Below are 115343 nucleotides of genomic sequence, written 5' to 3'. Positions count from 1 at the left end.
CTGCGCGCCGGTGCCCGGATGCGTATAGATCGGCGTGCGCCCGACGATGCGGAAGCTCTCGGCCGTTAGCGTCTCCAGCCCAAGCTCATAGCTGCCGCTGGCGATCGCGCCTTCGATGCGGGCGGTGAGTAGCCCTTCGAACACATCAAACAGGAGGTTCTGCATCGCCACCGTCAGCGCAAGCATCCGGTTGAGGAAGGTGTTGATGCCGGGCAGTTCGTCGCGCAAGCCACCTTCGCTATCGAGCAGCGACAGCCCGGTCGCTGCCTCAAACTGGGCGAGCGAACAGCCTTCGACCTTGTCGTGTGCGAGCAGGCGGTACAGCTGGCGGAGCGCATCGCGGGCATACCAGCTCTCCAGATTGTCGGTGGCGCGGAACATGTTCTGACCGCCGGTCTGGCGCTGGCCGCGCGTGATCGCACCCAGCGAATCGAGTCGCCGGGCAATGGTCGAGATGAAGCGCTTCTGCGCTTTCACATCGGTTGAGACCGGCCGGAATAGCGGCGGCTGCTTCTGATTGGTGCGGTTGGTCCGCCCGAAGCCCTGGATCGCGGCATCGGCCTTCCAGCCCGCTTCGAGCAGATAATGGATACGCCGACGCTGGTTCCGACATCCCAGATCCGCATGATAGGATCGCCCGGTGCCGCCGGCTTCGGAGAATATCAATATCTGCTTGGCGTCATTCTGGAAGGCGTCGGTCTCGTGGAGCCCCGCCGATGCCGGGCGACTCTCGACGGCGAAGCGCACCGCGCCGTCGTCGCTCTTCCTCGGCACCACCCGGCGCGACCGCCCCGTCACCTCGGCCACCATGCCTGTCCCGAAATGCTGGACGATCTGATCGAGCGCACCCGGCACCGGCGGTAGGGCTGCGAGGCGCTCGATCATCGCCTCGCGGCGGCGGACGGCCTCGCGGTTGAGCACGGGCATCCCATTCTCATTGCTGACCGGCCGGGACGACAGATTACCCTCGCCGTTTGTGAAAGGCTCATAGAGTTGCACTGGAAAGCTGTGCTGAAGGTAGGAGAGAACGCCGTCCCTCGGCGTGATGTCCACCGAGACATCATTCCATTCCTCGGTCGGAATCTCCGCGAGGCGGCGCTCCTGCATGGCCTCGCCGGTCGAGACGATCTGCACCACGGCGGCGTGACCATCGGCCAGATCCCGCGCGATGCTGGCGATGACGGCTGGCGTCTGCATGCTGGTGATGAGATGATTGAAGAAGCGCTGGAGCATCCCCTGATAGACGGATTTGGCCTGTGCCTTCGCCTGCCTGTTCAAGGTGCCGTGCGTCGCGCTCGTGACCCCAGCCGCTTCGAGCGCGGCATCGAGATTGTTGTGAATCACCTCGAAGGCTGAGGCATAGCTATCATAGATGCGGACCTGCTCCGGGGTGAGCTTGTGCTCCAGCATGGCATATTCCACACCGTCGAAGGACAGCGAGCGGGCCGCATAGAGACCAAGTGCCTTGAGGTCGCGGGCCAACACTTCCATCGCGGCAACCCCGCCATTCTCGATCGCGGAAACAAACTCGCCCCGCGTCGCAAACGGGAAATCATCGCCGCCCCACAGACCCAGGCGTTGGGCATAAGCGAGGTTCTGCACCGTGGTCGCGCCAGTCGCCGAGACATAGACGATGCGGGCGTTGGGCAGTGCGTGCTGGAGGCGAAGGCCAGCACGGCCCTGCTGCGAGGCGGCGACATCGCCGCGCTCGCCCTTGCCGCCGGCTGCGTTCGCCATGGCGTGGGCTTCATCGAACACGATCACCCCGTCGAAATCGGAGCCCAGCCATTCGACAATCTGATCGACTCGTGATTTTTTGCCCCCACGCTCCTGCGAGCGCAGCGTCGCATAGGTGGTGAAGAGCACGCCTTCCTCGAGCCGGATGTCGGTGCCCTGACGGAAGCGCGAAAGCGGCGTGACCAGCAGACGTTCCTGACCGAGCGCCGACCAGTCACGTTGCGCATCCTCCAAAAGGCGATCTGAGACCGACAGCCACAGCGCACGGCGCCGGCCTTTCAGCCAGTTGTCAAGAATGATCGCCGCGACTTGACGGCCTTTGCCGGCGCCGGTGCCATCACCCAAAAACCAGCCCCGGCGGAACCGGGCGGCATCGTCCATCCCCTCCGGCGCGGCGGTCACGACATCGCAGGTCGCATCGACGGTCCAGGCGCCCGACAGATAACCGGTATGCGCTTCGCCAGCATAGATAACGGACTCGATCTGCGCGTCCGATAATATGCCGAGCGTCACGAGATGCGGAGGCAGATGCGGCCGGTAGGTCGGTTTGGGCGGCGCGACCGAGGCCATCGCCGCGGACTGGACCAGTGGCGTGGGATGCGGGGCCGCGCCTGCGATTTGCAGCGACTGAAGCGCATAGGGCTCGTAGATGCCCTCGCCGAGGCTGTCGGCGGGTGGCGTCCAGTCCACCGTCTCATAGGTCAGTTCGCAGGCTTTCGCTGACGGCGCAATAGCAACGGACGGATCGGCCAGGGCGGAGTTCAGGGGGCTACGCATAGAGGGGGCACACGCAGCGGCGATCGGAAGGATGGCGGCGGACGGCGCCGGGGTGGTCGGGTGACGAGGCGGCACCTGGGCCTGCACCCAATTAAGCAACGTCGCGCAGTCGGGTGCGATGTCCCCGCTGGCTAGAAACACCGTGGGATCGTCGGCGGGAAGTTTGTCGATCACGGTGAGGCGCGTGTCGATAGTCGTGCCGTGCCTCGCATAGACCTTACCGTCGATCGCGGCGGTGAACACAATGCGGCCCGTTTCCTGCAGGCGGACAAAGCTGTCCCGCCACGCCGGAGCATTGGGCGAGCAGTTTGCCCCAGTGATCGCGACCAAACGCCCGCCCGGCTCGAGCCGTGCCAGCGCCGAGGCAATATGGCGCAGCGCCGCGTCCTTCATGGCGCGATCGACATGGGCCACTGCCGAGAAAGGCGGGTTCATCAGCACCACGGTTGGCCGGACCGCGGTGGGCAAGTAATCGTCGATCGACGCGGCATCGTGGCGCGACACGGGAACGCCCAGGAACAGGCGACCAAGCAGTTCGGCGCGCAGTTCAGCCAACTCGTTCAGCGTGATCGCCACGCCGCGATGTTCGGCATGGATGGCGAGCATGCCGGTGCCGGCGGACGGTTCGAGCACGTGATCGCTGGCGCGCAGCGCGGCGGCGGTCGCGGCGACGAAGGCGAGACCTAGAGGCGTCGAGAATTGCTGGAAGGCCTGCGAGGTCTCCGAACGCCGCGTGTGGGTTGGCAGCAGCTTAGCGATCCGCTCGATCAGCAGCAGCTCGCTGGGCGCGGAGCGGGCCGAGACCGCCACAGCATATTTGCGCAGGAACAGGAAGGCTGCCACTTCGCAGGCGTCGTAGGCGGTCTTCCAGTCCCAACCTCCTTGCGCATCGGTGGAACTGAATGCCCCGGTCATGGCGGAGCGCAGCGTTGCGGCATCGATCGCACGCCCCGCTTCGAGGCTGGGCAGCAGAGCGGTGGCGGCAGTGATGATGGCCGCCGCACGGTCGGCGAAGCCGAACGCGGTGGAGGAACGCGCAGCGCAAAGCGCAGCGTCGGACAGGAGCTGGGTCATAGGATAGGTTTCCGGAAGAGCGAGAACAGGACGGGCCAGCGGACGCTCTCTCTCAGCCCGGCTGGCTCCCCCGCTCCCGCCCTGCCTCTCCCTCTCGACCTTCGTGCCGCTATGCGGGCCGAACGATGCGTAAATACTGGCCCGAACTTGAATGCTGCGCTATCCGACGGAAAAGTATCAAGCGCCACCGCATGCGACCGGTCCCACTATATCCGCCTGCGCAACAGAAAGACTTCCATGACCGTTCCAGTCGAAGCCGACACCGTCCTTATTTCGCTGACTGCCGATATCGTCGCATCGCATGTATCGAACAACAATGTTGCGGTCGGCGACCTGCCGATACTGATCGGGAATGTGCATGCCGCCCTGAGCACACTGGGTCAGGCGCCGTCGGTCGAAGAACCCAAACAAGTGCCCGCGGTTTCGGTGCGCGCGTCGGTCAAGCCCGACTATATCGTATGCCTGGAAGATGGCAAAAAGCTCAAAATGCTCAAGCGTCACTTGATGACGCACTATCAAATCACCCCCGAGCAATATCGCGCGAAATGGAACCTGCCGGCCGACTACCCGATGGTCGCCCCCAACTATGCCAAGCAGCGCCGCGCGCTCGCACAACAGATAGGGCTGGGCCGCAAGCCCAAGGTCGAGGCAGCCATTCCAGCGCCAAAGCCAGCGAAGGCACCTGTGACGCGTCGCCCTCGCAAAAAGTCCACCGAGACCACGGCATAGGATTATCGCCGGCTCTGGATACGGGGCGTGTAGAAAGCCCGCCACGGTCGCGCCGCGGCGGGCTTCTCGATAGTGCATCAGCCCATGGGCATCTCGCGATGGTCGACGGCGTGAATCACGAGCCCGTGATGGGCTGACCCACAGTCGTCGCTGGACATGAGGAACGAGCGGCGATCGACACCGCTATCGCGCGCCTCATCGATGATCGCGACGGGCTCGGTGACCACAGATGTGGATCAACCGAGCAGGAATGATGGCCGGGGAGCGACCCGTGTCGCCCCGTTCGATTCTCACGCGACCGCCGCGAGGGCCTCACCATCGTCTTCAATGTCCACCAGTTCCTCCTCGTCGAGGAAAGCCGGCAAGGTGGCAGCCTCTGCTTGCACCTCCGGATCGGAGGCAAGCGCGTCAAGCATTGCAGGCGTCCGCATCGGCTCGGGCAGCCAGCCGGCATCTTCCAGCAGCCGCTCGGCCTCGTTCGCCATGTCGCCCTTCTTCAAATGGTCGATCATCTCGGCAAATTTAGCGCCTCTGGCCTCCGCCACATCGGCGAGGATGCGCGGCTTGGTCACGCTGCGGAAATAGCCTTCAACAGTTGGCTTCCAGCCCGCGCCAATCACGTCGAGTCCGACCGCCCGCGCCAACACATGACTATGCTCGATGCGTCGCTCGATGCTGTACTTCGAGATGCGGCCATTATCGTACTTCGGCACCATTTCGAGCTGGGCGTTGACCGACTGCGAAACGCAATGGGCAAACAGCGCCGCCTGTTCCGCGCCATCGAACGCAAGCAGTGCGTCCCATAGGTCCTTTTCATCGTCCGGCAGGCGGTCGGCCCAGCGCTTGTGACGCTCCTCGATCGCCTTGGCTGGGGCGCTGCAACGTAGGGCCGCGGGCGCGAACCCGAACGACACCTTGTGCAGAGAGACTTCGAGGCAGGACTCTCGGCTTGCCATATAGAAGGTGGCGAGGACGAAGGCGTGCAGGACCGCGCAGAGGGCCGTCGCCGAGTCCTGCGCAAAGGCGTCCTGCAGAGCGAGCGTACGCCAGGCGGTGAGTTCAGCCACAAGGCGGTCAGGCAAGGGCTTGAGGATCTCGCCATCCTCATCCTCGACGCTGCCAGAGGCCGCGCCGATCGACACCACCTCGGAAGCGGCCGAACCGGCCACGGCTTCGCGCTTGGCTTCGTCGCCTTCGACAGGTGCAGCTTCAGAACCGGCAACATCTTCTCCTTCGTCGGCCTCTCCCGCTGGCTCATCCTCAGGCCGGACATAGCCGCGCTCGATACAGAGCGAGCCATTGCTCTCGATCGAGACGAAGACGCCAGCCCGCGCCACCTCGTCTGCATCGAATGTCATCGGCCGGTCGACCAGCACGCCGATCGCCGCGTCGATAACATCCATGCGCTTGACGATCTCTTCGGGAACGCCGGGCATGTCGGCCCATTCTTCCTCGATCGCCTCAGCCTCTGCCTTGAGCGCGGCGAGTTGCGCTTCCTCCTCGGCGCTCATGGGGTGGGCTGTGCCATCGATCTCCCGCAGGCCCTCGGTCACGCTCCAAGGCAGGTCGATCGCGGTCGTCACCCACTTCCAGCCTTCGGCGCCGATCGCTTCACCTTGTGCCTTAAGCTTCTCGCCCACCAAACGGTCAAGCAGGACCGGATCGGTGAGCCAGCCGCCATCGTCCTCCTCGAACAGATCGCGCATCACGCTGCCGCCCGCCGCGACATAGGCATCGATTCCGACGAATCGCACGCGCTTGTCGGCGACGCGGATCGTGTCCTCGGTGAGCTTCTGGCGGATATAGGCGCCCGATTTGTTGTAGCTGTGAGTAAGCAGCTCCCACAGCTGTTCCTGGCGCGCATGATCCTCGGCGACCGAGAAGGCCATGAGCTGTTCGAGCGTCATGCCGTCCTCGGCATACACGTCGTGGAGTGTCGGCGAGACCTTCGCGAGGCGCAGGCGCTGATTCACCACCGCCGGAGTGACGAGGAAATGCGCAGCGATGGAGTCGATATCTTGGCCTTTGTCGACCATCGCTTGCATAGCGCGGAACTGGTCGAGCGGATGGAGTTGCTCGCGGAACGTATTCTCCGCAAAGCTGTCCTCTTCGGCCGACACGCTATCATTGGCCGACTTGACGACACAGGGAATCGGCGCGTCCCTCGCGAGTTGCTTGCGCTTCACCAACAGTTCGAGCGCGCGGAAACGCCGGCCACCGGCCGGCACCTCGAACTGCCCTGTCTCCTGGCCCTTCTCATCAAGAATGGGCCGGACGTTGAGGCTTTGGAGCAGCGTGCGCCGGACGATATCGTCGGCCAATTCGCCGATCGACACGCCCGCTTTCACCCGACGGACATTGGACTGGGAAAGGATCAGACGGTCGAACGGAATGTCGCGCGAACCGCTGAGAGTGATCTTTTGAGGCGCTTTTGCCACGGGAGTTCTCCATGACGGACCGCCGTAAGACTCTCTCCCGGCTCCCAACCCGTCATGAAGCCCCCGGCTTCCCTCTTCCTCTAAGGCCTGCCACAGGCAGGCCCTGCGCGATTAGCGATCCGGTCTAACCCTATGGAGTTGACGCCCGCCTTCGATCGATTGGCGCGCCCTAGCGGTGTCGCTGTTAGTCAAATGCCTTCGCGCAGGCGCTCCCACTGTCTTCGAGAAGGGCTGCCACGTAGTTACCCCAATCGCGCAGCGCTTCCTTCTTTTCCGTTTTCCAGTTGTATCGTTGATAGATGCCCGCGACGCCCGCCCGCGAGCCGCCCACATGGTTGAGAACGGCCTCTGTGACCTCAAAGCGGACACCGAGCCGTTGGAGGCCGGTCGCGACTGTGCGCCGTAGATCATGCAGGCGCCAATCGGGAACAGCCTCTCCACCATCACACGCAAGCAGTCGCTCGATCTTGAGCTTCCCTTTGTGGTATCCTGTGTAGCGCGCACCGGTCGAAGTCGCGAACACGCGACCTTGCCGCGGCCATTTGGGTCCCAGTGCAAGTCCGTCCAGCACCGCGATAGCTGGGTCGCTCAGGTAAATCTCGTTTGGCTCCCTGTTCTTGGTGCGCGAACTGGGAAGACTCCAAAGCCGTTCGGCCCGGCTTATCTCGTCCCACGTCATATCGTTCACTTCTTCCCGGCGCTGGCCAGTCAGCATCAACAAACGGATGATTGGACCGAAGCACGGATGGGTTTTCGGCGCATGCGTCCATATCCGGCGAAGCTCGTCATCTTTGAGCCAACGGTCGCGCGGCTGAACGGCAGGCGGCGTTTCCATGCCTTCCAAAGGACTACGCTCGATATCCCCGCGACTGACGGCCCACTTGAACAGGCGGCGCATGACCGCGAACACGTTACGCCGGTTGGCCATCTGCCCGGCGGGCATGGCATCGAGCACAGCAACAATCTCTACACGGGTAATCTTCGGCAAAGGCTTGTTGCGAAGCACTGGCTTCACATGCAGACGCAGATTTCGTATCACCGTAGCTTGCCATCTGCCGCTCAAAGACTGGGCGAAGCGATCTGCAAAATTGGAGAAAGCTAGGTCGACTGCCTCGCGCCGTCGTGCCTTCGCCGCTTCTCCAGGATCAACACCTTGAGCAACCAGGATTGCGAGGCGCTCGGCTTCAGCACGTGCCGTGACCGGGGTCCATGGTGAGCCATGCGAACCGATCGTGTAGCGCCGGCTCTTCGCTTCCGAACCGCCCATTCGGTACTGCAGAATGTACGATGCCTTTCCAGAGGAGAGGACTTTGACGCCGAACCCTTTGAGTGCGTCATCCCAGAGGAAGTCGCTTGCACCTTTAGAGATCAACGAATCGACGCTCCGTTTGATAATTTTTCCAGTAGCCATGACTTTGCCTTCCGTCATCTCAGCAACCATCCAGCAAACATCGTGGAGGAAACCGAGGGTTACGCCCGGAAGTGTATGTCGAGCTATCTTATTGATCTAGGACGACAATTATACGCCAGACTTAGCGGCTGTACGCCTAAATTTAAAATACCAGACCTCATGCCCTTGCCTGCGAGCCTTGGCCTCATAGCGGGTTTCGGGCCAGCCGCCCGGACGGTTGAGAAAATCGCGCGGGCTATCGCACAGCCAGTCGAAGTCCTCGCGGTCCCGCATCACCATCAGCGCCCAGCGCAGGTAGATCGGATGATCGGTCCCGAACCGGAACTCGCCGCCCGGTTTCAGCTTGGCGGCGATCATGTCGACCGGCCCCTTGTTCATCATCCGCCGCTTGGCATGGCGCGCCTTTGGCCATGGGTCCGGGTGGAGCAGATACACAAAGCTGAGCGCCCCATCGGGGATGCGCGCCAGCACTTCGAGGGCATTGCCCATATGCAGCCGGACATTGCCCAGATGCTGGTCCCGCACATGCCCCAAGGCGCCGACCACGCCATTAAGGAAAGGCTCGCAGCCGATGAAGCCATGGTCCGGCAGCATATCGGCGCGGTAGGCCAGATGCTCGCCGCTGCCGAAGCCGATCTCGAAATGCAGCGGCCGCTCGCCAAAGGCGGTCGGGCCGAACAAGCGCTCGGCGGTGATCTCGCCCTCCTCGGGCACGCTGATTGCCGGCAGCAGCTCATCGACAAGGGCCTGCTGCCCCTGCCGCAGCTTATGGCCGGATTGGCGGCCATAGAGCCGGTTGAGCGTGGTGGGATCGCCTGATTTGTGCGCTGTCATGCGCGTGCGCCTAGATCATTTTGTCGCTGGAGGAAACGGGGGACGGCGCGCGCGGTGCCTGCTTTCATCCGCCCGCGCAGCACCTACGAAAAACGGCGCGAAGCAAGCCTCGCGCCGTTCCCTATCTCTTAGAACGCAAAGGAGCGCCCTGGCTCAGCCCAGCGCGGCCTTGAGGTCCTCGACCAGATCGGTCTTTTCCCAGGGGAAGAAGTCGCCTTCCGCCTTGCGGCCGAAATGGCCGTAAGCTGCGGTCTTGCGATAGATCGGCTTGTTAAGCCCCAGATGCGTGCGGATGCCGCGCGGGGTCAAGCCGCCCAGCTTCTCGATCTTGCCGATCGCCGCCTCGATCTTGTCGTCGCCCACCGTGCCGGTGCCGTGCGTATCGACATAGAGCGAGAGCGGCTTGGACACGCCGATGGCATAAGCCAGCTGGATCGTGCACTTGCTGGCCAGGCCCGCCGCCACGATGTTCTTGGCCAGATAACGCGTGATGTACGCCGCCGAACGGTCAACCTTCGTCGGGTCCTTGCCGGAGAACGCGCCGCCGCCATGCGGAGCCGCGCCACCATAGGTGTCCACGATGATCTTGCGGCCGGTCAGACCTGCGTCGCCGTCCGGCCCGCCGATCTCGAAGCTGCCGGTCGGGTTGATGTGATACTCGGTCTCGTCGCTCAGCAGCGCGGCGGGCAACACGTCGGCGACCACCTTCTTCACATAGGCCTTGAGCTCGGCTTCCTTTTCGCCGGCATCATAGCCCTTGGCATGCTGGGTGGAGACGACGATGGCAGTGCAGGCGACCGGCTTGCCATTCTCGAAGCGCAGCGTGACCTGACTCTTGGTGTCCGGCTCCAGGAAAGGCGCCGCACCCGAGTGGCGGTCGGCGGCCATGCGCTCGAGGATCTTGTGGCTGTAATCCAGCGTCGCCGGCATCAGGTCGGGCGTCTCGTTGCAGGCATAGCCGAACATAATGCCTTGGTCGCCAGCGCCTTCATCCTTGTTGCCGCTCGCGTCCACGCCCTGCGCGATGTGCTCGCTCTGGCCGTGGAGATTATTCTCGAAGCGCAGCGTCTCCCAGTGGAAGCCCTCCTGCTCATAGCCGATATCCTTGACCGTCTGGCGGACCGTGCGCTCGATTTCCTCCAGCGCGCCCGGCGCCCACTGGCCGTTCTCATACACGCCCTTGCAGCGGATTTCGCCGGCCAGCACCACCAGCTGCGTCGTCGTCAGCGTCTCGCAGGCGATACGCGCTTCGGGGTCTTTGGAAAGGAACAGGTCGACGATCGAATCGCTGATCTGGTCGGAAACCTTGTCCGGGTGCCCCTCGGAAACGGATTCAGACGTGAAGAGATAGCTGGAACGCATGGGAGATCGTGACCTTTCTTCTAGCGGCTCTCGTGGCGGAAGTTCGGGGCCGCAGTTCATATAAAGAAATGTTTATGTTGCGCGCTCCTTAGCGAGTGCGCCGTGCGATAGCAACGCCGCTGACGAGCAGCAGCACGGCCAGGCCGACCGGCAGCAGGTTGCCCAGCCGCGCAAACAAGGTGGGCGGAAGCGGCGCGGGCAGGGGGGCCTCAAAAGCACCCGCCTGCTGGAAGGGTATGGACCGGACGACACGCCCGGCTGGGTCGACCAGCGCCGAAATGCCGGTGGGGGTCGAGCGGATCACGGACAGCCCCTCCTCGATGGCCCGCAGCCGCGCCTGCGCCAGATGCTGCGGCGGGCCCCAGCTACCGAACCACGCATCATTGGACGGGTTGAACAGGAAATCGGGACGATTAGCGCGGTCGACCACCTGCCCGGAGAAGATGATCTCGTAGCAGATCTGCACCGCCATCCGTAGCTTGCCGCGCGCCTGCCCGCCATCCGGAGTCGCAGGCAGATCGAGCGTGCGCGGCCCCGATCCGGGCCAAAAGTCGACGCTGCCCGGCACGAGCCGCGAGAGGCCGATCGCCTCCAGCACCGGCCGCATGGGGAGATACTCCCCATAAGGAACGAGGTGCGCCTTGTCATAGCGCCCATGCAGGTCCCCGCGCGCGTCCAGCACCCACAGGCTGTTATTGGCGCCCTCCAGAACCTGCGTATCCACCACGCCGCCCTGCTCGTGGAAATGATATTTGTCGCCGCCGAGCATCAGCAGATCGTCCATCCCCAGCAACGAGGCGATCCGCCCGCGCCAGCGTGGTTCCATATCCAGCACCGCTGGTACGGCTGCCTCCGGCCAGAAGATCAACGCAGGCTTGCCGGACCGCAGCATGGTCAGCTCCGCCAAACGGCGGAAGTTCAAGATTTCAAGATTGGCGTCGTACTTCTCGTTCTGATTGATATTGGGCTGCACGACATGGATATTGGCAAGGTCGCCAGACTGGCCGTTTGCGCCGATATAGCTCGCCCGCAGCAGCCCCAGCCCAGCCACCAGCGCCAGGCCGACGATCATGATACCTGCCGGCCGCCATTGCCGGTGCGCCAGCCACCACAAGGCCGCCGCTGCGAGCATGGCGACCAGACCAAGACCATAAGTGCCGATGGCGATGGCCGTCTGCTCCACGCCTGTGCCCAGCCAGATCACCCCCAAAGGATTCCAGGCGAAACCGGTGAAAAGGCTCGCGCGCAGATATTCGGTCAGCAGCCAGGCCGTGGCGAGGAACAGGGCGAAGACCTGCGGCCGGCCCCGCCCGAGCGTCCAGCCGATCATGGCGGCCATCGCCGGATAAACCGCCAGATACACCGAGAGCAGCCCAACCGCTGGATAGCCCAGCCAAGCCGGCATCGAATCCTGAAAGGTGAAGGCATGGGCAATCCAGTTGAGCCCGAGCATGAAATGCCCGAGGCCGAACAGATAGCCGATCCGTCCTGCGCTCTTGCGGTCCGGCGCCGCCCAGATCAGCTGCATCAGCAGCGCGAGCATGATGAGCGTCACCGGCCACAGCCCCAGCGGCGCAAAACCGGTGGCGGAGAGCAGCCCGGCAAGCAGGGCCGTCACGCCCGGCCTGCGCGCGACGAAGGCTGCAGCGATCCGGTAAGGCGCGGGGGACATTGTCACGCCATCACACCAGATACTTGACCAGCACGAACCCACCGACGCCCAACGCGCCGACAATCGCCGTGATCAGCCCGAAGTTCCGGTCGATAAAGGCCTTCATCGGCTCTCCGAACTTCCACAGCAAACCCGCGACCAGAAAGAACCGCGCGGCCCGCGAAATGATGCTCGCGATCACCAGCACATAAAGGGGCATCCCGGTGGCGCCCGCCGCAATGGTGATCACCTTGAAAGGCAGCGGCGTGAAGCCGGCGAGCAGCACGATCAACCAGCCTTGCTCGTTAAAGCGTTGCGCGAAGTGCTGAAACTCCGCCGTCAGACCATAAAAATCGAGGATCGCCCGCCCGATCGTATCGAACAGGAACATGCCGATGACATAACCGAGCAATGCGCCCAGCACGGACGCCACGGTGCAGATCAACGCGTATTGAAAAGCCTTGTGAGGCTTGGAAAGGCACATTGGCCCCAGCAGCACGTCCGGCGGAATCGGGAAGAAACTGCTTTCCATGAAGCTGATGCCGAACAGCCAGCGCGGCGCGGTGCGATGCCCAGCCTTCTCGAGAGTCCATTCATAGATGCGACGCAGCATTGGCGCTCCCCGGCGGTGTCAGGCTGCCTGCGCCTGCCCGCCCCCGCTGCGTTCGTCAAGCACTGCCCACCGCAAGGCAGGCGGCGAACATTAGCAAACCGGCGAAGCGGTTGGAGCGAAACTTGATGAGCGGGTCCTTGCCATCCTCGCGCAAGGTCCAGACCTGCCAGCCGAACTGCACCGCCAGAGGCGCCAGCGCCACGAGCGAGAGCCAGCTCGGCACCCCCTGCCAGAGCGCTCCGCCCCACAGGAGCAGCGCAAGGACAAAGCAAAGTCCCACGCCCGCCCGCACATGCGGCCCCATCGCCAGGGCGCTGGAGCGGATGCCGACCAGCGCGTCATCCTCCTTGTCCTGCAGGGCATAGATGGTGTCATAGGCGATCACCCAGAAGAAGGCGCCGCCATAGAGCAGCAGCCCCGCGGCGTTCATGCCCCCGCTGATCTCCACCCAACCCACCAAGGCGGCCCAGGTGAACACCAGCCCCAGCCAAGCCTGCGGCCACCAGGTAATGCGCTTCATGAACGGATATGCCGCGACCAGCGCAAGGCTCGCCAGCGCCACGACCTGCGCCTGCCAGCGCAATTGCAGCAGCACGATCAACCCGATGAAGCACAGGATGAGCAACCACGCCCAGCCGGCCTTGAGCGATACGGCGCCGCTGGCGATGGGCCGATTGGCGGTCCGCGCCACCTTCGCGTCGAGGTCGCGGTCCACGATATCATTGTAGACACAGCCAGCGCCCCGCATCGCGATGCTGCCAATCAGGAACCAGAGCAGCATCGTCCAGCGCTCGGGCACCCCGCCGGCAAGCGCGATCGCCCAGGCGCCGGGCCAGAACAGCAGCCACCAGCCGATCGGCCGGTCGAGCCGCGCCAGCAGCGCATAGGGCCGTGCCGCAGCCGGGAGCAGGCGCAAGAGACCCTGCGCTTCGGTATCCGGCACATATTGCGGCTCGCTGCGCTCCATCGCCTTGCTAGTCCCTGTTGCCTTGATGGTCGCCCTACCCCTGCGCCAGGAGCGACCATCCGATCAACCCCTCCTTGCGCCCGGCCCCCTTTTCCGCCTTCTCTTGGTGGCCTCCGCCCATATGGCTTGAGCGGCGTATGTATAATTTCACCGTTCGTGTCGCGCTTTCCCGTTCGTGTCGAGCGAAGTCGAGACACGCCCCTCGACTTACGCCACGCTGATGAGTGTCTCGACTTCGCTCGACACGAACGGAATTGAGACGTTGCCGATTCAACGGACGATGCACTAGGGCAATGCCCATGCCCGCCACCCCTGCCTGGCCACCCAAATCTACGCCGCGCCTGTTCGTCGAGACGGCGCTCGGCGAGCAGGTTGCCGTGCCGGTCGAGGGCAACAGCGCTCATTATCTGATTTCGGTCATGCGCATTCGCGAGGGCGACACCGTCCTTCTCTTCGATGGCCACTCGGGCGAGTGGAGCGCCACCGCCGAGCAGGTCCGCAAGCGCGATCTCGTCCTGCGCTGCACGGCGCAGACGCGCCCGCCGGAGAGCGTGCCGGACTTCTGGCTCTGTGTCGCCCCGATCAAGAAGGGCCGGATCGATCTGGTCGCCGAAAAGGCCTGCGAACTGGGCGTCGCGCGGCTCGTCCCGGCCCGCACCGAGCGCAGCATCGTCGACAAGGTCAACGGCGAGCGGTTGCACGCCCATTTGGTCGAGGCCGCAGAGCAATGCGGCCGCACCGCGCTGCCGGAACTGGCCGACCTCACCACCCTCCCCGCCCTGCTCGCCGACTGGCCGGCTGACCGCGCCCTGTTCTTCGCGGACGAGACGGGCGGCGAGCCGATGACCACGAGCTTTGCGGCGAACACCGGTCCGGCCGCCCTGCTCATCGGGCCGGAGGGCGGCTTTACCGAGAAGGAGCGCGCGCTGATCCGCGCGCATCCGGCCGCCCGCCCCATCTCCCTTGGCCCGCGAATCCTCCGCGCCGAGACCGCCGCCATCGCCGCCACGGCCTGCTGGATGGCGCTCAACGGTGACTGGACAAGTTTCGAATCGAAATGAATTTGCGCGGGCGCGGCAAACCTCTTATGGGCGCGCCGATGCAGGGCGAGGACCGGATCACGCAATGAGTACACGCAAGGAAACGGCGGGCGAAGATCCGATCATCGAGTCTCGCAGCCAGCTCATCAGCCTGTTCCAGGATGGCGAAAAGCCTGCGGATCGCTGGAAAATCGGCACCGAGCACGAGAAGTTCGTCTACCGCCTCGCAGACCATCGCGCGCCCTCGTATGATGAGCCCGGCGGCATTCGCGATCTGCTCGATGGCCTGCGCACGTTCGGTTGGGAACCGGTCGAGGAAGGCGGCAAGGTCATCGCGCTCTCGGGCAGCGATGGCACAATCAGCCTTGAGCCTGCCGGCCAGCTCGAACTCTCTGGCGCCCCACTCGATAATCTCCACCAGACCTGCGCCGAAACCGGGCGGCATCTGGAACAGGTCAAGGCCATCGGCGACAAGCTGGGTCTGGGCTTCCTCGGCCTTGGCATGTGGCCGGACAAGACGCGTGCTGAACTGCCGATCATGCCCAAGGGCCGCTATGGCATCATGCTGCAGCACATGCCGCGCGTCGGCAGCATGGGCCTGGACATGATGCTGCGCACCTGCACGATTCAGGTCAATCTGGATTATTCCAGCGAAGTGCGCATGGTGAAGATGTTCCGCACCAGCCTCGCGCTCCAGCCACTGGCGACAGCTCTCTTCGCCAATTCGCCGTTCACGGAGGGCAAGCCCAACGGCTACCTCTCCTATCGCAGCCACATCTGGTCGGACACCGATCCGCACCGCACCGGCATGCTGCCCTTCGTGTTCGAGGATGGCTTCGGCTACGAGCGCTATGCCGATTACGCACTCGACGTGCCGATGTACTTCGTCTTCCGTGACGGCAAATATATCGACGCCGCCGGCCAGAGCTTCCGCGACTTCCTCGATGGCAAGCTGCCCGCCCTCCCCGGCGAGCGCCCGACCATTGGCGACTGGGAGGATCACCTCTCCACCGCCTTCCCGGAAGTGCGCATGAAGAGCTTCCTCGAAATGCGCGGCGCCGATGGCGGCCCGTGGAACCGGATCTGCGCCCTCCCCGCCCTGTGGGTCGGCCTGCTTTATGACGATGGCGCGCTCGACGCGGCCTGGGATCTGGTCAAGGACTGGACGATGGAGGAGCGCGAAACCCTCCGCACCGAAGTCCCCCGCCTCGCCCTGCGCGCGCCCGTCCCTGGCGGCCGTACCCTGCAGGACATCGCCGGCGAGGTGCTCGCGATCGCCCGCTCTGGCCTCGCGGCCCGCGCCCGCCTCAACAGCATCGGCGAAAATGAAGGCGGCTATCTCTCCGCGCTGGACGAAGTCGTCGCCACCGGCCGCACCCACGCCGAACGCCTGCTGGACCGCTACAATGGCGCCTGGGACGGCGACATCACGAAGGTCTACGGCGAAGAGAGTTTTTGAAAGGCGGACGCCTCAACATTAAACGCTGCACACCACTCGTCATTCCCGCGAACGCGGGAATCCAGATGCGGCGTGGGATCTGAGCGGTAGCGATCAACTGGATTCCCGCGTGCGCGGGAATGACGAAGTGATGAACCGAACCCTCACCCCTCCCGCGGCATCCGGTTCCATGCATCCAGCGCCGCAATCTTGTAGGCCTCCGCCAGCGTCGGATAATTGAACGTGTTCTCGATAAAATAATCGATCGTGCCTTTGAGGTTCAGCACCGCCTGGCCGATGTGGATCAGCTCCGTTGCGCCCTCGCCGATGATGTGCACGCCAAGCAGCCGCCGCGTCTTGAGCGAGAAGATCATCTTCATCAGCCCTGAATCCAGCCCCATGATGTGCCCGCGCGAGGTTTCGCGAAAGCGCGCGATCCCGCATTCATAGGGAATCTTTTTCGCCTTCACGTCCTGCTCGCTCATGCCGACCGTGGAAATCTCCGGCACCGCGTAGATCCCATAGGGGAAATAGGCCGGCGCCGGCGGCATCGGCAGATCGAACGCATGGCACGCCGCGATCCGCCCCTGCTCCATCGAGGTCGAGGCAAGGCTGGGAAAGCCGATCACGTCGCCCGCCGCGTAGATGTGCGGCACCTCGGTCTGGAAGGTCTTGGGATCCACCTTCAGCCGGCCGCGATTGTCCACCGCCAGTCCGCAATGCTCCAGCCCGAGCGTATGCGTCGCGCCCACCCGGCCGGCCGCGAACAGCATCATCTCGGAGCGGATCGCGCGCCCGTCCTCCAGCGTCGTGACGACGGCTCCGCTCGCATCCTTCGCCACATTGGTGACCTTGGCGCCCAGCCGGATGGTCATGCCCCGGTCGCGCAATTGATGGATGAATTCCTCGATGATCTCGCGATCAATGAAGTCCAGGAATGTCTCGCGCGGCTCGATGAGCGTCACCGCCACATCCAGCGCTGAGAAGATCGTCGCATATTCGATGCCGATCACGCCCGCGCCGATCACCACCAGCGAGCGCGGCACGCGCGGCGCCTCGATCAGCACGTCACTGTCCAGCACGATATCGTCGTCGAAGGGGATATTATCCGGCCGGAACGGCGCAGTGCCGACCGCAATCAGGATGCGTTCGCCGCGCACCCGCAATTCGCTTTCGTCCGGCGCGGTAACCAGCAAGGTGTGCGGATCGATAAAACGAGCAAATCCCTCCAGCGTGCGCACCCCATTGCGCTGGAACTGGTGCTCCAGCACGTCCACCTCATGCTCCAGCGTTTTGTCGATCCGATGATCGAGATCGCTGCCGCCAATGTCCTTCTTCACGCGGTAGGAGCGGCCGTAGAAGCCGCGCTCGCGCCAGCCCGTCAGATTGAGCACGGTCTCCCGCAGGGTCTTGGAGGGAATGGTGCCGGTGTGCACGGACACGCCGCCGACACGCTTGCGCCCTTCCACCACCAGCACCGATTTACCGAGCTTTGCGGCCTGCACCGCTGCCCGGCGCCCGGCCGGCCCACTGCCGATCACGACGAGATCATAAACATCCATAATGGCGCCCCCCGCTGCCTGACAGGCTGCTTGCCTGTCCACCCGCCTTCCAAGGGACATCCTCTCGAAGCGATGATGGTGGTGCATTTCCCCCGCCTTTGCAATGTTCTCTCCAAGGCGGCCGGGCCTAGCCTCAAATGGCTTAGATTTGATTTACCATCGCTCCGTCCCGGCGTCTCCTCGCGAGGGCCGTGGCCGCGCAGTGCAATCCGCGTCCTCGCCTCCGGGGACTTACTTCTCCGCCCCATGCCCCCTATACTGAAGACCGGCCTTGAACCGGCGGTGTTATATCGCAATATTACACCCCAAGGAGACCCAGATGGCGACCAGCGCGACGACGACCCAAGACAAGCTCGATCTCACCCCACCCGAGGTGGTGCCCAATGTGACGGCTGAACGCGCTGCCGGCCTCGTCCCGCTGGAAGATGAGAAGAAGAGCAAGCTCGACGAAAAGGTCGATGCTTTTGTCGAGGAACTGGCCGCGCTCGACGCCAATTCCCCCGAGTTCGGCGCCAAGGTCGATCAGATCACCAATATGGGCCGCAAGGAGATTGCGGAAGCTGCCGGCCACTCCAACCGCTTCCTCGATCGCCCGGTGCGCGCCATGGACGCGGACAGCAATGTCGGAACCGACCTTGCCGAGCTGCGCCGTGTCATCGAGGATCTCGATCCCGGCAAGCGCGGCAATCTGCTCGCGCCGCGCAAGCTCTTCGGCATCATCCCGTTCGGCAACAAGATGCGCAACTATTTCGACAGCTACAAGTCGAGCCAGACGCACATCAACTCGATCCTCGGCAGCCTCGCCAGCGGCAAGGACACGCTGATCAAGGACAATGCCGCCATCGATGTCGAGCGGCAGAACATGTGGGCGACCATGGGCCGGCTGGAGCAGATGATCCACATCGCCAAGGCCATGGACGCGCGGCTCGAACAAAAAGCCTTCGAGCTGGAGGCGACCGATCCGGCCAAGAGCAAGGCCATCAAGGAGAGCGCGCTGTTCTACGTGCGCCAGCGCACCCAGGACCTGCTGACGCAAATGGCGGTCACCGTGCAAGGCTATCTGGCGCTGGATCTGGTCAAGAAGAACAATGTCGAGCTGGTGAAGGGGGTGGACCGCGCGAGCACGACCACCGTCTCTGCCTTGCGCACGGCGGTCACCGTAGCGCAGGCACTGGCCGGGCAGAAGCTGGTTCTCGACCAGATCACCGCCCTCAACACGACCACGGCCAATCTCATCGATTCGACGGGCGAACTGCTCAAGACCCAGTCGGCGCAAATCCATGAGCAGGCGGCCAGCAGCACAATCCCGCTGGAGACGCTGCAGCGCGCCTTCCAGAATATCTACGACACCATGGACAATATCGACACCTTCAAGCTGAAAGCGCTGGAGAATATGAAGACGACGGTGAACACGCTGAGCACCGAAGTCGAGAAGTCGAAAGGCTATATTGCGCGCGCGGAGGGTCAGGCCCGCGCGCAGGCAGCGGTGACCAGCGGCCAGTCTCCGCTGACGGCAATCGAGTAACAGGGCCGCCATGCCCAGCGAAGTCGACGAGATCGTCCAGCGCGCCAATGAGCTGATTGCGCGGACCAGCGAGCGCTACCGCCATACCGGTCGCAAGATCGCCCGGATGCAGCGCGACTGGACGCGGCGGCTCAAGCGCATGATCCTCGCGGTCGCTGCCGTGCTGGTCGGCGCAGCGATTGCCGGGTTCGTGCTGGGCGGCATCGGCACCACGGGCGTTCTGCTGGTCATGGGCCTGCTCATCGCCTGCCTCGCTTTCGCGTTCATCTCCACCGAGCCCCGCGTCATGGAGCCGGAACGGCTCGCGCAGGCGGACCTCAAGACGCTTCCGCAAAAGACCGAGATCTGGCTCGACAATCAGCGTCGCGCGCTGCCGGCGCCCGCCATTCCCATCGTCAACGCCATCGGCAACCGCTTGGAGACCCTGGCACCGCAGCTCGCCAAGCTCGACCCCCGCGAGCCCGCCGCCGTCGAGGTCCGGCGCCTGCTCAGCGACCATCTGCCGGAACTGGTTACCGGCTATCAGTCGATTCCCGAACCGCTGCGTCATGTCCCTCGCAACGGCCGCGTGCCGGACGCGCAGCTCGTCGAGGGCCTCTCTGTCATCGAGCAGGAGATCGCGCATATGACGGCCCAGCTCGCCGATGGCGATCTCGACAAGCTCGCTGTCCATAACCGCTATCTTGAGCTCAAATATCAGGAAGCCCGCCAACTCGGCGAATAACGCCGGTCGCTCCGCCCCGCGCCCGCTATGAGGCGGTTTTTGCGACAGAAAAGCCTGTTCAGACTTGAACAGCCGTCTCGGCTTGCTACATTGGATGTGCGGGCCGGGCCCCTCTGGCGAGCAACGACGTTCCCCCTGCGTCAGCTCGTGATGTCGGACCGCATCGGGTGACACCGGTGCGACGTCTGGCACCCCCATGCAGACAAGATCATCGCCCGGTTGTCACCCGAGTTTTGGAAACCTTCCAACGGAGTGGCATATGTCCAAGCATATCTTCAGTCTCCTTGATCGGCACCAGAAGCTCGATGAAGCCCTGCGCTTTGAACAGCGGCAGCGCGCGCCGGATTTCGGAAAGCTGCAGCGACTCAAGCGCCTCAAGCTGGCGGTCAAGGATCGGCTTGCCTTGATGGCGCGCCGGCGCCACCTCGTGCCGAGCGACTGATCTCCCTCGATTGTCGCGAAATGCAGTTGCGGCGCCCGGCGTTTATGCGCGTCGGGCGTCCTTTTTTTGAGCCAGCGGCACGCGCTGGCTTTGGCCGAGCCACAGCTTCACGGTCAGTTCGCCGCCCGCCAGCGTATCCACCTGTTCCAGCGCCACGCCTGCCGCCGCAAACCACGCCCTGATCTGCTCGTCGGAAAAGCCCAGCCGGCTATGGGCATCGCGCGTTCTCAACTCCTCCCGCTCATGCGGCGCGAAATCGACGATCAGCAGCCGCCCGCCCGGCCGCAAGGTGCGCGCGATCTCGGCGATGACCCGCTCGGGCGCCTGCGCATAATGCAGCACCTGATGCAAAATCGCCGTGTCCGCAGAGCCATCTTCAATGGGCAAAGCACTGAAATCACCGGCCAGAAAATGCACCTGGTCGGCGATGTCGCGCGGCAGCTTCCCGCGCGCGAGCCGCAGCATTTCGGCACTGCGATCGATCGCCAGCACCTGCTCGGACTGCGCAGCGAACAGCGTCGCGATCCGCCCCGTCCCCGTGCCCACATCGAGCAAGCGGCCAAGCTTGTGTGTCTTGAGCATCGCCAGCATGGCCGCTTCCACATCGGCCTCCGGCACATAGAGCGAGCGCTGGGCGTCCCATTCCTCGGCATGGCTGGCGAAATAATCCTCGGCGGCGCGCGCCCGCTCCGCCCGAACGGCCGTAAGGCGGGCCTGGTCCGCCTCGATCCACAGCCGCTCGCTTGCCGAGGGTGCCGCCGCGTCAAGCAGGGCCAGCAATGCCGGCGTCTCCTGTCCCCCGCACAGACGCAGGAACACCCAACTGCCTTCCTTCCGCCGTTCCGCCAGCCCGGCCTCCACCAATATGCGGACATGCCGGGAGACGCGGGGCTGGCTCTGCCCGACGACGAGCGCGACTTCGCCCACCGCCAGTTCCATCTCACGCAGAAGATGCACGATCCGCAGCCTCGTGGGATCGGCAAGAGCGCGGAAAAGATCGAGTTGTCCCAGCATCGCCCGGCTGTCTGCGGCATCCGTGGAGGCAGTTCAAGCCATAGCTTTCATCGCTGGTTAATGGGCATCATTACCAAGGGATTGCGCTGGCGCTCACAAATCGATACGAATCGCTTCGCAGGCAAAGGGGGGGGACCCCTTCCACAGCTTCTGCTCGGTTTGAATTCATCAAGGGGTTTGCCCATGACCAAGACTATTGCCATCTCGCTTGTTCTGGCTGCTTCGCTCGGCCTCGCCGCGTGCTCCAAGTCCGAGACCAACGAAGCCGTCAACAACACCGTGAACATGTCGAACGACGTGGAAAACGCTGCCGACAACACCATGAACGCCGCGGGCAACGCGATGGACAACATGGCGAACGGTGCTAGCAACGTCGCCAACAACGCGATGTAATCCACGGCTTTGCCGCAAGAATTCGAAAAGGGCTGCCGGCGATCCGGCGGCCCTTTTTTATTGCGCGCTCGCCTTAGCGGAACACCCATTGGCGGTTGAGCGTGAAGACCAGCACCGGCGTGATCACGCCCATCAAGGGAATCGGTGACCAGAGCGGCAGCATCAGCCGTTCCACGCACAGCCAGACCCAGAAGGCGTTGAGCGCCAGACTGAGCAGCGAAACGATCCCAAAGCGCACCGCCTGCGCCATCGGACGATCCCGGCTACCATGCCCCCGAAACGTGAAGCGGCCATGCAGCACATAGCCTGTCGCTACCGCCACCAGATAGCCGCAGACATTCGCGAGCTGCGGATGGACGCCCAGCGATTGCGCCAGAATCCAGTAGACCGTCGCCTGCAGCCCGGTGACGAAGCCGCCGGTCAGCGCATAGCGCACGAGTTGTCCACCGATCATCAGTTCCACGCCTCTACGGTCGACCGGCGTTTCGATTCGCCCATGTGTGATTTGCCCCGTTGCGCTTTTGATGCACATGGCTAAGCCCTAGGCCGTGAACTCGGCAGCGGCAATGGTCGCGGTTCCCCATCGGGGAAGACCGCGGGCGGATCGGGACAAGAAGACCGCGCTGCCAGTTCCTGCACATACGGCTATCGGGCGCTGAACCATGCGGATTGACAGTTCTGCCACTCAAACCGGGTGGATATCGCGCACGAGCCGGCTGTGGCGCGCCATAGACGGGTTCGCGCAGCGCGAATGGCGCTGGATCATCCTCATCGCGTGGCTTATTATCGCGGCCTATTTCCTCAATCGCTCCGCCGACGCGATCCGCTTCCTCTCCCTTGGCGATACCGACGATAATATGCGGTATCTGCAAGTGCGGGACTGGCTCGCCGGACAGAGCTGGTGGGATTTGCGGCAGCACCGCATGGCCCCGCCCGATGGCGCCAATATCCACTGGAGCCGGCTGGTCGATCTGCCCATCGCCGCCCTCATCCTCTTCTTCAGCCTGTTCACCGATCGCGCGCGCGCCGAGGAACTGGCGGTTGGCGTCGAGCCACTGCTCCCATTGCTGCTGCTGATGCTCGCCCTCGCCTTTATCGCCCGGCGCTTGTCGGATCGTGGCCAGGGCCAAGGCTGGTTCATCGCGATGCTGCTGCCGCTGGGCGCCGGCATGGGCCTCTCCATGTTCATGCCCCTGCGCGTCGATCATCATGGCTGGCAGTTGGCGCTGACCGCGACCGCCCTGGCCGGCCTTGTCGATCGCAAATGGACGCGCGGCGGGGTCGTCACCGGCGTTGCAAGCGCTCTCTCCGTGGTCATCGGCATGGAAATGCTGGTGTATCTCGTCGGGGCCGGCGCGCTCATTGCCTTGCGGTGGATTTTCAAGGAAGGCGCTGCCCGCCGCGTCCGCCCCTATGCGCTTGGCCTCGGCGGCACGACGGCGCTTGGCTACGCGCTGTTCGCCAGCAACGCCAATCGCGCGCCGGTATGCGATGCCATCTCACCGGTCTGGGCCAGCGTGCTCGTGCTGACAGCGGGCGTTCTTTATGGCCTCACCCTCCTGCCGCTCCGGGGCTGGCTGCAGCGCCTGGGCGCTGCGGCCCTTGGGGGAGCGGCCGTTCTCGCTTTTGCATGGCTGAGCTGGCCCAATTGCGTGACGGACCTCTACGGCATCTCGCCGGAACTCCAGAAAAGCTGGCTGGTCTACATCCGCGAGGCCAAGCCGATCTACGTGCAGGCGCAATCGAGTTGGGTGCCGATGATCAGCCTGCCGATCACCGGTCTGCTCTGTGGCCTGATCGGTTGCTGGGCCTCCCGCCGCGATTCGGAGCGGATGTGGGCCTGGGCCACGGTCACGCTGATGATCGCCTTCGCCATCGCGCTGACTTTCTGGCAAATCCGCGCTGGCCCTGCCGCTCAGCTTCTGGCCATTCCCCCGGTCGCCTGGGCGGGCTGGGCGATCATCGTGACCCTGATCACCGGCTCGTGGGCGCGGCGACTGCTCGCCGTGCCGGCCGCGCTCGTCCTCATCTGGGCGAGCAGCGTCTATTTCCTCTATCCCATCGTTTCGAAGGCCTTTGCCCAGGCGCCCAAGCCAGAAAACCAGGTGAACGCCGCTCGTACAACGCATAACCAAGCGCCGCCCTCGGCGAAGAACGCCTCAGCCAACAGCACCAACGCCGCACCGGCGTCCAATCTGTCTGCGATCTCAAAACCCGCCACAAAGCCCCTCACCGGCGCGCATCGACCGGAAGTGCGCTGCCGCACCCAACCCGCTCTTCAACCGCTCGACCAGATCGAGCCTGCGACGATCTTCACCCTTGTCGATCTCGGGCCGCGCCTCATCGCGATTACGCATCACACGGTCATTGCCGGCCCCTATCACCGCAATCAGGAAGCCATTCTCGACGTGCACCATGCCTTCGATGGGTCGCCCGAGACATTCCGCAAGATCGCGCAGAAGCGCGGCGCGACCTATCTGCTCTATTGTCCCGGCTTCCCGGAAGGGACGATCTACCAGCGCCGCAGCCCTAAAGGCTTCTATGCGCGGCTGGCGCGTGGCGAGACATTCCCCTTCCTGACCCCGGTCACCGTCAAAGCGGCGAGCGAGCTGCCATACCGGCTTTACCGGATCGAGCCGCTGGAGACGCAGGCGTCTTCCGCAACCGCGTCACCGCCGCGCGGCGAAAAAGTCCCGCAAAAGGTCCGCTGAGCTGTCCTCGCCGATGCCGGGGAAAATCTCCGGACGGTGATGGCATTGCGGCTGCGCAAAGACGCGCGCGCCATGTTCGACGCCCCCGCCCTTGGGATCGGCAGCGCCATAATAAAGCCGGGCGATCCGGGCATGGGCAATGGCGCCTGCGCACATTGGGCAGGGTTCGAGCGTCACCCACAGGTCGCAATCGCCCAGCCGGTCCTGCCCGAGATGTGCGCAGGCAGCGCGGATCGCGACGATCTCGGCATGCGCCGTGGGATCGCGGTCGCGCCGGTTGCGATTCTCGCCCTGCGCGATCACCGCGCCATTCCGCATTATCACAGCGCCGATCGGCACTTCCCCCGCTTCCGCAGCGCGGCGCGCGCAGTCCAGCGCCAGACGCATCGGCTCGGGCAGGGGAAAAGCGCTCGACATGATCGCAGCTAGTGGCTCATCCGCCCTTCCCTGTCGAGGCCAGTCCTGCTAGGCCGCGCGCAAGGACAGGGTCGTTTTGCGGGAAACCGCCTTGACGATTCGTCCCCCGCCTTGTATCGGCGCCGCTTTCCGAACGACCAAGTATCAGGATCGATTGACATGTCGCGCATCTGCGAACTGACCGGCCGGGGCCGCCAAGTGGGCCACAATGTGTCCCACGCCAATAACAAGACCAAGCGCGTGTTTCTGCCCAACCTGCAGAATGTGACGCTCATCTCCGACACGCTGGAGCGTGGCGTGAAGCTGCGGGTTTCGACCCACGGCCTGCGCTCGGTCGAGCATAACGGTGGTCTGGACAACTGGCTGCTCAAGACCTCTGACGAAAAGCTCTCGCTGCGCGTGCGTCGCCTGAAGCGTGAGATCGTCAAGAAGGTAGCCGTCAAGGCTGCCTGAACGCGCTGGCCGATTCATTCGGCCAGACACAGAGATTGAAAGGGGCGGCCTCAGCGGGCCGCCTTTTTCTGTGCCTGTAATTCAGGGTCGCAGCCCCTCCCGATCCAGTCGGCCGGCAAGGCGAAGCGCAGCAGCAAGGTGCGCTGCAGGGCAAAGCGGTTATTGTCGGAAACGACCCACAGGATCGGCTGACCCGCCTCCCAGCCCAGCGCCAGCCCCTCGAAATTATCCGCCAGCCCGGGCGGCTCCAGCCGGGCCACGACCGTACCGGAAAGCTCGGCGCCATCCTTGAATGCTGGCAATCGCACAAGGCTCAGCCGGGCCGTAAAGCCGTGTGCCAGCGTCAGCCGTCGATTGAGAACCAGCAGCCGGTCTCCGCCAAGCCACAGCGCATCCGTGGGGCGGTAACCGGCGGGCGCGTGATAGCGAAGCCGCAGCGGCGGTGGCGTCTCCTGCGCGACCGGATCGCCCTGCCACAGCAGCGCTTCGAACGCACCGGAGCGGTCCTGCGCCATTTCGGCAATGGCGAGAAACCGCCCATCGCCCAACCGCACCAGCGATTCGATGCTGCCCGTCGAGGGCCAATGTCTAATTTCCGCTGGGGCGACGCAGGCTTCGACATGGCGAAACCGGGGCGCATAGCGGCAGATCCGCTGAAGATGCTCGAACCCCACCCAGGAGCGCCCCGACACCGGGTCATGCGCGAGGCTCTCCGAATCCATCTTCCACCGCGGCCAGTCCTGCTCGACGGCCCAGCGCGGCAGGGACTGGACCTTGCCAACGCCCGGCCGCCCCGGCCGCATGATTTCGAACAGCTCCCCCGAATCGCTCAGCCCGGTCAGATTGCCGTCAGCACGCACCATCAGCGCGGAAATGCCGCCGAAGACCTCACGCGGGCTGGTCAGGGACCAGGCGCCCGTCAGGCGGAGCGGCCCGAAGGCCGTGGCGTCCGCTGCGGCCGACCTTAGCGCCAGTGGCTCGGCCTTGATGAGCAGAGGCCCGCTCTCAAGACCCGGAGAAAGCGCCGGGTGGCGGCCATTCATCAGCAGAATGAAGAGGGCGAGAATGAGCAGGATGCGCCGCATGGCCTTGCTCCTAGCGCCCCCTCGGGCAGCGCGCCAGCCAAGCGACGTCAGGTCGGCAAAGCTGAACCTTGGCTAAAATGTCCATTCAGCTTTGGCTCAACGGATGGGGTCTAAACAGAGATCATGACGGACAAGGCGTGGCCACCGTGCCGCAAGATGCCCGCCAAAGGATTTCAAGGAGCAAGACCATGACTGCACGCAAGTTCCTCAGCATCACGGCGGCCGCCACCATGGTCGCAACGTCCTTCGGCGTCACGGCTCCGGCCATGGCCCGTGACCATTATCGCGACTATCGCGGCGATTATGGCCGTGACTATCGCTACAACGACCGCGACTATCGTGATTACCGCGATGCCCGTTATTCTGACCGCCGCAACTATCGCTACGATAACCGCTGCCGGGACAATGGCACGGGCGGCACGATCATCGGCGCCCTTGCCGGTGGCCTGCTCGGCCATGAGGTCGCCGGTCGCCGTGGCGACAAGACCGCAGGCGTGATCATCGGCGGCGCCGTCGGCGCGATTGCCGGCCGCGCGATCGACAAGGCCGACAGCCGCTGCTGAGCAGCCTGACAGCCACGCTTCTGCCTCCCAGGCAAATGGAAAGGCCGGCCCCGCGAGGGACCGGCCTTTCTTTTCAGTCGCGTCACCTGAGCGGTGGCGCTCTTAGTGCACGAAGCGCGCGACCACGTCGCGATAGGAGCGGCTCACCTTCACCTGGCTGCCGGATTCAAGGATCAGGAAGCACTCGCCATTGGTATGCGGCTTGACCTGACGAACCTGCGACAGGTTGACGATGGTCGAGCGATGAATCCGCTGGAAATTGCGCGGATCGAGGCGCTTTTCGAGGTCCTTCATCGTCTCCCGAAGGATCAGCGAGTTATCGGCCGTGTAAATGCACATATAATCGCCGGCCGCATCGATCCGCTCGATGGTATCGACATCGATGCGGAAGATCTGCCCGCGATCCTTGATGTTGATGAGCTTCTCATAGCGGCTCGATGAGGGCGCCTCATTGTCCGCAGGCATTTCGGACACCGCGTCCGGAGCCACCTCGGCCAGCACTTCGCGCAGGCGGCCGGCTTCCTCCACCTGCTTCTTCTCATGCAGGCGAGTGCGGGCACGGTCGAGCGCATCGGCGAGGCGCTGCTCCTCCACCGGCTTCATCAGATAATCGATCGCCTTGGCCTCAAAGGCTCGCAGCGCGTGATCGGAATAAGCCGTCACGAAGATGAAGAGCGGCGGCTCGACCTCCATCACCCCCTGGACCACGGAGAAGCCGTCAAAGCCGGGCATCTGGATATCGAGGAAAACGAGATCGGGCTTGTGTGTCTTGATCGCGCGGATCGCTTCGCGACCGTTGGTGCACGTCTCCACGATCTCAACGTCGGGATGAGCCTCCAGGCGGAGCTTCAGCCCCTGAATGGCGAGGCTTTCATCGTCGACGAGAATGGTGCGTATGGTCATGCGGCTACCCTTGATGGTTCGGCGGTAATGAACGGCATCTCGATGATGACGCTGTAGCCCCCCTCGGGTGGTGAACGCGTTTCCATATTCTGGCGTTCCCCGAACGCCTGAACCAATCGGTCACGAATGTTGGCAAGGCCCACACCCGTACCCTTCGTCATGCGCTGATCGCTCCCGTTCAAGCCGGGACCGGTGTCCGAAACGACGATCCGCACGTTTTCGCCGACAGGCTGCGCTGTGACCACGATATCCGCGCCCTCCTCCTGGGGGGTTACGGCATATTTAATGGCGTTCTCGACCAAAGGTTGCAGCAGCAGCGAAGGAAGTCGCGCGGAGGCGACCGCCGGATGAATGTCGAAGATCGGACGCAGACGATCCTCGAAGCGCATTTTCTCGATCTCGAGATACAGCTTGAGCGTCTCTACTTCCTGCTCCAGCGTCACCTGCGCGGTCGGCTCGTTGATGAGCGTATAGCGCAGGAAAGCCGAGAGGCGGGAGAGCATCGCATTGGCCCGCTCGGTCTGCTTGAGCAGCACCAGCGTGGAAATGCTGTTGAGCGTGTTGAACAGGAAATGCGGATTGAGCTGGTAGCGCAGCATGGCAAGCTGGGCGCTGCTGGCCTGGCTCTCCAGCAACTGCAACTGGTCGGCCTGCTCTTCCACGGTGATGTAGAAATTGATCGCGTAATAAAGCGCCGACCACGCCCCCAGCAGCGTGAAATTGAGGTAAAAAGCTCCTAGGAACAGCTTGAGGCTGGAGCCATCGCCCGACTGGTTGAGCGTGGTGAACACCCAGGCATCGATAAAGGCGGATGTTCCGCCCGCGACGATCGCGATGACGATCGAGGCGGTCCAGGTGACGATCGGCGTCTGCCGCAGCAGGAAGCGATAGCCCACCGCCATCAGCAGCGTCAGCGAATAGCCGGTGATCGTCGAGATGAGCACCGGCACCAGAAAAGACATTGGCTGGCCATTGGCGATGCCGGAGACGGCGCGCAGCAGGAACGCGCCGGTCCATCCGACCGCCTGCAAGGTCCAGAACGCCTTGTTCTTGTCCTCAAAGAACGGCCGACGGCGGATGACGAGCACGGAGGTCATCGGCGGGCTCAACGCGCGGCGCCCATCGCGCGCAAGGGCGCGGCGGTGCAATCCGGCTCGTCGTCGGCCGCGGCCGGCGCCTCGATCCAGCACAGATCCTGATAGTCGAGCAGCCGGCCATCGGCTGCCTGCAAGCGCACCTCGCGGACCGGCTGCCGGTCGCGGCTGTCCGCCAGAATACGCCGTGCGGGCTGCACTGGCTCCCAGCGCTCTCCCCACTGGCGCAGCGCAATCATCACCGGCATCAAGGCTTTGCCTTTCTCGGTAAGGCCGTAAGCGACACGGCGCTTGTCATTGGCGACCGGCTCACGGGTGAGGATGCCCCTCGTAACCAGCTTACCCAACCGATTGGACAAGATGTTGCGGGCGATGCCGAGCGCACATTGGAAATCCTCGAAATAAACGATGCCGCTGAAGCAGGCGCGCAGGATCATGAACGACCACCGCTCGCCCATCGTTTCGAGCGCGGCCGGCAGGGCGCAGCCCTCAAATGCATCAAGACCCTTGCGTTCAGCCATGGCCAGCGACGCTAGCGCATTCGGCGCGCCGCGCCAAATGGCGAGTGCGCTCGACTGTGCCTTCGTCGCACGGATCGGGCGGAGCGTGGCGTTGAGGGGACAACTTCCCCCTCCCCGGCCGCTGCAGCGCGAGTTTTTTGTTGCGCTGCACGGGGTCCGCCCACCATGTTGCGCGACGATGTTGCGTCAATATGAACTGGTCGAGAGGGTCAAAGGCTATGACCCGGATGCCGATGAGGCCCTGATCAACCGCGCCTATGTGTTTTCGGTCGCCAAGCATGGCACGCAAAAACGCGCCAGTGGCGATCCCTACTTCAGTCATCCGATTGAAGTGGCAGGCATTCTGACCGATCTGTTCCTGGACGATAAGACCATCGTCACCGCCCTGCTGCACGATACGATCGAGGATACGCTCACCACCACGGCGGAGATCGAGCGCCTGTTCGGGCAGGACGTTGCCCGACTGGTCGATGGCGTGACCAAGCTCAGCAAGATCGAAGCGCAGAGCGAAAGCCAGCGGGCCGCCGAGAATCTGCGCAAGTTCCTGCTCGCCATGTCGGACGATATTCGCGTGCTGCTCGTCAAGCTGGCGGACCGGCTGCACAATATGCGCACGCTGCACTTCATCAAGAACGAAGAAAAGCGCCGCCGCATCGCCCGCGAGACGATGGATATCTATGCGCCGCTCGCCGAGCGCATCGGCATGTACGAGTTCATGCGCGAGATGCAGCTCCTTGCCTTTCAGCAGCTTGAACCCGATGCTTATGACAGCGTCACCAAGCGTCTCGCCCTGCTCAAGGAAGGCGGCGAAAGCAAGGTTGCCCGCATCTCCACGCAGCTGCAAAATATGCTCACTTCGGCGGGCATGCACGTCACGGTCTCTGGCCGGGAGAAGCATCCTTACTCGATCTGGCGCAAGACGCAGGAGCGTCACATCAGCTTCGAGCAGCTGACCGACATCATGGCATTCCGCGTCGTCACCGACAGCACGGACGATTGCTACCGCGCCCTGGGCCTGATCCATCAGCGCTTCAAGATGGTGCCCGGGCGGTTCAAGGATTACATCTCCACGCCAAAGCGCAACGGCTATCAGTCGCTGCATACCACCGTGATCCACGAGGAGAATGCCCGCATCGAGGTGCAGATTCGCTCGGAGCGGATGCATCAGGATAGCGAGTTCGGCCTTGCCGCCCACTGGGCCTACAAGCAGTCCGGCGCGCGGCCCGACGGGCAGGCCGGCTGGCTGCGCGATCTCGTGGAAATCCTCGAACAAAGCCATGACGCGGAGGAGTTGCTCGAGCACACCCGCATGGCGATGTATCAGGATCGGATCTTCGCCTTCACCCCCAAGGGAGAGCTGCAACAGCTCCCCAAGGGATCGACGCCGGTCGATTTTGCCTATGCCGTCCACACCACGCTCGGCAACCAGACCGTCGGCGCGAAGATCAATGGGCGCGTCATGCCGCTGCGCACGCAGCTTGAGAATGGCGATCAGGTCGAGATCCTCAAATCCGATGCGCAGGAGCCGCAGCCCGGCTGGCTCAGCTTCGCAATCACCGGCAAGGCGCGCGCGGCGATCCGCCGGTTCATTCGCCAGAAGCAGCGCACCGAGACGATCGCGCTGGGCGAGAAGCTCTACGAGGAGATCGTGCTGCGCCTGCCGGTGGAGATTGGCGACAAGGCGGAGAAAGCGGCGATCAAGCGGCTCAAACTGGAAGACAAGGCCGCGCTGATGATCGCCATCGCCACCAACCGCATCTCGGACGAGGAGGTGATGAACGCCCTGGTGCCCGGCAGTGCGGAGGACGCACCCGGCGCGGCCCGGCGGCGCAAGAAGCAGGCGCAGGCCGTTTCGATCATCGGCCTGACGCCCGGCATCGCCTTCACCCTATCAGAATGCTGTCATCCCGTTCCGGGCGACCGCATCGTCGGCCTGCGGCGGCCGGGCGAACCGATCGAGGTGCATACCATCGATTGCCTCGTGCTGGAGACCGGTCAGGATGCCGACTGGGTGGACCTCAGCTGGGACAGCGAAGCCAAGGGCGGCACGGCGCGCCTTTCGGTCATCCTGAAGAACCAGCCCGGCGCTCTGGCGACGGTTGCCAACATCTTCGCGGTCAACAAGGCCAATATCCTCAACCTGCAACTGGTGAACCGCGAAGGCCCGTTCCACACCGATCTCATCGATCTTGAGGTGGAAGATGCGAGCCACGTCGCCCGAATTCTCTCGGCGTTGCGGGCCGTGGACGCCGTGGTGCAGGCGGATCGGATCTAGCGGCGGCGGGCGGCAGCGCCTTGCAAACGATCATCCCGCTTTTCCACGCGCGTTAATCCTTGCTGCAAAACAGTGCCAATGTCGGACAGCGCCCGGAAGGGCCAGGAAACTATCCTTAACGACCTCGCCCCTTTTTGCCGCGGGCTCTACATGCTCGGTCATCAGGAAGCCTCCGTTGGAACGAAGGCAGGCCTGCCAAAGGAAACGAGCCGAGAACGCTCAGTCGGGAAGTTCGATACATGCGTAAGATCCTCATCGCATCGCTGGTGACCTGTGCTGCTTTTGCCGTTCAGCCGGCTCAGGCTGCGCTTGTCAGCTCTGCCGCAAGCTGCTCCGCATCGGACATTGGCCTCACCGCGAGTTCGAGCTTCAGCTGCGTCGGCTTCTACAATGGTAATCTGGCCAGTCAGGCCACCACGGGAGATCAGACGTCCGCACTGGCCCTGCTCGGTCTGACGCTCCCCAACGCCTTTTCCAGCGCCGTGGAGAAGGTCTCCGGTTCGCCCTGGATCTCGACCACCACCCTCAACTTCGACACGATGATGTACGGCACGACCTATATCGGCGTGCACTTCGGCAACATTCCCAATCCGTCGGGCAAGGGTCAGCCGCTCGCCAACAACATCACCGCATTCTATAAGTTCGATGCTGGCACCGACGGCATCGACCTGCTGAATCTCCAGTTCGCCAGCGGCTCGAACGCGACCATCTACAAGACGGGCGCAGCGCCGGTCCCGGCTCCCGTGCCGGAGCCCGCCACCTGGGCACTGATGGTCGCCGGTCTCGGCCTGGCAGGCATGCTGATGCGCCGCCGCGCCGCGAAGGTTCAGTTCGCCTGATCAACCTGACCGCCAGAATTGCATAAGGACAGGGCGTCGGGTTTCCGGCGCCCTTTCTTTTACCTCAAGGCGCAGGGCGTCCGCAGCGCACCAGACCACTCCCGACCTGGCGCACGGTACAGGCAGGGCGCCCCTCCACCACCGCGCTGCCGGTTCCCACCAGCATCACTTTGGCGGTTCGCTCGGCAAAGGTTTCGGCCGTCGCGGCGCCATCCACCGCGAGGTCAAGGTCCACGACCCGCAGGTCGCTCGCATCGAGCGTGCCGCTGCCGGAGAGACCGATCTGCACCTTGCGCGCTCGCCCGGACAGGAGCGTGCTGCCCGCACCGCCCTGCACGAGCTTGAGATCGTCGAGCTCGATTCCCCTCACCTCGATGCGACCGCTGCCCACGAGGTTTACATCGGCAGCTGCCTTGTTGAGGCCCTTCACGCGCAGCAAACCGGAGCCCATAAGTTGCACGCGGCGCAAGCTCGGCACTGTGAGAGCGAGCCGCGCCGTGCCCCGGTCGCTCCGCGCCCCTGAAGCGCCGGCCACGGGCGCGCGGAGGCGCACCGTCAGCGTGCGCGCGGACACCGTCAGTTGCAGGGCATCCAGCGTGGCACGATCTCCCTCGCCCCGCGCGGACGCCCCGCGTCCGGTTTCAAGGGAGACTTCCAATGGTCCCTCGACGCGGATGCTCTCGAAGTCGGTCACGATATAGGTGCGGTTCGCTGCATTGGCCGCTGACAGTCCGCCAGCGGCAGCCACGAGCATCAGCAGCCGGATCGCCCGGCGCGCGGCACCTGATGTCATGACGGTCATCCCCCGAAGCAGTTCATGAGCGCGAGCATAGCAGATGTGTCGCCCCAAGTCGCCAACACGAGCCCCCATCGTGACGAGGTGACTATGGACGATGCCCCTGGCGTGGACGCGCCCCAACAAAAAACGGCGCCCATAAGGGGCGCCGTCTCTTGTTCTGTAAGGAAGAAGCCTCGATTACTCGACGCGTTCCTTGGCATATTTCGGGGCAGCCTCATTGAGGATCTGGAGGATCTTCTTCAGAGCCGTCGCCTCGTCCACCTCTTCCATCGCCGCGAGTTCACGCGCCAGACGGCTGGAGGCGGCTTCGAAGATCTGACGCTCGGAATAGCTCTGCTCGGGCTGATCGTCCGCCCGGAACAGGTCGCGCGTCACTTCCGCGATCGACACCAGATCGCCGGAATTGATCTTGGCTTCATATTCCTGTGCGCGGCGCGACCACATCGTCCGCTTCACCTTCGGCTTGCCCTTGAGGGTTTCGAGTGCCTCGCCCAGTGTCTTGTCCGAGGAGAGCTTGCGCATCCCCACGCTTTCGGCCTTGTTCGTCGGGACGCGGAGGGTCATCCGCTCCTTCTCGAAACGCAGCACATAAAGCTCGAGGTCGATCCCAGCGATCTTCTGGCTTTGCAGCTCGATCACCCGGCCGACGCCGTGCTTCGGATAGACAACATAGTCGCCGACATCAAAAGACAGCGCTTTTGCAGCCATTCTTGCGAACCTTTCTTCTATCTGTTTGTATTCTTGGCTGAGTTACGCGGCACGTTGAGAATGCAGATTTGCGAGAATGCAGATGTGCAGGTGCCAGCCACAGGCCATGCGCGAATACTCCTGAGTGACGAGGGGTGTCACTTCCCGGCGGGTTTAACAGATTCGCAACAAAATTACCAGCCTAACCGGAGGTAATCTGATATTTTGCGGCATATCGCACACCGACACACTATGGATGGCGTGTCGCGCTGGTCTGGAGAGTTCATCTGGCCCAACCGTAGCGGGCTCGCTCCGAACCCGCCCTTAGTCCTTCGCGAGCCAATAGGTCGGCATCGCGAGGGACCACATCCGCCCGCAATTGCAGGCGAATACAGTCAGTTGAGCGTAAGGCTCAGCCGCCTTCGCCCGGCTCGGGCGAGAAATATTTGTCGAACTTGCCGTCCTCACCCTTATGCTCTTCGGCATCCGCAGGGGGTTCGCGCTTGGTCGTGATATTCGGCCACTCGGCGGAATATTTGGTGTTCACCTCCAGCCACTGCTCAAGGCCGCTCTCGGTATCGGGTAGGATCGCCTCGGCCGGGCATTCCGGCTCGCACACGCCGCAGTCGATGCACTCGTTGGGATTGATGACGAGCATGTTCTCGCCCTCGTAGAAGCAATCCACCGGGCATACTTCCACGCAGTCCATATATTTGCAGCGAATGCACGCGTCGGTCACGACATAGGTCATGGCTGGCTTTCCTAGCTTGGTTTTCGCTGATCGCGATATGCGCGCGCCGCCACAGGGTCAACAGGCAAGGGCAAGGATTGCGCGTAGCTTAACTTTATCGGGGCATCACCGTCGTATCCGGGTCGGCGCCGGGCGTGATCGCACTGTAGCAAAGCTGGGCCTCGGTGGCCGGGCCGCGCCGCTCCGGCAGATGTTCCACGCGGATCACGCGAATGACATTGCCCTGCGGCAAGGTGAGCAAGTCACCCACACGCACCGGCGCGTGCGCCCGCTCGATCCGGCGGCCATTGATGCGCACGATGCCACGCTCCGCGAGCGCCTGCGCGCTAGAACGACTGGGGGACAGGCGCACGAACCAGAGGAATTTGTCGAGGCGCAAACTCGGTCCATGACTGGTCGATGCGCCCTCATCCCGCTGCCTCGCCAGAAAGTCAGTCCTCTCGGCCGAACAGGGCGCCAAGACCCGCCAACGCCTTGCCCGTAGCCACGATCGGCCGCTCGCGACCTCCGCCATCACGATCCGGTCGCGGACCACGATCCGGCCGTGGGCCGCGATCGGGACGATTGTCGCGATCGGGGCGCTTGTCCCGTTCACGCCGCGGACCACCCTCGGCTGCCTTGCCGCGCCGATCCGGGCGGTTGCGCGGGCCATCGCCGGCCGCTTGAGACTGGCCATCCTTATCCTGCCGCCCCTGCTGCGCCGGACGACGATTGCCCCCGCGATTGCGCGGCCCCTCGAATTTCGGACGGGGCTTGGGCCGGCCACGGAACTGCCAGTTGGGCGCGCCTTCCGCCGCATCGGGCACGGGGCGGAACCCCGCCTGCCGCATCAGTTCCAGGAAGCTCGCTTCATTCAGGCCAATGGAGACGATGGTCGGATCGTCGGCGCCATAGGGCTTGCCGGCGGCAATCGCCTCATGCGCCCCGCGCGCGAGCCGTTCGGCCATATCGATGCGCAGCCAGGCCTCGCCCAGCTTGCGGAACCCGGCAATACGCGCGCCAATCTCGTCGATCGGCACGACAGGCTTGGCGACCTTGGCAAGTGCGTGCGCCTCGGCAGCTACCGGCGTTTCGGATGCCGGAGCTCCGGCCGCTTCCGGAGCCTCCGCGGACGCTTCGACTTCGGGCTCAACCGGTGCTGCGACGTCGCCGGCTTCCAACGGTTCGCTCGGCGCACTCGCCTTGCGCTCTTCGCCGCCACCGCTCTGCAGCAACACCGCGCCCGGCGCGGGCAGCGCCACCAACGGTTTGCCGGATTTCAGCGAGAGCAGCACCATGCGCCATTGCGCCGCCGCCGGCTTCATCAGGCCGGGATGATACAAATCCATGACGCCGATCACCACGCCGGCCTTGCGCAAATGGGTGCGGTCTTCCTTGGCGACCTGCCCGAGCGCTTCATCCAGCGTGTTGCGCGGTACGATGCCGCCGGCGTCCGCCAGTTGCGCGAGCACCGCGCGCACGGTCGCGGGGAGTTCGGCGTCCGTGGAGCCGGCCTCCATCTTCAGCAGCGCCGGAATGTGGCGCTCGAATTGATTCTTGAGCCAGAGCGCGAGCCGATCGCGCACGCCCTGCTGAATTTCCGGCACAAGGCTGGAGAGCCCCGCATCCAGCGTCATTTCAGGCGCGAGCAGACGCTGCCCTGCCTTCAATGTCGCGACCGGGTGCCCGTTCCAGATGATCTGCGCATCACCGCCGGGAGGGCTGGCGAGAGTGAACGCTTTATCGTCCACCGCCAGCAATGCCTGAGCCATCTCGTTCAAATGCGCACCCAGTCTCCGTTCGGCAGCGGCCAGCAGCAGCCGCTTCTCATTCGCTCTCGCCAAGGGATCGACGATGAAGCGGAAGCCCCGCATCGTGCCGATCCTGTGACCATCGACTGTTACATTGCCTGCGCCGTCGACGTCCACTGACAAAAACGCCTTGGCATCACCGCCGCGCCGAAGCAAGGCGGAGGCGCGCCGATCGACGAAACGCTGCTTCAATGCGCCGTGCAACGCATCGGAAAGCCGCTCTTCCAGCGCCCGCGCGCGCGCCGCCATCTCGACAGGCTGGGCCAGCCAATCGTCGCGCTGCGCGACATAGGCCCAGATTCGCACGGCACCGATCCGCCCGGCCAGCGCATCGACATCGCCCTGCACATTGTCCAACCGGGCGAGCTGCGCTGCGAACCAATCCTGCGGAATATGGCCGCTGCCCTGGCTCAGCCACGTCCACAGGCGGTGGATGGTCCGCGCATGATGCTCGATGCCGAGCTTCTGGAAATCTGGCACGGAGCATGCAGCCCAGAGCCGCGCGACCTGCCCCCGGCCCCGCGCCCGTGCGCGCACGTCCGGCAGGTCGGCGAGATATTGCAGCACCGCTAGGTCGATCGCTTCGGGCGCCGCGCGCAAGCCCGCGCGCTCCGGACGATCCAGCAGCGCCTCGATCAGCGTGTCGATATCATCCATCGGCAGGTCCGCTTCCCGCCAGAAAATCTGCTCGAGGGGTTCGAAGCGATGCTCCTCGATCCGCTCCACCTCCTCGGCAGAAAAGGCCGGCTCGCCATCCGCCGCGCCGACATCGCCGAATGTCCCGTCCCGCTGGTGCCGCCCGGCGCGCCCGGCAATCTGCGCCATTTCAGACACGGTCAGGCGGCGTGTCCGCCGCCCGTCGAACTTGCGGAGCGACGCGAAGGCGACGTGATCGACGTTAAGATTGAGCCCCATGCCGATGGCATCGGTGGCGACCAGATAATCGACCTCTCCGGCCTCGAACATCGCGACCTGCGCATTGCGCGTCGCAGGGCTGAGCGCCCCCATCACGATCGCCGCGCCCCCGCGATGCCGGCGCAGCATTTCAGCGACGCGGTACACCTCCTCGACGGAGAAAGCGACGACGGCGCAGCGGCGCGGCAGGCGGGAGAGTTTCTGCGGCCCACTGTAGCGCAGGGTGGAGAAGCGCGGCCGCGTCACGATTTCCGCCTTGGGCAGCAGCGTGCGCACCAAGGGCGCCATGCTCGCCGAGCCGAGCAGCATTGTCTCCTCGCGCCCACGGGCATTCAGCATCCGGTCCGTGAAGATGTGGCCGCGCTCAGGGTCGGCGGCGAGCTGGATCTCATCCACGGCGACGAACGCGAAGTCCGAGAACGCGCCGAAGCCGCCGCGAACCGGCATCGCCTCGGCAGTCGCCAGCACATAACGGGCGCCGGGCGGCGCGATTCGCTCCTCGCCGGTCAGCAGCGCGACTTGGTCGGCGCCCTTGATTCGCACTACGCGCTCGTAAACTTCACGCGCAAGCAAGCGGAGCGGAAACCCCATGAGCCCGCTCGAATGGCCGCACATCCGCTCAATCGCCAGATGGGTCTTGCCCGTGTTGGTCGGTCCCAGGACCGCCTTGAGAGCTGCAGGCTCGTAGCTCGACATGATTGGCTGACACATGGAACGCGCCGTGGCTCACGGCAAGGCTCAATCCAGACGGCGCATGAATTAGGGATGGTTCCGCAATCAGCCGACGATTGCGCACAACTCGCCGCAAGCTATGGGCCGATATTGTGTCTTTATTTGACTTTAACCCGCTGCGTTTACAAACAAAGCGCGACGTTTGGCAGTCGCGACAGCGTGGCAGAAGCCGTCAGGGGCGCATCAATTCGTGTTTCAGAAGATCGAGCTTAGCCCCACGCAGGGCGCCGGCACCGGTACGCTTTGGCTTAACAGCCCGGCGAAGGTGCTCGCACCGCTCCGTTCTGTCGACTGGCGCGAGCGAGTGCAGGACTGGGCGCATCGCGTCGATCTCGCGCCCGATCTTGGCCAGAACATCGGCAGCCGGACCTGGTGGCGCGGTCTCATCACCTGCTTTTCGCTCTGCGGCATCATGGTGATGTCCGCGCCCGGCGTTCTGACCGTTCCCGGCGCACAACCCGCGCCGCTCTCGACCGAGCAGCTGGACCAGTATCGCTCGCAGATGATCAGCGCCTCGGCGCTCGGGGCCGATACAGGCAAGCGCATGGGACCGACCGATCTGGTCGCGCCGCTGCGCGAGACGCCCGAGCGCCCGCAGATCGAGCTGGATGCGGCCGTCGGCACTGGTGACAGCTTCGCCCACACCCTCTCGCGCGCAGGCATCAGCAGCAATGACGCCAGCGCGGCGATGGCGCTGATCCGGCAGGCCGTCGATCCTGCCACGATCGCGCCCGGCACCCGCGTGCGCATCGTGCTCGGCCGGCGCGCCAATCGCAATGTCGCGCGCCCGCTGGATCATCTGTCCCTCCGCGCGAAGCTCGAGCTGGCGCTGGAAATCACCCGGCAGGATGGCGCGCTGGCGCTGCGCCGCATTCCCATCATTGTGGACAACACGCCACTGCGCATTCGCGGCCAGGTGGGTGACAGCCTCTACCGCTCCGCCCGCGCAGCCGGCGCCGATCCGTCGACGATCCAGGCCTATCTCAAAGTGCTGTCGGCGCAGGTCAATGTCGGCAACGGCCTGCGGGCTGGCGATACGTTCGATATCATTGTCGCCCACCGCCGCGCCGCAACCGGCGAAAGCGAGACCGGAGAGTTGCTGTTCGCAGGCCTCCAGCGGCAGCGAGGCAAGGACATCAACCTGCTGCGCTGGACGCAGGCCGGCCGCGCGCAGTGGTTCGAGGCATCCGGCGTCGGTGAGCGGCGCGGCGTTCTCGCCCGTCCGGTAAGCGGACGACAGAGCTCCGGCTATGGCATGCGCAGGCATCCGATCCTCGGCTACAGCCGGATGCATGCTGGCCTCGACTTCGCCGCCAGCACTGGCACACCCATTTACGCGGTGAGCGACGGCCGGGTGACCTATTCCGGCTGGCACGGCGGCCACGGCAAGTACGTCAAGATCGAGCATGGTGGGAGCCTTGGTTCCGGCTATGGCCATATGAGCCGCATTGCCGTCGCCGCTGGCCAGCGCGTCAAGCGTGGGCAGGTCATCGGTTATGTCGGCTCGACAGGCCTCTCCACGGGGCCGCACCTGCACTACGAGCTCTATCGCAATGGCCGCACGATCAATCCGGCGAGCGTGAAGTTCACGGAGACGGCCCAACTGGCCGGCGCCGAACTACGCGCCTTCAAGGGCCGCCTTGCCGAACTCAAGCGCCTGCGCGCCGGCCTTCCTGAGCCTGCGAAGACGGAGCCGACGGAAATGGCAGCGAGCAATGCCTCAAGCGCTGCTGCGTCCGCTCAGTCGGCAGGCGGCGGGTCCAGCCGCACGCGATAAGAGCGTCCGCTCGGTCGCGAGCGACGCCGGTTCCCCTCGGATGCCGCGTCTTCGGCGCGCCTGACGCGCCCCGCCCTGCTGCCGCGTGAAAATTTGCACGAAGCGAACGCCGAACGATATTTCGCTTGCGCAGCATTTTTCCACTCGTTACGTTATATCATATGAAAAGCAATTTCCGTCCGCGCCTCGCGCATACCGCCGCCCTCTCCGCCCTTCTCTCCAGCGCCGCGCTGTTAGCAGCCCCTGCTCTGGCGCAGCGCCAGCCGCCGCCGGATACCGGCGAAGCGCATGGCCATGACGATCGGCCGGAGAACATCGTCGTCACCGCGATCATCCCCCGCTCGCATATCGATGTGCTGGGCGGCACATCCGTCCTCACCGGCGAGGAGCTGGCCCGCGACATCCGCCCGAGCCTGGGCGAAACGCTGGCCCGGCAGCCGGGCGTTTCTTCCACATCCTTCGGTCCTGGCGCCTCTCGCCCGATCCTGCGCGGCTTCTCGGGCGACCGCATCCGCCTGCTCACCGATGGGATCGGCAGCTTCGACGCGTCCGCCACCTCGGTGGACCATGCCGTCGCAATCAATCCGCTGCTCGCCGACCGGATCGAGGTGCTCCACGGCCCTGCAGCGTTGCTCTATGGTTCGTCCGCGGTCGGCGGCGTCGTCAATGTCATCGACACGCGCATTCCCACACATCTGCCCGAAGGCGGCTTCGATCTGGCCGCTACCGGCACATTCGGCAGCGCCGCCCGCGAGAAATCGCTCGCCGGCAAGACCGACATTGCATTGGGCGGCGGCTTCGTCTTCCATGCCGATGGCAGCTGGATCGAAACCGGCGATCTGCGCAGCGGCGGCTATGTGCTGGGCACCGAGCCGCGCGCCGAAGCGCTGGAAAGCGACGAAGCCGATATCCGCAACCTCGCCGGGCTGCGCGGGCGCATCCCTAACTCCGCCATCGAAGGCTGGAGCTACACCGGCGGCCTCAACTACATCGATTCCGGCGGGTCCCTCGGCTTCTCGGTCGGGCGCTCGCAATTCACCTACGGCCTGCCGATCCGCTACGTGACGCACGAGGATCATGAGGACGAAGGCGCGATCGAGGGCGGAGAAGGGGAGCACGAGCATGGCGCCGAGGAAGTCAAAATCCAGATGAAGCAGACCCGTGCCGATCTGCGCGCGCAAGTGAATGTGGGCGGCGGATTGCTCGACCAGATCCGCCTGCGCGCCGGCTGGGCCGATTACGAACATGCCGAAATGTCGCTTGACGGGCAGGACATCCACACCCGCTTCTTCACGCAAGGCCTCGAAACCCGGCTCGATCTCGTACAGGCGCGGCGCGGCGGATGGGAAGGCGCGATCGGCGGCCAGATGCTGCTGCGCAAGAGCCACATCGAAGGCGAGGAGAAGTTCCTGCCGGCTATCGACAGCGAGACCTGGGGCCTGTTCACGCTGCAGGCGCTCGATCTCGGCAAGGTGCGGCTGGAGGCCGGCGCGCGGTTCGAGCACAACCGCATCGAGGCGGCGCAGGACAGCGACCTTGGCTCGCCGGACTATCGCCGCAACTTCGACACGGTGTCGGGATCGCTCGGCGCCAGCTATGCCATCGCGACTGACTGGCGGGTCGGCGTCAACCTCTCCCGGGTCGAGCGCGCACCCACGGCAGACGAACTCTTCGCGCGCGGCAACCATGCCGGCACGCAGGCTTTTGAGCTTGGCAACCCGAATTTCGGCACCGAGCGCGGCTGGGGCGTCGAGGGTACGCTGCACGGGCGGGGCCAGGACTTCCACCTCACCGTCTCGGGCTTCTACAACAAGTTCGACCGTTTCATTTACGATTCCATCGTCGATGACAGCGCCTGTCTGGAGGCCAGCGGCGCGACCTCGCTCGAATTCCCCTGCTTTGCCTATCTGCAATCCGGCGCGGAATATTATGGCGCGGAGATTCAGGCGGATTGGACGGCGGCGACATTCGGCCGCACCGAATTGCGCCTGGATGGTCTGGCCGACTTCACGCGCGCAACGCTCGACAGCGGCGAGCCCGTGCCGCGCATCCCGCCGCTGCGGCTGCTTGGCGGTGCCACGCTCGATGCCGGCGAATGGTCTGTGCGCGGCGAGATCGAACAGGCCTTCAAGCAGGATCGGGTAAGCGCGCGCGAGACCGTTACGCCGGCCTACACCTTCGTCAACGCCGGGCTGACCTGGAAACCCGCCATCGCGAACCAGCAGGTTTCCTTCTCCCTGCAAGCCAACAACATCTTCGATGTCGAGGCGCGGCGCCATGCCAGCCTGCTCAAGGATTACGCCCCGCTCGCCGGGCGCGACATACGCCTCACCGTCTCCCTCGCCCTGTGAGTGCCGGGCGGGGCGCCCCTCTCCGCGCCCCGCCCTTTTTTCTCAGTCACTTGACAGCTCAGCCGCATCCGGTGTCTGGTCGCCCGCGCAATAGCCGGGGGACCATTGCCAATGAACGACCAGACCGACCGTGCATTCGGTTTTGAAGGAAGCTGGCGGGAATACGCCCCGATTGCCTTCACCAATCTGCTGCTGACCATCGTGACGCTGGGCGTCTATCGCTTCTGGGCGACGACGCGGACTCGCCGCTATTTGTGGAGCCGCACCCGCTTCATCGACGAGCGGCTGGAATGGACCGGTACCGGCGTTGAACTGCTCATCGGCTTCCTGATCGTGCTGGTGCTCTTCGGCATCCCCTTCCTGTTTCTCAACTTTGGCATGCAGGCGATGGTGCTGCGGGGGCAGGCCCCGCTCGCTGGCGTGCTGGGCCTCGCGTCATTCATGGTGATCTTCTACCTCGCCGGCGTCGCGCGCATGCGGATGCTGCGCTATCGCCTCAGCCGCACATGGTGGCACGGCATTCGCGGCGGCAGCAATGACAAGGGCTGGGCCTATGGCTGGTCCTATGTCTGGCGCAACATCGTCGCGTGGATGGTGATCGGCCTGCTCATTCCCTGGTCGATGACCTCGCTGTGGAACGACCGCTGGAACGCGATGAGCTTTGGCCCCCATCCCTTCCGCGCGGCGGCAATGCCTGGCCAGATCTTCCGCCGATTCCTGCTGTTCTACCTGCTGCCGTTCATCATCTTTGCCGTCATGGCCGTACTCATCTTTGCAGGTGGTGGCGCTGCGATGCGTGGCGGTTTCGATCCCGAGACGCAGGCCCAACCCGGCCTCGCCTTCGTGCTCGCGATGATCCTGATGGTGCTGCTGATCTATACGATCATCGGCTTTTTTGCGCTGGCCTATTACGCCAAATTCTTCCGCGTGGCCGTGAGCAGCCTGTCACTTTCGACGCTCGATTTCCACTTCTCGGCCCGCACCAAGGACTGGTTCAAGCTCATCCTTGGCGACATCGCGCTGGTGGTGCTGACGCTCGGCATCGGCCTCGTCTTCCTCTCCTATCGGCACTGGAAGTTCTTCATCGTTCATCTCGATGCCAGCGGCGAGATCAGCCTCTCCTCTCTCACCCAGTCGAGCACGAATGCGCCGGGTCAGGGCGAGGGCCTTGCCGATGCGTTCGACATCGGCGCCATCTAGCACCATAGCGCGCGCATGACCCAGGCCGGCCCGGACGAGACCATCTGGCATTATGATGGTACCAGCGCGACGCGCCATCATCCGGTTCTCGAATGGACAGCAGAGACGTTCACGCTCCGCTGGGGTCTGAACAAAAGCGGCCCGCACCGCTGGGGCGATCTGGTGCCGGTCGATGGCAGCGGCGGGCGCTCTATTTACGGCCTGCGCGGGCAGCATGGCTGGCGGCTCGGCTTCACCGGCGCGCCACCGCAGGACTTCGCGATCCACCTGCCCCTCCCCGCACGTTATGGCCGCTGGATCGACCGTGTCGGCCTGTGGCGGGCACTGGCGCTCTTCGCCGTGATCGCGGCGGGCGTCGTCTACGCCGTCCTCCGCGCGCCCGACTGGATCGCGCCGCATGTTCCGCTCAGCTGGGAGCAACGGCTCGGCGATGCCATGATCGGCGATTTCGGCGGTCGCCTGTGCCAGACCCCGCAGAGCCGCGCCGCGCTCGACAAGCTCCAGCGCAAGCTCGGGGAAGATGTACCCATCCGCCGCATCGGCATCGCCAATGTAAAGATGGTCAATGCGGTCGCCCTGCCCGGCGGCCACATCCTGCTGTTCGACCAGCTCATTCAGGATGCGCAGTCCCCCGATGAAGTGGCGGGAATCCTCGCCCATGAGATCGGCCATGTCCGCAACCGCGACACGATGACGGCGCTGATCCGTCAGTTTGGCCTCAGCATCGTGCTGGGCGGGTTCGGCGGCGACCTCGGCAACACCGCCAACGGCCTGCTGTCCCTGAGCTATGGCCGCGATGCCGAGCGGGCGGCGGACAGCTACTCTATCGGCGCCTTGCAGAAGGCCGACATATCGCCCCTGCCCACCGCCGCTTTCTTTAAACGCCTCGGGGGAGGCGACGGCGGGGAGCAGATCGAGCGTGCCGCCAATCTCATGGCGTCGCACCCCATCTCTGCCGAACGGCGCAAGGCATTCGAAGCCTCGGCGCGCAAGGGCCACCGCTATGAGGCCGCACTGACTCCGGCGGAATGGCGTGCCATCGTGAATGCCTGCAAGGATGACAAGGACGTCGCACCTGCCAGCCGCTTCCCGTTCTGATAAGGGCAGCGTCATGACTGACGACATCACCAGCGCACCGCCCGCCTTCCTGCCCAACGCCGCGGGCCTGCGCCTCGCCTACCGCCACCGGCCCGGCACAGGGCCGACGATCGTGTTCCTCCCCGGCTACATGTCGGACATGATGGGCAGCAAGGCGCTCGCGCTGGACGACTGGGCCGCCGCCCAAGGTCGCGCCATGCTCCGTTTGGATTATGCCGGCTGCGGCGAAAGCGAAGGGCGGTTCGAGGACGGCACACTCGCCAGCTGGCGCGACGATGCCCGCGCCGTGATCGATCATTGCGTCCCCGCCGGGCCAGTCATCCTCGTCGGCTCCTCCATGGGCGGCTGGCTGGCCCTGCTGCTCGCCCGCGATTTGGGCGCGCGCGTCGCCGGCCTGGTCGGCATCGCCGCCGCGCCGGACTTTACCGATTGGGGCTTTGATGCCGCGCAGAAGGCGACCCTGCAGCGCGACGGCAAGTTGATCGAGCCTACGCCTTATGGCGACCAGCCCTATGTGACCACACGCGCCTTCTGGGAGTCGGGTGAGGCGCTGCGGCTGCTCGATGGAGAGATCGCGATCGATGGCCCGGTGCGGCTGCTGCAGGGCCAGGCCGATGCCGACGTCCCCTGGCAGATCGCCGTGCGGATCGCGCAGCAGGTTCGTTCAGCCGATGTGCAGACGCTGCTCGTCAAGGATGGCGATCATCGGCTCTCGCGCCCGCAGGACATTGCCCTGCTGATCGCGACTGTCGCGCGCCTCGTGGAGTCCTGACCCTGCCTATGCTCGTTGCCGCCGCGCTTTCCCTCGCCCAGCTCGCCCAAGCGAGCGTGCCCCAGCATGATCCCGAGATCGAGGCCTTGCTGCGGCGACGAGACGAGATGCGCCGCGCCGAGGCCGAGCAGCGAGAGCAGCGCCCCTGGATCGAGCAGGTGCCCGCGGAACGCGCCGGCAATGACAGCACGGAACTGGCCGCCGTCGTCCCGCCCGCCATTGCACCCCGCCTCGCCACCTGTCTGGAGCGCGCCAACGCAAACCCCTCCGAGGGCATTGCCGATGCGGAAAGCTGGGCAAAGGCCAATGGCGGCGCCTATGCCGCGCAGTGCCGGGGCTATGCGCTCGGCCAGGCCGGGCGCTGGAGCGACGCGGCAAAGGCTTTCGAGGATGGCGCGACCTTCAAGGGCCTCGACGCGGTAACGCAGGCGCGATTGTGGTCGCAGGCCGGCAACGCGGCACTGATCGCGGAAGAAACGCCACGCGCACTGCGGGCGCTGGACGCGGCGCTCTCGCGCCCCCTGCCCAAGACGCTCGCGACCGGAGAAATCTATCTGGATCGCGCCCGCGCCCGCGTGGGTGCCAACGATCTGCCCGGCGCCCGTACCGACCTCGATCAGGCGATCGTGCTGGCCGCCGCCGATCCGCTCGCATGGCTCCTCTCGGCCACGCTGGCCCGGCGCATGGACGACCTGCCCTTGGCTCGCCTGCATATCGAGGAAGCCGCCAGCCGCGCCCGCAACGATGCCGCCATTGCGCTGGAACAGGGCATCATTCTGGCGCTCTCAGGCAATGATGCCGGCGCCCGCGCTGCCTTCAGCCGCAGCAAGGAGCTGGCTGCGCGCGATAGCGATATTGCCCGGCAGGCCACCGACTATCTCGCCCAGCTGAGCGGCGAGCCGGCCCCCGCCGCCGAGGGCGCGTCAGCCACCGACAGCGGTCGCTGACGCGCGCTGGAGTCAATCGAGGTAGAAGTCCACCGTCGTCACAACCCGCACCTTCTTGAAGGGCGTGTCGGCCGCGCCATAGCCGCCGGATGTCTCGCCATCGCGCGGCTCGATCGAGAAATAGCCCTGCGTCGCGCTCTTGATGCCGCCCACGCCGGTGCCGCTATCCTTGGCGAACTGTTCTGCGGAGGAGCGCGCATCCTTGGTCGCGGCGGCGACCATCTCCGGCTTGATATCGTTGAGCTTGGTGAAGCTGTAGCTCATCGCCGAACCTTCCTGCAGCGTCACGCCGCGCCGCACGAGATCGAACTGATTGGCCACTGCCTTTTGCGCCCGCTCGATATCGGTCGTGCGCAACTGCATCCGCTGGGTGATCGTGATGTTGGGGACGCCATTGTTGATGAACTGATTGACCCCGGCCCCGGTCGCGGTCAGCGCATTGTCCGGGAAGCCGAGGCTCTTGAAGTAGCCGCGCAGTTCAGCCGTATTGCCCTCGATCTCCGCCCGCACGCTGGCAAGGTCAGTGCCGGTCGCGGAATAGGCGATGGTCCAGGTCGCGAGGTCTGCGGTGACATTCCGCTCGGCGAGGCCCCGCACCGTGACGGATCGGTCAGCTGTGTGGGCACGCCGCAGGCCATCCCCAAGCAGGTAGCCACCGGTGATCATGCCGCCCGCAAGCACCACAGCACCTGCCAAAGCGACCTTGTTCATGTCCTGCAGCCAAACCATTGTGCGCATTCCTCTCTTTTCCCGCGACCGCGAGACGCCTATTTGAGAGGTGACTATCTCACTCTTGTGCTGAACCGTTGCTGACGCGGGACCAAAGGAAAGAGCTGCACCATGCCCAAATATCTCCACACCATGATCCGCGTCACCGACATCGACGCAACCTTGCGCTTTTTCGAATTGCTCGGCCTTAAGGAAGTCCGTCGCTTCGATAATGAGAAAGGTCGCTTCACGCTCGTTTTCGTCGCCGCGCCGGGCGATGAGGATGCGCAGGTGGAACTGACCTACAACTGGCCGCCGGAAGACGGCAGCGCCGGCGAAAGCTATGGCGGCGGGCGCAATTTCGGCCACCTCGCCTATCGGGTCGAGAATATCTACGAGACCTGCCAGCGCCTCATGGACAATGGCGTGACCATCAACCGCCCGCCCCGGGACGGCCATATGGCATTTGTCCGCACGCCCGATGGCATTTCCATCGAGCTGCTGCAGGATGGCCATCTCGAACCGGCCGAACCCTGGGCGTCGATGCCGAACACGGGTGAATGGTGAGCACGCTCGAAATCCTGCGTGTTCCGGTTCTGTCGGATAATTATGTCTGGCTGGTTCATGACAAGCCGAGCGGGGAGACGCTGGTCGTCGACCCCTCGGTGGCCGAGCCGGTGCTGGCGGCCGCGCAGGCGCGCGGCTGGTCCATCACCCAGATCTGGAACACGCACTGGCATGGCGATCATATCGGCGGGAATGCGGGCATCGTAGCAGCGACCGGCGCCACCGTCACGGCGCCCGCCGCCGAACTCGCGAAAATCCCCAATGTCGATCGCCCGGCACGCGAAGGCGACCGGGTGCGGCTGGGCAACCATGAAGCGGTGGTGATGGAGGTGCCCGCACACACCGCCGGCCACGTCGCCTATCACTTTGCGGAAGATGCCATGATCTTCGTAGGGGATACGATGTTCGCCATGGGTTGCGGCCGGCTCTTCGAGGGCACGCCCGCGCAGATGTACGCCAACATGCGACGCTTCGAGGCCCTGCCCGACGACACCCAGGTCTATTGCGCGCACGAATATACGCTCTCCAACGGCAAGTTCGCCCTTCAGGCAGAACCGCAGAATGAGGCCATCGCGGATCGCCTCGCGCAGGTCGAAGCTGCCCGCGCGCGCGACGAGGCCACCGTTCCCACAACGATCGCGCTGGAACGCGCCACCAACCCCTTCATGCGCGCCCAAAGCGTGGAGGAACTGGCCAGCCGGCGCGCGGCCAAGGACAGGGGCTAGGCAATAGAGGCCACGGCGCTCTGTCCTGGCCTGCGCAACCAAGGGCCCGCACATTCGTATCCGTCATACAAGATGCGAGACAGCCGGAAATCTGCTAGTTTCGCGAGACAGAAGGACGCGAGAGGAGCGGAGATGATGAACAGATTGTGTCTCTCATTGGCGGTCCTGCCGCTGGCCGCCTGCGCGACGGCGGGTCCCGCTCCCGAACCGAGGCTCAGCGAACGCGAAACGCAGGAGTTGGAGCGTCTGCTGGAGGGCAAGACGGCGGGCGAGCCCGTCTCCTGCGTGACCTCATTCGACAGCAGCCGCCTGCGGTCCATCGGCGATAACACCCTGGTCTATGTCGTGAGCAAGGATCAGGTCTATCTCAACCGTCTGCAGGGGAGCTGCACCGGCATCTCGCGCGGCGACACGCTGGTCATGAACCGCATGAGTTCGTCGCAATACTGCCGGGGCGACATCGCCCGCGTGGTGAACCTGCCTTCGGGCGCGATGACCGGCAGCTGTGCACTGGGCGACTTCATTCCCTATCGCACGCCCGGCAAGTAACACGCCGGGCAGCCGTCACGCCTTGTAAAGCGCGTCCAGCCGCGCCTGATAGCGTGCCCGGATCACGTGGCGGCGGATCGATTGCTTGGGCGTCAGCATCTCATTGTCGATCGTGAACGGCTCGTCCGCCAACGCAAAGCGCCGCACCTTCTCGATCACGGACAGGTCGATATTGACGCGATCGACCGCGGCCCTGATCGCCCCATGCAGCACCTGGTCCTCACGCAGCGCTGCAAGATCGGCTTGCTTGCCCTGCGCTTGTGCCCATGTCTTGAGCCAGTCCGGATCGGGCACGATCAGCGCCACGATGTGCGGGCGCCGGTCGCCATGCACCATCACCTGCCCGATTTCCGGCTGCAGGGTCAGCATGCCCTCCAGCTTGGCCGGGGCGACATTGTCGCCCTTGTCATTCACGATCAGGTCCTTCTTGCGGTCCGTGATCATCAACCGCCCGGCATCGTCGAACCGGCCGATATCACCGGTGTGCAGCCAGCCATCCTGGATGGCCCGCGCGGTTTCCGCCGGGTTGTTCCAATAGCCCTTCATTACCAGCTCGCCGCGCACGAGGATTTCGCCATCCTCGGCAATGCGCACCTCCACATGCTTGAGCGGCGGCCCCACCGTGTCCATCCGCAGCCCGACCGAGGGACGATTGCAGCTTACCACCGGTCCCGACTCCGTCTGGCCATAGCCTTGCAGCAAGGTGAGACCGAACGACTGGAAAAAGGTCCCCACCTCCGGGTTGAGCGGCGCACCGCCGGACACGAGCGCCTTCATCCTGCCGCCGAACCGGGCCTGGATTTTGGGATTGATCGTCCGGTTGAGCACGGCCTCGAGCGGCTTGTCCCACACGGGCAGCGTGCCGCCCCTCTCGGCCCGCTTGGCGCCCAGCCGCAGTGTCTGCTCCAGCAGCAGCGCGGGCACCTTGCCCTGCTTCTCCACCGCCTTGGTGACGCGGGTCTTCAGCAGCTCGAACAAGCGCGGCACGACCACCATGATGGTCGGTCGGGTTTCGGCAATATTGCTGGCCAGCTTTTCCAGGCTCTCGGCATAATAGATCTGCCCGCCCAACCCGATCGGCAGGAACTGCCCGCCCGAATGCTCATAGGCATGGCTGATCGGCAGGAAGGAGAGGAACACCTCGTCGTCCCAGCCGAAATCACCGGCAATGATGTCGACACAGCCCTCCACATTGCAAAGGATCGCACCGTGATGCTGGATCACCCCGCGCGGCGCCCCGCCGGTTCCGCTGGTGTAGATCAGGCAGGCGATATCATCGCGCGTGGCCGTCTGCTCGGCGGCGCAGGCGACAGGATCGGCCGGATGCTCGGCGATGAGCGTCGCCCAGTCGCAGATCTGCACAGCCGAGTTCTGCATCGACTTGATCGGCTCGATGCTGATCGCGAATTCGATCCGCGAGCGCACGACGGCGGGCAGCAGGGCAGCGCCGATTTTCGCGGTCGAGAAGATCACCGCCCGCGCGCCGCTATTGCCGATGATGTGCTCATGATCGCGCGTGGTGTTGGTGGTGTAGGTGGGCACGGTGATGGCGCCCGCCGCCATGATCGCCAAATCGGCAATGCAGAATTCCGGTCGGTTCTCACAGACCAGCATCACCCGGTCGCCCGGCGCGACGCCCAGCGCCTTGAGCGCCTTTGCCATTGAAGCAACCCGGCGGGCGGTCTCCATCCAGCTGATCGGCTGCCATTGCTCGCCCTGCTTGGCCCACAGGAACGGCCGCTCGCCGCGCTCCATGGCGCGCGTGAAAAACATGGCGGTCAGGCTTGGAAAATATTCGAGGGCCTGCAAGCAACGCTCTCCTTGAACCGGCTGCTCCGACAGCGAGCGCCTTTACATCCCATATAGCGCGCCGTTGCGCGAGGGCCACCCTGCCCGCGCGCCCGATCGTGCATGGGCGGCAGCGCCGGCAAGATACGCACATCATCCCCTTGCTTCGGGATCGTGCGCGCCCCACTGTGCCGCGACTGCAGCGCAGCGTCATCGATTACAACCAAGCGGGCTTGCCATATGTTCCATTTCCGTGCCGCCATCGGCTTCCTTTCCGCGCTAGCCCTGACGGCCTGTGCGACGACTGCGCCGCCCCGCTCGAGCACAGCGCCGCGTCCTGCTTCGCCGGTAGCCCAGAATTTCGTCGTGGCGTCCAACCCGCTGGCAGCGGAAGCCGGCATGAAGATCCTGCGCCAGGGCGGCAGCGCTGTCGATGCGGCCATTGCCGTGCAGGCGATGCTCTCGCTTGTCGAACCCCAGAGCTCGGGCATGGGCGGCGGCGCATTCATGACCTTCTTCGATGGCGGCACAGGCAAGGTGGTCGTCTATGACGGCCGGGAAACCGCGCCCGCCGGTGCCACGCCGGACATGTTCCTCGGTGCCGATGGCAAGCCCATCCCCTTCCGCGACGCGCTGGTGAGCGGCCGGGCAACCGGCGTGCCGGGTGCGGTGCGGATGCTGGCCCTGGCTCATGACGAGCATGGCAGCCTGCCCTGGAAATCTCTCTTCGGCGATGCGGAGCGGACGGCACGCACCGGCTTCACCATCACGCCGCGCCTGGCCAAGTTCCTGGAAGGCAATTTTCCCCAGATGCAGGTGGCCGATGCGCGGCGTTATTTTTCTGCCCCGGACGGATCGATCAAGAAGGCCGGCGATCAGCTCGCCAATCCCGCTTATGCCGAATTTCTGCAACGGCTCGCCGCGCAAGGGCCATCCGCGCTCTATGCCGGCGATACCGCGCAACGGATAGTGACGCGAGTCGCTGCCGGCCCCCTCGGCAGCAGCATGACGCTGGCTGATCTGGCGGCCTACCGTCCGATCAAGCGTGAGGCTGTGTGCAATCCCTACCGGGTCTACGTCGTGTGCGTACCGCCGCCGCCGTCAAGCGGCGTCGCCTTCCTGCAATTGCTCTCCCTGTTGGAACGCACCGACATCGACAAGCGCGGGCCAGCCGACCCGCAGGCATGGTTCCTGTTCGCCGAGGCGAGCCGGCTGATGTACGCCGATCGCGACCGTTATGTCGGCGATCCGGCGTTCACTGCCGTTCCCGTCGCCGGGCTCCTCGATAGCGCCTATGTCGACAGCCGGGCAAAGCTGATCGGCGCTACCGCGGGGCCGCCGCCCTCGGCCGGCGTGCCGCCCGGTGCGCAGATCGCCGGCATCGACGATACCCATGAGCCCGGCGGCACCTCCCATTTCATCGTGGGCGACGCGCGCGGCAATGTTGTCTCGATCACGACGACCGTCGAATCCATCTTCGGCACGGGCCGCATGGTCGATGGCTTCTTTCTCAACAATCAGCTGACCGATTTTTCCTTCACGCCGCAGGATGCGGACGGAAGGCCGGCAGCCAACGCCGTCGCCCCCGGCAAGCGCCCGCGTTCCTCGATGATCCCGCTGGTGATGGTCGATCGCGCGGGCCACTTCGCGGGCGCCATCGGCTCGGCGGGCGGCAACGCCATTCTCGCTTATGTGGGCAAGTCGCTGGTCGCTGCGGTGGATTGGGACCTCCCCATGCAGGAAGCCCTCGCCCTCCCCAACCTCATCGCACGTGGCTCTGCCTTTCAGGGTGAAGTGAGCAAGTTCTCGCCGGACACGCTGGCAGGCCTGAAGGCCCGCGGCATCGACCTGCGACCCGGACAAGGTGAAGACAGCGGTGTTCATGCCGTCATCATCCGCAATGGCGTGGTTGACGGCGGCTATGACCCGCGCAGAGAGGGGCGGGTCTTGGTGGAAGCGGCGCGCTGACCGCTGGAAAGGGTTCGAGCTAAGCGCAAAATGGAAAAGGTGGACAGCGTTTGTGCTGCCCACCCTCCGATTTTTTGCCTCAACGGATCAGCGCGTGATGTAGGATTGCCGGAACAATTCCACCGCATTCTCCTTATTCGCCTGGCTCAAGGGCTGGCCGACATAGTCCCGCTGCCCCCAGCTTCCCCACTTGCTGCCGCCGCCATAGTCAGAGAACATCACCATCAGATCGCCGACCTGTTCGCGCCATTGCTTGAGGTAAGCAGTGTAGAGCTTGCTCATGCGCGGATCGCGTTGCAGCGCGACCATCTTATCTAAAGGTGCCGACCCGAGGACGTGCTGGCCGGCCTCATATGTGATCGTCCGAATGCCAAATTTGGTCGCTACGTCCTTGACCTTCTTTGATTCGCTGATGCGGTCGGTGACTTCGGCGGCCAAGTTCGCATAAACAGTGTCAACCGCTGCAGGCGTATCAAGCGCGGTCTCGGACAAATTCGCTGCGAAGTAAGGCGCAATCGCCACCGCATCGACTTTCTTTGCGGTGTCGCCGTAACTTAGGACATAGTTCGCATTCCAGGCGCCCGTCTGAATCGCTATAACGCGTACAATCCGCTGCATCTGGCCCGCGAAGACCGACGACCAAATGTCCATTACTTCACCAGTCTTCTGGGAATAGCGCAAAAGCATTGCACCATGATCATTGGTGGACAAACCAGCAGCCTTGCCTTCCTTCAGAGCTTGCGTGGTCACAGGGTAAGTGTAATTCCAAACCTCGTTGGAGACCTCCACGTAGGCTTTGAGCGATGGGTCCAGTCTCGTGCGGACGAGCTCTGCAAACTTGCGCACATAGTCGTCGTCCGCGTTCCAGGGAACACAGAACCAGGGATCGGCCTTCAGTTCGTTGGCCAACTGGATCATGTATTCCAGCGCCACACCATCTGGTCCATTGACGACTTCGTCGCCCAGCTTACTTCTCGTCTCCCAGCGAACCGGAAGATTGCCTTCCACTCCGCCATAGGACCATTTCATGAAACGCAACACGCCGTAGCGCTTCACCTCGGCAAGATAGGTGGGGTCAAAAGTAGCGTTCGGGTCCGCGTCTACCTCCCTACAATCCGCGTTGCGAATGGGATCGGACGCGCTGATATTCGCGATACGCAACCAGGCTCCCGCGCCATTTTTTGGAACGAAGGTGAAGGTGATGGTCTTACCAGACTGCCTGGCATTCTTCACAGGGTCGCCACCGACACTGACACTGCCCGCGCCTTGCCAGCGGCAGATAATATCCACGCTTTCCCCCCACAGGCTGCGGGTAGGCATCGCCATCGTTCGAATGCCGAGTTCTCCCGGCCGTAAATCGACAAGTCGCTTGTTTGCATCTAGGCGGTCCTGCGGCATGTCAGTCCAGGCACCCTGGGGTGTGACAATGAGCCAGCTCCCCAGCAAGTTCAGAAAAGATCGGTTTCCCACGTAGGTAGTCGGGGGTGTCAAGTTCAGACCCAGCTTCATGGGCGGCACACCCGACACCGCCGACCCGCTTCCAACAGTGGTCGCGGAACCCGGTGTAGAAATCGTTGTCGTGGAAGAGCCCGACGGCTTGGTACCCGAGGACGTCGACGGGAGCGACGCAAGGGTCAGAACCGAGAGAACATCGGCCCATTTCACCAGATTGAGCCCTTTCAGTTTGATTGACGCCGTATAGAGAAGAAACGCGCTGGCTGTGCTGGCAGCCACTGCCGCCGTGCCCATCATCACTGTCGAACTCAGTGCCATCGCACCGATCAACCTGAGTTTCGTTTTACGCACCCGGTTCATACGCTTCAACTTCCTGCCAACCCCGTAGGGATTCATTGCGTCCCGAAGCGAACCTAGGAGAGAGCCAAAAAGCTTCGATTGCCAAGTGTGGTTAAATTCCTGCTTACCACCCCGCCGAACGCATCGCGTTACCGATCCGCTATATATTGCTCTGTAGATTATCTGCAGCCCGCCGTTGTACGCCGGTTGACCGATCTTTCGGTTTTGCCAAGAGCAAAGCTACCAACAGGTTTCCACCTGCGGCGATCAGCGGCACACCATGCTGCTAGGCTCGCGAGAGCGCCTTTGACGGCGGGCGGATATACGGGATGGCTCACCTGCCCGGCTGGGCATCGCGCTGGCCTGTCCGGAGCCTCGTGTCTAGGCGCAGTCCGGCGATCGCTCCCGCAACCAGCCATGTAATCGGCTGAATGGACGAATTTGGGATCAAGTCCAGCACGTTGTACATGTGGACCGCCACCAGTGCGAGGCTGGCTGTCGGCACCGCGCTGCGGCGCAATCGGAAAGCGCGCCAGAAGGGATAGGACAGCAAACCGAAGAATAGCACATAGCCTACCCAGCCCAGCATGCCGATGACGATGATCCATGTGCCATCGGTCACCGCGACATCGAGTGTGCCTCCCCAATGCGCGACCACGATCACACGATTTCGGCCAAATGTTCCCCAGCCGAACAAAGGCCGTTGCTCTGCCCGGTCGAGCAACAGTTCTTCATTCCTCAGTCGGAAATCGAAGGAGTCCGCCCGCTCAGCGCTCAACGAGGCAGCGGTCTGTACGATGTCCTGCAACGGCAGCAGATTGGCCCCGCGCAGGGCGGGATAGGTCACGACCATCATGGCCAACCCGGCGATTGCGATCAGGAACATGCGCCGCTTGAGCAGCAGCAACATCGGGGCCAGCAGGGCGACCAGGACGACTGCGCCGACGGATTTGTTCAGGATCAGGATGCCCGCCAGATAAGCCGCGATGAGGGACATCGGCAGTCCGAACAACTTCATTCGCATCTTCATCAGGCCGAGTGCGGCCAGAAGTGCCATACCGAGCAGCGTGGACACTAGCAGGCCATGGCCGAGGAACACCATCGAGCGAAAGCCGCCGAACCGCATCTGTTGCAGGAAATATTCGGCGTCTTCGATGCCATAGACCCATCGCTGCAAAAACGGACTGAGCCTGACTTCGAGCATGATTGGGATGGAATAGGCTAGCGCGCCGATCACCAGCGCGAGCAGGATCTGCCGATGGCCGCGCTCATTGCCCAGCAGACCGGCGCCGAGCACGAACGGCGCCAGCGTGATCATATGGCCGACCGACATGGACAGCCCTTCTCTGAAACCAAGCGCCGGGAAGGCCATGCTCCCGATCATGTAAAAATCGCGGTTGGTCAAAGCCGTGGCAAAGGGCGTGAGGACGAAACCCAACATCAGCAGGTTCAGCGCCTTGCTGCGCGGCCATTTGAACTCACCCCGCCGCGAGGTGGCCAGCGCAAGCACGAACGCTGCGAGGCTTGGGACGGTGGACTTGTCGAAGGCCGGGATGCCCGGAAGGTCGAACGCAACCCCGCGCGGCAGCAGCAGATAGCCTGCGAGCAACGTCCAGATCGTCGCCCGTCCGGCCGACATGGTCATGTAAAGGACCAGAGCCACCAGCGGCCAGAGGATGAGAACGCCCTGAGCGATCAACGCCTGCATCGCTTCATCCCCTCCGCGCGATGCAGTTGAGCGCGCTCATCAACGCGCCGGCCATGGCAGCCCGCTCGCACGACCCTTCACGCTGGCGGACAGCCTCAGTAGGCATGCTTGTCCCAGATCAGGCGCACGACAGTCTCGAGGATGATCCGCAAATCAAGCAAGGGCGACCAGTTCTCGATATAATAGATGTCATATTCGACACGTTTCTTGGCTCTCTCGATCGTATCGATCTCTCCGCGCAAGCCCCTCACCTGCGCGAGGCCGGTGATCCCGGGCTTCACGCGATGCCGCGCCGCATATCCACGGACCGCGTCGTGATAATAGGCATCGCCGACGCGCATCGCCAAGGCATGGGGCCGTGGACCAACGAGGGACATCTCACCCCTGAGCACATTCCACAACTGCGGCAGTTCGTCGATGCTGGTGCGACGAATGATGCGCCCTACCCGGGTGATCCGCGGATCGCCCTTGCGCGTCCGTTCGCCGCCGCTGACATCCTGACGATCGGTATACATCGACCGGAACTTGAGCACCTCGATTTCCAGATTGTTGAAGCCGAGGCGCTTCTGGCGGAACAGGATCGGCCCCCTGCTCTCCAGCCGGATGGCGAGCGCGGTGAGGATGAGCAGCGGCGCCAGCACGATCACGGCGATGAGCGCAAGAAGGCGATCCTGGATCTCCTTCAGAACGCCGTCGAAATCCCGCATCGGCAGTTGCCACACGCTGAGCACCGGCAGGGAGCCGATATAATTGACGCTGTACCGATCGCGCAGCACCAGGAACTCGCGCGGCATGATGCAAATGTCGATCGCGCCAGCACTGAGCTGCTCGATGATCTGGTTGAGCCGCTCCTGTCGCACCAGAGGCAGCGCCACGATCACCTGGTCCAGCATCCCCTGCTGCGCGAGACCCAGCATCTCGTCGAACCCGCCGAGATACGGAAATCGCCCGATCATGCCCGTCTCGACCCGAGAGCGCCGGTCGTCCGCAAAACCCACGATGTTGATGTGGGGCAGTCGCTCGATCTCCAGCAGTTCCAGCAGCCGGCTCGTCACCTCCCGGTCCGCGCCATAGATCGCCACGCGCTGCCCGATGATCTTGTGCTTCATCGCCACGCGAACGAGCTGCCGGAACAGCAGGCGCGAAAACACCAGAAAGATGAGGCAGACCAGCGAGAAGATAAGCGCGAAGCGGAGCGACAGATCGCCGCCTTTGCCAAACTGGACGAGGATGAATCCGGTCAGCGTCAAAGCCACGAGGAAGTCGAGGAATGTGCTGCCACCAAGATCATCGCCCTGCCCCCGGAAGCCGGAATAGGCGTCCCGGGATATCCGGATCAGGAAAAAGTTGATCGCCATGACGACCACGACGGTCGAATGGAGGCGCGCGTCGAGATAATAGCCCAGGAAACTGCGGTAAAAGGCGACCGTGATCAGATAGGACAGCAGGAAGCACAGGCTATCATTAATGATACCTCCCGAGCGCAACACGTTCGACGTGAAGCGGACATATTTGTTACGCGCAGGACGCTGAAAGCTGATCATGGTTCGCCGAATTACAAAACGGTGTCAAAAGCGACCAAACAGGCCGCGATCGGCCGGTTTGCCTGGGGGATCATCCACGAGATAGGCTGTCCGGGCATTGTCCAATCCATTCTGAGCCACGCTCGCGCAGGTCCCATCTTGTATGGCCGCGCATTGCGCCACGAGCAGGCTCCACGCCTTTTCCGACGACGGCAAAGCCCGGGCAAAATTGCGCGCGACCGACATACTCCGCGCCCTATCCCCCGAGTCATGAAGATATTGCATATAAGATTGCACCAGAGGAAAATTCTGGGGAATCTGCTTCAAGCCCTCTTCGTAGATCTGGCGGGCACGCCAGTTCTCGCCGCGCGCCCGATAAAGCTGCGCCACGGCCTGATAGGCGTCAGGATTGCGCGGATCGTTCGCCAGCGCCAGCTGCGCCGCTTCCAGCGCAGCGCGTGCGTCGCCCCTTTTCGCCGCATAGTGCGCGCGCAACAGCAGCGCGTCGACATTCTCGGGATCCTGCTTGAGCAGCGATTCGACCTGCCCCTCGACTCCTTGATCCTTGCCGATTTCCATGAGCAGCCGCAGCTTGAGCGGCGCGATCAAATCCTTGGCCCGCCCATCCGGCACGGAATTCAAAAGCAGATTGGCCGTCTCGCGATTTCCGCGCGCGAGCAGATAGCGCGAAACCGTCAGGACGGCGAGCGGGTCACGCCAATCCGTCGGCCCGCGCGCGACGTCGGGCGACAGCGGCGTGGGGTCGAACTCCCACCAGATTCGGGTGAGAACCTCATAATCCGACGGCTCTCGCAAACCCTCGCGGAGCAGCGCCAGGCTGGCCTCGCGGGCCTGCGGAAGCCGGCCCATCTTATAGAGCAGATTGATGCGGTCCAGCTTCATGGCCGTACCGGCATTGCCGGTCGCGACCAGCCGGCCCAGCGCCTCCGCCATCGGCTCAGGCTTGCCGAGATAGCGGTACAGATTGACCTTGTTGGTCAACAGCGCCGAGGAATCGCCGGAGACACGCAACGCGTTGTCGATCAGCGCAATGGCCTCTTCCGCCTGTCCGCGCCGCGCCAGCACCCGCGCCTTCACGATAACGCCGGCCTCGTCTGTCGCCGAGCGCGCCAGAATTCGGTCCGCATAGGACATCGCATCGTCCAGTTGCTCGCGGGCCAGGGCGATCATGCCTTTCGTCTGGAGCGCGGGCATGGCATCGGGCTCCAGCGTCAACAGCCGATCCGCTGCCGCTTCGGCATCTGCGATCTGCCCGAGCTGAACGCCGAGATTCGCCACATAAGCGAGGGCCAGGCGGTTCGTGGCATCGAACTCCAGCGCCCTCTGGAACGCCCGATAGGCCCCCGCAGGATCGCCCGATTGCAAGGCAATCATGCCAGCCAATTGCTGGAAATTGGGTCCATCTTCCCGCAGACGGATCGCCTCGCCAATCGCCCGCTGCGCACCGGCGAGGTCACCGGCCTGCAGCAGCGCTTCGGCCGCCTGTGCCCGCTCGGCGGCCTGCTCGCTCGGGCTCTTGCAGCCGCCCAAGGCCGCAAGGATCAGCAAAGCTGCCAAAGCGTTCGACGATGGGCCTCTGCCCGAGGCCTTCGGCATTCTGCCGCCGAAACGGGCGGCGCTGCCATGAGCGAAAGTCAGCCTGCCAAACCCGGTCATATCGCCCTGTCGTGAATATCGCCCAACCCGCGTCGCGTTACAGGGCTTAACCCCAGCAAGCAACGAAAGTAACCATTGCCCCCACATCATTAACCCAGCTTTTACGTAGTGACGGCATAGGGTTTTGGTATATGAAGCCTGCATTCCCGGCCAAGTAGAAGGATCCTCAACCGTGCGGTTTCCCGTAATTTCATGGTCCATGGCGGGCCTTCTTGCCGCCGTCGCAACGCTGCCAGCGATGGCGCAGCAGAATGCCGCTGCGGCAGGCGGTGCATCCAATCAGGTCGCCCGGCCCTATACAATTAACCCCGGCGACCAGATCGAGGTTTATGTGTGGGGTGAAGAGCGTCTGCAGCGCTCGATCCGCGTGCTGCCGGATGGCAGCTTCTCCTTCCCGCTGGTCGGCCGCATCGTCGCGCAGGGCATGCTGCCCGAGCAGGTCCAGACTGCGATCTCGAACGGATTGGCCAGCCAATATCGCGGCGAGCCCCCGCAGGTGACCGTCTCGGTCGAAACGCCCTCTGGCTTCACCTTCTCTGTGGTGGGCCGGGTCCGCGGCCCTAGCTCGTTCACCCCGGGTCGCTATGTGAACCTGGTCGAGGCCATCGCCATGGCCGGTGGACCGGACGAGTTCGCCAATCTCGATAACGTCACCATCATCCGCAAGAACGGCAATGAGCTGTCAGCGCTGCGCTTCCGGCTCGGCGGCGCGATGAAGGGCAATCTCTCCGAAGAGGCCGCCCGCGCCATTCCCCAGATCCAGACCGGCGACACGGTGATCGTTCCATGAATAAGACGAAGCTGATCGGCTCGGCAGCCATCGCCGTTCTCATGCTCGGCAGCGCCGCGCAGGCTGACACCCGCATTGGCGCGGATCTCGGCGTCACCGGCGGTGTCGCCAGCAATCCCTATGGCACGGTGGGCGGCGATAGCGCCGCCGCCACGCTGGCCGGCAGCTTCGCCCCCACCGTCACGATCAATTCGCCGACGGGCACGACCCAGTTGCGCGGATCGGTGACGCATACGGAATATTCGCGGCTCTACGACGGCACCACAGATTACGGTCTTTCCGGCAACATCAGCCGCCAGATCAGTCCGCTAACCTCGCTGACTGCAGGTCTCTCCTACAGCAGCTATGTGCGCAACGGCCTGTATCCGGTCTACGATCCGATCGTCGGCGGGCCGGTCGATCCTGGCGCCCCGATCATCGTCGATCCGAGCGGCAGCGTGAACTATCGCCAGCGGTCAGACGTGTTCTCCGGCCAGCTTGGCCTTGGCTTCACCCTCTCGCCCCGCGACACGCTCAACGTGTCAGCCAACGGCACGCGCGTGCGGTTCCCGGACAATATGGGCCTCTCCAAGGAATATGACACCTACGGCGGCGGCCTGACCTATATGCGCGCAATCGGTGCAAACACCTCGGTGGGCGTGGGCTTCAATGCGGCTCGCAGCGATTATCTCGATCCCGCCTTCGGCAAGACGACCCAATATACGCCGACCGCACAGCTTAACACGCGGCTGGCGCCCCGGCTGAGCCTGAAACTCGCGGCCGGCTTGACCTTCAGCGAGACGCAATTCCCCGCCGTGTCGATCAACAACACGTCCTTCTACGCCTCGGCCGATCTGTGCCGTGAAGGGGATCGCACGAGTTTCTGCCTCACGGGCTCGCACGGGGTTTCCCCCTCGTCGATCGCCGGCTCCTCGCGAGTCACGGCCATCGGCGCGCTGTATAATTACAAGATCGATCAGCGGAGCAGCTTCAACGCCAGCGCCTCTTATTCCCGGTCGAGCAGCCTTGTGGGAACCGGCGGCAATGATAGCGATTATGCGCGGGCGAGCGTCGGCTACGAGCGTTTGCTGCGTCCTCGGCTGTCTGCTGTCATTTCGGTAACCTATAGTGACACATATAGCTCGCTCGTCTCACGCAACGCAAACATCCACGGACTCGTTGGATTGCGGTACAGGCTCGGTCAGAACTGATGAACAACGTCCACGCCAATTACGACACGGCTGAGGAGTCCGGCGGGGCATCGTTCCTGCCGCATATCCCGACGATCCTCATGCAGCGCAAATGGCTGGTCATCGTACCGGCCCTCCTGCTGCTCCTGGCCGGCATCGCCACGGCATTCCTTCTGCCGGTGCAGTACCAGTCCAAGGCGGTTCTGCTGGTCGAGGCCTCGCTTCTTCCCGAGGATGTGGCGGGCGATCCCCGCAGCGCCGACGGCACGAGCGTCGTGGACCAGCGCATGGCGCGCATTCGCCAGCAGGTCCTCAGCCGTCCGCAACTTGTGGAGCTCATCCAGAGGAACGGGCTGTACCAGACCGAATTGCGGACCCAGTCGCTCTCCGAAGTCATCACCACGATGCGCGAAGCGATCGCCATCGAACCGGTCACAGCGGACATTCAGGCCGCCAATGGCGGGCGGCGCAGCACCATCGCCTTCTCGATGAGCTTCAACTATTCCGACCCGGTGAAGGCCCAGGCCGTCGCCCAGGCGCTGACCGACCAGGTGCTGCAGCTGGACGCCAGCACCTCGGCCGCGCAGTCGGTGAACACCATTCAGTTCCTCACCGACCAGCAGGCCGATCTGCAGACGCAGATCGCCGCGCTGGACAAGCAGATCGCCGACATCCAGCTGAAGAACGGCCTCACTTTGGCCAGCAGCGGCATGGCGACGTCGGGCAGCACCATCGGCATCGACAGCCGCATCGCCGCACTCCAATCCGCCAATGCGCAATTGCAGGCTCAGCGTGAACTGACGCAAAGCGCGGCCGACCGCGATCCGGTGATCGCCGAAGCGGAAGCTGCCGTGGCCACCGCCCGGGCGCGCTACACCGAGCAGCATCCGGACGTGGTACTCGCCAAGCAGCGGCTCGCCGAGGCGCGGGAGCTGGCGAAATCCAATCAGTCGCGCATTCCGACCTCCGCGATCGCCGCGCAGATCGCTGCCAATAATCGCGAGATTTCCCGCCTTGAATCGGCGCGTGCCGCCGAAGAAGGCCGCAGCGCCTCAATTCTGAGCGCCCAGATTCGCGCACCGGTGGTGCAGCAGGAACTGGCGCAGCTGCAGCAGCGCATGACGGGCCTCAACGAGCAATATCAGAAGGTTTCCAACCAGCTGATGAACGCCAAGGCCGGCAAGCGTGCCGAGGACGAGCAGCAGGGCGAGCGTCTTTCCGTGATCGACCCGCCGGTGGTGCCGGACGATCCCTATTCGCCCAATCGCCCGAAGATCATCCTGCTCGGCGCCTTCGCAGGCTTGGGCCTCGGCTTTGGCCTGATCTTCCTGATCGAAATGCTCACGCGACCGATCCGTGGCGCTGACGCCGTCCTGCAAGCGACCGGTGCGTTGCCGCTGGTGGTCATCCCCACCATCATGTCGCGGGCCGAGCAGCAGCAGCGCGGTTTGAAGCGCCTGTGGCCCTTTGGCGGGCGCAAGGGCCGCACGAAGCCCGATGACGATGATGACGACGACTGATCCGCGCGCACTGTATCCAAGGAGTTTGAGCATTGTCTGATCAGCTTGCGCCATCGGCCCTGCAGGGCGCGCCTTTCCGCATTCCCGCGCCCAATGAGACGGCGCTGTTCACGCCCGACCCGAAGCTTCTCGAAGCCCAGCATGTCGTGGCGTTCAGCAACCGGCACCTTGCCTCCCGCCCGTTCAGCCTGCTGCGCTCGCAGGTGGTCAAGCGGATGGCAGCGGGCGGGCACCGGATCATCGGGGTCACCTCCCCGGCTCCCGGTGCCGGCAAGTCGTTCCTGACCGCCAATCTTGCCGCCACGCTGAGCCGCCTGCCCGGCAAGCAGGTCCTCGTGTTCGACCTCGACATTCGCCGGGCCTCGCTCGCGCAGAATTTCGGCTTGGTGGGCGAAGTCGGCCTGGAGCGCTTCCTCGCCGGCGAAACCGACGATCTGCGCAAGATCGGCCGCCATGTCGAAGGCACCAACCTCACGCTCTACCCCTGCTATTCGAACGATCTCGACAGCATGCCGCTGCTCGCCGGCGACCGCTTCGACCGGTTCGTCAAAGCCCTGCGCACGCTGGATGACGATACGATCATCCTCTTCGACATGCCGCCCGTGTTCGCCAATGACGACGCCATGGTGATCGCCGGCCATGTCGATGCTTATCTGATGGTGATCGAACAGGGCCGGACCAACCAGAAGCAGGTCACCGATTCGATCCGCCTGCTCGACCCCGCCGAATGCCTCGGTTCCGTCCTCAACCGCTACGATGGCGGCGTGACCGACCCCTATGGCTATTCCTACGGCGGTTACGGCAAATATACGGATTACTTCAGCAAGGAAGACTGAACGGCGAGGCAGGTTCACGCATCCCGCGCTGCCTGACTGGTCGCACTGGAAGGACTGTCCTCGCTAAAGGGGCTAGAGTGCCCCCAGTTCCCCACCGTCACCCCGGGCTTGACCCGGGGTCCAGCTTCCTAATGCTCAATTACATTCCGGCGCTCGAATGCACGGTTTGGTTGAAACTCCCTCCCCCGCAAGAAGCCTAGCGGGGCCCGGGTCAAGCCCGGGGTGACGAGGGTGGTGGGCCGGCTCGTCGGGCGTCAGGCCGACGTCATGAGTTCGATCAAAGGCCGATAGCGCTGCACTCCGACCCTCTCCCTCTGAGGGAGAGGGATGCGCAGACTTGGCAGCGTGCTGCCTGGTCGAAGCTGAGAGAGGGCTCAGCGATCCGAAGGGTCGCGCGGATCCGAGATCCGCCCCCCGTCACTGGCCAGCAGCGGCCTTCTCAAGCAACGGCCGCCACCACTGCTCATTGCGAAGATACCAGTCCAGCGTCTGCGCGAAGCCTTCACTGAAGGTGCGGCGTGGCGCATAGCCCAGTTCCGAGCGCGCCTTGGTTTCGTCAATCGCGTAGCGCCGGTCGTGCCCAGCGCGATCGGTGACGAAGGTCTTCAGCGTCTCGGACGCCTGTCCCCGCGCGGCGGGCGCGTCGGGGAAGCGCTGGGCAAGTTGCGGATCGGCAGCGAAGGCGCGATCCACCGTCGCGCAAATCTCCTCGATAACGGTGAGATTGGGCAGTTCCTGACCGCCGCCAATATTGTAAGTCTCGCCCGGTCGCCCGACCTGCAGAACCTTCTCGATGCCGTGGCAATGGTCCTCGACATGCAGCCAGTCGCGCACATTCATGCCGTCGCCGTAGATCGGAAGATTTCGGCCATAGAGGCAGTTGAGCAAAAACAGCGGGATCAGTTTCTCGGGAAACTGATAAGGGCCATAATTGTTCGAGCAATTGCTCGTCGTGACCTCAAGGCCATAAGTGTGGTGATAGGCGCGCACCAGATGATCCGAACCCGCCTTGCTGGCCGAATAGGGCGAGTTGGGCGCATAAGCGGTGGTCTCGCTGAACGCCGGATCGTTCGGCCCGAGCGAGCCATACACCTCGTCGGTCGAGACATGATGGAAGCGGTGCGGACGGCCCGTGCCGGTATCAAGCCACAGCTTGCGCGCAGCCTTGAGCAGGCTGTGCGTGCCGATGACATTGGTTGTCACGAAGGCGTCCGGCCCTGTGATCGAGCGATCGACATGGCTCTCGGCAGCGAAGTGGACGATGGTGTCGATCTGCTTGCGGGCCAGCAGATCCTCGACCAGCGGCGTATCGCAGATATCGCCCACCACCAGTTCGACATCGCTCAGGCCATCGAGATTGGCTGGATTGCCCGCATAAGTGAGCGCATCCAGAACCGTGACAACGTCGCTGGCATGATGGGTGCGCCAATAATGCACGAAGTTCGCGCCGATGAAGCCGGCACCGCCGGTGACGAGCAGATTAGCCATTCGCCTTGATCACTCCGAGCATGTCACGAAGATGGACGCGCCAATGCGGCGCGGGTGCGCCGATGTGCGCAACGGTGCTGCTCTTGTCCAGAACCGAATAAGAGGGTCTTTGCGCCGGCGTAGGATAATCGCGGGTGCTGATCGGCACGATCGGAACGGCCCGGTTCAGCAGGCCGAGCACGACCGCTTCCTCCTGAATCGCCACGGCAAAATCATACCAACTCGCCGCGCCACTGTCGGTCCAGTGATGGAGGCCGCTTGCCCCTGCGGTTTGCAACCGCCAGAGGACGTCGGCCAGCCCGGCGGCATAAGTCGGCGTGCCGATCTGGTCGGCGACCACCCGGACCTCGTCCCGCTCCGCCACCAGGCGCAGCATCGTCCGCACGAAATTATGGCCGGTGTCGCCATAGACCCAGGCCGTCCGCACGATGAGGGCTTGCGGAGACGCCGCAAGCACCGCCTCCTCCCCTGCCCGTTTGCTGGCTCCATAGACACCCAGCGGTGCAACGGGGCTGTCCGGCCGATAGGGCATGCCAGACGTGCCGTCGAACACGAAATCGGTCGAGACATGCACTAAGTTTGCGCCGCTTGACGCTGCCGCACGAGCCAGATTCCCCGGCCCGTCAGCATTGATGCGCCACGCCAGGTCGCGGTCGCTCTCTGCCTTGTCCACGGCGGTATAGGCGGCCGCATTGAGGATGAGCGCGGGTTGAACCTCGGCGACGCAGGCCGAAACAGCCGCCGCGTCCCCGATATCCAGCGCGGCCCGGTCCAGCGCGACAATGTCCGCATCCTCGGGCGCGCATCGCTGCAGAGCCTGGCCGAGCTGACCGCCGGCCCCTGTGATGATGACCTTCACGGAAAAGTCACCGCATCCGCCAGCGGCTTGCCCGCCATGTCCTTGGCTGAAAGCTGCGGCACGATGTCCCCCAGCGGCCAGTCGATGCCGAGCGCCGGATCGTTCCAGAGCAGGCTGTGCTCATGGCTGGGATCGTAAAAGCCGCGGCATTTGTAGAGAAAGTCCGTGCCATCCTCCAAGCACAGGAACCCGTGCGCCATGCCTTCAGGCACCCAGAGCATCCGCTTGTTGGCCGCGCTCAGTTCGACGCCCACCGATTTGCCGAAGGTGGTCGAGGACCGGCGCATATCCACAGCGACATCGAAGACCGCGCCGGCCGTGACCCGCACCAGCTTTCCCTGCGGGCCAGGCTGCTGATAGTGCAGCCCGCGCAGTACCCCGCGCGAGGAACGGCTGTGATTGTCCTGCACGAAGTCGATCTCGAGCCCGGCATCCTTGAACGCCCGCGCATTCCAGCTTTCCAAAAAGAAGCCGCGCTCATCGCCGAAAACCTTCGGCTCGATGATGAAGACGCCATCAATGGCCGTTTCTATGAGGTTCATCAGGCTTTGCCGTCCAGCAGCTTGAGGAGATACTCGCCATAGCCGGACTTGCGCAGCGGCTCGGCGATGTCCAGTAGTTGCGCATCATCGATAAAGCCCATGCGCCAGCACAGTTCTTCCGGGCAGCAGATTTTAAGGCCCTGACGCTCCTCGGTAATCCGCACATAATTGGCCGCGTCGATCAACGAGCCATGCGTGCCAGTGTCGAGCCAGGCATAGCCGCGCCCCATCAGCTCGACATTCAGCTCGCCGGCTTCTAGATAGACGCGATTGAGATCGGTGATCTCCAGCTCGCCCCGAGCGGAAGGTGCCAGCCCGGCCGCGCGCTCCACCGCCTGCCCGTCGTAGAAATAAAGGCCGGTGACGGCATAATTGGATTTGGGCTGCGCGGGCTTTTCCTCGATCGTCTGCGCCTTCCCGTCGGCATCGAAGGAGACGACGCCATAGGCTGTGGGGTCGCTGACATTATAGCCGAACACCGTCGCGCCCTGATCGCGCGCATTGGCGGCCTGCAATAGCTCGGTGAGCCCGTGGCCATAGAAGATGTTGTCGCCGAGGATCAGCGCGGAGGGGTCCGTGCCGACGAAATCCGCACCGATATGATAAGCCTGCGCCAGACCACGGGGCTCTGGCTGCACGGCATAATGCAGGTCGAGACCCAGCGCCCTTCCATCGCCCAGCAAGGCCTGGAATGCCGCCTGATCATGCGGCGTGGTGATGATCATGATCTCCCGAATGCCCGCCATGATCAGCACCGAGAGCGGATAATAGATCATCGGCTTGTCATAGACCGGCATGAGCTGCTTGGAGACAGCCTTGGTCAGCGGATAGAGCCTCGTCCCCGATCCGCCTGCCAGAATGATTCCCTTACGCAATAGCAACACTCCATGCCTGTGCCCGGACGGGCGCCCCGAGGTAACGCATCACTTCTACAATGCAAGGCGACCATTTTCGGCCGGTCCCGAGCCTGAACCATTTTGGCATGGCGGGATTATGCAGCCATAGGACGAAAAGATCGTGAATCGCTTTGCGTTTTCATTTCAGAAAAATTAGCGGTTTCGGACCGATCGATCCTGCGATCAAAAATTGTGCCGCCTGACGGGAGAAGACTGCATGGAAACAGTTTATGACTGGCTCTCTCTGGCGATATTTGCTGGCATCATCGTGCTGTTCCTCCAGCGCTCGTCGATGGAAAATCCGCCGGACCGGATGATCGACTATCTGCCGCCGGCGCTTGGCTGCGCCATTGCCAACCAGGCCGGCAATTATGCGATCGAGCATGACAGCATGGTCATGCATGCTGCCGGGATTTTGCTGCTGGTCGGCGTGGTGGCCTATGTTTGGCTGGTGTTGAAGCCCAGTTTTAAATAGGCCTTGCGCCTGTTGGCGGCGTCGGGCTGCCGGCGCATCCACCGTGATTACGGCAAAAAGGGCGTGTTCCTGTGAGAATTACAATGATCGGCTCGGGGTATGTGGGCCTCGTCTCTGGCGCGTGCTTCGCGGATTTTGGCCATGACGTCATCTGTTTCGACAAGGACGATGCGAAGATCAACGCCCTCCAGGAAGGCCGCATCCCCATCTTCGAGCCCGGCCTCGATCATCTCGTCGCCAGCAATGTCGCGGCCGGCCGGCTGTCCTTCACGACGCAAGCGGCAGACGCGCTCGCGGATCCCGATGCGATCTTCATCGCCGTCGGCACGCCCTCGCGGCGCGGCGATGGCCATGCGGACCTGAGCTATGTCTATGGCGCGGCCGCGGAAATTGCGCCGTTTCTCAAACGCTTCACCGTGGTGGTCGACAAGTCCACCGTGCCCGTCGGCACTGGCGACGAGGTCGAGCGGATCATTCGGGAGACCAACCCCGACGCAGATTTTGCCGTAATCTCCAACCCGGAATTCCTGCGCGAAGGCGCGGCAATCGATGACTTCAAGCGCCCCGACCGCGTCGTGATCGGCGGCGATGATCGCCGGGCGCTGGACGTGATGCGGCAGATCTATCGCCCGCTGGTCATCGGCCGCTCACCGGTAATCGAAATGAGCCGGCGCGGTGCCGAGCTGACCAAATATGCCGGCAACGCCTTTCTCGCGACCAAGATCACCTTCATCAACGAGATCGCCGATCTGTGCGAGAAGGTGGGCGCGGACGTGCATGAGGTCGCGCGGGGCATTGGCCTGGATAATCGCATCGGCGCCAAGTTCCTTCACCCCGGCCCCGGCTTTGGCGGCTCCTGCTTCCCCAAGGACACGCTCGCCTTGTTGAAGACCGCGCAGGATTATGAGGCGCCGCAGCGGATCGTCGAAACGGTCGTCGCCGTGAACGATTCGCGCAAGCGCGCCATGGGGCGCAAGGTCATTCAGGCGATGGGCGGGGAAGTGCGTGGCAAGACCATCGCCGTGCTCGGCCTCACCTTCAAGCAGAATACGGACGACATGCGCGATTCGCCCGCCATCGCGATCATCGAGACGCTGCAGGACGCAGGCGCCGAGATCCACGCCCATGATCCCGAGGGCATGGAGCAGGCCAAGCTGGTGCTGCGCGACGTCACCTATTTCGGCAATGCCTATGACACGATGGCCGGCGCCGATGCGCTGGTGTTCATCACCGAGTGGGACGCCTTCCGCGCGCTCGATCTGGCCCGCATCAAGTCGCTGCTGAAGACGCCGGTGATGATCGATTTGCGCAACCTCTACCCGCGCGATCTGGTCGAGGAGGCCGGCTTCTCCTACACGGCCGTCGGTCGGTAATTCGGCGGAACCGAGTTTCCCACCGACCGTTCTGACCTCGGCCTGATGGATGCCACCACAAAGCGGGGCTTTTCATCCGGCCTTTGGGGCGGCCAATCGAACAATATGCGGTATCTTTACCTTAATGCTCGATAGGCACGTCCACGACTGACAGAGCAATCAGGGGGTTCATTTGACGATACGCAAAGCTGTCTTCCCGGTCGCCGGGCTTGGCACCCGCTTCCTGCCCGCCACCAAGGCGGTGCCGAAGGAAATGCTTCCCGTCGTCGATCGCCCGCTGATCCAATATGCCGTCGATGAAGCGCTGGAAGCCGGCATCGAGACGATGATATTCGTCACCGGGCGCGGCAAGGGCGCCATCGAGGACCATTTCGATATCGCCTTCGAGCTGGAGCGGACGCAGGCCGACCGCGGCAAGAGCGTCGCGGCGCTGGAAGGCACGCGCCTGACGCCCGGCAATGCGATCTTCGTGAGGCAGCAGGAACCCCGCGGCCTTGGCCATGCGATCTGGTGCGCGCGCGATATCATCGGCGACGAGCCCTTTGCCATCATCCTGCCGGACGAGCTTCTCGTCGGCCGTCAGAAGGGATGTCTGGCCCAAATGATCGAGCAATATGAGAAAGTCGGCGGCAATCTGGTCTGCGCGCTTGAAGTGCCGATGGACGAGACGCCTAGCTATGGCGTGATCGATCCGGGCGCCCGCGACGGCGTGCTGACAGAGGTCCGGGGCTTGGTCGAGAAGCCGGCGCTGGGCACGGCGCCCTCCAACCTGATGCTGCCCGGCCGCTATATTCTGCAGCCCGAGGTCATGGCCCTGCTTGCCACGCAAGAAGCTGGGGCGGGCGGCGAAGTGCAGCTCACCGATTCCATGGCGAAGCTGATCGGCCAGCAGCCCTTCCACGGCGTGACCTTCGATGGCGAGCGTTTCGACTGCGGCTCGAAGCTCGGCTTTGCTCAAGCCAATTTCGCGCTCGCCTGTCGCGACGATGCCATGGGCGGCGATCTCAAGAGCTGGGCTCGGGATTTCCTCGCCTGAGAGGCGCCGACTCCGACGCAACGACCCTAGGCTTGCGCAGCAGCGCCTGACGCAAGCGCCATCTCCAATATCCATCGGCACATAAAAAAGGGCGGATCCTGCGATCCGCCCTTTTTCTTATCTCGTCGGGTCTATCGACCCGGACTTGAACCCTCAGTGCTTCTTGTTCGCCCAGATGTTCTGGTACGACATGTAAGCCAGCACCGTCGCGAACAGCAGGAAGATCACCACGGCGATGCCGGTGCTCTTGCGCGCTTCCATCTTCGGCTCGGCCGTCCACATCAGGAAGGCAGCGACGTCCGTGGCCATCTGGTCGACGGTCGGCTTGGGCTGACCCTCGCCATAGGTCACCTGACCTTCGGCCGTCAGCGGCGGCGCCATCGCGAGATTGAGGTTCGCGAAGTACGGGTTGTAGTGCAGCCCCTCCGGCGTCTTCGCGTCGGGGAACTTGCGCAGCAATTCGGCCGGCTGCTCACGATAACCGGTCAGCAGCGCATGAACATAGTTCGCACCGTCATGACGGGCCTTCGCGATCAGCGAAAGATCCGGCGGAATGGCGTTGTTGTTGGCGGCAGCGGCAGCCACGCTGTTCGGATAGACCAGCGGGAACTTGTCCGCCGGCACCCCCGGACGCGTGCTGGGTTCACCCGTGCTGGGGTCGATCGACGGCACCTGACGGGCTGCGGCGATCGCCTTGATCTCGGCTTCATTATAGCCAAGGTCGGCGAGGCTGCGGAACGCCACCTGATGGATCGAGTGACAGGCCGAGCAGACTTCCGTGTAGACCTGGAAGCCGCGCTGCAACTGCGCGCGATCGAATTTGCCGAACGGCCCTTCAAAGCTGAAGCCAGCCTTTTCGGGGTGGAGGTGGAACTCCTTCTCAGCCGTGGGCTGCGGCGGCTCGCTCACATAAGCGACCCCACCCCAGATGAAGCTGAGCAGCAGCATGCCGGAGAAAAACAGGCCGACAAGGAAGGCCAGGACACGAACCATTGACGGACCCCTTAATTAAGCTGCGCCGGTGGGCTGGGTATCGCTGCCCATGCCCGGAGGTGCAGACTGTTCTCCCTCGAACTTGCCCTTGGCCAGCACCGCTTCGGTAATCGAACCGGGGAGCGGCAGCGGTCGCTCGATGGACGCAATGATCGGCAAGATGATCAGGAAGTGCGCGAAATAATAAGCCGAAGCGATCTGGCTGATCATGACATAGGGCTCTTCCGCCGGTGCACCGCCGCAATAGCCGAGCACGAGCACGTCCAGAATGAGCAGCCACCAGAACTTCTTGAACAGCGGGCGGTAGTTGCCCGAGCGGACCGGCGAGGTGTCGATCCACGGCAGGAAGAACAGCAGCAGAATGGACGAGAACATCGCCATCACGCCGAGGAGCTTCGCGGGAACCAGCACGATACCGGTGAACGGGATCACCAGATCCATCGTGAAGGCGCGCAGAATGGCGTAGAACGGCCAGAAGTACCATTCAGGCACGATGTGCGCCGGCGTCGAAAGCGGGTTGGCCTGGATATAGTTATCCGGGTGACCCATCGAATTCGGCGCGAAGAACAGCACCAGTGCGAAGAGGATGAGGAACACGCCGAGGCCGAAACCGTCCTTCGCCGTATAATAGGGATGGAACGGCACCGTATCCTGCGGCCCCTTCACTTCCACGCCCGTCGGGTTGGACGAGCCGGGAATGTGCAGCGCCCAGATGTGCAGGATGATGACACCCGCGATCACGAAGGGCAGCAGATAGTGGAGCGAGAAGAAGCGGTTGAGCGCGGCATTGCCAGGCGCGAAGCCGCCGAGCAGCCAGGTCTGGATCGGCTCACCCACCACCGGAATGGCGGCGAAGAGGCCGGTGATCACCTGCGCGCCCCAGAAGCTCATCTGACCCCAGGGGAGCACATAGCCCATGAACGCCGTCGCCATCATCAGCAGGAAGATGACCACACCGAGCAGCCACACCATTTCGCGCGGCGCCTTGTACGATCCGTAATAGAGGCCGCGGAAAATGTGGAGATAGACGACGATGAAGAAGAAGCTCGCGCCGTTGGCGTGCGCATAACGCAGCAGCCAGCCCGAGTTCACATCGCGCATGATGTGCTCGACGCTATCGAACGCCACGCCGGCATTCGCCGCATAATGCATGGCGAGGATGATGCCGGTGATCAGCTGGATCGTCAGCGCGACGCCCGCGAGGACACCGAAGTTCCAGAAATAGTTGAGGTTGCGCGGCACTTCATAGCCGCCGCCGACGGCGTTGTAGACGAAGCGCGGGAGCGGCAAGCGCTCATCCACCCACTTCATCACGGGATGCTTCGGCGTGTAATGCTCAGCCCAGGGAAAGCTCATTATCTTTATCCTCAGCCTACGAGAATGGCGGTGTCGGAGGTGTACTTATACTGCGGAACCACGAGGTTCTTCGGCGCAGGCCCCTTGCGGATGCGCGCGGCAGTATCATAGCTCGAACCGTGGCACGGACAGAAATAACCGCCGAACTCGCCCCGGTTCTCACCCTCGCCGGCACCGAGCGGCACGCAACCCAGATGGGTGCACACGCCCATGGTGATCAGCCACTGCTTCTTGCCGTCGACCGTGCGCTCTTCCAGCGTCTGGGGATCGCGCAGGGTGGAGACGTTGACGGCGTCCGCCTCGGCAATTTCCTTGTCCGTGAGATGCCGCACGAACAGCGGCTGCGAGCGGAACACCGTCTTGATCGCCTGGCCGGCCTGGATCGCCGACAGATCGACTTCCGTCGTCGCCTGCGCCAGCACGTCCGCACTCGGACTCATCTGGGTAATCAGCGGATACAGAACGGCGAGACCGCCAACACCAGCGAAACTCACGGCTGCGATGTTGATGAAGTCGCGACGACGCACGCCTTCGCCATCGTCCATGACAGCTTCCGTCCCTTGCACTTCAGTGGCCATGCTTTGTCATTGCCTCCCTTTGTCCACGATCGCCCGAGAGCGTCGTGCACGCCGAAATCTCGATTCGGGCGCCAGTCGATCGCGCGTCGAACCGAAAGGCTTCCTTATTGGCCGGAAGTCCGCTCGTCCGCCGAATGATACGACACACCGCACGCCAGGATGGTCCCGGCGCGTTCGGGCGCCTGATAGCGCCGTTGATTGCGATTTGCCAACCTTCAATTTCGTGGCCCGCCCGCCTTTTTCCAGCCGGGCGCAACAGGGGTGGGATTGCGCAGGGGCCGTGGCTAGGAGGTGAGGATGCGCATCGCCCTCTATCAGCCCGATATCGCCGGCAACGTCGGCACCATCCTGCGACTGGCCGCCTGCTGGCAGATCCCGGTCGACATCATCCTTCCCTGCGGCTTTCCGGTGTCCGACGCGCAGCTGCGCCGGGCGTCCATGGATTATGGCGCGCAGGCCGATGTGACGCGGCATGTGAACTTTGAGAGCTTCATCGCCGAGCGGCTGAAGGATGGCGCGCGTCTGGTGGCGCTGACCAGCGTCGGCAGCGTGCCCCTGCCTCAGGCCAGCTTCCAGCGCGACGACATCCTCTTGCTGGGCCGCGAGAGCGCCGGTCTGCCCGAGGCGATCCACGCACAAGCGGCTTTGCGCGTGCGGATTCCCATGGCGCCGGGCTTTCGCTCCTTGAACGTCGCGGTGGCAACTGGCATCGCGCTTGGCGAAGCTCTCAGACAGACCGGACTTTTCCCCGCATGACTTCCACCGCTCCCAACAGCCTCGACGATCAACAGCTGGCCGCCCGCGCCTGGTTCGAAAGCCTGCGGGACCGGATCTGCGCCGCGTTCGAAGCCATCGAGCGGGAAGCGGGCAGCGATGCGGCGTTCGATTATCTGTCCTGGTGGCGCGAGAGTGACGGCCAGCCCTCCGGCCCGATCGAACAGGGCGGTGGCGGCGGCGGCGTGCGCGGGGTGATGAAGGGCAAGGTGTTCGAGAAGGTCGGGGTGAATGTCTCCACGGTCGGCGGCGCCTTCTCGCCCGAATTCGCTCGTACGATCCACGGCGCGGGCGAAGAGCAGCCGGGCTTTTTCGCCACCGGCATCAGCCTCGTGGCGCACATGGCCAATCCGCATGTGCCGGCCGTGCACATGAACACGCGCATGCTGGTGACGACCAAGCGCTGGTTCGGCGGCGGCGCGGACCTCAATCCGCCCATCGTCTATGAGGAAGACACAGCGGACTTCCATGACACGCTGCGCCGCGCCTGCGATGCGCATGACGAGAGCTACTATCCGCGCTTCAGCAAATGGGCAGAGGAGTATTTCTACATTCCCCACCGGCAGGTTCACCGGGGCGTGGGCGGGATTTTCTACGATCATCTCGAAGGGCCGTTCGAGGAGAGCTTCGCCTTTACGCAAGCGGTGGGCGAGGCGTTTCTGGAAGCCTTTCCGCGAATCGTGCGCCGCCGCATGGGGTTGCCATGGACGGCGGAGCAGGAAGCGCAACTGCTCGAATGGCGCGGCCGCTATGTCGAGTTCAACCTCGTGCATGATCGCGGCACGTTGTTCGGCCTCAAGACCGGCGGCAATATCGACGCGATCCTGATGAGCCTGCCGCCGCGCGTCACCTGGAGCTGAACGGCGCTCCGGCTGCCGGCGCACCCGCCATCGCACGGTAGAGCGCGGCGCAGATCAGCACGACGAGGACCGTCCGGGCGGTTTCCACCAGCGCGGAGACCATCGCGATCAGCAGGTCGGCGATGTCGGCCGGCAGCAACAGCTCGGCGACCACCCCCACGACGGAGGTGAGCGCGACCCCCAGCATGATCATCATGATGAAAATGAGGCCGAGCACGCCGAACACGCGCCACCCGTTCCCCTGCGTCAGCGCGGCACTGCGCTGGAGGATAGTGAGCGGGTTGCGCTGCGACTCCGCCGCGGCGACCGGCGCAATCAAGGCCAGCCGGCCAATCAGATAGCAGCCGGGCAGAATGAAGAGCATGAAGCCGCCCATGGCGCCCAGTCCCTGCAGAAGATTCGCAAGGAAGAAACCGGGCAGGACCGGAAGAGCCATGACCAGAGCCTCCCGCACCGTCGGTCGCTCGCCGCGCAGCAGCAGCGCGTGCATCGCCAGCACGGCGAAGGACGAGATGGCGGCGAAGGCAAGCAGCACAGGCCAGTTCAGCTCGGCATATTGGGTCAGCCGCGCCAGCATCATGTCGTTGGTGGCATTCTCGGCGAGCGGCTCGGGCTGCTTGACGAGCTGCTCGGCCACCAGAGCGGGCAGGAACATGAACATGCCGGCCACGGCGCCCAGAATGTCGCGGTTTGCCGCGCCCATCTGCTTGGCGTCGTCCCATATCGCTGCCAGATCGATCCTGCTCAACCGCTTGTGCTCCCGTTTGCGCGCTCGATAGGCAATATCTGCCCCGCGCGCCATAGGCGAGCCATGCCTTGCCAAATTTGGTCGCAGATCGCATCTCGGGCGGGATGACCGCCCCTTCCCTCCCCGAACAGGATTTCCCGGCCAGCCCTGAGTGGCGGATCGAGCCGGGATTGCTCGATTATGAAAGCGCGCTGGCCGATATGGATGCGCGCGTCGCGGCGATTGCGGCGGGCGAGGCGCGCGAGCGCATCTGGCTTGTCGAGCATCCTCCGCTCTACACTGCGGGCACCAGCGCGCTCTCGACCGATCTTCTGGCGCCGGTCTTTCCCGTCCATGTCACCGGACGCGGCGGGCAATATACCTATCACGGCCCCGGCCAGCGCGTCGTCTACCTCAATCTCGATCTGGGCCGACGCGGACGCGATGTGCGGCGCTTCGTCCGCGCGCTGGAGCAGTGGATGGTCGCCGCGCTGGCCGATCTCGGTGTCGAGGCGTGGACCGTGGATGGCCGCGTCGGTGTCTGGACGCAGGGGCCGCACGGGGCGGAGGCCAAGATCGGTGCCATTGGCGTGCGGGTGCGCAAATGGGTGACGTTGCACGGCCTCTCCATCAATGTCGCGCCGGACCTGGGCCATTATGGCGGCATCGTGCCCTGCGGCATCAGCGATCTGGGTGTCACCAGCCTCGCCGATCTGGGACGCCCGGCCGACATGCACCGCCTCGATGGCATTCTCCAATCGCATCTGCCGGCCATGCTGGCAGCGCTCGAGTCCGACGGCGGGTGAACGGCCGCAGCCATGGGGTGGTCGGGTTCCACGGCCCCTTGAGCCCTGCGGCATCCCTCTTTAAGACCGGCTCTTCGTGCTGCCGAGGGGGCCTCGACCGATCGGGAAAATCGGCCACGACCAAGAAGACCAGAAAGGATGCCGCTGATGCGCAAGACCCATGTTCCCCTTCTCCTGCTTGCGGCCATGGGCGGTCTCGCGCTCGCGGGGTGCGACGGCGCGCAGGACACGTCGGGCAATACGGTCGAAATGCGGGACATGAACGTGCTGGAAGGCACGGTGAACGATTCGATGACCGACCTCGATGCCGTGAAGGCCGATGGCCTCGGCGCCGTGGGCAATGCCGGCAGCGTCAGCCGCAAGCAGACGAGCGAGCCCGCCGCCAATGCCAGTTCCGAAGACACCGAGACGGTCGCCTCGGAGTAACCCTACTTCAGCCCGAGCAGCTTGTGGGTCTGGAGGGACAGTCGCCAGCGGCTGTCTGACAGAACCAGCGCGATGGCGGCCTCCCGGTTTGCGGCATTGGCCTCCGGGGTCCCGCTGTCCATCGGCTGTACCAGAAACTGGCCGAAGTCCCAGCCGAGCAGCTCGGCCGGGTCGATTCCAGGCTGCGGCCAGACCAGCTTGAGTTCATCGCCCCGACGCTGCGTCACGCTACTGCCGGCCTTGGGGCTGATGCAGAGCCAATCGACGCCCGGCGTCGCCGCCAGCGTGCCGTTGCTCTCCACCGCGATTTCAAAGCCGGCGGCATGGAGCGCGTCGATCAGCGCCGCATCGAGCTGCAACATCGGCTCGCCGCCGGTGATGACGACGAACCGCTGGCCGGTCTCATCACCCCATAGATCGGCCACCGCCTGCGCGAGCGCCGGTGCCGCGCCGAAGCGACCGCCATTCTCCCCGTCCGTCCCCACGAAATCGGTGTCGCAAAACCGGCAGATCGCACTCGCCCGATCCTGCTCCCGCCCGGACCAGAGGTTGCAGCCGGCAAAGCGCAGGAACACCGCCCGGCGGCCGGCCTGCATCCCTTCCCCCTGCAAGGTGAGGAACATTTCCTTGACGGCGTAGCTCATCGGCGCGGCTCAGGGATGCGTCGCGTAACGCGTCGGATCGGGCAGGCCGGCTTCCTGATAGCCCTTCGCGCGCAAACGGCAGCTATCGCACAGGCCGCAATGCAGGCCTTCGGGCGTCGGATCGTAGCAGGACCAGCTCATGCCGGCATCCAGCCCCAACCGCGCCGCCTCGGCGGCAATCTGCGCCTTGCTCATATATTGGAGCGGGGTTGCGATCTGCACCGGCGCGCCTTCCACGCCCTGCTTGGTGGCCAGCGATGCCATATGCTGAAACGCGGCGATGAACTCCGGGCGGCAGTCCGGATAGCCCGAATAATCCAGCGCGTTCACCCCGATGTAGATGCGCTCTGCCCCCACCACCTCGGCCAGTCCAAGCGTGAGCGAGAGGAAGATCGTGTTGCGCGCCGGCACATAGGTGATCGGAATGCCCTCGCCCACGCCCTCCTTGGGCACGTCGATGTCAGCGGTCAGCGCCGATCCACCGAACAGCGAGAGGTCGAGCGGCAGCACGACATGGCGCTCCACCTCCAGCGCGGCCGCCACCCGCTTGGCGGCCTCCAGCTCGACGCGGTGGCGCTGCTGATAATCGATGGTGAGCGCCGCCAGACGAAAACCCGCCTCGCGCGCCAGCCCACCGGCGACCATCGAGTCGAGCCCACCGGAAAGGAGGACAACCGCCATGGGGGCGTGCGATGCAGACGATATCGGTGACATGATGCCCCGCGCTAGCGCAAATCCCCCGCCCCTGTCACGGGATGAGATGATTTCGGGTTTCGCGAGCGGGGAGAGAATTGCGCTCGAGCGGGAGAACGCCGTTACAGTCACTCTCTGGCTAAGCGATGCTGGCGCATCGCCGCCACCCCCTGCCCCTCCTCTGAGCAGGGGAGATATGTCTTCAGCTTCAGCGCCTCGCAGCACCGGGGCGGCAGGCCCCTACCCGTCGGGCTTCCATCTCATGCGCAAAAGGCAATCCATCCGACACCCCTTGCGACGAAATCTGCACGAGCCGCGAGGTTTCGATCCGTAGATCGGTGCGACCGCGGCCGCCCTCGCCGCAGTCATAGGATGCGGCAACGGCACGCGGCGACTGGCGAATCAGGTAACGCTCGCACTGCCGATAGGGGTGCTTGGGCTGGAGCAACTGACTGCCATCGCTGATGCAAATCCGGCGCGCAGCCTGATTGCTCCCCCGCTCGAGCAGCTCCCATTCGCCCGATTCGACCGCATCCAGCCCGCCGGCCTGCGGCGCCTGCGCCATGGACATGGGCGCCAGCAAGCTGCCCAGCGCGAGCCCGATCGCCAGCATCGCTGCCTTAAATGCCATGTCGCTTCAGCCACTTCTTCATTTGCAGGCGGCAAAGACCGACGGGGTGGGATGCCGCAATATTTCAACGATGGAAATGCACGGCTTGTCGCAGATTGTCAAATCTGCCGGCGGGCGTGCGCCTCAGTGCGGGGCCTGCAACTCGGCCAAAGTGATATCGAAAATCCGCGAACAGAAAGCGCAGTCGACCGCGATCACCCCGCGCTCATCGGCCATGGAGGTGCGCTCGGCGGGATCGAACCGGCCCAGCACGCCACGAATCCGTTCCGGGTCGCACCGGCAGCCCTTGCGCAAATCGGCGCTGGAGAGCGCGCGAATCTCATCTTCCTCGTGGAACAGGCGCCAGGCGATATCCTCCAGCCCCAATGCGGGATCGGTCAGTTCCTCCTCGGACAGGGTGTTGCCGAGGATCATGACATGCTCCCAATCGGGATGATCGTGCCGCACATGCAGCCGCTCGCGCCCCACCTCGCCTTCGGGCAGATGCTGCAGGAGCATGCCGCCGCCGATGCAGCCCTCCTCCGCATCGTGCCGAACCGCGATTTTCACGATGCTCGGGATCTGCTCGGACTGGGCGAAATAATGCTCCGCCGCCGCGCCGAGGCCAGTGCCTTCGAGCGGGACGATCCCCTGATAGCGCTCGCCCGTGACAGCCTGATCGAAGGTGATCGCCAGATAGCCCTTCCCGAACAGACCGAAGAGCGTGGGATTCTCGCCCAGCTCGGCGAGGCGCTGCTCATCGAACTGCGCATATCCGCGCACCGCGCCGCCCATATAATCGGCGACCAGCAGCGACACCGCACCCTGCTCGGTCTGCGCCTGCAAGGTAAGCTGGCCCTCATCATCCTTGAGCATAGCGCCGAGCAGAGCGGCCAACACAAGGGCCTCGGCCACCAGCTTCTCGATAACGGGCGGATAGCGATGGGCGGCGAGCACCGCGTTGAGCGCAGGGCCAAGGCGCACGAGCCGGCCCCGGACATTGCGGGCAGGCAGGGCGAAACCGAGGACGCGGTCCTCTGTGCGGGTAGGATCGAATTCTGACATGGCGCCTAGATAGGCACTCCCCTCACGAAAGTCTAAGGGGCGAGAGTCTAAGGCGCCGCCTGCGAGGAAGCAGGCGGATGAGGCCGCGCCTCCAGCCGGGCCCGCAACCAGCGCCGCGACGGTGTCTCGAACAGGCGGAAGGACAGCACCGCGATGATGACCACGCTGGTCATAAACATCAGAAAGAAGGCCGGCTCGCGCGCCAGCTGATGGTCGGTCGCCAGACGCGGTACAGCGAGCAGCAGCACCAGCTGGACGGGAAAATGCCACAGATAAATGCCGTAGCTGGCATCCCCCAGCCAGCGCGTCCGCTGCAACAGGGTCGCCCGCAGGCAGGGCTCCAGCAGGGCGGCCAGCAGCACGATCGCCATGCTGAACAGCGGAACAGAGAGATAGCGCCGGATGTCGAGACTGTCGTCCCAGCTCGTCCATCCCCCTGCTCCCAGCAGCAGAACGACCAGCACGGAGAGCCAGATGGCGCGATTGGCGTGAACAGCAAACAGCGCCGCGCCGCCGAAGAAACCTGCCGCGCACATGAAGAGGATGTAGCCCTCGAACAGGAAGCATCCGGCGATGGCCCCTGCGGCCAGCAGGGCGGGCCCAAGCACGCCCGCGCGAAACAGCACCGGCAAGCTCAGCCAGAACAGCGCGTAAACAAGAATCTCGATAGACACCGACCAGATCGGCGCATTGAAGCTGTAGACCACCGTCGGCCACCAGTTGGAGGCAAGACCAAGATGCAGCAGAAAATTGCCCAGCGTATTGTGCTGGTAAACGAGGAATGCGCCGAATTTCGCCTGCGCGATTCCCTGCAAGCCCGCCACGATCAGCAGCGTCAGCACGTGAAGCGGATAGAGGCGCGCGAGCCGGTTCACGACAAAGTCGCGCGTGCTGCTTTTCCGGCCATGATAGACATGGGCGAAGACGAAGCCGGATATCACCCAGAAGAGCTGCACGGCATATTTGCCATGCTCATAGAGCCAGCTGGCCTCCTCGAAAAAGGGCTGCTGCGGGCGGAAGCCGGCCATCGCCCGCTCGGCGCCCGGCGGGTAGAAGAAATGCTGATAGTGCCAGAAGATGATGACCAGCGCGGCCACGCCACGCATCGCATCGATCAGCAGAAAATGCCCCGACGTCCGCTCGGGCGGCGCGAACAGCGCGGCAATCCGCCGTGCCCCGGCGCCGATCATGCGTGAATTATGCCAGAGCGCGCATTGGGCGCCCCGGCATATCCTGTGGAACTCCGGCGCGGCGCCGGATGTCCTGTGCCTGGTTTAGCACCGACCAACATTCAGATGATGGCCGCCGCTGAATGGCGGCTGGTCCTAGCCAATCAGGCCCGCCGCCCAGAGCAGCACCGACTTCTGGGCATGGAGGCGGTTCTCGGCCTCATCCCAGATCAGCGACTGCGGCCCATCGATCACCTCTTCCAGCACCTCTTCCCCGCGATGGGCGGGCAGGCAGTGCAGGAATTTCGCATCCGGCTTGGCACGGGCCATCAGTGCGGGCGTCACCTGATAGGGCATCATCGCGCGCAGCTTGGCGTCGCCGCCGGCCTGACCCATGGAAATCCATGTGTCGGTCACAACGACATCCGCGCCGCTGGCCGCCTCCACCGCATCGCGAGTGAGCGTGATCGTAGCCCCCCCAGCCCGCGCCGCTTCGGCAAAGCGCGGATCGGGATCGAACCCTTCCGGCACGCCGATGCGCACGTCGAACTTGAACAGCCCGGCCGCCTCGATGATCGAGTGCAGCACATTATTGCCATCCCCCAGCCAGGCCCACTGGCTACCCGGCAAGGCAAGGCCATGCTCGATGACCGTCAGCAGATCGGCCATGATCTGGCAGGGATGCGAGAGGTCGGTCAGGCCGTTGATCACCGGAACGGTCGCATGATGCGCCATTTCCTCGATCTTGGCGTGATCGTCGGTGCGAATCATGATCAGATCGACCATGCGGCTGAGCACGCGGGCGGTATCCGCCACCGTCTCGCCACGACCGAGCTGGGTCGTGCCGCTGTCCAGGATCAGCGACGAACCGCCGAGTTGGCGGATCGCCATATCGAAGCTGACACGCGTACGCGTCGAGTTCTTCTCGAAGATCATGGCGAGCGTGTGGCCCGCCAGCGGCGCGTCCTTGTCGACAGCGCCCTTGGGCATGCCCGCGCGCGCTGCCTTGCGGTCCATCGCATCGTTGAGAATGGCCGCGAGCGCGTCGCCGCCTGCATCCGTGAGATTGCGGAAATGCCGGATCATGATGCGTTCGCCTCTGCCTTGATGCTGGCGGCGCCTGCCGAAAGCTTGGCGATCGCTTCGTCGATATGACTCTGCTCGATCACCAGCGGCGGCAGGATGCGCACGACATTCTCGCCGGCCGAGACGGTCAGCAGGCCGTGATTGTCGCGCAGATGCGCCACGAAGTTGCGCGCCTCCACCTGCGGCTTCAGCTTCACGCCGAGCATGAGGCCGAGGCCACGCACTTCCTCGAAGACATCGTCATGATTGGGGATGAGCTGCTCCAGCGCGCCGCGGAGCCGCTCGCCGGTTGCCGCGACCTGCTCCAGGAAGCCCGGCTCCAGCAGCACGTCGAGCACCGCCATGCCCGCCGCCATCGCCAGCGGATTGCCGCCATAGGTACTGCCATGGGTGCCGAACACCATGCCCTTAGCGGCTTCTTCCGTCGCAAGGCAGGCGCCGAGCGGGAAGCCGCCGCCAATACCCTTGGCCACGGCCATCACGTCGGGCTTCACGCCATAATGCTCATGCGCGAAGAACTTGCCGGTGCGGCCATAGCCACACTGCACTTCATCGAGCACCAGCAGCAGCCCGTGCTTGTCCGCCGCCTCGCGCAGGCCCTTGATGAAGTCGGGCTTGCCGGCGGTCAGACCGCCCTCGCCCTGCACCGTCTCCACGAGGAAGCCGGCGGTCTCATCGTCGATCTTGGAGAGCGCCGTCTCCAGATCGTTGAACGCGACATAATCGAAGCCCGGCAGAAGCGGCTCGAACCCGTCGCGCATCTTGGGCTGGTCGGTGGCGCTGATCGTGCCCAAAGTCCGCCCGTGAAAGGCGTTCTTGAACGTGATCAGCTTGTGCCGCTGCGGGTTGCCATTGGCGAAGTGATAGCGCCGCGCGGTCTTGATCGCGCATTCCACCGCTTCCGCGCCGCTGTTGGTGAAGAACACCGTATCGGCAAAGCTGTTCTCGACAATGCGCTGCGCAAACGCCTCGCCCTGCGGCGAGCCGTAGAGGTTGGAGACGTGCATGAGCGTCGCGGCCTGCTCGGCAATCGCTTTCACGAGGTGCGGGTGGCCATGACCCAGCGCATTGACCGCGATGCCGCTCGCAAAATCCAGATAACGCTCGCCGCGCTCGCCGATCAGATAGCAGCCCTCGCCTCGCACCGGACGCACATCGCACCGGGGATAAACGGGCATGAGCGGGGTGATAGACATAAGACTACTCTTCCTTCCTCGCACGGCTTTTCAAACAGAAAAAGGCGGCCCGTGCGAGGCCGCCATCGTCAGGGGGTGGCTATAGCTGTGTGCGGACTGGTTGGCAAGAAAAGCGCCTAGCGGACCTTCACCACCGCCGGGACGCCGACCGCGAGAGCACCGGGGGGCACATCCGTCATCACCACCGCGTTCGCGCCAATGGCGGCGCCATCGCCAATCGTCACGCGGCCCATGATCACGGCACCGGCGCCGATGTTCACATTCCGCCCGATAATCGGGGCTTCATCAAGCCGTTGCAAGGACCGCAAGCCCAGCGTGCAGTTCTGCCGAATGATCGAGCCATCGCCAATGATGCTGGCCCCGTGCACCACGATGCCGCCCTGATGCTCGACGATCACGCCCCGACCGATCGTCGCGGTGTAGGGAATCTCGATGCCATAGACATTGCGGCAATGCCGGTAGCCCCAGCGATAGATCATGCTGAGCGGCCCCCGCAGCAGCTTGGAGCGCACCGTCATCCGCCAGTTGCCGAACCGGTGCCAGAACAAGGTGCGGAAACCCGGCCGGGTCCATTCGCGCCCATGCGCCGCATAATCCTCGCGCACGAGCTGACACATGTCTTTGAAGCTCATGGCCGCGCACTCCCTTCTGCGCCCTTATATTCGATAAGCCGGGCCGGCCCTCCCCCCCGCGCGCGCAGATGATAGCGCGCCAAGCCGCCGAATTGCGCGAACTTGCCGAGCATCATCCACAGACCATAGCCCATGGCGAAGCGCAGGGGCGACCCCGCCGCGCGCTTGCGGGCCGCGATCCGCACGACCTGAGCGGGATACATCAGCAGCATCGCAAGCGCAGCCCAGATCAACGGCGCAACGCCCGATACCAGCCCGAGCAGGATCGCGCCCAGGATGAGGAGCGGGATCATACCGCCCCACAGCAGGATGCTGTTGCGCTGGCGGCGCCAGCTCGGAAATGCCGCATCGCCATGACGCGCGACATGCTCGGCAAAGGCATAGCCGGCCCGGCGCGCACGCAGCCATTGTTGGCGCGCATGGTGAATGTCGGCATCGTGCAGCGTCATTTCCGCGTCGATCCGCCGCACCTGCCAGCCCATCCCACCAAGACGCAGGCAAAGGTCAGGCTCTTCGCCGGCAATCAGGCTGCCGTCATAGCCATCGGCTTGCGACAGCGCCGCCACGCGGAACAGCACATCGCCCCCACAGGCCTCGACCAGCCCAACGGGGACATTCCATTCATCGTCGCACAGCGCGTTGTAGAAGCTGGCAGCGGGGAAGCGCTCGCGACGCCGCCCGAAGACCGCGCACAGTCCCGGCTCGGCATCCAGCGCCTGTTCGGCCCGACCGATCCAGTCCGGCGCAAGTTCGCAATCGCCATCGACGAATTGAACGAAATCGAGCGTGGGATGATCCGCCAGCAGGCGCCGCCATCCGGCATTGCGCGCACGCGCCGCAGTGAAAGGCGTCGCGACATCCAGCTCCACCACGCCAATGCCGAGGCTCCGCGCGAAGGCGATGCTGCCATCCGTCGAACCCGAATCGACATAGATCACCGGACAATCAGCCGGCGCGCTTCTGAGGCAGCGCTTCAAGCGCTCGCCTTCGTTCCGGCCAATCGCCACGATGCCCGTGCGCGGCGCCACGACGCTCATGGCGCGGTCCAGGCCGGCGCACGACCTGCTGGCTCATCCCACCGGGGGATGGAGGCGCGCCCATCCGCCCGCTTGGGCCAGAAGCCATGCCGCAAGGTCATCGACACCTCCTGCGGAACGGCGTCGGCCCTCGGCCCACGCAACGGGCGCGAGGCGAGCGCCAGCGCCCGCCCGGCAAGCCACGCAAGGTTGGCACTGAACAGCCGCGCAACGCCGCCGGTGCGCACAAAATAACGCCGCCGCGCCTCGAAACGATAAGCCGGATAGGGTCGCACCGCGACCTGCGCGCCGCTCGCGACGCCCGTGGCGGCCCCGGCAATATGGATCACGCGGCTGCCCGGCACGAACCACATCTCCCATCCCGCGCGGCCCATGCGGTGCATCAGCTCGACTTCCTCGAAATAGAGGAAGAAGCCATCGTCGAACAATCCGGTCTCCCGAAGCGCGGCACTGCGGAACAGGACGCTGGCGCCGGTGAGCCAGTCTGCCGCGACAGGCACCTCACCCTCGACCAAAGTCGGTGCAATGCCGAGCATCGTCCCGAGCTTGGCCATGCCACATCCCCGAACGAACTCCCGGCCCGGCGTCGGGAAGCGAAAGGCGGAGCCGGCCAGCGCGCCATCCGGCTCCAACAAGCGACTGCAAACGGCCCCGGCGCGCGGGCGGGCGCGCAAGGCATCCAGCAAGGCCGTAATCGCGCCGGGCTGGACCAGCGTGTCGGGATTCAGCACATGAATGAAGGCCGGCGGCGCCGGGCGCTGGAGCAGGCGCAACATCGCCTGATTATTGGCCCAGCCAAAGCCGCCATTGCGCTCCAGCGGCAGCACCGTCACCCAATCCTGCCACTCAGGTTGAGCGAAATGCTCGGTGAGTTTTTCTGCCGACCCGTCAGCCGAGCCACCGTCAACCACGATGACCTCGAACGGCCCTGCCTGCGCCCGTTCCGCAACGAGCGAGTCCACACAACGGATGACATAATCCGCCGTCCGGTAATTGACGATGACGATCGCGAGATCGGAAGGAGAAGTGGCAGGCATGTCGGTTCCGATAAGGCATCATGGGCCGGCGCGGTCGACGCCACCCCGCCCCGCTCTTAGCGGCATTTCCTAAACGAAAGCTATGGTCAGCGCGCGGCGCTGTAGCGGGCGCCGCCCTGATGCAGCGTGCCGACCGCACGGGAGACCGCCTGCATCAGCTCCCAGCGCTGTGGAATGCCCACCGTTGTCTCGCCGATCATCACCGCAATCGCATAGCTCGAGCCATCCGGCGCGGTCATGATGCCGACATCATTATAGCCGGTCGAACGCGGCGCCAGATCCTGCCCGGTGCCGGTCTTGTGGAGATAGGTCCAGCCCGCCGGAACGCCGGCCTTGATCCGCTGCGGACCGGTCTTCGCGCGCTCCATCGTCGCCAGCAGAATCTGCGTCGAAGATGGCGAGAGCATCTCCCCCTTCTGGAGCCGCGCCAGCGCGCCCACGATGGCCAGCGGCGCCGCGCCATCGGGCGGATCGGCCAGATAGCTGTCGAGCGCCCGCTCGCGCACGGAGCGCGGCAGGTTGGACCGCGCGGCATAGAAATTGCGCCCGGCGGACATGTTCTGCGACCAGGTCAGCCCGGCCGTCTGGCTCTGCAACAGCCGCTCGCCGGGGCCGAACCTGATGCTGTCCGTTCCGATAAACCGCCGCGCCAGATAGCTGCGCACGGCGTCCGGCCCGCCAACGGTGCGCAAAACCGAATCGTTCGCGGTATTGTCACTCTGCGTCATCGCCCGCTCGAACAGGCTGCGCAGCGAGGTGGTATAACCCTGCTCGCTGTTCACCAGCGCCGCGATGGGCTGATGGAAGAGCGTCAGGTCGGACGGACGGATGGTGACATCCCGGTCCAGCGTCAGCTTGCCGCGGTCGACGGCATCGAGCATGGTCATCGCCACCCACAGCTTGGAGACGCTCTGCTGCGGGAAGAGCAGATCGCCATTGTGCGAGACGGTCCACCCCGCATCCACGCTCTGCACCGCGATGCCGACCTTGCCATTGAACTGGCGCCCGAGCGCCTGAATGCTGGCGACCAGCGCGGGCGGCGCCGCCGTGACCGGCACGCGCGGCGTGGGAACGGCATTGCGATTGGGCAGCCAGGGCGCGCTCACCGTGCCGCCGCGCTGCACCCGCTGAACGGCGGCCTGCTGCGGGACCGGCTGCACGACTTCACGCGGCGGCGCGTAGCGGACGGCGGGCTGCGCCGGCGCCGCGATCCGCGCGCTTGGATGTGTCGATGACGGAATGGCGGTGCACGAACTCGCCAATGCAAGCACCGCGAGCGCCGCCGACAATGGCCCCAGACCCTGCCTCACGCGCTGAAATCTTCCTTGCCGAACATAGGGATATACTGACCGAGCCCTGCGCATAATTCCAGAACGAAGCGATCAGTTGCGGTGTACCGAATCCCTTTTGCGACAAAGTGAGGATGTCGCGGGAACAAGCGCTGCCCTAATTATTGCAAATCGCAACGGTTTGATCTCTGTCAAAGCGCGCACTGCCGGCATCGCCCATAAACATTGTGACGCGACGATCCGCAGTCGAAGCGTTGAAGGCAGCTCTGCTGTTTTCCCTCCTAGTCAGAACCTCAGGGCGCGACGGCCTGGCCATCGCGCCCTTTTTTTGCTCATTCTGACGTCAGGGCACCAGCACCGTGTCGACCGCCTCCGGCAGCATGTCGGGATGATCGAGCGTGTAATGCAGGCCGCGGCTCTCCTTGCGCTTGAGCGCGCTGCGAATGATCAGCCGGGCGACTTCGAGCAGGTTGCGCAGCTCGATGAGGTCGGACGTCACGCGGAAATTGCCGTAATAGTCATCCACTTCGCGCGCGAGCAGGTCGGCGCGGTGCTGCGCCCGCTCCAGCCGCTTGGTCGAACGGACGATGCCGACATAATCCCACATGAACCGGCGGATTTCCTTCCAGTTATGGGTCACGACGACTTCCTCGTCGCTGTCCGTCACACGGCTTTCGTCCCACGCCCGGATCGGCGGCGGGGCGGGCAGATCTGCCCATGTCGCGCGGATGTGATTGGCGGCGGCCTCGCCGAAGACGAAGCATTCGAGCAGCGAGTTGGAGGCAAGGCGATTGGCGCCATGCAGGCCGCTTTCCGTCACCTCACCCGCTGCATACAGGCCTGGCAGGTCGGTGCGGCCATCAAGATCGATCACCACGCCGCCGCAGGTGTAATGCTGGGCCGGCACCACCGGGATCGGCTCCTTGGTGATGTCGATACCCAGGCTCAGCAGCCGCGCATAGATGGTCGGGAAATGCTCCTTGATGAACGCGGGCGGCTGGTGGCTGATGTCGAGATGGACATAATCCAGCCCAAGCCGCTTGATTTCATGGTCGATGGCGCGGGCCACGACATCGCGCGGCGCGAGTTCACCGCGCGGATCGAACCGGTCCATGAACCGCTCGCCGCCACCGGGCACGCCCGCGGGAAGCTTGAGCTTGCCGCCTTCACCCCGCATCGCCTCGGTAATCAGGAAGTTCTTGACCTCCAGATTGTAAAGGCAAGTGGGATGGAACTGCATCATCTCCATGTTGGAGACGCGGCAGCCGGCCCGCCAGGCCATAGCGATCCCGTCCCCGGTCGCGCCACGTGGCGCGGTGGAAAACAGATAGGTGCGGCCTGCCCCGCCCGTCGCGAGGATCGTCGCCCGACCCACAAAGGCTTCCACGCGCCCGGCCTTGCTGTCGAGCGCATAGACACCCCACACCCGGCCATCGCCGGAATAGCGCTCGCCATGACGGGAGGTGATCAGGTCGATCGCGACCATATTCTCCATCAGGGTGATGTTCGGATTGGCGCGCGCGGCCGCCATCAGCGCGACCTGCACCGCGTGGCCGGTCGCATCATCGACATGCACGATGCGGCGGTGCGAATGCCCGCCCTCGCGCGTGAGATGCCAGCGCTCGCCAAAGGCCTCGCCCGCGTTGAACGGCACGCCCAGTGCCGCCAGCCGCTCGATCGCGGCAGGTGCCTCCGATACGACGAACTCCACCGTCGCCCGGTCGTTCAGTCCGGCGCCGGCGACCATGGTATCCTCGACATGCGCCGCAAAGCTGTCCCCGCCATCGAGCACCGCCGCGATGCCGCCCTGCGCCCAGTTGGTCGATCCGGAATCGAGCGCGCCCTTGGCGAGCACCAGCACCTTGTGGGTCTGCGCCAGGTTAATGGCGGCGGTCAGGCCGGCCGCGCCCGATCCGATGATGATGATGTCATGCGTGGAAATGGTCATGCACAAAGTCCCGAGCGGCCGCGTGGTGGAATGGCGCGCAATGCCGTGTCCTAGCCTGCGCGCGGCGCTTTGCAATGCGGCAGCTCGTAATAGACTGATCGAGAACGATCTTTCCGATTATTCGGCGGAAGCTCACGGGAAGATAGTTAACGAAGAGGAAATATATCGCGAAATGGAGTACAAAGCCTCGTGTGACGCCTTGTGCGTTTGCGTGTGGGAGAAAAGATCATGAAATCACTTTATTTTCTGGGGACGGCTGTCGCGCTCGCCCTGACTGGCCCCGCCATGGCGGCCAATCTCGTCACCAATGGTGGCTTCGAGTCGGGCAGCTTCAGCGGCTGGTCGTTGAGCAATGTCGGCGGCGGCACGGCTCCCGTGGTGATCGCTTATGGTCAGGGCTCGGGTTACCCGACCGGTGCCTATGGCGAATCCATTCCCGCCCCGGCTGGCGGCGGCACCTATGGCGCCTATTTCTCGTCCGACACGGCCAACCCTGACTCGCTCTCGCAGAGCGTGAACGTAGTTGCCGGCGTGAGCTACTATCTGTCGTTCGACTATTTCGTGCCGCTGAATGGCTATGGCAACCCGTTCGACGCCTCGCTCCAGTTCCTGATCGACGACGTGCCGGCTGGGCTGAGCCTCACGGCGGGCAGCGTGAGCGGCACCACGCCGCAGACCTGGTACACCTTCACGACGCAGTTCACCGCGACGAACAGCGGCCCGGCCAATCTGAAGTTCAACTTCTTCGGTGACGGCAGCACGGCAGCCGACTTCGTGGTCGACAATGTGTCGATGGCTGCGGTTCCCGAGCCGGCGACCTGGGCTCTCATGATCGGTGGCTTCGCGCTCGCCGGCATTCAGCTGCGTCGTCGTCGGGTTTCGACCAGCTTCGCCTGAGCCTCGCTCAGTCTGAACACATGAAAGGCCGCCGGTGCAAATCGGCGGCCTTCATTTTGCGCATCATGTCTGACGCGTGAGAGGTTTCTTCAACCGTCCGCGCGGGTGAGAGTCAGGAAGACGTCTTCAAGGTCGGGATCGTGCGTGGAGACGTCCACGATGCTATAGCCCTGCGCCTGCACGACATTGAGCACATCGCCCGCCGTGGCCTTGTCCTTGAGATAGGTGATCTTGAGGCTCCGCGCGTCGGACCGCTCGACCCGCTCGAACCGGTCATGCGCGGGCAGCGTGCCGAGGTCGCGGTCGACGGTGACTTCCACCACCTTTTCCCGCGCCATGCCGACCAGTTCGCGCGTCGGCTTGTCCGCGATCAGCCGGCCGTGATTGATGATCGCGATGCGATCGCACAGCTCCTCGGCTTCCTCCAGATAGTGGGTGGTAAGCACGATCGTCACGCCCTGCGCGTTGAGCGAGCGGACATAGGACCAGAGCTGCTGGCGAAGCTCGATGTCCACGCCTGCCGTCGGCTCGTCCAGCACGAGGATCGGCGGGGCATGGACCATCGCCTTGGCGACCATCAGCCGCCGCTTCATGCCGCCCGACAGCGTGCGCGAATAAGCCGATGCCTTGTCCTCAAGATGCACCGCGCGCAGCAGGTCCATCGAGCGCCGCTCCGCCTTGGGCACGCCATAATAGCCGGCCTGATTTTCCAGCGTTTCCAGCGGCGTGAAGAAAGGATCGAACAGGATTTCCTGATTGACGATGCCGATCGAGAGCCGCGCGTTGCGCGCATCCTTGTCGATGTCGAACCCCCAGATCCGCGCCGTGCCGCTGGTCTTGTTGACCAGCCCGGCGAGGATGTTGATCATCGTCGACTTGCCGGCGCCATTGGGGCCCAGCAGTCCGTAGATGCTGCCGCGCGGCACGGTGAGGTTCACGCCGTCCAGCGCGCGCTTGCCGCCCTTGTAGGTCTTGCAGAGATCCTGAATTTCGAGAGCGGCTTGCGTCATGGTTCGCGCCCTAGACCAAATCGCGGAGCAAGGGAACGCTCAGCGCTCGGCCGCCAGCGCGCAAAAGCGCGCCGCGTTGAGGAAATCTGTGCGACGACGTGCGAGCCGCGCGCTCTCTTCGGCATCCTCGCCCCATTGCTCGGCCTGCCAGGCCTCATCCAGGCTCGCCGCTGCAAACATATCCTGCGCCGACAGCCTGCCTTCCATCAGCGCGAGCGAACCGACCAGCGTGCCACTGATCTGCACGAGCGTGGCAAAGCCTGCGAGTAGCCAAGGATCGAGCGCTTCGACGGCGGCGCGCAGGCCCGCCAATGTCAGCGCCGGTTGATCCACCGGGATGATGCCCTGCGTGACGACGAAGGCGATGCCAAAGCGCTCGCCAGCCCAGTCGAGCAAGGGCTGCCATTGGGCTTCCTGCCACGCGATCAGTGTCTGCGGTCCATCTGCGCGGTAGCAGAGCAGATCGCTCTCGGCATAAGCGGCCACCTGCCCGCGAAAGTCGCCCAGCGCCGGCAGCACACGGTCGATCGTCGCATTGGCAAAGCCGGTCATCGGCATGGTGGCGGGGTCGATCTTCTCGCCTTGCCCGTTCCATTCCTCGGCAATCGCCTGCGCCAGCGCCGCACCGGGCACGACCAGCAGTGCGCGCGCGGGCGTGCGCACCGGGCGCCCGTCCAGCCCGATCGACCAGCCGTCCTCGCTCGCGATCGCCTGCGCGGAAGTCCAGAACCGCTTCATGTCGGGGCTCAGCCTTTGTCCTTCGGCGTCGCGAACGCGCGCGCCAGCATCCGGGGCACGATGAGAAACTGGATGAAGCCAACGGTGGAGACGATCACGCCCATCCACTTCGCCTTGTCGCCCTGCACCCAATCGAACCGCTCCAGCGAGATTGCCATGCCGAACAGCAGGATGAACGCGCCGGACAGCCGGAACAGGCTGATCGCATAGAAGCGCTGCTTGGCTGCGGCCGCACGGCGGGCCTGCGCTGCGGCGTCGGACGGGTTCGGACCGGCGCTCTTGGGTGTCGTCTCTGTCATGAAAGGCCGATATGGCGCGCCAGCTCGGCACTGTCCATGGCCACGGAGGCGGCACCGGCCTCGATCAGCTCTTCGGCGCGATGATAGCCCCAAGCCACGCCCAGCGCCTCGACCCCGGCCGCTCGCGCCATCAGCATATCGAAGCTGGTATCGCCGATCATCACGGCACTGTCCCGCTCGACGCCCGCCTCGGCAAGCGCCGCGCCGATCATCGCCGGGTCCGGCTTGGAGGGATTGCGATCCGCCGTCTGCAGCGAGATGAAGCGCTTGGCCATGCCATGATGCTCGAGCAGCAGCCGCAAGCCCCGCTCCGATTTACCGGTGGCGATGGCGAGCAGCCAGCCTTGCGCTTCGAGCCGATCCAGCAGATCGGCGATGCCGGGGTATAGCGGCTCGCGCAGCCCACCAGAGGCGCGGAGATGCTGAAAGCGCAGCTTATAATGGTCGCAAATTTCGTCGCGCAGCGCGTCCGATCCGTCGGGCACCAGCCGGGCAATCGCATAAGGCAAGGAGAGGCCCACGACAGAGAGGCACTGCTGGCGGTCGGGCGGCACCAGCGATACCGCACGAAACGCGCCATCCATGGCCTCGACGATGCTGTGCTGGCTATCGACCAGCGTTCCATCGCAATCGAAAATGGCAAGACGCAGGCTCATGACAGGCGAGGCATCCGGATCAGGCGGGTGTGGCTGGACGGGCAGACCGTCCAGCCGCCCGTGCCAGACGCGCCCGAGGCACGCAAGGCCAGCGATGGCCGCCCTTGCGGGCACCGCGCACGCTCAGCACAGCCGCTCAGTCCGATTGCCGCGGGTCCTTCTCGCCCAACTCGGGGTAGAACAATGCCCGATTGTGGCGGGATTCGTTGAACACCGCGCGCTTGGAAAACAGCCATTTGCCGTCTTCCTTCACATAATCCTCGATGACATGGCCGAAGTAGAGCACCTGCACATCGGTCTGGGGCGTATTGTTCGTCAGCGCGAACCAATACACGCGGCCCGACGCGGTCTTGCCGTCCGGGTTCACCGTGATGTCGTGGTTGAGCACATAATGGCGCGTGCGCGGCTGCGAACCGGCGTCCGCCGGAATCGTCGCCTTTTTCGCGATCTGGCCGCGCCACTCCTCGATGGCCTTGCGGATCGCTTCGCGCCCATGTTCCACCCCGCCGATCCAGTCCAGCACGCCGTCACTGGCGAAGCTCTCGGCATAGGTCTCGGCATCCCGCGCGTCGGACGCGATCATGAGCCGGTTCGACAGGTTGACGATCTCGGCGCGCGCGACCGCATAGTCCTCCGCCGAAAGGCTCTGAGCCTGGGCATTACCGGTCATGGCCAGCCCCATCGCTACGGCCGTCAAAGCCAGGCACCGCAGTCTCGTCATGGCCATATCTCTCTCCTCCTGTTTTTGCAGCCTCAAGGGCCTCGGTCTCATCACGCATCGATGCCTCCTGCTTTTGGAAAGGGCGCCAGTTCGTCCGACCGCACCCAGATGCCGTGGACTTGCGGACCTGCGCGGAACGGCAGGATCACGCGGGCGATTTCGCCCTCCTCCAGCCGCTGCGCATCGGCAATGATCAGCTCGGAGCGCATCTCCGCATAATTGGAAGCCGTGCCAATCAGATAGCCATCGCCCTCCGGCGCGTCGGCATTGCGAGGAATGAAGCAGCACTCCTGCAGGCTGTGCGTATCCCCCGGGAAATAGCGATCGACCTTGTTCGTATGCAGGTCAAACCGGGCATAGCTGTTCGTCACGCGCCCGCGCAGATTGCCCGCCCGCGCCTCGTCGAACGGCCGGGTCGGATCGGTGAAGCCCGTGAAGCAGTAGCGGTTCTCCTGCGTCAGATAACGCGGATCGATCCGCCCCAGATCGCCGATGGGTAGCGGGAACAGAATCTCCTCCTCCCAGCTATCCTTCTTGGAATTCAGGTCGAAGGTCAGGCGGCGGACATAGGCCTTTGCCCGCGTCGGGTCCCAGGGAGAGCCATCGACATTAGGGAAGAAGGGGAAGAAATTGGAATCGTAGAAGGGGGCGTAGAGCACGACCTTGTTGCCGATGGTCTGCGCGTTGAACGTGTGCATCATGCACCGTTCTGGGCCCTTGAACCAGCGGATGTCCTTGCCGTTGCCATCGCGCGGCATGATGCCGATGTAGCTGTCCTTGCTGCGGTCCCACCCCCAGTGAACCTTGCCTTCGCGCAAGCGCTCCATGCTGGTGACATAGCCGCCGAACGGGAAGAGGATGTGCTTCTCGGTCAAGGCAATGTCATGCATCACCGAGACATAGGGCACCTCGAACCGGGTCTCGCGCGTCACCCGGCCCGCCTTGTCCATCGCGTAGACGAACACGTCCCTGGAGGCCGGCCCCGTCGCCTCATAGCCATAAGCGATCATCTCGCCGGTGAACGGGTCGATCTTGGGATGCGCCGTGAAGGTCTGGCTCTTGTACTTGCCGTCGAAATCCCACGCGCCGATCGTGTCCAGCGTCACCGGATCGATCTGCTGGGGCAGCGAATCCTCCTTGAGCGTGAACAGCTTGCCGCCATGCACCAGCGGGGTGGTGTTGGACACGGTGCCGTCGATACCCTGCACGCTGGGATCGTCGGTAAAGCGATTGCGATAATAGCCAAAGAGTTGCCGGCCCGCCTTGAGATTGGCCTGGAAGCGCGGCGTGCGGACGAACTTGCCTTTGTAGGAGACGCGCCCATCCTTGAACCGGAAGGTGCTGACATAACCGTCGGTATGCAGCATCGCATCGTCCGGCTTGCTCGGCGGATAATACCATTCGCCCCCCAGGCGCACGAAGGTGCCCACCAGATCGGCGGGCAGTGTGCCCTGCACCTCGCACTCGAGAATCTCGGCATCATAGCGCTGCGGGGAAAAGAAGCCGCGCTTGGCCGGATCAGAAGAAAAATCGACCACTTGAACCTCCGGTCAAGGGCCGCCGCACATCTCGGCAGACCCGTTCAGACATAACAATTCACTCTGCGCAGCATCTCGTCGGACAGCGGCTCCAGGCCCTCGCCGCTGCGGCACCCCTGCGGCGGGTGCCAGGGCGCGGCGCGGCCGGTGCGGTCCAGCCACGGTTCGTTGGAATGGAAGGACAGCACGGCGTCCATCCGGGTGGTTCCGCTCGCGCGCGCCAGCACGGCGGAGCCGCCCGCGCCGATCAGCAAGGCGCCCACGCACGCCCCGCGCAACATCTGGCGGCGGCTGGCCAGAAGCCCCAGTTCATGCGCCAACCGGGGACGATGCTCCCGATTGTCCGACTCCACCGACACGTGCTGCTCTCCTGCAATTGCACATGATCGTTAGAAGGGCCGGCCCCGCGGGGCTTTACTGGCGACGCATCGTGCTTTGCATTGCCGGGAACAAGCCGCGGGTGGCCAAACCGCCTTGCGCCACGTCCGGCAGCAGGCGGTCAGCCGAACCGGCGCAAGAGCTCGCAAAGCTGGGCGATCCGCTCCTGCCCGATGCGCGCATCGAAATGCGCCTCATAGGCATCGTGGCAACGCCGCACCTCGGCCAAGAAATCCGTACCCGCCGCCGTCATCCGCAGCAGGCGCACGCGCCGATCCGCTTCGCTCACCTCCCGCGCCACGAAGCCGCGCTTGACCAGATCGTCGAGAAGGCGCGTCATATTGTTGGAGGTGATGCCCATGATCTCCGAGAGGTCGCCGGGCGCGCAACCGGGGTTGCTGTGGATCAGCAGGAGAACGGAATAAGCGCTCGGCGTCATGTCCGTGCCGGCGAAGAAGCGGTTGAACGTCGTCGAGGCATCGCGCCAGGCCGCATGGAGCAAAAAGCCGAAGGTGTGCTCCAGCCCGGCCAACTGGAAGCCCCTCTCTTTCAGTTGCTCTGTTCGTTCCACCGCCGCCTCGCTCATGTCCGCTCCAGCCTTGGCGCGAGCAATGCGCCCTGTCGACCCTCATGCGCGCGCGGGGGCGATCTTCGAGCGCCCAGTTCACCGGCAGACGAACAAGAGTTCCCTGTCCGCAAATTGCGAGCGGGCCGGAGTTCCTAGAATGAGGCGAACCAGAGGAGCCTGCCATGCCCGCTCACCCCGGCGTCAGCAGACGAACGGCATTGAAAGCCGTCTTTGCTGCCACGACCGCTCCCGCCATCATTCTGCCAAAGGCTTTTGCGATGACATCATCCGAACCGATTGCCGACACGCAATATGGGCGCCTGCGCGGCCGCCTCGAAGGCGATGTGATGGCGTTTCGCGGCATTCGCTATGCGCGGGCCGAGCGCTTCCGCCCGCCCGTCGCGCCGGAGGGCTGGACGGGCATTACCGATGCGCTCGCATTCGGGGCCAGCGCACCGCAATCCAACCCCAATCCGCCGCCCGGCCCGCCTTATGTCATCCTTGCGCAACTGCCGCGCCCGGCCAATGCGCCGCCCGCACCCCCGCCGGTCCCGGAATCGGAGGACTGCCTGTTCCTGAACATCTGGACCAGCGGCCTGCGCGATGGCGGCAAGCGCCCGGTGATGGTCTCGCTTCATGGCGGCTTCTTTTATGGCGGCTCAGGCTCGGCGGTGGACGGCAGCAAGCTCGCGGCGCGCGGCGATGTCGTATTCGTCAGCCTCAACCATCGCCTCAATGCCTTTGGCTACACCCACCTCGCCGGCCTGACGGAGAGCGACGAATTCGCGCACGCCGGCAATGCAGGGATGCAGGACATTATCGCCGCGCTCGGCTGGATCCGCGACAATATCGAGAATTTCGGCGGCGACCCGGCGCGCATCATGGTGTTCGGCACCTCCGGCGGCGGAATGAAGACCAGCTTCCTGATGAGCAGCCCCGCCGCACAGGGCCTAATCCACCGTGCCGGCGTGCAGAGCGGCCCGGCGCTGCGCTTCATGGAGCGGGACGGTGCGGCGGCCGCGACGGACCGGCTGCTGCACCGGTTGAACATCCCGCGCGACAACTGGCAGAGCCTGCTCACCCTGCCCGTGCAGACCCTGCTTGCAGGCTATCATGCGGTGGCGGACGATTTGAAGCCGCGCAACTTCACGCATCTGCCCTGTTTCGCGCCGGTGCTCGATCCGCTGTTGCTCCCGCAACACCCCTTCTCGCCCCGCGCGGCGCCGCTCACCAACGCCATCCCCATGCTCATCGGCTGCAACGCGCAGGAAATGAGCTTCTTCTGGGGCAATGATCCCGGCGCCTTCACGCTGGACGAGGCCGGCCTCGAGGCCCGCTCCCAGGCGTTTCTCGGCGACCGCACCGGCAGAGTCCTCAGCCGCTACCGGCAGGCCTATCCCGAGGCCACGCCGAGCCGGCTCTTCCTCCAGGTGTTCAGCGACTATTCCATCCAGGCACCGATCATCGCGCAGGCCGAGCGCAAGGAAGGCGCGCCCGCCTTCATGTACCGGCTCGATTATCAGAGCCCCGCGCTCGGCGGGAAGCTGGGCGCCCTTCACACCATGGAGACGCCGTTCATTCTGAATACGCCGCAGTCCGCCCGAGCACTGCTGGGTGAAGGCGATGCCCCGACCACGCTCGCGGCCAAGATGAGCAGCGCCTGGGTTGCCTTCGCCACCAATGGCGATCCCAATGATCAAGCGAGCGGATTGCCGCACTGGCCCGCCTATCAGCGGAGCACCCGCGCGACGATGCTGTTCGACCAGTCGTGCCGCGTGGAGCCCGACGCAGGCGGGCTCGCGCGCGAGATCATGGGCGATCTGGTGGAAGGCTAGGCACGCGGGGACCGTAAGGACATTCTACCCGTTCGTCCTGAGTAGCCGCTGAGCTTGTCGAAGCGGCGTATCGAAGGGTCGGCCCTTCGAAACGATGCTTCGATACGCCTCTTAGGTCCGCGCCTACTTCCCGTTGCCCGGCCCCCAGGGCGACGTCGCATTATAGGGCGCCGTGATGAACGTGGCTTCCACCCCGGTAATCATGCCGCCCTGGATCTTGAACATTTCCAGCAGCGCCCAGCTATGCGGCTCACGGAAGATGGATCGACGCGGCGTGCCGTCGGTCAGGGTGTAATCGGCCAGAACGCCCTTGTGATCGATGAAGCCGCGGAACAAGGAAATGCCCCGCTCCTCATCGACGAGGATCGGCACCCGCCTGACCTTATTGTTGAAGGCATAGCGACCCAGTCGGAAATCCTTCTCGATGTCGCCGAAGATCATGCCGTTTTCGTAGCGGATCGCATCGGGCGCAAAGCGCGTGTTGCGGATTTCGCCGATGTTATTCTCCAGCGTCTGGAAGTAGCCGTCGCCCAGGCTCAACAATTCCTCACGGCTATTGCGGCGCGCCTGAGGGACCGGCGCTGCACGGTCGGCGGGGCGCATGAAATCCTTGGGCTCCGCAAACGGCGTCGGCGGCGAGCTCAGGTTGCGCTTGGTCGAGAGCATATGCTCGACCTCGGTAATCTTCCGGTTCTCGATCTTCAGCCGGACGGCGAGATAGCCGGGAATTTCGCTCTGGTTGATGGCCATGAACGCAGCGGCCTGCCCGGTCTGCGGGTCGGAGAGCGTCAGCGCCGTGCCGACTTCCTCCGTCACAGTATCCCAACTCGCATCGGGAAACGCCATCTCGATATTGTTTTCCGTGAAGCGCACATGATCGGCAAAGGGCGCAGCCGAGACATCATGGGCGAGATAGGCCGCCCGATATTGCCCCATAATCTCTTCCAGGCAGGCTTTGTCGCAGCCAGCCTCGGCCTGCACCGCGCCACTCGACATCGCCATCATCATCAATGCTCCCACACGCGCCAGAACCAACCGCATCACACCCTCCACTCGATCGGCTGTCAGCCTAGCATCGTCACGTCCCCGCGCTTGTCGGGGCGGACATGCGCGTTTTGTCCGTGCGTGAACCGGCATCCAGCATCTGCGCGCGGTACGCCTTGGGCGCGGTGCCGAATTTTTCGCGGAAGGCGCGGCTGAAATGCGCGGAACTGCTAAAGCCGTTCTCGAAGGCGATCTGCGTCAGCGTCGTCTGCGCCGCCTTGGGCGACGCCAGCGCGGCGCGGCAGCTTTCAAGCCGCGTTCCCCAGATATACTCGCTGATCGTCTCGTCGCCATTGAAGACCTTGTGCACATAGCGCTTCGAGCACTTCATCGCCTGGGCGATCATATCCACGGATAGAGCGGGATTGCCGACGTTCCGCCGCACAAACGCACGGATGCGGTCCTGGGTGAGTTCGCGCATCGGCGCCACGTCGCTGCCCAGCCGCTGCTCGTGCAGCAGCATGCGCATGAAATCGACCATCGTCTCGCCAAGATCGGCATCGAGCCGGTCGTCCGTCTCGGCGGTGGTGGTAATCGCGCTATGCAGGCAGGCCTGCAGCATCCGTGCGATACCGCCCCCGACCTGCAGCGCACCGGGCAGTCGGGCAATTGCGTCCTGCTCATGGCGCGCCAGCCGGCCGAGCGGTAGTTGCAGCGCCAGCTTGCGCGAGGCTTCCAGATGCGTCGCCACATAGGGATATCGCCCGTCGCTCACAGACCATTGCCCGGCCCGCACGATATGTTCGCCATGGCGGGTCGAGACGATTGTCGAGCCGCGGTGCTGAAACCAGATGCGGACATGCGGATCGCCTTCACCTGCGGCAATCAGGCGCCGCGTCCACGCCGCGCGATGCGGGGATGTGTCGAGCCGAAAGACCTTGGCATCGCCGAGCGCCCGCCGGACGACGACGCCCTGAAAGGCGTGGTCCTCGATCCGGTCGGCTTCTACCCCGCCGATCGCCGCGGCGCCGGCATTCCAGAACCCCAGCCGGTCGCGGTCTGGGATGTCCTCAGTCGAGACTCTGCGCGCTGCGCCCACTGCCCTCTCCCGTCCTCATGTCCGGGCCGCTCGCATCCCTCTTGGGACCGGCCGCCCGCATTATCTCTTTGCGAGAGATTGTTTCGTGAGACCGCTTCCAAGTCAAGCCGCTTACAGTGCAGCCACTGTTGCGCCCGTGCATCATGAAACAAGTCCGCGTGCACCATCGGAGAAGGCAAATGCCTTTGCCTGCCGTAATTTGGCGGCGGTCTGCCCGATCAGGGTCCCTCGACCGGTCGGACGAAAGAAACGGCCAGTCCCGATTTTGCGCTTCGCATCCTTAGATATCCCAATTATAGTAGGACAAAATAAATTACACACAGGGGAGATGTCATGAGAAAGTTCCGTTTTGCGCTCTTGTCGTCCGCGATCGCGCTGATCTCGTCGACCAATGCTTTTGCTCAGGATGCCGCGCCGCAGGCGGGCAATACGCAGGCCGCGAGTGACGGCGACATCATCGTCACCGCACAGTTTCGCGAGCAAAATCTGCAGGATACGCCTATCGCTATCACCGCCGTGAATGCGGCGATGCTGGAGGCACGCAGCCAGACCGATATCAGCCAGGTCGCCAACCAGGCCCCCTCTGTGACACTCAAGCCACAGGGCGCTGCCTTCGGCCCATCGCTCGGCGCTAACATCCGCGGTGTCGGACAATTTGATTTCAACCCGGCGGTCGAACCGGGCGTCGGTTTCTATGTGGACGACGTCTATTACGCCACGCTCACCGGCTCGATCCTCGACCTGCTCGACCTCGATCGCGTGGAAGTGCTGCGCGGCCCCCAAGGCACGCTGGCTGGCCGTAACTCCATCGGCGGCGCGGTGAAGCTCTATTCGCAGAAGCCGGAAGGCACGAACACCGGCTATGTCGCCGCAGCCTATGGCAGCCGCAACCGCATCGATCTGCGCGGCAGTGCCGACTTCAATCTGGCACAGGGCGTTGACATGCGCATTGCCGGCGTCGCCAAGAAGCAGGAAGGCTATGTCGATCGGCTCGACTTTGGCTGTATGTATCCCGCTGGCGGCACGGCGACCTTCACGCCGGCCTTCGCCACCGCAGCCAATCCCACCCGCGCTCCGCAGCTGATCAATCCCGTCGGCGGTGTGCCCGCGCGCACCAATCGTCCGGACTGCGTGCTCGCCAAGGAAGGAGAGGTCAACTACATCGCAGCGCGCGCGCAACTGCGCCTGCGCCCCAGCGACACGATCGATATCAATATTATCGGCGACTACACCGACGACGATCGCGTCGCGGCCGGCTCGGTGCTGCTGCTGCGCACTTATCCGGATGGCACGGTGGCCTCGCCGCGCTACCCGCTGCCGCTGACCCCGGCGCCCGGCTCCTCACCGGCGCAGAACTATGCGACCGCCTCCGCACAGCGGGACATCAACCCGTTCCCGATCGGCAATACCGCCAATGCCAACCAGTTGGCCTATGACAACCGCTTCATCTGCGGCAATTACTGCAACTTCGCGACCTATGACATGCCCGCGGACACCGCGATCGGTCAGAACGGCCAGCCGATCCTCGTCGGGGGTCAGCCGCTCACCTATCGCGCCGCCTCTGGCGACGGACGCGTGCGTTTCAAGGGTTGGGGTCTCTCCGGACAGATCGACTGGGAAATCTCGCCAAATTTCCAGCTTAACTCGATCACCGCCTATCGCGAGTACACGTCCAACTTCTCCAACGACAACGACGTGTCGCCGATGGCCCACAGCCTCGGCTATGGCCCGCTGACTTTCCGCTTCTTCAGCCAGGAACTGCGCCTGAACGGAAAGGTCAACGACCAGATCAACTTCACCCTGGGCGGCTATTACAGCGATCAGAAGTCGGTCTACACATCCTTCCAGGACCTGCGCTCCTCTGGCCTGCAGTTCCAGCAGAGCGATCCGGTAGATGCAGACAGCAAGGCTGTGTTTGCTCACCTATCGTGGAACCCGGTCGAACAGCTGACCCTGACAGGCGGCATTCGCTATACCGAGGAGTCCAAGACCTACACCTATGTCCGCCAGCGGCCTTATCTGGATGCGACCTCGCTTGCGGCGAACGGCGTGTTGCCGCTGAACGGCACCGTGGGCAAGTATAGCGGAAATCGCGTCGACTATCGCGCCAACGTGCAATATGCCTTTACGCCGGACATCATGGCCTATGCCCAGTTTTCCACCGGATTCAAAGGGGGCGGCGTGAATCCCCGTCCGTTCTTCGTCCAGCAGGCCCTCTCCTTCGGGCCGGAAACGCTGAGCGCGTACGAGCTTGGGTTCAAGACCGATCTTTTCGATCGCATGGTACGCTTCAACGTCGCGGCCTTCCTCAGCAAGTATAAGGGAATCCAGCTTACCCTCAGCAATTGCACGGCGATCACCGGGGCTGGCTTCGGTGCGCCTTGCGCGCTTCCCGTCAACGCCGGCGATGCCGACATCAAGGGTCTGGAAGCGGAGATCACCATCCGCCCGGTCGAGGGCATGACGCTTGATGGATCGCTGAGCTACATCGACTTCGACTACAAGAAGTTCGGGACCTACACGTCCGGCACCTCCACGGTGGCCGTCGGTGGACCCACCAACCTCAATGGCCCGCAGTTTGGCGATTATGCGCCTTACACGCCCAAGTGGAAGTGGAGCATCGGCGCGCAGTATCGCATCGATCTGGGTAATTCCGGTTCGCTGACGCCGCGCATCGACGCCTCGTACCAGAGCAAGGTCTATACGGTCTCGGCCAACCGCTCGAGTAACCGCATCGACGCCTATGGCGTGGCAAACGCCCGTCTGACCTGGCGTAATGCGGATGAGGATCTCGATGTCTCGCTCGAAGTGACCAACCTGCTCGACGAATATTATCTGCTGACCATCTATGACCAGACGGTCGGTGGCCAGGGTTACTCCAATGGCCAGCCCGGTCGTCCGCGCGAATGGGCTGTGAGCGTGAAGAAGAAGTTCTGATCTTTCTCACGACGATTTAAACGGAGGCCGCGGCCAGCTCATGCTGGTCGCGGCCTTCTTCATTCCTGAGCGGTGTGTCACCCGGCCCAAGATTCCAGAACAAAAACTGTGGCTTCCGAGCAACGCTGCCGGAGAGTTCCGAGCAACCCTTCAATCTCCAGCGTCAGACTGGTAGGACCGGCCATCGACGCGCCACGAGCCGTCGACCATGGGAACCATATAGGGACCAGTGCTATGTTCGCGGAGGCCGACGCTCTCCTGCTGGCGCGTATCCAGTTCGCTTTCACGGTGAGCTTTCACTTCATCTTCCCGGCCTTCTCGATCGGCCTGGCCAGCTATCTTGCCGTTCTCGAAGGGCTTTGGCTCAAGACGGGCAAGTCGGTCTACATCGACCTGTTCCGCTACTGGCTGAAGATTTTCGCCATCGTCTTTGCGATGGGCGTCGTCTCGGGCATTGTCATGTCCTACCAGTTCGGCACCAACTGGTCGGTCTTCTCGGATGTCGCCGGGCCGGTCATCGGGCCGCTCATGGCCTATGAAGTCCTCACCGCCTTCTTTCTGGAGGCAGGCTTCCTCGGCGTCATGCTGTTCGGCATGAACCGCGTCGGCAAGAAGCTGCATTTCTTCGCCACGTTGATGGTCGCCATCGGCACCTTCGTCTCGGCCTTCTGGATTCTGTCGGTCAACAGCTGGATGCAGACGCCGCAGGGCCACATCATGGGCGCGAACGACCAGTTCCTCCCCGGTGACAGCTGGCTGCCGATCATCTTCAATCCCAGCTTCCCCTACCGCCTCGTCCACACCGTGACCGCTGCCTATCTCACTACGGCACTGGTCGTCGGCGCGGTCGGCGCCTGGCATCTGCTGCGCGATCGCGCCAATGCCCATGCGCGCAAGATGTTCTCCATGGCCATGTGGATGATCGCGCTGGTCGCGCCCATCCAGATTTTCGTCGGCGACATGCACGGGCTGAACAGCTGGGAGCATCAGCGGCCCAAGGTGCTCGCCATGGAGGGCCATTATGAGAGCTATCCGGATGGCGCGCCGTTCATCCTCTTCGGCGTGCCGAACGCCAAGGAAGAGCGGGTCGATTATGCCGTGAAACTTCCGGGCATGACCTCCCTCATCCTGGAACACGACATCCACGCCCCGATCGACGGCCTCAAGACCATTCCCGTTGATGAGCGTCCGCCGGTCGGCGTCGTCTTCTGGTCCTTCCGCATCATGGTGGGGCTGGGCATGCTGATGCTCGCGCTGGGCATGACCAGCCTGTTGGCCCGGTGGCGCAAGGGCCTGTATGACTGGTCGCTGCTGCACCGCTTCGCGCTGGTCATGGGGCCGGCGGGCTTCGTCGCCGTCATCGCCGGCTGGGTGACGACCGAAGTCGGCCGCCAGCCTTATGTGATCTATGGCCTGCTCCGCACTGCCGATGCGGCCTCGCCGCTCGCCGCGCCGGCCGTCGCCGCCTCGCTGCTGGCCTTCGTCGTCATTTACTTCGCGGTGTTCGGCGCAGGCACCTGGTATATCCTGCGGCTCATGAACATGCCGCCGCACCCCGGCGAGACGGGCGTGGAGGAGACCGAACGCGGTCCGATCCGGACCGCCGGGATCACACCCGGCCCTGCACAAGGCGACCCCAGGTCGACGTCGCCAGTTCAGCCGACAGTACAGGGGAGGGCCGACTCATGATCGATCTCACGGTCATCTGGGCATTCATCATCGCCTTCGCCGTCTTCGCTTATGTGGTGATGGACGGGTTCGATCTGGGGATCGGCATCCTGTTCCCGACCATCACGGTCGGCCACGGGCGCAATCGCGCGATGAACTCCGTGGCGCCGGTGTGGGATGGCAACGAGACCTGGCTGGTGCTCGGCGGCGGCGGGCTGATGGCCGCCTTCCCGCTGGCTTATGCGATCATTCTGCCGGCCACCTACCCGCTCGTCATCGCCATGCTGCTGGGGCTCGTCTTTCGCGGCGTCGCCTTCGAGTTCCGCTGGCGCGATCCGGGCCACCGCGCCTTGTGGGACATGTGCTTCTTCGGCGGCTCGGTGGTCGCCGCGCTGGCGCAAGGCATGATCCTGGGCGCACTGCTGCAGGGCATCGATGTCACCGGGCGCTCCTATGATGGCAGCTGGTGGGATTGGCTGACGCCCTACACCCTGCTCACCGGCGCCGGCGTGGTCGCGGGCTATGCCCTGCTGGGCGCCTGCTGGATGATCTGGAAGCTGGAGGGCGAGGTGCAGGAGCACGCCTATCGGCTCGCCTTCAAGGCGGCGATCGCCACGCTGCTGTTCATGGGTGCGGTGAGCGCCTATAATCTGCTGCTGCTGTCCGATTATCGCGCCCGCTGGCTGGAAATGCCGAACATCCTGTTCGCCAGCCAGGTGCCGCTGCTCACCGCCATCGTCGCCGGCGCGCTATTCTACGCGCTCAAGACGCGGCGCGAACTGATGCCGTTCCTTCTGGCGCTGGCCCTGTTCTTCCTCGGCATGGCGGGTCTTGGCGTCACCATCTGGCCCTATGTCGTGCCGGATCAGATCACCATCTGGGATGCGGCAGCGCCTGAAAAGAGCCAGATCTTCATGCTGGTCGGCGTCGCGATCACCCTGCCGCTCATCCTTGCCTATACCGGCTGGTCCTATTGGGTCTTCCGGGGCAAGGTTGGCCATGAGGGCTATCATTGACCCGCGCGCCGCAAGAGGCACCGCTGTGGCAGCGCCTCGGCTGGATGGCAGGCATCTGGCTGGCGAGCGTGTGCGTGCTCGGCGTCGTGGCCTGGGTCCTGCGCCTCTGGATTGCCTGACACACCGCCACGCCTAAGTAGCCGGCATGATAATAATCAGCCGGCGCGCCGGGGGCCAATCCGCCTTTCGCTCATTGTGCTCCTGCAACAGGAGCACCGCCATGACTGCCAACCCCTTTTCAATGTGGTTCGATTTCGCGCAGACCTGCATTCGGGCGACCGAAACGATGGTGAGCACGCACAATGTCCTGCTCGCCCGCACACCCATCATCATGGCGGCATGGCAGTCCCCCTTCACGGCCGATGGCCGGGAGCTCAGCCTGATGGTGACGGAAAAGACCGACGCCTTCGGCAAGGCGGCTCGCGCGCAGGATCGCGGCGCCCGCCGCTTGCGCCAGACCGGCGCGGCCAACGCCCGCGACATGCAGCGCCTCGCGTCTGGCCAGCCCTTCTGGCCCCACGACTGGATGCGGCTGATGGAGCGCAATGTGGCGACGACCGTCGCCATGATGGCGCTGCCGGGCAAGATGCTCGCGCCTTATCACAGCGCCGTGACGGCTAACGACCGGCGTTTGCGCTAAGCGCTTATCGAGGCAGAGACCGTCGGGGCAACCTTGGCCCCTCCTCTGCAGAGGAGGGGAGACTGGGCAGTCAACGCCTGGAACCCGGCGACCCTAAACCAGATCCTCAACCATATAATCGATCGGCCGAAAGCTCCCGCCATTGCTCGCATAAGCCGAGCAGGCCGTCAGGCCGATGATCAGATCCATCTCCGCCCTGAGGACAATCCGGTCGCCCGCCGAGCTGAGCGGCGGCAGAACGCTGATCTTACCGTCCGCTCCCACCGGCACATTCATGAAGCAATTGAACGCAACCGGGATCATATCGGCCGTGATGCCATAAGGCGCCAGAGCCGCTGCCAGATTGCCGAAACAGCCCGGAACGACCGGCTTGTCCGGATAAAAGTGCAGGAAGGTATCGGTGCTGCACGGCGTCAGCAGAAAATCATGGCAGCCGACCGTATCCTGCTCGATCGTCAGCAGCACATTGGACCGGTTCGACCACAGCCGGTTGCCCGTCGTCAGCCGAATGGTCTCCTCATAATCGAGCGTGCGACCATTGCTGAGCACCTCGCCGATGTCCGCGCGATTATAGGCCAGCAGGTCCGCCACCTGGCACCCTTCCGGGTCGATCACGGTCAGATACTGGCCGGCACGCAATTCGAACGCCACGCCCGAACGGGGCGGAATACGCTCTGCCATCACGCGACCTCGCGGGGGTCATGGAACGGGCATTTCCAGTCCTCGCCGACATGCCGCCCGCTATACTGCGCGGCCTCGCTGCTCGTGCCGTGGCGTGCAAGCATCGGATTGGCCTCACCGGCAAGATCGACATCGCGGGCGATGATCGTCTCGCGGATCTTTTCGTAGCGCCCTTCCTGACGCAATTGCTCGAACTGATCGTGCAGGTTGAACACGATCACCGGCCGCTCGAAACGCCGCGCCGGGCGGCTTGCCGCCGGATGCAGGCCCACCGCGAAAAAAGCTTCCCCGCCAAAGCTCAGCGAGAAATGGGGATCGTCAGGATCGCGGCTCACCCGCTCATCATAGGGCAAGCCGAGCCATGCATCCTTGTCAGCCAGCGATTGCAGGCGGTCCCACATCGCCTGCTCATAGGCCTTTTCGTCCAAGGGTGCCGCATGCGCGAAAATGATCGCGAGGCTGCGGAACAGCCCCGGATCGCTCGCATAGGATTGCGCCCAGGCCATCAATTCGCCATGCAGGCGCAAATCGTCCCAGCCGCTGTCGATGGACCAGCCCACGAGAATGTTGAGCGTGCCGCGCGAGAGGGCCGATTTGGCCCCCACGCACGGAAAACTCCGGTCCATAATAAACGCCTCGAAAGAGGCGCGCAGCCGCGCTTCTTCCTCCTGTGAAATCAGCATCCGTCCTATATCCGCTATCTACTCAGTCTAATTCAGAAATCCTGCCCGGGGCATTCGTTCCAAATCGAGGCGGACCCTTCGCACTAACAAAAAGCACAGCAGACGGACCTGCTGCGCGATTACTCCGCCGGAACCGGAAAGCCACGCTTGCGCAGCAGCGCATTCACATCCGGGTCGCGGCCGCGGAATGCCCGATAGGCTTCGGCCCGGTCGGTCTCGTTGCCGGTCGAGAGCAGCGCCTTGTTAAAGCGCGCGGCCAGCGCAGGGTCCCAGACATTGCCGGTCTCTTCGAAAGCGGCCCAGGTGTCCGCGTCCATCGTCTCGGACCACAAATAGCTATAGTAGCCGGCCGAATAGGCATCGGACGAGAAGAGGTGATTGAACTGCGGCAGGCGGTGCCGCATGATCATCTCCTTGGGCATCCCGATTTCCGCCAGCGTCTCGCGCTCGAACGCGTCGATATCGGTCGGCGCGTCGGGGCGATTATGCAGCTTCATGTCGACGATGGCCGAGGAAAGATATTCGACCGTGGCAAAGCCCTGGTTGAAGGTGTCGCTGGCCTTGATCTTGTCGACCAGAGGCTTGGGGATCGGCGCGCCCGTCTGGAAATGACGCGCATAGGTCTCGAGAATATAGGGCGTCAGCACCCAATTCTCATGAACCTGGCTGGGATATTCCACGAAGTCGCGCGGCGTCGTGCCCAGGCCCGGCCAGGTGATGTCATAGCTCAGATAATGCAGCGCGTGGCCGAACTCGTGGAACAGCGTGGTCGCATCGTCGAGGCTGATCGTCGTCGGCGCCCCGGCGCTGCCCTTGGCGAAATTGTTATTGTTGGACGCCAGCACATACTCATTGCCGTTCAGATGATCCTGCCCCTTGTAGGTAGTCATCCACGCCCCTGACCGCTTGCCGCTGCGCGCCCAGGTATCGAGGTAGAACAGCCCGACGACCTTGCCGCCGCGCGTTACTTCAAAGGTCCGCACATCGGGGTGGAAGACCGGCACGGCGCCGGTATTCTCGGTGAAGGTGAAGCCGTAGAGGCGGTTCGCCATGTCGAACATGGCCGAGACCATCTTGTCGAGCTGGAAATAGGGCTTCACCTCATTCTGATCGAGGTCGTACTTCGCCTTGCGGACCTTCTCGGCGTAGAAGCGATAGTCCCATGGCTCGATGGTGATCTTCGGCCCCTGCCCGGCTTTCACCTCGGCATCGGCGATGGCCTGCATGTCCGCCACTTCCTCGCGGACGCGGGCGACAGCCGCCGGCCACACCTTCATCATCAGCGCCATCGCCTTGTCCGGCGTCTGCGCCATGGTGTCGCGCATGCGGTATTCGGCATGTGTCTTGAACCCGAGCAGCTTCGCCCGCTGGGCGCGCAGCGCCACGATCCGCGCGATGGTCGCATTGGTGTCATTGGCATCGCCATTGTCGCCACGATTGGCGAACGCCTCGAACACGCTCTTGCGCAGATCGCGCCGCGTCGAGCTTTCGAGGAAAGGCTGCACATAGGAGCGGGTGTTGACCAGCAACCAGCCATCCACGCCCTTGTCCTGCGCCGCAGACTTCATCGTCGCCACAAAGTCGGCCGGCAGGCCTGCCAGATCGGCTTCGCTGGTAAAGGTGATGAACTTCTCCTCATCAGCCAGCACCTTGTTCTGGAAGCTGCTGAACTCCTGCGCGAGCGCCGTCTCGATGCCGATCAGTTCCTTCTTCTGCGCGGCATCCAGCATGGCGCCGTTGGCGACCAGATCCTCATAAGTGCGGGTCAGCAGCCGCATCTGCTTGGCATCGAGACCCAGCGTGTCGCGCTTGTCATAGAGCGCCTTCACCCGCGCGAAATAGCGCGGATCGAGCGTCAGTTCGTTGAAGAAGGCGCTGAGCTTCGGGCTCCACTCACCCTGAATGCGGCGGATGTCGTCATTGGAGAGATTGGAGACATACACGCCCCAGATCGGCATGACCCGGTCGGACAGCGTCTCCTTCTGCAACGCGGTGATCGTATTGTCGAACGTCGGGGCGGCCTTATTGGCCAGCACACCCTCAAACTGCGCCTTCACCGAGGCCATCACCGCCTCGAACGCGGCAGGGAATGCCGCCGGGTCTACCTTGTCCCAGGCGGGCACGCCGCCATAGGGGCCGGTCCATGGCGCGGTGATGGTCTCCGCCTTCTGGGCGGCGAGCGGCGTGGACAGCGCGAGCGCGACGGCGCTCAACGGGGCAAGAACATGCTTTGAAGGCATTTGTCGGAAAACCTCAATCCTTGGGGAAACGCAGTGTCGCGTCACATGAGGCCAAACTTATCGGCTACCCGCTTGGTTTCAACCCCTTGCGGGCGACGCTACAGTCCTCTCGACAAGCCTGCGCGCCCGCCGACACGACCCGGACGCTACGGCGCAGCGTGATCGCCTTGCGCGCAGACCGCACGCACGCCGGATCAGAAAATCGTCGTCACGCCGATGTCAAAGCGGGTGCGGCGGTAGGCATAGAGCGCGATATTGCTTTCGTTGATCGTATGCGAGACGCCCACGCGCGGCGCAAACCGGCCGAGCGTCACCTTGCGATTGAGCGCGCTCACCCCAAGGCTGTAGCTCGTGTCGCGCCGCGCCGTGCCGAACGCGGCAAACACGCCATCGAAGCGGCTGTAGGAAAAGCCGGGCTGCAGCGAGAGCGAGAAGCCCATCGGCAATTCGCGCGCGTAGATCGCGCCCGCCGTGTAGGAGGTCTGGGCAAAAGCGCGGTTGGCCGCGTCGTGACGATTGATGCCGACGCGCAAATTGCCGAGGCTCTGTTTGTCCAGCGAGCGCGTGACGCCCAGCGACAGGCCGAGCAGCGCCCCATTCAGATGCGTGGCGCCCTTATGGCGCAGGTCGCTCGCGCTGGCTTGCAGGCTGATCGCCGTGCGGGTGCCCGGATAATAAGCAATGTCCGCCTGACCGCCGAGCATCCGGCTATAGGGCTGCCCGCCATACCAGCGGCGGGAGGCCGTGCCGGCGGCGGCCAGCGCGAACCGGCCCAGCGTCACGCGCGGGCCGAGATAGGCGCTCAGCACCATGTCGTCGAACTGCTGCCCCTGATAATCGCGCCGCGAGAGGGATGCGCCAAATCGCTGCCGAACCCGCGCGGACAGACGTGGCGCCCACTCCGCGCCGATCTGCCCATAGACCCCCACCCCGCTCGACCGGCGGGCGGCATCCGACAGGTCAAACGGCAGGCCATAGAGCTCGATCGTTTCCGCCGCCGTCGCCGCATTGATGTTGGTATCCGGCGCGAGCGCGAAGGAGGCGCTGAACGACCAGGATCGCATTTCACGAATGGACTTGAGGTAGCGATCGACATTGGCGGAGACGATCGCGGGCAGATTGGCCGCGCCGGCCAGACGGAATTGCCGCTCGGCATTGGCATAATCCCGGGCGACATAATAAGCGCGCGCCAGCTCCAGCCGCACGCGCACCGCTTGCGGCTGATCGGCGAGCAAATGTCGGAACTGCCGGATCGCCTCGCGCGTCCGCCCCGCTTCCATCAGCGCCATGCCGAGGCGAAACCGCAGCTCGGGATTGGCCGGATCGCGCGCGAGCCGTTCGGCATAGGCCTCTGCCGACGCCGACATGGCCGCCGCTGGCGCTGCCGCTTCCGGCGCGCTGCTGGCCGCCGCGTCGGGATGCGCGGCGATGGCCGTTGGTGTCCCGGCCATCGCCATCGCCCCCACCTGGGACATCAGCATGAATGCTCCCACTGCAGACATGTGCTGCCGTCCCATTCGATCCGCTGCCCCCACCACGCTTTCTGCGCCCCACGCGCGGGCAGCGGATCGCCCCTCGGGTTACTGCTTGATTCCGGCGATCGTGCCGAGCGCCGTGTTCGTGCCGTCGGAGAGCGACCAGATCGCGCCGACCTCATCGGCTGCCGGCCCGTAGAAGCTGCCGCCGATCGTGCCGACCGCGCCGCTCTGCAAGGATGCCGCACCGCTCGGTGCGCTGGTCACCGCCGTGGCGCCCGAGAAGTCATTGCCGGAGAGCGAAGCCGTGAACGAGGCGTCGTTCCACGCCGCCTGCTGCCAGTTGCCGTTCTTCTCGTAGCCAACCTGCATGTTGGACGTGGTGCCGGTCAGGCTGTTGGCGGCAAAGTTCACGCTGATCGCGGCATTGCCTTCCAGCTCGCCGACATTGCGGGCACTGCCATCGACAAAGCTGACATAGCCCTCCACCTCGCCGGCATAGGTGGCGGTGCCGCTTGTCGGCATGCCGGCGCTCGGCGTTTCGTACCCGCCGATCAGCGGCGCATAAGTTCCAAGCTGGCCGTTCTGTCCAAAGACCGCCCATTCGCCGAAGCGCAGATAGCTCAGATCGCCATTATCCAGCTCGCCATCGAGCACGACCTCCAGCTTGCGACCGTTGGAGAGGTTGGCCGAGTAGCAATCGTCGCAATCCTCGACGAGGGCCACATTGGTGATCCCGGCCGCGGGGACATTGACGGTGAACTTCAAGCCCGATGAGTCCCGGCTGATCGTGACGCCATTGGCGTTGGCAGTCGCCGCGGCGGTGGGATTCCCCTGTGCGTCGAAATTCACCGCAAGCTGGCTGAGCGGAAAGCTGATCGTTCCCGACGTCTGGGTATCGAACGAGGCGCCATTGGTGGCCTGCACGGCCGGCGTCGCGTTGGTGCCCGGCCCTGCAACGATGTTGGCGATCGGCCCCGCAGCGGGCGTGGGAGTCGGCGTGGGCGTCGGGGTCGGGGTCGGCGTGGGTGTCGGTGATGGCGTGGGTGTCGGCGCAGGCGTGGGCGTGGGGGCAGGCGTGGGCGTGGGGGCAGGCGTGGGCGTGGGGGCAGGCGTGGGCGTCGGGGTCGAGTTCACGCCTTCGTCTCCGCAGGCAGACAGGGTGAGTGACAGCGCCGCTGCCGAAACGAGCAGCAAGGCCCTGGAATAAGTCCGTGAAACTATCATGATGCACCCCCTGGCAAAGACATGGACCGGCTAGGGATTTCATCCGTTCGCCGCTACAGCCTGCGCCTGCCAGAAGGTGATCGACCCGGCATCTCCCAAACGGGATATGCGCGCGCATCCACAAGAAAGGGGCGCCCGGCCCGTGCCGAACGCCCCTTTCCAATCTTCAACCGATCAGCTCCGCTCAGGCTGCCTTCGCCTGCTCCTCCGCCGGCGCGAGGCGGATCAGATAATCGAAGGCAGAAAGTGCGGCGGTCGAGCCCTGCCCCATCGCGATCACGATCTGCTTGTAGGGCACGGTGGTGCAATCGCCCGCCGCGAAAATGCCCTGCTGCGAGGTGTGCGCCCGCGCATCGATCTCGATCTCGCCGCGATTGCTCAGCGCCACCGCATCGGTGAGGAATTCGGTGTTGGGCACCAGACCGATCTGGACGAAAATGCCTTCCAGTTCGACCAGATGCGATTCATCGCTGTTGCGGTCGCGATAGGTCAGGCCCACCACCTTTTCACCATCGCCATGCACCTGCGTCGTCAGGGCGGAGGTCACCACCGTCACATTCGGCAGGCTGTGCAGCTTGCGCTGGAGCACGGCATCGGCGCGCAACTGGCTGTCGAATTCGACCAGCGTGACATGCTTGACGATGCCGGCGAGGTCGATCGCGGCCTCGACACCGCTGTTGCCACCGCCGATCACCGCCACGCGCTTGCCCTTGAACAGCGGGCCATCGCAGTGCGGGCAATAGGCCACGCCCTTGTTGCGATACTCATCCTCGCCGGGCACGTTCATCGTCCTCCAGCGGGCGCCAGTGGCGAGGATCACCGCCTTGGCCTTGAGGGTCGCGCCGCTCTCCAACTGCACTTCGGCGAGGCCGCCCGGCGCCTTGGCCGGCACCAGCTTGCTGGCTTTCTGCAGGTTCATGATGTCGACATCATAATCCTTCACATGCTGCTCCAGCGCGGCAGCCAGCTTCGGCCCTTCGGTGTGCGGCACGGAGATGAAGTTCTCGATGCCCATGGTATCCAGCACCTGCCCGCCGAACCGCTCGGCAACGACGCCCGTGCGGATGCCCTTGCGCGCGGCATAGATGGCCGCGGCGGCACCGGCCGGCCCGCCACCGACGACGAGCACGTCGAACGGCTCCTTGGCGGCGATCTTCTCGGCCGCGCGGGCCACAGCGCCGGTATCCAGCTTGGCGAGGATCTGCTCGATATCCATGCGTCCGGAGGCGAACGGCTCGCCATTCAGATAGACGCTGGGCACCGCCATCACCTTGCGCTCATCGACTTCCGCCTTGAACAGCGCGCCATCGATGGAGACGTTGCGGATGCGCGGGTTGAGCACGCTCATCAGGTTGAGCGCCTGCACCACGTCCGGGCAGTTCTGGCAGGAGAGCGAGAAATAGGTTTCGAACTGATAGTCGCCCTCCAGCGCCTTGACCTGCTCGATGACGTCATCGCTCACCTTGGGCGGGTGGCCGCCGACCTGCAGCAGCGCCAGCACCAGCGAGGTGAACTCGTGCCCGAGCGGAATGCCGGCGAAACGCACGCCGATATCCGTGCCGGCCCGGCGGATGAGGAAGCTGGGCTTGCGCGCATCGCCTTCATCGGCCGCAATGGTCACAAGATCGCTCAGCCCGGCGATGTCTTCCAGGAGGCCCCGCAGCTCCGACGCCTTGGCGCTGTCGTCCAGCGACGGCACCAGCTCGATCGGCTGCTTGATGTTGGCCATATAGGCCTGCAACTGGCTCTTGATATTGGCTTCCAACATGGGATTTCCTTTGAATTTCTCCTGCTTTCAGCAGGGTGGGGTGGTGGCGATGCGCAGCACCGCGCAAAAGCGAAAGGTCGCAGCGTCGCCGCACCACCCTCTGCCCCTCCTCGCATGAGGAGGGGGGAGAACGACGGGATCGCCACGCGACCCCGTCGCGAAGCAGTCTTAGATCTTGCCGACGAGGTCGAGCGAAGGTGCGAGGGTCTTCTCGCCTTCTTCCCACTTGGCGGGGCAGACTTCGCCGGGGTGGCTCGCCCAATATTGCAGCGCCTTGATCTTGCGGAGCAGTTCGGCAGCGTTGCGGCCGACGCCTTCCGGCGTGATCTCGACCAGCTGGATCGTGCCTTCGGGGTCCACGACGAAGGTGCCACGGTCAGCAAGGCCGACGCCTTCGCGCAGGATCTCGAAATTGTTCGAGATGCTGTGGTTCTGGTCGCCCAGCATGTAGTAGCTGATCTTGCCGATGGCCGGCGACGTGTCGTGCCAGGCCTTGTGGCAGAAGTGCGTGTCGGTGGAGACCGAATAGACTTCCACGCCCATGCCCTGGAGCGTCGGGTAGATGTCTGCCAGATCCTCAAGCTCGGTCGGGCAAACGAAGGTGAAGTCAGCCGGGTAGAAGAAGAAGACGGCCCACTTGCCCTTCACGTCCGCCTCAGTCACGTCGACGAACTTGCCTTCCTTGAAGGCCGTGGCGGAAAACGGCTTGATCGGGGTGTTTACGAGACTCATGTCTGCTCCTCTTGGTGAATTGACGCCTTGCACATAGGCATCATTGTTGTTCAGGCAAAATTGATTAATCTCAACGCAAAGATCGATTTTGTCGATCTCTACGCTGTCAATTGCGCGCCTGTCACACAGTTAGGGAGAAAACATGTCGGCTAAAGGACAGGCGCGACCATCCAACGCACATTGCGCCCTGCCGGTCTCGAACCGGGCAGGGCGTCATGTGGCCAG

Annotated in this window: 105 protein-coding genes (1 of these 105 cut by a window edge); 40 read left to right on the top strand and 65 right to left on the bottom strand. The window is 64.1% G+C overall.

Annotated elements, in window-relative coordinates:
* Positions 1 to 3588 carry the 5' portion of a strawberry notch family protein gene (locus tag M2333_RS00800; protein ID WP_264610521.1) on the bottom strand. 771 nt of this gene lie to the left of the window's left edge, so 3588 of the gene's 4359 nt are visible here — the first part of the coding sequence; its start codon is at positions 3586 to 3588; its stop codon lies beyond the left edge, outside the window.
* 237 nt (positions 3589 to 3825) lie between these two features.
* Between M2333_RS00800 and M2333_RS00795 the strand changes: the two genes are divergently transcribed.
* Positions 3826 to 4317: a MucR family transcriptional regulator gene (locus M2333_RS00795; RefSeq protein WP_264610520.1), complete on the top strand. Its 492-nt coding sequence runs from the start codon at positions 3826 to 3828 to the stop codon at positions 4315 to 4317.
* A gap of 77 nt (positions 4318 to 4394) precedes the next feature.
* Here M2333_RS00795 and M2333_RS00790 read toward each other — a convergent pair whose 3' ends face one another.
* The 8 genes from M2333_RS00790 to ubiA form a co-directional block, all read right to left on the bottom strand.
* Positions 4395 to 4544 carry a hypothetical protein gene (locus M2333_RS00790; RefSeq protein WP_264610519.1) on the bottom strand — a complete coding sequence of 50 codons (150 nt, stop codon included), beginning with the start codon at positions 4542 to 4544 and terminating at the stop codon, positions 4395 to 4397.
* Between the two features lie 63 nt (positions 4545 to 4607).
* Complete coding sequence (locus M2333_RS00785) at positions 4608 to 6755, bottom strand: ParB/RepB/Spo0J family partition protein (RefSeq protein ID WP_264610518.1); 2148 nt, start codon at positions 6753 to 6755, stop codon at positions 4608 to 4610.
* Positions 6756 to 6939: 184 nt separating this feature from the next.
* Positions 6940 to 8184 (bottom strand): tyrosine-type recombinase/integrase, encoded by a 1245-nt coding sequence (locus M2333_RS00780; protein WP_264610517.1) that lies wholly within the window; start codon positions 8182 to 8184, stop codon positions 6940 to 6942.
* Positions 8185 to 8274: 90 nt separating this feature from the next.
* A complete protein-coding gene (gene trmB, locus M2333_RS00775; protein ID WP_264610516.1) occupies positions 8275 to 9000 on the bottom strand; it encodes a tRNA (guanine(46)-N(7))-methyltransferase TrmB in 726 nt (241 codons plus the stop codon).
* Between the two features lie 153 nt (positions 9001 to 9153).
* Positions 9154 to 10362, bottom strand: a complete 1209-nt coding sequence (gene metK, locus M2333_RS00770) for a methionine adenosyltransferase (RefSeq protein ID WP_181560377.1) — start codon at positions 10360 to 10362, stop codon at positions 9154 to 9156.
* Between the two features lie 88 nt (positions 10363 to 10450).
* Positions 10451 to 12034, bottom strand: coding sequence for an apolipoprotein N-acyltransferase (gene lnt, locus M2333_RS00765; protein ID WP_264610515.1), 1584 nt, complete (start codon positions 12032 to 12034; stop codon positions 10451 to 10453).
* Between the two features lie 10 nt (positions 12035 to 12044).
* Positions 12045 to 12626: a YqaA family protein gene (locus M2333_RS00760; protein ID WP_264571072.1), complete on the bottom strand. Its 582-nt coding sequence runs from the start codon at positions 12624 to 12626 to the stop codon at positions 12045 to 12047.
* 55 nt (positions 12627 to 12681) lie between these two features.
* Positions 12682 to 13593 (bottom strand): 4-hydroxybenzoate octaprenyltransferase, encoded by a 912-nt coding sequence (gene ubiA / locus M2333_RS00755; RefSeq protein ID WP_264610514.1) that lies wholly within the window; start codon positions 13591 to 13593, stop codon positions 12682 to 12684.
* 299 nt (positions 13594 to 13892) lie between these two features.
* Here ubiA and M2333_RS00750 point away from each other — a divergent pair, with 299 nt between their 5' ends.
* Together M2333_RS00750 and M2333_RS00745 are read left to right on the top strand one after the other, a co-directional pair.
* The gene (locus tag M2333_RS00750; protein WP_264610513.1) at positions 13893 to 14654 is read left to right on the top strand and encodes a 16S rRNA (uracil(1498)-N(3))-methyltransferase; all 762 of its coding nucleotides are present in this window, start codon (positions 13893 to 13895) and stop codon (positions 14652 to 14654) included.
* 64 nt (positions 14655 to 14718) lie between these two features.
* Complete coding sequence (locus tag M2333_RS00745; RefSeq protein WP_264610512.1) at positions 14719 to 16092, top strand: glutamate--cysteine ligase; 1374 nt, start codon at positions 14719 to 14721, stop codon at positions 16090 to 16092.
* Between the two features lie 143 nt (positions 16093 to 16235).
* Here the strand turns inward: M2333_RS00745 and sthA are convergent, their stop codons facing one another.
* Positions 16236 to 17633 (bottom strand): Si-specific NAD(P)(+) transhydrogenase, encoded by a 1398-nt coding sequence (gene sthA, locus M2333_RS00740; RefSeq protein ID WP_264610511.1) that lies wholly within the window; start codon positions 17631 to 17633, stop codon positions 16236 to 16238.
* Between the two features lie 319 nt (positions 17634 to 17952).
* On the opposite strand from sthA, the gene M2333_RS00735 reads away from it, so the two are divergent.
* The 3 genes from M2333_RS00735 (at position 17953) to M2333_RS00725 (ending at position 20324) form a co-directional block, all read left to right on the top strand.
* A complete protein-coding gene (locus tag M2333_RS00735) occupies positions 17953 to 19158 on the top strand; it encodes a toxic anion resistance protein (RefSeq protein ID WP_181560383.1) in 1206 nt (401 codons plus the stop codon).
* 10 nt (positions 19159 to 19168) lie between these two features.
* Positions 19169 to 19882, top strand: coding sequence for a hypothetical protein (locus M2333_RS00730; RefSeq protein WP_181560384.1), 714 nt, complete (start codon positions 19169 to 19171; stop codon positions 19880 to 19882).
* Between the two features lie 259 nt (positions 19883 to 20141).
* Positions 20142 to 20324 (top strand): DUF465 domain-containing protein, encoded by a 183-nt coding sequence (locus M2333_RS00725; RefSeq protein ID WP_181560385.1) that lies wholly within the window; start codon positions 20142 to 20144, stop codon positions 20322 to 20324.
* Positions 20325 to 20366: 42 nt separating this feature from the next.
* Here M2333_RS00725 and M2333_RS00720 read toward each other — a convergent pair whose 3' ends face one another.
* On the bottom strand, positions 20367 to 21338 hold the full coding sequence (locus M2333_RS00720) for an ArsR/SmtB family transcription factor (RefSeq protein ID WP_264610510.1): 972 nt from the start codon (positions 21336 to 21338) through the stop codon (positions 20367 to 20369).
* Positions 21339 to 21521: 183 nt separating this feature from the next.
* Between M2333_RS00720 and M2333_RS00715 the strand changes: the two genes are divergently transcribed.
* A complete protein-coding gene (locus tag M2333_RS00715) occupies positions 21522 to 21731 on the top strand; it encodes a circumsporozoite protein (protein WP_181560387.1) in 210 nt (69 codons plus the stop codon).
* Positions 21732 to 21804: 73 nt separating this feature from the next.
* Here M2333_RS00715 and M2333_RS00710 read toward each other — a convergent pair whose 3' ends face one another.
* Positions 21805 to 22185: a GtrA family protein gene (locus M2333_RS00710; protein ID WP_264610509.1), complete on the bottom strand. Its 381-nt coding sequence runs from the start codon at positions 22183 to 22185 to the stop codon at positions 21805 to 21807.
* Positions 22186 to 22393: 208 nt separating this feature from the next.
* Here M2333_RS00710 and M2333_RS00705 point away from each other — a divergent pair, with 208 nt between their 5' ends.
* A complete protein-coding gene (locus tag M2333_RS00705) occupies positions 22394 to 24442 on the top strand; it encodes a hypothetical protein (RefSeq protein ID WP_264610508.1) in 2049 nt (682 codons plus the stop codon).
* Here M2333_RS00705 and M2333_RS00700 read toward each other — a convergent pair.
* Complete coding sequence (locus M2333_RS00700; protein WP_264610507.1) at positions 24401 to 24859, bottom strand: nucleoside deaminase; 459 nt, start codon at positions 24857 to 24859, stop codon at positions 24401 to 24403. The two genes, M2333_RS00705 and M2333_RS00700, sit on opposite strands and share 42 nt — an antisense overlap.
* Positions 24860 to 25018: 159 nt before the next feature.
* On the opposite strand from M2333_RS00700, the gene rpmB reads away from it, so the two are divergent.
* Positions 25019 to 25312 carry a 50S ribosomal protein L28 gene (gene rpmB, locus M2333_RS00695; protein ID WP_181560391.1) on the top strand — a complete coding sequence of 98 codons (294 nt, stop codon included), beginning with the start codon at positions 25019 to 25021 and terminating at the stop codon, positions 25310 to 25312.
* Between the two features lie 50 nt (positions 25313 to 25362).
* Here rpmB and M2333_RS00690 read toward each other — a convergent pair whose 3' ends face one another.
* Complete coding sequence (locus tag M2333_RS00690) at positions 25363 to 26397, bottom strand: esterase-like activity of phytase family protein (protein ID WP_264610506.1); 1035 nt, start codon at positions 26395 to 26397, stop codon at positions 25363 to 25365.
* Between the two features lie 188 nt (positions 26398 to 26585).
* On the opposite strand from M2333_RS00690, the gene M2333_RS00685 reads away from it, so the two are divergent.
* Positions 26586 to 26960 carry a glycine zipper 2TM domain-containing protein gene (locus M2333_RS00685; protein WP_181560393.1) on the top strand — a complete coding sequence of 125 codons (375 nt, stop codon included), beginning with the start codon at positions 26586 to 26588 and terminating at the stop codon, positions 26958 to 26960.
* Positions 26961 to 27062: 102 nt separating this feature from the next.
* Here the strand turns inward: M2333_RS00685 and M2333_RS00680 are convergent, their stop codons facing one another.
* From M2333_RS00680 to M2333_RS00670, 3 genes are read right to left on the bottom strand one after another with little or no spacing between them, the layout of a single operon-like run.
* Positions 27063 to 27863, bottom strand: coding sequence for a LytR/AlgR family response regulator transcription factor (locus tag M2333_RS00680; protein WP_181560394.1), 801 nt, complete (start codon positions 27861 to 27863; stop codon positions 27063 to 27065).
* Positions 27860 to 28960, bottom strand: a complete 1101-nt coding sequence (locus M2333_RS00675) for a sensor histidine kinase (RefSeq protein ID WP_181560395.1) — start codon at positions 28958 to 28960, stop codon at positions 27860 to 27862. Before M2333_RS00675 ends, M2333_RS00680 begins: the two co-directional genes overlap by 4 nt.
* A gap of 8 nt (positions 28961 to 28968) precedes the next feature.
* Entirely contained in the window at positions 28969 to 29478 is a 510-nt protein-coding gene (locus M2333_RS00670) for a winged helix-turn-helix transcriptional regulator (RefSeq protein WP_264610505.1), read from the bottom strand.
* A 178-nt stretch (positions 29479 to 29656) separates the two neighbouring features.
* Between M2333_RS00670 and M2333_RS00665 the strand changes: the two genes are divergently transcribed.
* The gene (locus M2333_RS00665) at positions 29657 to 31753 is read left to right on the top strand and encodes a RelA/SpoT family protein (RefSeq protein ID WP_181560397.1); all 2097 of its coding nucleotides are present in this window, start codon (positions 29657 to 29659) and stop codon (positions 31751 to 31753) included.
* A gap of 239 nt (positions 31754 to 31992) precedes the next feature.
* Positions 31993 to 32592 carry a PEPxxWA-CTERM sorting domain-containing protein gene (locus tag M2333_RS00660; protein WP_264573413.1) on the top strand — a complete coding sequence of 200 codons (600 nt, stop codon included), beginning with the start codon at positions 31993 to 31995 and terminating at the stop codon, positions 32590 to 32592.
* 64 nt (positions 32593 to 32656) lie between these two features.
* Here the strand turns inward: M2333_RS00660 and M2333_RS00655 are convergent, their stop codons facing one another.
* From M2333_RS00655 to M2333_RS00635, 5 genes are all read right to left on the bottom strand, one after another.
* Entirely contained in the window at positions 32657 to 33394 is a 738-nt protein-coding gene (locus M2333_RS00655) for a DUF2807 domain-containing protein (RefSeq protein ID WP_264610504.1), read from the bottom strand.
* A 174-nt stretch (positions 33395 to 33568) separates the two neighbouring features.
* On the bottom strand, positions 33569 to 34099 hold the full coding sequence (locus M2333_RS00650; protein WP_181560400.1) for a CarD family transcriptional regulator: 531 nt from the start codon (positions 34097 to 34099) through the stop codon (positions 33569 to 33571).
* 391 nt (positions 34100 to 34490) lie between these two features.
* Positions 34491 to 34829, bottom strand: a complete 339-nt coding sequence (gene fdxA / locus M2333_RS00645) for a ferredoxin FdxA (RefSeq protein WP_181560401.1) — start codon at positions 34827 to 34829, stop codon at positions 34491 to 34493.
* Between the two features lie 94 nt (positions 34830 to 34923).
* Positions 34924 to 35208, bottom strand: coding sequence for an RNA-binding S4 domain-containing protein (locus tag M2333_RS00640; RefSeq protein ID WP_264587697.1), 285 nt, complete (start codon positions 35206 to 35208; stop codon positions 34924 to 34926).
* Between the two features lie 52 nt (positions 35209 to 35260).
* Complete coding sequence (locus M2333_RS00635; RefSeq protein WP_413716513.1) at positions 35261 to 38230, bottom strand: helicase-related protein; 2970 nt, start codon at positions 38228 to 38230, stop codon at positions 35261 to 35263.
* A gap of 226 nt (positions 38231 to 38456) precedes the next feature.
* Here M2333_RS00635 and M2333_RS00630 point away from each other — a divergent pair, with 226 nt between their 5' ends.
* The 6 genes from M2333_RS00630 to M2333_RS00605 all read left to right on the top strand — a co-directional run bounded on the left by M2333_RS00630 (position 38457) and on the right by M2333_RS00605 (position 46411).
* Complete coding sequence (locus tag M2333_RS00630; protein WP_264610502.1) at positions 38457 to 40043, top strand: M23 family metallopeptidase; 1587 nt, start codon at positions 38457 to 38459, stop codon at positions 40041 to 40043.
* 161 nt (positions 40044 to 40204) lie between these two features.
* Positions 40205 to 42394 carry a TonB-dependent receptor gene (locus tag M2333_RS00625; RefSeq protein WP_264610501.1) on the top strand — a complete coding sequence of 730 codons (2190 nt, stop codon included), beginning with the start codon at positions 40205 to 40207 and terminating at the stop codon, positions 42392 to 42394.
* Positions 42395 to 42505: 111 nt separating this feature from the next.
* A complete protein-coding gene (locus M2333_RS00620; protein ID WP_264579586.1) occupies positions 42506 to 43594 on the top strand; it encodes a YjgN family protein in 1089 nt (362 codons plus the stop codon).
* Between the two features lie 15 nt (positions 43595 to 43609).
* A complete protein-coding gene (locus M2333_RS00615; RefSeq protein ID WP_264604893.1) occupies positions 43610 to 44692 on the top strand; it encodes a M48 family metallopeptidase in 1083 nt (360 codons plus the stop codon).
* 13 nt (positions 44693 to 44705) lie between these two features.
* Positions 44706 to 45464 (top strand): alpha/beta fold hydrolase, encoded by a 759-nt coding sequence (locus M2333_RS00610; RefSeq protein ID WP_264610500.1) that lies wholly within the window; start codon positions 44706 to 44708, stop codon positions 45462 to 45464.
* An 8-nt stretch (positions 45465 to 45472) separates the two neighbouring features.
* Positions 45473 to 46411: a hypothetical protein gene (locus tag M2333_RS00605; RefSeq protein ID WP_264610499.1), complete on the top strand. Its 939-nt coding sequence runs from the start codon at positions 45473 to 45475 to the stop codon at positions 46409 to 46411.
* Positions 46412 to 46423: 12 nt separating this feature from the next.
* On the opposite strand, the gene M2333_RS00600 is transcribed toward M2333_RS00605, so the two are convergent.
* Positions 46424 to 47140: an SIMPL domain-containing protein gene (locus M2333_RS00600; protein WP_264610498.1), complete on the bottom strand. Its 717-nt coding sequence runs from the start codon at positions 47138 to 47140 to the stop codon at positions 46424 to 46426.
* A 111-nt stretch (positions 47141 to 47251) separates the two neighbouring features.
* On the opposite strand from M2333_RS00600, the gene M2333_RS00595 reads away from it, so the two are divergent.
* The 3 genes from M2333_RS00595 (at position 47252) to M2333_RS00585 (ending at position 48960) form a co-directional block, all read left to right on the top strand.
* Positions 47252 to 47686, top strand: a complete 435-nt coding sequence (locus M2333_RS00595) for a VOC family protein (protein WP_264571096.1) — start codon at positions 47252 to 47254, stop codon at positions 47684 to 47686.
* Positions 47680 to 48411 (top strand): hydroxyacylglutathione hydrolase, encoded by a 732-nt coding sequence (gloB, locus tag M2333_RS00590; RefSeq protein ID WP_264585597.1) that lies wholly within the window; start codon positions 47680 to 47682, stop codon positions 48409 to 48411. The genes M2333_RS00595 and gloB overlap by 7 nt, the downstream gene beginning before the upstream one ends.
* 132 nt (positions 48412 to 48543) lie before the next feature.
* On the top strand, positions 48544 to 48960 hold the full coding sequence (locus tag M2333_RS00585) for a DUF6491 family protein (protein WP_264575159.1): 417 nt from the start codon (positions 48544 to 48546) through the stop codon (positions 48958 to 48960).
* Between the two features lie 15 nt (positions 48961 to 48975).
* On the opposite strand, the gene M2333_RS00580 is transcribed toward M2333_RS00585, so the two are convergent.
* The gene (locus M2333_RS00580) at positions 48976 to 50769 is read right to left on the bottom strand and encodes an AMP-dependent synthetase/ligase (protein ID WP_264610497.1); all 1794 of its coding nucleotides are present in this window, start codon (positions 50767 to 50769) and stop codon (positions 48976 to 48978) included.
* Positions 50770 to 50988: 219 nt separating this feature from the next.
* On the opposite strand from M2333_RS00580, the gene ggt reads away from it, so the two are divergent.
* Entirely contained in the window at positions 50989 to 52716 is a 1728-nt protein-coding gene (ggt, locus tag M2333_RS00575; RefSeq protein ID WP_264610496.1) for a gamma-glutamyltransferase, read from the top strand.
* Positions 52717 to 52803: 87 nt separating this feature from the next.
* Here the strand turns inward: ggt and M2333_RS00570 are convergent, their stop codons facing one another.
* From M2333_RS00570 to M2333_RS00555, 4 genes are all read right to left on the bottom strand, one after another.
* Positions 52804 to 54531, bottom strand: coding sequence for a hypothetical protein (locus tag M2333_RS00570; protein ID WP_264585600.1), 1728 nt, complete (start codon positions 54529 to 54531; stop codon positions 52804 to 52806).
* Positions 54532 to 54844: 313 nt separating this feature from the next.
* Positions 54845 to 56020 carry a hypothetical protein gene (locus M2333_RS00565; RefSeq protein ID WP_264610495.1) on the bottom strand — a complete coding sequence of 392 codons (1176 nt, stop codon included), beginning with the start codon at positions 56018 to 56020 and terminating at the stop codon, positions 54845 to 54847.
* Positions 56021 to 56313: 293 nt separating this feature from the next.
* A complete protein-coding gene (locus M2333_RS00560; RefSeq protein ID WP_264610494.1) occupies positions 56314 to 57762 on the bottom strand; it encodes an undecaprenyl-phosphate glucose phosphotransferase in 1449 nt (482 codons plus the stop codon).
* Positions 57763 to 57786: 24 nt separating this feature from the next.
* Complete coding sequence (locus tag M2333_RS00555) at positions 57787 to 59310, bottom strand: tetratricopeptide repeat protein (protein WP_264610493.1); 1524 nt, start codon at positions 59308 to 59310, stop codon at positions 57787 to 57789.
* 280 nt (positions 59311 to 59590) lie between these two features.
* Between M2333_RS00555 and M2333_RS00550 the strand changes: the two genes are divergently transcribed.
* The 4 genes from M2333_RS00550 to M2333_RS00535 are packed head-to-tail and all read left to right on the top strand — an operon-like array spanning position 59591 to position 63733.
* Positions 59591 to 60208, top strand: a complete 618-nt coding sequence (locus tag M2333_RS00550) for a polysaccharide biosynthesis/export family protein (protein WP_264571104.1) — start codon at positions 59591 to 59593, stop codon at positions 60206 to 60208.
* Positions 60205 to 61398, top strand: coding sequence for a hypothetical protein (locus tag M2333_RS00545; protein ID WP_264610492.1), 1194 nt, complete (start codon positions 60205 to 60207; stop codon positions 61396 to 61398). Before M2333_RS00550 ends, M2333_RS00545 begins: the two co-directional genes overlap by 4 nt.
* Positions 61398 to 62897: a GumC family protein gene (locus tag M2333_RS00540; RefSeq protein WP_264610491.1), complete on the top strand. Its 1500-nt coding sequence runs from the start codon at positions 61398 to 61400 to the stop codon at positions 62895 to 62897. Before M2333_RS00545 ends, M2333_RS00540 begins: the two co-directional genes overlap by 1 nt.
* A 32-nt stretch (positions 62898 to 62929) precedes the next feature.
* The gene (locus tag M2333_RS00535) at positions 62930 to 63733 is read left to right on the top strand and encodes a CpsD/CapB family tyrosine-protein kinase (protein ID WP_264571107.1); all 804 of its coding nucleotides are present in this window, start codon (positions 62930 to 62932) and stop codon (positions 63731 to 63733) included.
* A gap of 417 nt (positions 63734 to 64150) precedes the next feature.
* On the opposite strand, the gene rfbB is transcribed toward M2333_RS00535, so the two are convergent.
* The 4 genes from rfbB to rfbA are packed head-to-tail and all read right to left on the bottom strand — an operon-like array spanning position 64151 to position 67497.
* The gene (gene rfbB, locus M2333_RS00530) at positions 64151 to 65221 is read right to left on the bottom strand and encodes a dTDP-glucose 4,6-dehydratase (RefSeq protein WP_264575152.1); all 1071 of its coding nucleotides are present in this window, start codon (positions 65219 to 65221) and stop codon (positions 64151 to 64153) included.
* A complete protein-coding gene (gene rfbD / locus M2333_RS00525; RefSeq protein ID WP_264610490.1) occupies positions 65214 to 66080 on the bottom strand; it encodes a dTDP-4-dehydrorhamnose reductase in 867 nt (288 codons plus the stop codon). The genes rfbB and rfbD overlap by 8 nt, the downstream gene beginning before the upstream one ends.
* A complete protein-coding gene (rfbC, locus tag M2333_RS00520; protein WP_264610489.1) occupies positions 66077 to 66622 on the bottom strand; it encodes a dTDP-4-dehydrorhamnose 3,5-epimerase in 546 nt (181 codons plus the stop codon). Before rfbC ends, rfbD begins: the two co-directional genes overlap by 4 nt.
* Positions 66622 to 67497: a glucose-1-phosphate thymidylyltransferase RfbA gene (gene rfbA / locus M2333_RS00515; protein ID WP_264610488.1), complete on the bottom strand. Its 876-nt coding sequence runs from the start codon at positions 67495 to 67497 to the stop codon at positions 66622 to 66624. The genes rfbC and rfbA overlap by 1 nt, the downstream gene beginning before the upstream one ends.
* A gap of 238 nt (positions 67498 to 67735) precedes the next feature.
* Between rfbA and M2333_RS00510 the strand changes: the two genes are divergently transcribed.
* The 3 genes from M2333_RS00510 (at position 67736) to M2333_RS00500 (ending at position 70402) form a co-directional block, all read left to right on the top strand.
* The gene (locus tag M2333_RS00510; protein ID WP_181560423.1) at positions 67736 to 67993 is read left to right on the top strand and encodes an XrtV sorting system accessory protein; all 258 of its coding nucleotides are present in this window, start codon (positions 67736 to 67738) and stop codon (positions 67991 to 67993) included.
* A 71-nt stretch (positions 67994 to 68064) separates the two neighbouring features.
* On the top strand, positions 68065 to 69366 hold the full coding sequence (locus tag M2333_RS00505) for a UDP-glucose dehydrogenase family protein (protein WP_264610487.1): 1302 nt from the start codon (positions 68065 to 68067) through the stop codon (positions 69364 to 69366).
* Positions 69367 to 69538: 172 nt separating this feature from the next.
* A complete protein-coding gene (locus M2333_RS00500; RefSeq protein ID WP_264579600.1) occupies positions 69539 to 70402 on the top strand; it encodes a UTP--glucose-1-phosphate uridylyltransferase in 864 nt (287 codons plus the stop codon).
* A 153-nt stretch (positions 70403 to 70555) separates the two neighbouring features.
* Here the strand turns inward: M2333_RS00500 and M2333_RS00495 are convergent, their stop codons facing one another.
* The 3 genes from M2333_RS00495 to petA are packed head-to-tail and all read right to left on the bottom strand — an operon-like array spanning position 70556 to position 73329.
* Positions 70556 to 71395 carry a cytochrome c1 gene (locus M2333_RS00495; RefSeq protein WP_181560426.1) on the bottom strand — a complete coding sequence of 280 codons (840 nt, stop codon included), beginning with the start codon at positions 71393 to 71395 and terminating at the stop codon, positions 70556 to 70558.
* 15 nt (positions 71396 to 71410) lie between these two features.
* A complete protein-coding gene (locus M2333_RS00490; protein ID WP_181560427.1) occupies positions 71411 to 72751 on the bottom strand; it encodes a cytochrome b in 1341 nt (446 codons plus the stop codon).
* A gap of 11 nt (positions 72752 to 72762) precedes the next feature.
* The gene (gene petA / locus M2333_RS00485; protein ID WP_181560428.1) at positions 72763 to 73329 is read right to left on the bottom strand and encodes a ubiquinol-cytochrome c reductase iron-sulfur subunit; all 567 of its coding nucleotides are present in this window, start codon (positions 73327 to 73329) and stop codon (positions 72763 to 72765) included.
* A 297-nt stretch (positions 73330 to 73626) separates the two neighbouring features.
* On the opposite strand from petA, the gene M2333_RS00480 reads away from it, so the two are divergent.
* Both M2333_RS00480 and hemF read left to right on the top strand, forming a co-directional pair.
* Positions 73627 to 74085 carry a tRNA (cytidine(34)-2'-O)-methyltransferase gene (locus M2333_RS00480; protein WP_264610486.1) on the top strand — a complete coding sequence of 153 codons (459 nt, stop codon included), beginning with the start codon at positions 73627 to 73629 and terminating at the stop codon, positions 74083 to 74085.
* Positions 74082 to 74963 (top strand): oxygen-dependent coproporphyrinogen oxidase, encoded by an 882-nt coding sequence (gene hemF, locus M2333_RS00475; RefSeq protein ID WP_181560430.1) that lies wholly within the window; start codon positions 74082 to 74084, stop codon positions 74961 to 74963. The genes M2333_RS00480 and hemF overlap by 4 nt, the downstream gene beginning before the upstream one ends.
* Here hemF and M2333_RS00470 read toward each other — a convergent pair.
* Positions 74950 to 75711, bottom strand: coding sequence for a hypothetical protein (locus M2333_RS00470; protein WP_264610485.1), 762 nt, complete (start codon positions 75709 to 75711; stop codon positions 74950 to 74952). The two genes, hemF and M2333_RS00470, sit on opposite strands and share 14 nt — an antisense overlap.
* A gap of 104 nt (positions 75712 to 75815) precedes the next feature.
* Here M2333_RS00470 and lipB point away from each other — a divergent pair, with 104 nt between their 5' ends.
* Together lipB and M2333_RS00460 are read left to right on the top strand one after the other, a co-directional pair.
* Positions 75816 to 76496, top strand: coding sequence for a lipoyl(octanoyl) transferase LipB (gene lipB / locus M2333_RS00465; RefSeq protein WP_181560432.1), 681 nt, complete (start codon positions 75816 to 75818; stop codon positions 76494 to 76496).
* 147 nt (positions 76497 to 76643) lie between these two features.
* Complete coding sequence (locus M2333_RS00460) at positions 76644 to 76922, top strand: hypothetical protein (protein WP_264575144.1); 279 nt, start codon at positions 76644 to 76646, stop codon at positions 76920 to 76922.
* Positions 76923 to 76924: 2 nt separating this feature from the next.
* Here M2333_RS00460 and queE read toward each other — a convergent pair whose 3' ends face one another.
* The 12 genes from queE to nadB all read right to left on the bottom strand — a co-directional run bounded on the left by queE (position 76925) and on the right by nadB (position 89328).
* Positions 76925 to 77566, bottom strand: a complete 642-nt coding sequence (queE, locus tag M2333_RS00455) for a 7-carboxy-7-deazaguanine synthase (protein ID WP_264573441.1) — start codon at positions 77564 to 77566, stop codon at positions 76925 to 76927.
* A 9-nt stretch (positions 77567 to 77575) separates the two neighbouring features.
* Positions 77576 to 78247 carry a 7-cyano-7-deazaguanine synthase QueC gene (queC, locus tag M2333_RS00450; RefSeq protein ID WP_264579607.1) on the bottom strand — a complete coding sequence of 224 codons (672 nt, stop codon included), beginning with the start codon at positions 78245 to 78247 and terminating at the stop codon, positions 77576 to 77578.
* A 220-nt stretch (positions 78248 to 78467) separates the two neighbouring features.
* Positions 78468 to 78890 (bottom strand): DUF3617 domain-containing protein, encoded by a 423-nt coding sequence (locus tag M2333_RS00445; protein WP_264573443.1) that lies wholly within the window; start codon positions 78888 to 78890, stop codon positions 78468 to 78470.
* 123 nt (positions 78891 to 79013) lie between these two features.
* The gene (locus tag M2333_RS00440; RefSeq protein ID WP_264575141.1) at positions 79014 to 79934 is read right to left on the bottom strand and encodes an Hsp33 family molecular chaperone HslO; all 921 of its coding nucleotides are present in this window, start codon (positions 79932 to 79934) and stop codon (positions 79014 to 79016) included.
* Positions 79935 to 79981: 47 nt separating this feature from the next.
* The gene (locus tag M2333_RS00435; RefSeq protein WP_264610484.1) at positions 79982 to 81124 is read right to left on the bottom strand and encodes an acyltransferase family protein; all 1143 of its coding nucleotides are present in this window, start codon (positions 81122 to 81124) and stop codon (positions 79982 to 79984) included.
* 135 nt (positions 81125 to 81259) lie between these two features.
* Positions 81260 to 82189 (bottom strand): ornithine carbamoyltransferase, encoded by a 930-nt coding sequence (argF, locus tag M2333_RS00430; protein WP_264585616.1) that lies wholly within the window; start codon positions 82187 to 82189, stop codon positions 81260 to 81262.
* Positions 82186 to 83385: an aspartate aminotransferase family protein gene (locus M2333_RS00425; RefSeq protein WP_264593988.1), complete on the bottom strand. Its 1200-nt coding sequence runs from the start codon at positions 83383 to 83385 to the stop codon at positions 82186 to 82188. Before M2333_RS00425 ends, argF begins: the two co-directional genes overlap by 4 nt.
* A gap of 116 nt (positions 83386 to 83501) precedes the next feature.
* On the bottom strand, positions 83502 to 84017 hold the full coding sequence (locus M2333_RS00420) for a serine O-acetyltransferase (protein WP_220128556.1): 516 nt from the start codon (positions 84015 to 84017) through the stop codon (positions 83502 to 83504).
* A complete protein-coding gene (locus M2333_RS00415; RefSeq protein ID WP_181560441.1) occupies positions 84014 to 85054 on the bottom strand; it encodes a glycosyltransferase family 2 protein in 1041 nt (346 codons plus the stop codon). The genes M2333_RS00420 and M2333_RS00415 overlap by 4 nt, the downstream gene beginning before the upstream one ends.
* Positions 85051 to 86091 (bottom strand): glycosyltransferase family 2 protein, encoded by a 1041-nt coding sequence (locus M2333_RS00410; RefSeq protein WP_264610483.1) that lies wholly within the window; start codon positions 86089 to 86091, stop codon positions 85051 to 85053. The genes M2333_RS00415 and M2333_RS00410 overlap by 4 nt, the downstream gene beginning before the upstream one ends.
* Before the next feature lie 86 nt (positions 86092 to 86177).
* The gene (locus M2333_RS00405; RefSeq protein ID WP_264593984.1) at positions 86178 to 87401 is read right to left on the bottom strand and encodes a class A beta-lactamase-related serine hydrolase; all 1224 of its coding nucleotides are present in this window, start codon (positions 87399 to 87401) and stop codon (positions 86178 to 86180) included.
* A gap of 322 nt (positions 87402 to 87723) precedes the next feature.
* The gene (gene nadB, locus M2333_RS00400) at positions 87724 to 89328 is read right to left on the bottom strand and encodes an L-aspartate oxidase (RefSeq protein ID WP_264610482.1); all 1605 of its coding nucleotides are present in this window, start codon (positions 89326 to 89328) and stop codon (positions 87724 to 87726) included.
* Between the two features lie 228 nt (positions 89329 to 89556).
* On the opposite strand from nadB, the gene M2333_RS00395 reads away from it, so the two are divergent.
* Entirely contained in the window at positions 89557 to 90225 is a 669-nt protein-coding gene (locus M2333_RS00395) for a PEPxxWA-CTERM sorting domain-containing protein (protein ID WP_264610481.1), read from the top strand.
* Positions 90226 to 90314: 89 nt separating this feature from the next.
* Here M2333_RS00395 and M2333_RS00390 read toward each other — a convergent pair whose 3' ends face one another.
* From M2333_RS00390 to M2333_RS00355, 8 genes are all read right to left on the bottom strand, one after another.
* Complete coding sequence (locus M2333_RS00390; protein WP_264573451.1) at positions 90315 to 91235, bottom strand: ABC transporter ATP-binding protein; 921 nt, start codon at positions 91233 to 91235, stop codon at positions 90315 to 90317.
* A gap of 39 nt (positions 91236 to 91274) precedes the next feature.
* The gene (locus M2333_RS00385; protein ID WP_264610480.1) at positions 91275 to 91973 is read right to left on the bottom strand and encodes an ATP12 family chaperone protein; all 699 of its coding nucleotides are present in this window, start codon (positions 91971 to 91973) and stop codon (positions 91275 to 91277) included.
* Positions 91974 to 91981: 8 nt separating this feature from the next.
* Entirely contained in the window at positions 91982 to 92272 is a 291-nt protein-coding gene (locus M2333_RS00380) for a hypothetical protein (RefSeq protein WP_264610479.1), read from the bottom strand.
* Positions 92269 to 92928 carry an HAD-IA family hydrolase gene (locus M2333_RS00375; protein ID WP_264610478.1) on the bottom strand — a complete coding sequence of 220 codons (660 nt, stop codon included), beginning with the start codon at positions 92926 to 92928 and terminating at the stop codon, positions 92269 to 92271. Before M2333_RS00375 ends, M2333_RS00380 begins: the two co-directional genes overlap by 4 nt.
* 136 nt (positions 92929 to 93064) lie before the next feature.
* Positions 93065 to 93655, bottom strand: coding sequence for a nuclear transport factor 2 family protein (locus tag M2333_RS00370; RefSeq protein WP_264610477.1), 591 nt, complete (start codon positions 93653 to 93655; stop codon positions 93065 to 93067).
* Positions 93656 to 93699: 44 nt separating this feature from the next.
* Complete coding sequence (locus M2333_RS00365; protein WP_264610476.1) at positions 93700 to 95187, bottom strand: carotenoid oxygenase family protein; 1488 nt, start codon at positions 95185 to 95187, stop codon at positions 93700 to 93702.
* Positions 95188 to 95231: 44 nt separating this feature from the next.
* Positions 95232 to 95540 carry a hypothetical protein gene (locus M2333_RS00360; protein WP_264571137.1) on the bottom strand — a complete coding sequence of 103 codons (309 nt, stop codon included), beginning with the start codon at positions 95538 to 95540 and terminating at the stop codon, positions 95232 to 95234.
* Positions 95541 to 95686: 146 nt separating this feature from the next.
* The gene (locus M2333_RS00355; protein WP_264571138.1) at positions 95687 to 96151 is read right to left on the bottom strand and encodes a MarR family winged helix-turn-helix transcriptional regulator; all 465 of its coding nucleotides are present in this window, start codon (positions 96149 to 96151) and stop codon (positions 95687 to 95689) included.
* 260 nt (positions 96152 to 96411) lie between these two features.
* Between M2333_RS00355 and M2333_RS00350 the strand changes: the two genes are divergently transcribed.
* Positions 96412 to 97968 (top strand): carboxylesterase/lipase family protein, encoded by a 1557-nt coding sequence (locus M2333_RS00350; RefSeq protein WP_264571139.1) that lies wholly within the window; start codon positions 96412 to 96414, stop codon positions 97966 to 97968.
* Between the two features lie 123 nt (positions 97969 to 98091).
* Here M2333_RS00350 and M2333_RS00345 read toward each other — a convergent pair whose 3' ends face one another.
* Both M2333_RS00345 and M2333_RS00340 read right to left on the bottom strand, forming a co-directional pair.
* Positions 98092 to 99009: a hypothetical protein gene (locus M2333_RS00345; RefSeq protein ID WP_264571140.1), complete on the bottom strand. Its 918-nt coding sequence runs from the start codon at positions 99007 to 99009 to the stop codon at positions 98092 to 98094.
* Between the two features lie 37 nt (positions 99010 to 99046).
* The gene (locus tag M2333_RS00340; RefSeq protein ID WP_264610475.1) at positions 99047 to 100051 is read right to left on the bottom strand and encodes a helix-turn-helix domain-containing protein; all 1005 of its coding nucleotides are present in this window, start codon (positions 100049 to 100051) and stop codon (positions 99047 to 99049) included.
* A 333-nt stretch (positions 100052 to 100384) separates the two neighbouring features.
* On the opposite strand from M2333_RS00340, the gene M2333_RS00335 reads away from it, so the two are divergent.
* The 5 genes from M2333_RS00335 to M2333_RS00315 all read left to right on the top strand — a co-directional run bounded on the left by M2333_RS00335 (position 100385) and on the right by M2333_RS00315 (position 106312).
* The gene (locus tag M2333_RS00335) at positions 100385 to 102988 is read left to right on the top strand and encodes a TonB-dependent receptor (RefSeq protein WP_181560454.1); all 2604 of its coding nucleotides are present in this window, start codon (positions 100385 to 100387) and stop codon (positions 102986 to 102988) included.
* 234 nt (positions 102989 to 103222) lie between these two features.
* Positions 103223 to 104677 (top strand): cytochrome ubiquinol oxidase subunit I, encoded by a 1455-nt coding sequence (locus M2333_RS00330; RefSeq protein ID WP_264610474.1) that lies wholly within the window; start codon positions 103223 to 103225, stop codon positions 104675 to 104677.
* Positions 104674 to 105672, top strand: a complete 999-nt coding sequence (gene cydB, locus M2333_RS00325) for a cytochrome d ubiquinol oxidase subunit II (RefSeq protein ID WP_264610473.1) — start codon at positions 104674 to 104676, stop codon at positions 105670 to 105672. Before M2333_RS00330 ends, cydB begins: the two co-directional genes overlap by 4 nt.
* Positions 105669 to 105791 carry a DUF2474 domain-containing protein gene (locus M2333_RS00320; RefSeq protein ID WP_264575118.1) on the top strand — a complete coding sequence of 41 codons (123 nt, stop codon included), beginning with the start codon at positions 105669 to 105671 and terminating at the stop codon, positions 105789 to 105791. Before cydB ends, M2333_RS00320 begins: the two co-directional genes overlap by 4 nt.
* A gap of 101 nt (positions 105792 to 105892) precedes the next feature.
* Positions 105893 to 106312, top strand: coding sequence for a hypothetical protein (locus tag M2333_RS00315; protein WP_181560458.1), 420 nt, complete (start codon positions 105893 to 105895; stop codon positions 106310 to 106312).
* 93 nt (positions 106313 to 106405) lie between these two features.
* Here the strand turns inward: M2333_RS00315 and M2333_RS00310 are convergent, their stop codons facing one another.
* The 7 genes from M2333_RS00310 to ahpC all read right to left on the bottom strand — a co-directional run bounded on the left by M2333_RS00310 (position 106406) and on the right by ahpC (position 115118).
* Entirely contained in the window at positions 106406 to 106993 is a 588-nt protein-coding gene (locus M2333_RS00310) for an urea carboxylase-associated family protein (RefSeq protein WP_264610472.1), read from the bottom strand.
* Positions 106993 to 107676, bottom strand: coding sequence for a guanitoxin biosynthesis heme-dependent pre-guanitoxin N-hydroxylase GntA (gene gntA / locus M2333_RS00305; protein ID WP_264573468.1), 684 nt, complete (start codon positions 107674 to 107676; stop codon positions 106993 to 106995). Before gntA ends, M2333_RS00310 begins: the two co-directional genes overlap by 1 nt.
* 119 nt (positions 107677 to 107795) lie before the next feature.
* Positions 107796 to 109889, bottom strand: a complete 2094-nt coding sequence (locus M2333_RS00300; RefSeq protein WP_264610471.1) for a M3 family metallopeptidase — start codon at positions 109887 to 109889, stop codon at positions 107796 to 107798.
* A 221-nt stretch (positions 109890 to 110110) separates the two neighbouring features.
* Entirely contained in the window at positions 110111 to 111397 is a 1287-nt protein-coding gene (locus M2333_RS00295) for a porin family protein (RefSeq protein WP_264610470.1), read from the bottom strand.
* A 99-nt stretch (positions 111398 to 111496) separates the two neighbouring features.
* The gene (locus M2333_RS00290) at positions 111497 to 112618 is read right to left on the bottom strand and encodes a transferrin-binding protein-like solute binding protein (protein ID WP_264610469.1); all 1122 of its coding nucleotides are present in this window, start codon (positions 112616 to 112618) and stop codon (positions 111497 to 111499) included.
* A gap of 184 nt (positions 112619 to 112802) precedes the next feature.
* Entirely contained in the window at positions 112803 to 114386 is a 1584-nt protein-coding gene (gene ahpF / locus M2333_RS00285; protein WP_264610468.1) for an alkyl hydroperoxide reductase subunit F, read from the bottom strand.
* Positions 114387 to 114554: 168 nt separating this feature from the next.
* The gene (gene ahpC / locus M2333_RS00280; protein WP_181560465.1) at positions 114555 to 115118 is read right to left on the bottom strand and encodes an alkyl hydroperoxide reductase subunit C; all 564 of its coding nucleotides are present in this window, start codon (positions 115116 to 115118) and stop codon (positions 114555 to 114557) included.
* Between the last annotated feature and the right edge of the window lie 225 nt (positions 115119 to 115343).

The sequence above is a fragment of the Sphingobium sp. B11D3B genome, from assembly GCF_025961735.1.
Lineage (GTDB): Bacteria > Pseudomonadota > Alphaproteobacteria > Sphingomonadales > Sphingomonadaceae > Sphingobium.
Note: the sequence above shows the minus strand (reverse complement) of the source record. Positions and strands in the feature narration are given on the sequence as shown.

Coding starts and splice junctions, on each gene's coding strand:
- M2333_RS00670 (WP_264610505.1), bottom strand. CDS start 29,478: ATGGCTGAACGCAAGGGTCTTGATGCATTTGAGGGCTGCGCCCTGCCG.
- M2333_RS00675 (WP_181560395.1), bottom strand. CDS start 28,960: ATGACCTCCGTGCTCGTCATCCGCCGTCGGCCGTTCTTTGAGGACAAG.
- ahpF (WP_264610468.1), bottom strand. CDS start 114,386: ATGTTGGAAGCCAATATCAAGAGCCAGTTGCAGGCCTATATGGCCAAC.
- M2333_RS00370 (WP_264610477.1), bottom strand. CDS start 93,655: ATGGCCATGACGAGACTGCGGTGCCTGGCTTTGACGGCCGTAGCGATG.
- M2333_RS00410 (WP_264610483.1), bottom strand. CDS start 86,091: ATGCCTGCCACTTCTCCTTCCGATCTCGCGATCGTCATCGTCAATTAC.
- M2333_RS00310 (WP_264610472.1), bottom strand. CDS start 106,993: ATGGCAGAGCGTATTCCGCCCCGTTCGGGCGTGGCGTTCGAATTGCGT.
- M2333_RS00290 (WP_264610469.1), bottom strand. CDS start 112,618: ATGATAGTTTCACGGACTTATTCCAGGGCCTTGCTGCTCGTTTCGGCA.
- M2333_RS00415 (WP_181560441.1), bottom strand. CDS start 85,054: ATGAGCGTCGTGGCGCCGCGCACGGGCATCGTGGCGATTGGCCGGAAC.
- cydB (WP_264610473.1), top strand. CDS start 104,674: ATGATCGATCTCACGGTCATCTGGGCATTCATCATCGCCTTCGCCGTC.
- M2333_RS00560 (WP_264610494.1), bottom strand. CDS start 57,762: ATGATCAGCTTTCAGCGTCCTGCGCGTAACAAATATGTCCGCTTCACG.
- M2333_RS00460 (WP_264575144.1), top strand. CDS start 76,644: ATGCGCAAGACCCATGTTCCCCTTCTCCTGCTTGCGGCCATGGGCGGT.
- M2333_RS00725 (WP_181560385.1), top strand. CDS start 20,142: ATGTCCAAGCATATCTTCAGTCTCCTTGATCGGCACCAGAAGCTCGAT.
- M2333_RS00655 (WP_264610504.1), bottom strand. CDS start 33,394: ATGACCGTCATGACATCAGGTGCCGCGCGCCGGGCGATCCGGCTGCTG.
- M2333_RS00495 (WP_181560426.1), bottom strand. CDS start 71,395: ATGGTTCGTGTCCTGGCCTTCCTTGTCGGCCTGTTTTTCTCCGGCATG.
- M2333_RS00510 (WP_181560423.1), top strand. CDS start 67,736: ATGGAAACAGTTTATGACTGGCTCTCTCTGGCGATATTTGCTGGCATC.
- M2333_RS00445 (WP_264573443.1), bottom strand. CDS start 78,890: ATGGCATTTAAGGCAGCGATGCTGGCGATCGGGCTCGCGCTGGGCAGC.
- M2333_RS00540 (WP_264610491.1), top strand. CDS start 61,398: ATGAACAACGTCCACGCCAATTACGACACGGCTGAGGAGTCCGGCGGG.
- gloB (WP_264585597.1), top strand. CDS start 47,680: ATGGTGAGCACGCTCGAAATCCTGCGTGTTCCGGTTCTGTCGGATAAT.
- M2333_RS00660 (WP_264573413.1), top strand. CDS start 31,993: ATGCGTAAGATCCTCATCGCATCGCTGGTGACCTGTGCTGCTTTTGCC.
- ggt (WP_264610496.1), top strand. CDS start 50,989: ATGTTCCATTTCCGTGCCGCCATCGGCTTCCTTTCCGCGCTAGCCCTG.
- M2333_RS00715 (WP_181560387.1), top strand. CDS start 21,522: ATGACCAAGACTATTGCCATCTCGCTTGTTCTGGCTGCTTCGCTCGGC.
- M2333_RS00390 (WP_264573451.1), bottom strand. CDS start 91,235: ATGACGCAAGCCGCTCTCGAAATTCAGGATCTCTGCAAGACCTACAAG.
- M2333_RS00355 (WP_264571138.1), bottom strand. CDS start 96,151: ATGAGCGAGGCGGCGGTGGAACGAACAGAGCAACTGAAAGAGAGGGGC.
- ahpC (WP_181560465.1), bottom strand. CDS start 115,118: ATGAGTCTCGTAAACACCCCGATCAAGCCGTTTTCCGCCACGGCCTTC.
- M2333_RS00665 (WP_181560397.1), top strand. CDS start 29,657: ATGTTGCGTCAATATGAACTGGTCGAGAGGGTCAAAGGCTATGACCCG.
- M2333_RS00615 (WP_264604893.1), top strand. CDS start 43,610: ATGACCCAGGCCGGCCCGGACGAGACCATCTGGCATTATGATGGTACC.
- M2333_RS00730 (WP_181560384.1), top strand. CDS start 19,169: ATGCCCAGCGAAGTCGACGAGATCGTCCAGCGCGCCAATGAGCTGATT.
- M2333_RS00595 (WP_264571096.1), top strand. CDS start 47,252: ATGCCCAAATATCTCCACACCATGATCCGCGTCACCGACATCGACGCA.
- M2333_RS00680 (WP_181560394.1), bottom strand. CDS start 27,863: ATGACCATACGCACCATTCTCGTCGACGATGAAAGCCTCGCCATTCAG.
- M2333_RS00690 (WP_264610506.1), bottom strand. CDS start 26,397: ATGCGGCGCATCCTGCTCATTCTCGCCCTCTTCATTCTGCTGATGAAT.
- M2333_RS00420 (WP_220128556.1), bottom strand. CDS start 84,017: ATGAGCTTCAAAGACATGTGTCAGCTCGTGCGCGAGGATTATGCGGCG.
- M2333_RS00380 (WP_264610479.1), bottom strand. CDS start 92,272: ATGACAGAGACGACACCCAAGAGCGCCGGTCCGAACCCGTCCGACGCC.
- M2333_RS00710 (WP_264610509.1), bottom strand. CDS start 22,185: ATGATCGGTGGACAACTCGTGCGCTATGCGCTGACCGGCGGCTTCGTC.
- M2333_RS00605 (WP_264610499.1), top strand. CDS start 45,473: ATGCTCGTTGCCGCCGCGCTTTCCCTCGCCCAGCTCGCCCAAGCGAGC.
- sthA (WP_264610511.1), bottom strand. CDS start 17,633: ATGGATGTTTATGATCTCGTCGTGATCGGCAGTGGGCCGGCCGGGCGC.
- M2333_RS00760 (WP_264571072.1), bottom strand. CDS start 12,626: ATGCTGCGTCGCATCTATGAATGGACTCTCGAGAAGGCTGGGCATCGC.
- rfbB (WP_264575152.1), bottom strand. CDS start 65,221: ATGGCTAATCTGCTCGTCACCGGCGGTGCCGGCTTCATCGGCGCGAAC.
- gntA (WP_264573468.1), bottom strand. CDS start 107,676: ATGCTGATTTCACAGGAGGAAGAAGCGCGGCTGCGCGCCTCTTTCGAG.
- petA (WP_181560428.1), bottom strand. CDS start 73,329: ATGGCCACTGAAGTGCAAGGGACGGAAGCTGTCATGGACGATGGCGAA.
- M2333_RS00650 (WP_181560400.1), bottom strand. CDS start 34,099: ATGGCTGCAAAAGCGCTGTCTTTTGATGTCGGCGACTATGTTGTCTAT.
- M2333_RS00330 (WP_264610474.1), top strand. CDS start 103,223: ATGTTCGCGGAGGCCGACGCTCTCCTGCTGGCGCGTATCCAGTTCGCT.
- M2333_RS00600 (WP_264610498.1), bottom strand. CDS start 47,140: ATGGTTTGGCTGCAGGACATGAACAAGGTCGCTTTGGCAGGTGCTGTG.
- M2333_RS00750 (WP_264610513.1), top strand. CDS start 13,893: ATGCCCGCCACCCCTGCCTGGCCACCCAAATCTACGCCGCGCCTGTTC.
- M2333_RS00780 (WP_264610517.1), bottom strand. CDS start 8,184: ATGACGGAAGGCAAAGTCATGGCTACTGGAAAAATTATCAAACGGAGC.
- M2333_RS00685 (WP_181560393.1), top strand. CDS start 26,586: ATGACTGCACGCAAGTTCCTCAGCATCACGGCGGCCGCCACCATGGTC.
- M2333_RS00350 (WP_264571139.1), top strand. CDS start 96,412: ATGACATCATCCGAACCGATTGCCGACACGCAATATGGGCGCCTGCGC.
- M2333_RS00480 (WP_264610486.1), top strand. CDS start 73,627: ATGCGCATCGCCCTCTATCAGCCCGATATCGCCGGCAACGTCGGCACC.
- M2333_RS00585 (WP_264575159.1), top strand. CDS start 48,544: ATGATGAACAGATTGTGTCTCTCATTGGCGGTCCTGCCGCTGGCCGCC.
- M2333_RS00395 (WP_264610481.1), top strand. CDS start 89,557: ATGAAATCACTTTATTTTCTGGGGACGGCTGTCGCGCTCGCCCTGACT.
- M2333_RS00700 (WP_264610507.1), bottom strand. CDS start 24,859: ATGTCGAGCGCTTTTCCCCTGCCCGAGCCGATGCGTCTGGCGCTGGAC.
- M2333_RS00315 (WP_181560458.1), top strand. CDS start 105,893: ATGACTGCCAACCCCTTTTCAATGTGGTTCGATTTCGCGCAGACCTGC.
- nadB (WP_264610482.1), bottom strand. CDS start 89,328: ATGACCATTTCCACGCATGACATCATCATCATCGGATCGGGCGCGGCC.
- M2333_RS00435 (WP_264610484.1), bottom strand. CDS start 81,124: ATGATCGGCGCCGGGGCACGGCGGATTGCCGCGCTGTTCGCGCCGCCC.
- M2333_RS00375 (WP_264610478.1), bottom strand. CDS start 92,928: ATGAGCCTGCGTCTTGCCATTTTCGATTGCGATGGAACGCTGGTCGAT.
- fdxA (WP_181560401.1), bottom strand. CDS start 34,829: ATGACCTATGTCGTGACCGACGCGTGCATTCGCTGCAAATATATGGAC.
- M2333_RS00385 (WP_264610480.1), bottom strand. CDS start 91,973: ATGAAGCGGTTCTGGACTTCCGCGCAGGCGATCGCGAGCGAGGACGGC.
- M2333_RS00295 (WP_264610470.1), bottom strand. CDS start 111,397: ATGCTGATGTCCCAGGTGGGGGCGATGGCGATGGCCGGGACACCAACG.
- M2333_RS00625 (WP_264610501.1), top strand. CDS start 40,205: ATGAAAAGCAATTTCCGTCCGCGCCTCGCGCATACCGCCGCCCTCTCC.
- M2333_RS00745 (WP_264610512.1), top strand. CDS start 14,719: ATGAGTACACGCAAGGAAACGGCGGGCGAAGATCCGATCATCGAGTCT.
- M2333_RS00425 (WP_264593988.1), bottom strand. CDS start 83,385: ATGTCTATCACCCCGCTCATGCCCGTTTATCCCCGGTGCGATGTGCGT.
- M2333_RS00635 (WP_413716513.1), bottom strand. CDS start 38,230: ATGTCGAGCTACGAGCCTGCAGCTCTCAAGGCGGTCCTGGGACCGACC.
- lipB (WP_181560432.1), top strand. CDS start 75,816: ATGACCGCCCCTTCCCTCCCCGAACAGGATTTCCCGGCCAGCCCTGAG.
- M2333_RS00620 (WP_264579586.1), top strand. CDS start 42,506: ATGAACGACCAGACCGACCGTGCATTCGGTTTTGAAGGAAGCTGGCGG.
- M2333_RS00335 (WP_181560454.1), top strand. CDS start 100,385: ATGAGAAAGTTCCGTTTTGCGCTCTTGTCGTCCGCGATCGCGCTGATC.
- M2333_RS00545 (WP_264610492.1), top strand. CDS start 60,205: ATGAATAAGACGAAGCTGATCGGCTCGGCAGCCATCGCCGTTCTCATG.
- metK (WP_181560377.1), bottom strand. CDS start 10,362: ATGCGTTCCAGCTATCTCTTCACGTCTGAATCCGTTTCCGAGGGGCAC.
- argF (WP_264585616.1), bottom strand. CDS start 82,189: ATGATCCGGCATTTCCGCAATCTCACGGATGCAGGCGGCGACGCGCTC.
- M2333_RS00440 (WP_264575141.1), bottom strand. CDS start 79,934: ATGTCAGAATTCGATCCTACCCGCACAGAGGACCGCGTCCTCGGTTTC.
- M2333_RS00610 (WP_264610500.1), top strand. CDS start 44,706: ATGACTGACGACATCACCAGCGCACCGCCCGCCTTCCTGCCCAACGCC.
- M2333_RS00705 (WP_264610508.1), top strand. CDS start 22,394: ATGCGGATTGACAGTTCTGCCACTCAAACCGGGTGGATATCGCGCACG.
- M2333_RS00345 (WP_264571140.1), bottom strand. CDS start 99,009: ATGCGGTTGGTTCTGGCGCGTGTGGGAGCATTGATGATGATGGCGATG.
- ubiA (WP_264610514.1), bottom strand. CDS start 13,593: ATGGAGCGCAGCGAGCCGCAATATGTGCCGGATACCGAAGCGCAGGGT.
- queE (WP_264573441.1), bottom strand. CDS start 77,566: ATGAGCTACGCCGTCAAGGAAATGTTCCTCACCTTGCAGGGGGAAGGG.
- M2333_RS00735 (WP_181560383.1), top strand. CDS start 17,953: ATGGCGACCAGCGCGACGACGACCCAAGACAAGCTCGATCTCACCCCA.
- M2333_RS00570 (WP_264585600.1), bottom strand. CDS start 54,531: ATGAACCGGGTGCGTAAAACGAAACTCAGGTTGATCGGTGCGATGGCA.
- trmB (WP_264610516.1), bottom strand. CDS start 9,000: ATGACAGCGCACAAATCAGGCGATCCCACCACGCTCAACCGGCTCTAT.
- rfbC (WP_264610489.1), bottom strand. CDS start 66,622: ATGAACCTCATAGAAACGGCCATTGATGGCGTCTTCATCATCGAGCCG.
- queC (WP_264579607.1), bottom strand. CDS start 78,247: ATGGCGGTTGTCCTCCTTTCCGGTGGGCTCGACTCGATGGTCGCCGGT.
- lnt (WP_264610515.1), bottom strand. CDS start 12,034: ATGTCCCCCGCGCCTTACCGGATCGCTGCAGCCTTCGTCGCGCGCAGG.
- rpmB (WP_181560391.1), top strand. CDS start 25,019: ATGTCGCGCATCTGCGAACTGACCGGCCGGGGCCGCCAAGTGGGCCAC.
- M2333_RS00490 (WP_181560427.1), bottom strand. CDS start 72,751: ATGAGCTTTCCCTGGGCTGAGCATTACACGCCGAAGCATCCCGTGATG.
- M2333_RS00795 (WP_264610520.1), top strand. CDS start 3,826: ATGACCGTTCCAGTCGAAGCCGACACCGTCCTTATTTCGCTGACTGCC.
- M2333_RS00720 (WP_264610510.1), bottom strand. CDS start 21,338: ATGCTGGGACAACTCGATCTTTTCCGCGCTCTTGCCGATCCCACGAGG.
- hemF (WP_181560430.1), top strand. CDS start 74,082: ATGACTTCCACCGCTCCCAACAGCCTCGACGATCAACAGCTGGCCGCC.